91 protein-coding genes, 1 tRNA gene and 1 riboswitch (2 of these 93 cut by a window edge) are annotated in these 115,343 nt (G+C 64.4%); of the genes, 58 read left to right on the top strand and 34 right to left on the bottom strand.

Features of this window, described 5'->3' with window-relative positions; translation table 11 throughout:
- On the bottom strand, window positions 1-57 hold the start of the coding sequence (locus BM338_RS01900) for a helix-turn-helix transcriptional regulator (RefSeq protein WP_090450065.1). 393 nt of this gene lie to the left of the window's left edge; only the first 57 of its 450 coding nucleotides appear in the window; the start codon lies at window positions 55-57; its stop codon lies off the left edge, out of view.
- Window positions 58-749: 692 nt separating this feature from the next.
- Between BM338_RS01900 and BM338_RS01895 the strand changes: the two genes are divergently transcribed.
- Window positions 750-1,709 (top strand): LacI family DNA-binding transcriptional regulator, encoded by a 960-nt coding sequence (locus BM338_RS01895; RefSeq protein ID WP_090449077.1) that lies wholly within the window; start codon window positions 750-752, stop codon window positions 1,707-1,709.
- Here the strand turns inward: BM338_RS01895 and BM338_RS01890 are convergent.
- A complete protein-coding gene (locus BM338_RS01890; RefSeq protein WP_090449076.1) occupies window positions 1,706-3,376 on the bottom strand; it encodes a sensor histidine kinase in 1,671 nt (556 codons plus the stop codon). The genes BM338_RS01895 and BM338_RS01890 overlap by 4 nt on opposite strands.
- 503 nt (window positions 3,377-3,879) lie before the next feature.
- On the opposite strand from BM338_RS01890, the gene sucC reads away from it, so the two are divergent.
- The 7 genes from sucC to BM338_RS01855 all read left to right on the top strand — a co-directional run bounded on the left by sucC (window position 3,880) and on the right by BM338_RS01855 (window position 12,651).
- On the top strand, window positions 3,880-5,043 hold the full coding sequence (sucC, locus tag BM338_RS01885) for an ADP-forming succinate--CoA ligase subunit beta (RefSeq protein WP_090449075.1): 1,164 nt from the start codon (window positions 3,880-3,882) through the stop codon (window positions 5,041-5,043).
- Between the two features lie 11 nt (window positions 5,044-5,054).
- Window positions 5,055-5,927 (top strand): succinate--CoA ligase subunit alpha, encoded by an 873-nt coding sequence (gene sucD / locus BM338_RS01880; protein WP_090449074.1) that lies wholly within the window; start codon window positions 5,055-5,057, stop codon window positions 5,925-5,927.
- 263 nt (window positions 5,928-6,190) lie between these two features.
- Entirely contained in the window at window positions 6,191-6,715 is a 525-nt protein-coding gene (locus BM338_RS01875; RefSeq protein ID WP_090449073.1) for a Csu type fimbrial protein, read from the top strand.
- Between the two features lies 1 nt (window position 6,716).
- Entirely contained in the window at window positions 6,717-7,451 is a 735-nt protein-coding gene (locus BM338_RS01870) for a fimbrial biogenesis chaperone (RefSeq protein ID WP_218156286.1), read from the top strand.
- A 9-nt stretch (window positions 7,452-7,460) separates the two neighbouring features.
- The gene (locus BM338_RS01865) at window positions 7,461-9,854 is read left to right on the top strand and encodes a fimbria/pilus outer membrane usher protein (RefSeq protein WP_177229198.1); all 2,394 of its coding nucleotides are present in this window, start codon (window positions 7,461-7,463) and stop codon (window positions 9,852-9,854) included.
- Window positions 9,851-10,810 (top strand): Csu type fimbrial protein, encoded by a 960-nt coding sequence (locus BM338_RS01860; RefSeq protein ID WP_090449070.1) that lies wholly within the window; start codon window positions 9,851-9,853, stop codon window positions 10,808-10,810. Before BM338_RS01865 ends, BM338_RS01860 begins: the two co-directional genes overlap by 4 nt.
- Window positions 10,811-11,325: 515 nt before the next feature.
- The gene (locus tag BM338_RS01855; protein WP_255367163.1) at window positions 11,326-12,651 is read left to right on the top strand and encodes an alpha-amylase family protein; all 1,326 of its coding nucleotides are present in this window, start codon (window positions 11,326-11,328) and stop codon (window positions 12,649-12,651) included.
- Between the two features lie 37 nt (window positions 12,652-12,688).
- Here the strand turns inward: BM338_RS01855 and BM338_RS01850 are convergent, their stop codons facing one another.
- Complete coding sequence (locus BM338_RS01850) at window positions 12,689-13,609, bottom strand: LysR family transcriptional regulator ArgP (protein WP_090449069.1); 921 nt, start codon at window positions 13,607-13,609, stop codon at window positions 12,689-12,691.
- Between the two features lie 106 nt (window positions 13,610-13,715).
- Here BM338_RS01850 and BM338_RS01845 point away from each other — a divergent pair, with 106 nt between their 5' ends.
- From BM338_RS01845 to BM338_RS01835, 3 genes are all read left to right on the top strand, one after another.
- Window positions 13,716-14,333: a LysE/ArgO family amino acid transporter gene (locus BM338_RS01845; protein WP_090449068.1), complete on the top strand. Its 618-nt coding sequence runs from the start codon at window positions 13,716-13,718 to the stop codon at window positions 14,331-14,333.
- A 52-nt stretch (window positions 14,334-14,385) separates the two neighbouring features.
- Complete coding sequence (locus BM338_RS01840; RefSeq protein ID WP_090449067.1) at window positions 14,386-16,017, top strand: NAD+ synthase; 1,632 nt, start codon at window positions 14,386-14,388, stop codon at window positions 16,015-16,017.
- A 401-nt stretch (window positions 16,018-16,418) separates the two neighbouring features.
- Window positions 16,419-17,132, top strand: coding sequence for a GNAT family N-acetyltransferase (locus tag BM338_RS01835; RefSeq protein ID WP_218156285.1), 714 nt, complete (start codon window positions 16,419-16,421; stop codon window positions 17,130-17,132).
- Between the two features lie 57 nt (window positions 17,133-17,189).
- Here the strand turns inward: BM338_RS01835 and BM338_RS01830 are convergent, their stop codons facing one another.
- Window positions 17,190-18,029 carry an outer membrane protein assembly factor BamD gene (locus tag BM338_RS01830; RefSeq protein ID WP_090449065.1) on the bottom strand — a complete coding sequence of 280 codons (840 nt, stop codon included), beginning with the start codon at window positions 18,027-18,029 and terminating at the stop codon, window positions 17,190-17,192.
- A 70-nt stretch (window positions 18,030-18,099) separates the two neighbouring features.
- Here BM338_RS01830 and rluD point away from each other — a divergent pair, with 70 nt between their 5' ends.
- Both rluD and pgeF read left to right on the top strand, forming a co-directional pair.
- Window positions 18,100-19,077 (top strand): 23S rRNA pseudouridine(1911/1915/1917) synthase RluD, encoded by a 978-nt coding sequence (gene rluD / locus BM338_RS01825; protein ID WP_090449064.1) that lies wholly within the window; start codon window positions 18,100-18,102, stop codon window positions 19,075-19,077.
- Between the two features lie 4 nt (window positions 19,078-19,081).
- Window positions 19,082-19,831 (top strand): peptidoglycan editing factor PgeF, encoded by a 750-nt coding sequence (gene pgeF / locus BM338_RS01820; protein WP_255367162.1) that lies wholly within the window; start codon window positions 19,082-19,084, stop codon window positions 19,829-19,831.
- 43 nt (window positions 19,832-19,874) lie between these two features.
- Here the strand turns inward: pgeF and otsA are convergent, their stop codons facing one another.
- From otsA to otsB, 3 genes are read right to left on the bottom strand one after another with little or no spacing between them, the layout of a single operon-like run.
- Window positions 19,875-21,260 (bottom strand): alpha,alpha-trehalose-phosphate synthase (UDP-forming), encoded by a 1,386-nt coding sequence (otsA, locus tag BM338_RS01815; protein WP_090449062.1) that lies wholly within the window; start codon window positions 21,258-21,260, stop codon window positions 19,875-19,877.
- On the bottom strand, window positions 21,257-23,083 hold the full coding sequence (locus BM338_RS01810) for a glycoside hydrolase family 15 protein (RefSeq protein ID WP_090449061.1): 1,827 nt from the start codon (window positions 23,081-23,083) through the stop codon (window positions 21,257-21,259). Before BM338_RS01810 ends, otsA begins: the two co-directional genes overlap by 4 nt.
- The gene (gene otsB / locus BM338_RS01805) at window positions 23,055-23,882 is read right to left on the bottom strand and encodes a trehalose-phosphatase (RefSeq protein ID WP_090449060.1); all 828 of its coding nucleotides are present in this window, start codon (window positions 23,880-23,882) and stop codon (window positions 23,055-23,057) included. The genes BM338_RS01810 and otsB overlap by 29 nt, the downstream gene beginning before the upstream one ends.
- Before the next feature lie 182 nt (window positions 23,883-24,064).
- On the opposite strand from otsB, the gene clpB reads away from it, so the two are divergent.
- Window positions 24,065-26,653: an ATP-dependent chaperone ClpB gene (gene clpB, locus BM338_RS01800; protein WP_090449059.1), complete on the top strand. Its 2,589-nt coding sequence runs from the start codon at window positions 24,065-24,067 to the stop codon at window positions 26,651-26,653.
- A gap of 63 nt (window positions 26,654-26,716) precedes the next feature.
- On the opposite strand, the gene BM338_RS01795 is transcribed toward clpB, so the two are convergent.
- Entirely contained in the window at window positions 26,717-28,732 is a 2,016-nt protein-coding gene (locus tag BM338_RS01795) for a phosphocholine-specific phospholipase C (protein WP_090449058.1), read from the bottom strand.
- Between the two features lie 621 nt (window positions 28,733-29,353).
- A riboswitch (cobalamin riboswitch) is annotated at window positions 29,354-29,570 on the top strand.
- Window positions 29,571-29,715: 145 nt separating this feature from the next.
- Between BM338_RS01795 and btuB the strand changes: the two genes are divergently transcribed.
- The 11 genes from btuB to BM338_RS01740 are packed head-to-tail and all read left to right on the top strand — an operon-like array spanning window position 29,716 to window position 40,280.
- Window positions 29,716-31,545 (top strand): TonB-dependent vitamin B12 receptor, encoded by a 1,830-nt coding sequence (gene btuB / locus BM338_RS01790; RefSeq protein ID WP_255367210.1) that lies wholly within the window; start codon window positions 29,716-29,718, stop codon window positions 31,543-31,545.
- Window positions 31,546-31,575: 30 nt separating this feature from the next.
- Window positions 31,576-32,151: a hypothetical protein gene (locus BM338_RS01785; RefSeq protein ID WP_090449056.1), complete on the top strand. Its 576-nt coding sequence runs from the start codon at window positions 31,576-31,578 to the stop codon at window positions 32,149-32,151.
- Window positions 32,152-32,171: 20 nt separating this feature from the next.
- The gene (gene cobO / locus BM338_RS01780; protein WP_090450063.1) at window positions 32,172-32,771 is read left to right on the top strand and encodes a cob(I)yrinic acid a,c-diamide adenosyltransferase; all 600 of its coding nucleotides are present in this window, start codon (window positions 32,172-32,174) and stop codon (window positions 32,769-32,771) included.
- Window positions 32,768-34,063 carry a cobyrinic acid a,c-diamide synthase CobB gene (locus BM338_RS01775; protein ID WP_090449055.1) on the top strand — a complete coding sequence of 432 codons (1,296 nt, stop codon included), beginning with the start codon at window positions 32,768-32,770 and terminating at the stop codon, window positions 34,061-34,063. Before cobO ends, BM338_RS01775 begins: the two co-directional genes overlap by 4 nt.
- Window positions 34,060-34,980, top strand: coding sequence for an adenosylcobinamide-phosphate synthase CbiB (cbiB, locus tag BM338_RS01770; protein WP_090449054.1), 921 nt, complete (start codon window positions 34,060-34,062; stop codon window positions 34,978-34,980). The genes BM338_RS01775 and cbiB overlap by 4 nt, the downstream gene beginning before the upstream one ends.
- The gene (gene cobD / locus BM338_RS01765; RefSeq protein ID WP_090449053.1) at window positions 34,973-35,983 is read left to right on the top strand and encodes a threonine-phosphate decarboxylase CobD; all 1,011 of its coding nucleotides are present in this window, start codon (window positions 34,973-34,975) and stop codon (window positions 35,981-35,983) included. Before cbiB ends, cobD begins: the two co-directional genes overlap by 8 nt.
- On the top strand, window positions 35,980-37,452 hold the full coding sequence (locus BM338_RS01760; RefSeq protein ID WP_090449052.1) for a cobyric acid synthase: 1,473 nt from the start codon (window positions 35,980-35,982) through the stop codon (window positions 37,450-37,452). The genes cobD and BM338_RS01760 overlap by 4 nt, the downstream gene beginning before the upstream one ends.
- Complete coding sequence (cobU, locus tag BM338_RS01755; RefSeq protein WP_090449051.1) at window positions 37,440-37,961, top strand: bifunctional adenosylcobinamide kinase/adenosylcobinamide-phosphate guanylyltransferase; 522 nt, start codon at window positions 37,440-37,442, stop codon at window positions 37,959-37,961. The genes BM338_RS01760 and cobU overlap by 13 nt, the downstream gene beginning before the upstream one ends.
- A complete protein-coding gene (gene cobT, locus BM338_RS01750; protein WP_090449050.1) occupies window positions 37,958-39,004 on the top strand; it encodes a nicotinate-nucleotide--dimethylbenzimidazole phosphoribosyltransferase in 1,047 nt (348 codons plus the stop codon). The genes cobU and cobT overlap by 4 nt, the downstream gene beginning before the upstream one ends.
- Entirely contained in the window at window positions 39,001-39,561 is a 561-nt protein-coding gene (locus BM338_RS01745) for a histidine phosphatase family protein (protein WP_090449049.1), read from the top strand. Before cobT ends, BM338_RS01745 begins: the two co-directional genes overlap by 4 nt.
- Window positions 39,558-40,280 (top strand): adenosylcobinamide-GDP ribazoletransferase, encoded by a 723-nt coding sequence (locus tag BM338_RS01740; protein WP_090450062.1) that lies wholly within the window; start codon window positions 39,558-39,560, stop codon window positions 40,278-40,280. The genes BM338_RS01745 and BM338_RS01740 overlap by 4 nt, the downstream gene beginning before the upstream one ends.
- 581 nt (window positions 40,281-40,861) lie before the next feature.
- Here the strand turns inward: BM338_RS01740 and BM338_RS01735 are convergent.
- The gene (locus BM338_RS01735; protein ID WP_090449048.1) at window positions 40,862-43,300 is read right to left on the bottom strand and encodes a TonB-dependent receptor plug domain-containing protein; all 2,439 of its coding nucleotides are present in this window, start codon (window positions 43,298-43,300) and stop codon (window positions 40,862-40,864) included.
- A gap of 232 nt (window positions 43,301-43,532) precedes the next feature.
- On the opposite strand from BM338_RS01735, the gene BM338_RS01730 reads away from it, so the two are divergent.
- The 19 genes from BM338_RS01730 (at window position 43,533) to BM338_RS01640 (ending at window position 59,452) form a co-directional block, all read left to right on the top strand.
- A complete protein-coding gene (locus BM338_RS01730; RefSeq protein ID WP_090449047.1) occupies window positions 43,533-43,847 on the top strand; it encodes an FmdB family zinc ribbon protein in 315 nt (104 codons plus the stop codon).
- A gap of 109 nt (window positions 43,848-43,956) precedes the next feature.
- A complete protein-coding gene (locus tag BM338_RS01725; protein WP_090449046.1) occupies window positions 43,957-44,556 on the top strand; it encodes a DUF3011 domain-containing protein in 600 nt (199 codons plus the stop codon).
- A gap of 117 nt (window positions 44,557-44,673) precedes the next feature.
- Window positions 44,674-46,446, top strand: a complete 1,773-nt coding sequence (aspS, locus tag BM338_RS01720; RefSeq protein WP_090449045.1) for an aspartate--tRNA ligase — start codon at window positions 44,674-44,676, stop codon at window positions 46,444-46,446.
- Between the two features lie 113 nt (window positions 46,447-46,559).
- Window positions 46,560-47,222 (top strand): alpha/beta hydrolase, encoded by a 663-nt coding sequence (locus BM338_RS01715; RefSeq protein ID WP_090449044.1) that lies wholly within the window; start codon window positions 46,560-46,562, stop codon window positions 47,220-47,222.
- Window positions 47,223-47,315: 93 nt separating this feature from the next.
- Entirely contained in the window at window positions 47,316-48,047 is a 732-nt protein-coding gene (locus tag BM338_RS01710) for a YebC/PmpR family DNA-binding transcriptional regulator (RefSeq protein ID WP_090449043.1), read from the top strand.
- A 40-nt stretch (window positions 48,048-48,087) separates the two neighbouring features.
- Window positions 48,088-48,609, top strand: coding sequence for a crossover junction endodeoxyribonuclease RuvC (gene ruvC, locus BM338_RS01705; protein WP_090449042.1), 522 nt, complete (start codon window positions 48,088-48,090; stop codon window positions 48,607-48,609).
- The gene (ruvA, locus tag BM338_RS01700) at window positions 48,606-49,205 is read left to right on the top strand and encodes a Holliday junction branch migration protein RuvA (protein WP_090449041.1); all 600 of its coding nucleotides are present in this window, start codon (window positions 48,606-48,608) and stop codon (window positions 49,203-49,205) included. Before ruvC ends, ruvA begins: the two co-directional genes overlap by 4 nt.
- A 16-nt stretch (window positions 49,206-49,221) precedes the next feature.
- Window positions 49,222-51,111, top strand: coding sequence for a potassium transporter Kup (locus BM338_RS01695; protein ID WP_090450061.1), 1,890 nt, complete (start codon window positions 49,222-49,224; stop codon window positions 51,109-51,111).
- 143 nt (window positions 51,112-51,254) lie between these two features.
- Complete coding sequence (gene ruvB, locus BM338_RS01690; RefSeq protein ID WP_090450060.1) at window positions 51,255-52,304, top strand: Holliday junction branch migration DNA helicase RuvB; 1,050 nt, start codon at window positions 51,255-51,257, stop codon at window positions 52,302-52,304.
- The gene (gene ybgC, locus BM338_RS01685) at window positions 52,297-52,731 is read left to right on the top strand and encodes a tol-pal system-associated acyl-CoA thioesterase (protein ID WP_090449040.1); all 435 of its coding nucleotides are present in this window, start codon (window positions 52,297-52,299) and stop codon (window positions 52,729-52,731) included. The genes ruvB and ybgC overlap by 8 nt, the downstream gene beginning before the upstream one ends.
- 24 nt (window positions 52,732-52,755) lie before the next feature.
- The gene (tolQ, locus tag BM338_RS01680) at window positions 52,756-53,445 is read left to right on the top strand and encodes a protein TolQ (RefSeq protein ID WP_090449039.1); all 690 of its coding nucleotides are present in this window, start codon (window positions 52,756-52,758) and stop codon (window positions 53,443-53,445) included.
- A 10-nt stretch (window positions 53,446-53,455) separates the two neighbouring features.
- Window positions 53,456-53,902 carry a protein TolR gene (gene tolR / locus BM338_RS01675; protein ID WP_090450059.1) on the top strand — a complete coding sequence of 149 codons (447 nt, stop codon included), beginning with the start codon at window positions 53,456-53,458 and terminating at the stop codon, window positions 53,900-53,902.
- Window positions 53,889-54,824 (top strand): TonB C-terminal domain-containing protein, encoded by a 936-nt coding sequence (locus BM338_RS01670; protein WP_090449038.1) that lies wholly within the window; start codon window positions 53,889-53,891, stop codon window positions 54,822-54,824. The genes tolR and BM338_RS01670 overlap by 14 nt, the downstream gene beginning before the upstream one ends.
- A 7-nt stretch (window positions 54,825-54,831) precedes the next feature.
- Entirely contained in the window at window positions 54,832-56,148 is a 1,317-nt protein-coding gene (gene tolB / locus BM338_RS01665; RefSeq protein ID WP_090449037.1) for a Tol-Pal system beta propeller repeat protein TolB, read from the top strand.
- A gap of 248 nt (window positions 56,149-56,396) precedes the next feature.
- Window positions 56,397-56,906, top strand: coding sequence for a peptidoglycan-associated lipoprotein Pal (gene pal / locus BM338_RS01660; RefSeq protein WP_090449036.1), 510 nt, complete (start codon window positions 56,397-56,399; stop codon window positions 56,904-56,906).
- A 2-nt stretch (window positions 56,907-56,908) separates the two neighbouring features.
- A complete protein-coding gene (ybgF, locus tag BM338_RS01655) occupies window positions 56,909-57,799 on the top strand; it encodes a tol-pal system protein YbgF (protein WP_177229197.1) in 891 nt (296 codons plus the stop codon).
- 10 nt (window positions 57,800-57,809) lie between these two features.
- The gene (gene queE / locus BM338_RS01650; protein WP_255367161.1) at window positions 57,810-58,502 is read left to right on the top strand and encodes a 7-carboxy-7-deazaguanine synthase QueE; all 693 of its coding nucleotides are present in this window, start codon (window positions 57,810-57,812) and stop codon (window positions 58,500-58,502) included.
- A 133-nt stretch (window positions 58,503-58,635) separates the two neighbouring features.
- Window positions 58,636-59,316, top strand: a complete 681-nt coding sequence (gene queC, locus BM338_RS01645) for a 7-cyano-7-deazaguanine synthase QueC (protein ID WP_090449035.1) — start codon at window positions 58,636-58,638, stop codon at window positions 59,314-59,316.
- Between the two features lie 60 nt (window positions 59,317-59,376).
- A tRNA-Lys gene (locus BM338_RS01640) sits at window positions 59,377-59,452 on the top strand.
- 67 nt (window positions 59,453-59,519) lie between these two features.
- Here the strand turns inward: BM338_RS01640 and BM338_RS01635 are convergent.
- Both BM338_RS01635 and BM338_RS01630 read right to left on the bottom strand, forming a co-directional pair.
- Complete coding sequence (locus BM338_RS01635; protein WP_255367160.1) at window positions 59,520-60,533, bottom strand: YncE family protein; 1,014 nt, start codon at window positions 60,531-60,533, stop codon at window positions 59,520-59,522.
- A gap of 72 nt (window positions 60,534-60,605) precedes the next feature.
- Window positions 60,606-62,006 (bottom strand): sensor histidine kinase, encoded by a 1,401-nt coding sequence (locus tag BM338_RS01630; RefSeq protein WP_090449034.1) that lies wholly within the window; start codon window positions 62,004-62,006, stop codon window positions 60,606-60,608.
- A 343-nt stretch (window positions 62,007-62,349) separates the two neighbouring features.
- Here BM338_RS01630 and BM338_RS01625 point away from each other — a divergent pair, with 343 nt between their 5' ends.
- Window positions 62,350-62,871: a DUF3617 domain-containing protein gene (locus BM338_RS01625; protein ID WP_090449033.1), complete on the top strand. Its 522-nt coding sequence runs from the start codon at window positions 62,350-62,352 to the stop codon at window positions 62,869-62,871.
- Window positions 62,872-62,925: 54 nt separating this feature from the next.
- Here BM338_RS01625 and BM338_RS01620 read toward each other — a convergent pair whose 3' ends face one another.
- The 8 genes from BM338_RS01620 to BM338_RS01585 all read right to left on the bottom strand — a co-directional run bounded on the left by BM338_RS01620 (window position 62,926) and on the right by BM338_RS01585 (window position 72,709).
- On the bottom strand, window positions 62,926-63,981 hold the full coding sequence (locus tag BM338_RS01620) for a class I SAM-dependent methyltransferase (RefSeq protein WP_090449032.1): 1,056 nt from the start codon (window positions 63,979-63,981) through the stop codon (window positions 62,926-62,928).
- A 150-nt stretch (window positions 63,982-64,131) separates the two neighbouring features.
- Window positions 64,132-65,121, bottom strand: coding sequence for a phosphate/phosphite/phosphonate ABC transporter substrate-binding protein (gene phnD / locus BM338_RS01615; protein ID WP_255367159.1), 990 nt, complete (start codon window positions 65,119-65,121; stop codon window positions 64,132-64,134).
- 179 nt (window positions 65,122-65,300) lie between these two features.
- Window positions 65,301-65,975: a LuxR C-terminal-related transcriptional regulator gene (locus BM338_RS01610; protein ID WP_090449030.1), complete on the bottom strand. Its 675-nt coding sequence runs from the start codon at window positions 65,973-65,975 to the stop codon at window positions 65,301-65,303.
- A 137-nt stretch (window positions 65,976-66,112) separates the two neighbouring features.
- Window positions 66,113-68,014, bottom strand: a complete 1,902-nt coding sequence (locus tag BM338_RS01605; RefSeq protein WP_255367158.1) for an ATP-binding response regulator — start codon at window positions 68,012-68,014, stop codon at window positions 66,113-66,115.
- A 483-nt stretch (window positions 68,015-68,497) separates the two neighbouring features.
- Window positions 68,498-69,226: a TVP38/TMEM64 family protein gene (locus tag BM338_RS01600; protein ID WP_090449028.1), complete on the bottom strand. Its 729-nt coding sequence runs from the start codon at window positions 69,224-69,226 to the stop codon at window positions 68,498-68,500.
- Window positions 69,223-69,780: a nucleoside deaminase gene (locus BM338_RS01595; protein WP_090450055.1), complete on the bottom strand. Its 558-nt coding sequence runs from the start codon at window positions 69,778-69,780 to the stop codon at window positions 69,223-69,225. The genes BM338_RS01600 and BM338_RS01595 overlap by 4 nt, the downstream gene beginning before the upstream one ends.
- Window positions 69,781-69,785: 5 nt before the next feature.
- A complete protein-coding gene (locus tag BM338_RS01590) occupies window positions 69,786-71,552 on the bottom strand; it encodes a glutamine--tRNA ligase/YqeY domain fusion protein (RefSeq protein WP_090449027.1) in 1,767 nt (588 codons plus the stop codon).
- A gap of 74 nt (window positions 71,553-71,626) precedes the next feature.
- Entirely contained in the window at window positions 71,627-72,709 is a 1,083-nt protein-coding gene (locus BM338_RS01585) for a diguanylate cyclase (RefSeq protein ID WP_177229196.1), read from the bottom strand.
- Between the two features lie 168 nt (window positions 72,710-72,877).
- On the opposite strand from BM338_RS01585, the gene BM338_RS01580 reads away from it, so the two are divergent.
- The 3 genes from BM338_RS01580 (at window position 72,878) to msrA (ending at window position 74,491) form a co-directional block, all read left to right on the top strand.
- Window positions 72,878-73,156, top strand: coding sequence for a putative signal transducing protein (locus tag BM338_RS01580; protein WP_090450054.1), 279 nt, complete (start codon window positions 72,878-72,880; stop codon window positions 73,154-73,156).
- A 39-nt stretch (window positions 73,157-73,195) separates the two neighbouring features.
- Window positions 73,196-73,714, top strand: a complete 519-nt coding sequence (locus BM338_RS01575) for an adenine phosphoribosyltransferase (RefSeq protein WP_090449025.1) — start codon at window positions 73,196-73,198, stop codon at window positions 73,712-73,714.
- Between the two features lie 123 nt (window positions 73,715-73,837).
- A complete protein-coding gene (gene msrA, locus BM338_RS01570) occupies window positions 73,838-74,491 on the top strand; it encodes a peptide-methionine (S)-S-oxide reductase MsrA (protein WP_090449024.1) in 654 nt (217 codons plus the stop codon).
- On the opposite strand, the gene BM338_RS01565 is transcribed toward msrA, so the two are convergent.
- The 5 genes from BM338_RS01565 to BM338_RS21675 all read right to left on the bottom strand — a co-directional run bounded on the left by BM338_RS01565 (window position 74,484) and on the right by BM338_RS21675 (window position 85,707).
- Window positions 74,484-75,254 (bottom strand): formyl transferase, encoded by a 771-nt coding sequence (locus BM338_RS01565; protein ID WP_090449023.1) that lies wholly within the window; start codon window positions 75,252-75,254, stop codon window positions 74,484-74,486. The genes msrA and BM338_RS01565 overlap by 8 nt on opposite strands.
- On the bottom strand, window positions 75,244-76,224 hold the full coding sequence (locus tag BM338_RS01560; RefSeq protein WP_177229195.1) for a polysaccharide deacetylase family protein: 981 nt from the start codon (window positions 76,222-76,224) through the stop codon (window positions 75,244-75,246). The genes BM338_RS01565 and BM338_RS01560 overlap by 11 nt, the downstream gene beginning before the upstream one ends.
- A 229-nt stretch (window positions 76,225-76,453) precedes the next feature.
- Complete coding sequence (gene oxyR / locus BM338_RS01555) at window positions 76,454-77,404, bottom strand: DNA-binding transcriptional regulator OxyR (RefSeq protein ID WP_090449022.1); 951 nt, start codon at window positions 77,402-77,404, stop codon at window positions 76,454-76,456.
- A 261-nt stretch (window positions 77,405-77,665) separates the two neighbouring features.
- A complete protein-coding gene (locus BM338_RS01550) occupies window positions 77,666-79,555 on the bottom strand; it encodes a S8 family peptidase (protein ID WP_090449021.1) in 1,890 nt (629 codons plus the stop codon).
- A gap of 167 nt (window positions 79,556-79,722) precedes the next feature.
- Window positions 79,723-85,707, bottom strand: coding sequence for an ESPR-type extended signal peptide-containing protein (locus BM338_RS21675; protein WP_218156284.1), 5,985 nt, complete (start codon window positions 85,705-85,707; stop codon window positions 79,723-79,725).
- Window positions 85,708-86,022: 315 nt separating this feature from the next.
- Here BM338_RS21675 and BM338_RS01540 point away from each other — a divergent pair, with 315 nt between their 5' ends.
- The gene (locus BM338_RS01540) at window positions 86,023-87,375 is read left to right on the top strand and encodes a sensor histidine kinase (RefSeq protein WP_177229194.1); all 1,353 of its coding nucleotides are present in this window, start codon (window positions 86,023-86,025) and stop codon (window positions 87,373-87,375) included.
- Here BM338_RS01540 and BM338_RS01535 read toward each other — a convergent pair.
- Window positions 87,350-88,162, bottom strand: a complete 813-nt coding sequence (locus BM338_RS01535) for a response regulator transcription factor (RefSeq protein ID WP_255367157.1) — start codon at window positions 88,160-88,162, stop codon at window positions 87,350-87,352. The genes BM338_RS01540 and BM338_RS01535 overlap by 26 nt on opposite strands.
- A gap of 231 nt (window positions 88,163-88,393) precedes the next feature.
- Here BM338_RS01535 and BM338_RS01530 point away from each other — a divergent pair, with 231 nt between their 5' ends.
- The 4 genes from BM338_RS01530 to BM338_RS01515 all read left to right on the top strand — a co-directional run bounded on the left by BM338_RS01530 (window position 88,394) and on the right by BM338_RS01515 (window position 98,828).
- The gene (locus BM338_RS01530; protein WP_090449017.1) at window positions 88,394-91,075 is read left to right on the top strand and encodes a M1 family metallopeptidase; all 2,682 of its coding nucleotides are present in this window, start codon (window positions 88,394-88,396) and stop codon (window positions 91,073-91,075) included.
- A gap of 362 nt (window positions 91,076-91,437) precedes the next feature.
- Window positions 91,438-95,595, top strand: coding sequence for a hypothetical protein (locus BM338_RS01525; protein ID WP_090449016.1), 4,158 nt, complete (start codon window positions 91,438-91,440; stop codon window positions 95,593-95,595).
- Entirely contained in the window at window positions 95,588-96,436 is an 849-nt protein-coding gene (gene prmC / locus BM338_RS01520) for a peptide chain release factor N(5)-glutamine methyltransferase (RefSeq protein WP_090449015.1), read from the top strand. The genes BM338_RS01525 and prmC overlap by 8 nt, the downstream gene beginning before the upstream one ends.
- Before the next feature lie 334 nt (window positions 96,437-96,770).
- Window positions 96,771-98,828: a glycosyl hydrolase family 18 protein gene (locus tag BM338_RS01515; RefSeq protein ID WP_090450052.1), complete on the top strand. Its 2,058-nt coding sequence runs from the start codon at window positions 96,771-96,773 to the stop codon at window positions 98,826-98,828.
- A gap of 70 nt (window positions 98,829-98,898) precedes the next feature.
- On the opposite strand, the gene dxs is transcribed toward BM338_RS01515, so the two are convergent.
- The gene (gene dxs / locus BM338_RS01510; protein WP_090450051.1) at window positions 98,899-100,791 is read right to left on the bottom strand and encodes a 1-deoxy-D-xylulose-5-phosphate synthase; all 1,893 of its coding nucleotides are present in this window, start codon (window positions 100,789-100,791) and stop codon (window positions 98,899-98,901) included.
- A 162-nt stretch (window positions 100,792-100,953) separates the two neighbouring features.
- Here dxs and BM338_RS01505 point away from each other — a divergent pair, with 162 nt between their 5' ends.
- Window positions 100,954-101,373: a low affinity iron permease family protein gene (locus BM338_RS01505; protein ID WP_090449014.1), complete on the top strand. Its 420-nt coding sequence runs from the start codon at window positions 100,954-100,956 to the stop codon at window positions 101,371-101,373.
- Window positions 101,374-101,380: 7 nt separating this feature from the next.
- Here the strand turns inward: BM338_RS01505 and BM338_RS01500 are convergent, their stop codons facing one another.
- Both BM338_RS01500 and BM338_RS21540 read right to left on the bottom strand, forming a co-directional pair.
- Window positions 101,381-101,986: an HNH endonuclease gene (locus tag BM338_RS01500; RefSeq protein WP_090449013.1), complete on the bottom strand. Its 606-nt coding sequence runs from the start codon at window positions 101,984-101,986 to the stop codon at window positions 101,381-101,383.
- Between the two features lie 29 nt (window positions 101,987-102,015).
- Window positions 102,016-102,183, bottom strand: coding sequence for a hypothetical protein (locus tag BM338_RS21540; RefSeq protein ID WP_177229193.1), 168 nt, complete (start codon window positions 102,181-102,183; stop codon window positions 102,016-102,018).
- A 75-nt stretch (window positions 102,184-102,258) separates the two neighbouring features.
- Here BM338_RS21540 and BM338_RS01495 point away from each other — a divergent pair, with 75 nt between their 5' ends.
- Window positions 102,259-103,011: a SapC family protein gene (locus tag BM338_RS01495; protein ID WP_090449012.1), complete on the top strand. Its 753-nt coding sequence runs from the start codon at window positions 102,259-102,261 to the stop codon at window positions 103,009-103,011.
- 153 nt (window positions 103,012-103,164) lie between these two features.
- Here BM338_RS01495 and BM338_RS01490 read toward each other — a convergent pair whose 3' ends face one another.
- The 4 genes from BM338_RS01490 to BM338_RS01475 form a co-directional block, all read right to left on the bottom strand.
- A complete protein-coding gene (locus tag BM338_RS01490; RefSeq protein WP_090449011.1) occupies window positions 103,165-103,659 on the bottom strand; it encodes a RidA family protein in 495 nt (164 codons plus the stop codon).
- A gap of 37 nt (window positions 103,660-103,696) precedes the next feature.
- The gene (locus tag BM338_RS01485; protein ID WP_090449010.1) at window positions 103,697-104,128 is read right to left on the bottom strand and encodes a c-type cytochrome; all 432 of its coding nucleotides are present in this window, start codon (window positions 104,126-104,128) and stop codon (window positions 103,697-103,699) included.
- Window positions 104,125-105,732, bottom strand: coding sequence for a flavin monoamine oxidase family protein (locus BM338_RS01480; RefSeq protein WP_090449009.1), 1,608 nt, complete (start codon window positions 105,730-105,732; stop codon window positions 104,125-104,127). The genes BM338_RS01485 and BM338_RS01480 overlap by 4 nt, the downstream gene beginning before the upstream one ends.
- Window positions 105,733-105,944: 212 nt before the next feature.
- Complete coding sequence (locus BM338_RS01475; protein ID WP_090449008.1) at window positions 105,945-108,377, bottom strand: TonB-dependent receptor plug domain-containing protein; 2,433 nt, start codon at window positions 108,375-108,377, stop codon at window positions 105,945-105,947.
- 254 nt (window positions 108,378-108,631) lie between these two features.
- Here BM338_RS01475 and BM338_RS01470 point away from each other — a divergent pair, with 254 nt between their 5' ends.
- From BM338_RS01470 to BM338_RS01460, 3 genes are all read left to right on the top strand, one after another.
- Window positions 108,632-110,107 carry a TolC family protein gene (locus tag BM338_RS01470; protein WP_177229192.1) on the top strand — a complete coding sequence of 492 codons (1,476 nt, stop codon included), beginning with the start codon at window positions 108,632-108,634 and terminating at the stop codon, window positions 110,105-110,107.
- Between the two features lie 315 nt (window positions 110,108-110,422).
- Window positions 110,423-111,361, top strand: coding sequence for an efflux RND transporter periplasmic adaptor subunit (locus tag BM338_RS01465; RefSeq protein WP_090449006.1), 939 nt, complete (start codon window positions 110,423-110,425; stop codon window positions 111,359-111,361).
- Window positions 111,361-114,483: an efflux RND transporter permease subunit gene (locus BM338_RS01460; RefSeq protein ID WP_090449005.1), complete on the top strand. Its 3,123-nt coding sequence runs from the start codon at window positions 111,361-111,363 to the stop codon at window positions 114,481-114,483. Before BM338_RS01465 ends, BM338_RS01460 begins: the two co-directional genes overlap by 1 nt.
- 103 nt (window positions 114,484-114,586) lie before the next feature.
- On the opposite strand, the gene BM338_RS01455 is transcribed toward BM338_RS01460, so the two are convergent.
- Both BM338_RS01455 and BM338_RS01450 read right to left on the bottom strand, forming a co-directional pair.
- Entirely contained in the window at window positions 114,587-114,919 is a 333-nt protein-coding gene (locus tag BM338_RS01455; RefSeq protein ID WP_218156283.1) for a hypothetical protein, read from the bottom strand.
- A 240-nt stretch (window positions 114,920-115,159) separates the two neighbouring features.
- Window positions 115,160-115,343 carry the final stretch of a GNAT family N-acetyltransferase gene (locus BM338_RS01450; protein ID WP_090449004.1) on the bottom strand. The gene runs 290 nt beyond the window's last position, so only the last 184 of its 474 coding nucleotides appear in the window; its start codon lies beyond the right edge, outside the window; its stop codon occupies window positions 115,160-115,162.

Below are 115,343 nucleotides of genomic sequence, written 5' to 3'. Positions count from 1 at the left end.
GCGACGAAGCCGCGCGAGGTCGCGCAGGTGTAGTGCTGACGCGGGTTTGCTGGTCATCGGCAAGATCGTGTCACGTGGGAATGGAGGGCTCAAGCTTGGAGTGGTTTGGGTGATCTCTGCGCAAAGTAGTAACGCGATCGCGAGCACCCACCCCTCACCCCAGCCCTCTCCCCGAAGGGGAGAGGGGGCAAAAGTTATGCGCAGCCAGTCTGCGGTCGGCGATCGGGCCGAGAAGAAAGCCATCCCGACGCCCGACACTGGAAAAGGCGTAGCTACAAAGCGCACCGCCTGCTTTCAGGCCATTTCTCTTTGGTTACTTTCTCTTTGGGCCAGCAAAGAGAAAGTGACCCGGACCGCGGCAGCGGTTCGGAAGCCCGCGGCAGGCGAGCCAGGTCGCGACAACGCGACAACCGAGCGACAACGCCACTGGATTCCGGCCTACGCCGGAATGACGGAGTAGGAGGGGATATCGCAAGAGCCGAACCCTCATCCGCCTGCCGGCACCTTCTCCCGAAGGGAGAAGGATTTAATAGAAGGCGCACCGCAAAACCATGCGCAAACGAAGAGGCGCGAAACACAAAGTTGGACGCGCCCCCCACAAACCGACAAACTGCACCCCGCCGCAGCCACCCCGGCCCCCCAACTCAGGGCCCCCGGCCGCAGAACCACTCATGGAGACAGCCGAGGCTTAGGTTTTGAGTCGAAGCAAAGGTAAGCCCCCGCGCAAAGCGGCATCGACAAGCCTCACCATGGCCGACCTGGCGAAACTCGCCGGGGTATCCAAGATCACCGTATCGCGGGCGCTCAGCAACAGCCCGCTGGTCACCCGCGACACCCGCGAAAGCATCCAGGCACTGGCGCGCGAGCAGGGCTACAAGCTCAACGTCAGCGCGCGCAACCTGCGCCTGCGCCGCAGCCACACCGTGGCGGTGATCGTCGAAATGAAGCCGAGCACGGATCGCACCATGTTCGATCCGTATCCGCTGGTGCTGCTCGGCGGTATTTCGCAGGAGCTGACCGCGGCCGGCTACAGCGTGCTGCTGACGACCCGCCAGGGTGCCAGCGCGGCGGCGGTGCAGGCGGCGGACGGCATGATCCTGCTCGGTCAGGGCGTTCGTCAGGATGCGGTGCGCCGTTTCGACAAGCTCGGACTGCCGATGGTGGTGTGGGGCGCGCAAGCGGATCACGACGATCACATCGTGGTGGGCAGCGATAACCGTCAGGGCGGCAAGGCGGTGGCCGAGCATTTCATCGCGCAGGGGCGGCGCAATCCGGTGTTCGTGGGTAATCCCGGGCACCCGGAAATCTTCGAGCGCCTGAGCGGTTTCGTCGATGCGCTGGCGGAGCACGGCGTGAAGCCGCTGCTGATCCGGCGTGATGAATTCACCCTGGCCTCCGGTGATGACGCGGTGCAATCGCTGGCCGCGCGCGGTGTGGCCTTCGATGCGCTGTTCGCCTGCAGCGATCTGCTGGCGATGGGCGCGGTGCGCGCCCTGGAAGCGCTGGGCCGCAAGGTGCCGCACGATGTCTCCGTGGTGGGTTACGACGACATGCCCTTGGCGGCGAGTTTCCAGCCACCGCTGAGCTCGGTGCGGCAGGACTGGCAGGAAGGCGGCAGCCTGTTGGCGAAGAAGATGCTGGCGCTGATCCACGACGAGCCGGTGGGCTCCGAAGTGTTGCCAGTCGATCTGATCGTTCGGGCAACTTAAGAGCGCGAACTCGCTCGTTCTTCCGCGGTGCTCTGGTTCAATTCGCCGGGGCCGCGTGCTGGCGGCGTAAGCACCAGGCGGAAGCAGCTGCCACCACCAGCCACGCGCACGTATTCCAGTGCGGCCTGATTTGCTTCGCTCATCTGGCGCGCAAGGTACAGGCCAAGGCCGGTGCCATATTCGTGCGTGGTGTAGAACGGCTCGAAGATCTGCGCGGCCACTTTGGGTGCGATGCCAGGGCCGCGGTCGATCACTTCCAGAATCGGCACGCCGTGTTCGCCGTGCCGCGCTACCACCATCACCCGCGCCGGCTCGCTTGGCATGCGGCCGTAGCGCAGGGCGTTCTGCACCAGGTTCCACACCACTTGTTGCAGCTGCTGCGGATCGGCGACGGCGGCGACCGGCTCATTGCCGTTGCTGATGACGCGCAAGGTATCGCTGCCGAGGTCATTGCCCTGGCGGTATTCATCCACGAAGCCCTGTGCCCAGCGGCCGAGGTCGAGCGTTTCCGGACGCGAGCGTTCGCGCCGCGACAGTTGCAGGATATTCTCGATGATCTCGTTGAGGCGCACGCAATGGTTGTTGATGATCTCGACCATGCGCTGATCGGTGGCGCCCAGGTCGTGCGATTCCGCCAACAGCTGCGCCGAGTAGCGGATGGCGGCCAGCGGGTTGCGGATTTCGTGCGCGATCGAGGCGGAGAGGCGGCCCAGCGAGCTGAGCGTGAGTTCTTCCGCGCGCCGCGACAGCAGCGAGGTGTCGTCGAGGAAGATCAGCACGTGCGAGTCGTCGTTCGGCGCCAGGCGGCTGAAGCGCGGCACCACTTCCGGCACGCCGTCGGCGAGCTGGGTGGCGGTTTCGTCGAGCTTGCCGGAGGTGATCCAGTGATAGAGACGGCGCGACAGCTCTGGCGCCACACGGCCCAGGTCGCGCTGATCAGCAGTGGGATTGCCCAGCAGCATCCACGCCGATTCGTTGATCTGGTGGATACGGTTGGCGTCGTCCACCAGCAGCACGCCGGTCTTCATGCGGCGAATGATCAGCTCGTTGACCTGGGACAGGTTGGCCAGGTCGATGCTGCGCTGCTCGGCCAGCGCTTCGGTCGCGCGCAGCTGCCGGCTGAGCACGTAGCACAGCATGGTGATGGCGAAGTAGGCGAGGCCGAACAGGCCCGATTCGAGCAGCTGGCGGTCGGTGGTTGTGCTGTCGCTCTGCGTGTCCAGCAGCGAGTGGCCAAGCATGCCCAGGGTGGCCAGCGCGGCGAAGAACAGCGCCAATCGCAACGGCAGCATCAGCGCGCCGGCGGCCAGGTTCACCGCCAGCATCATGGCGATGCCGATGCGTGCATCCTGCATGGCGCCGATGGCCAGCACTGCGGCAACGATATCCACCACCAGCGAGGCCGAGGTCACCAGCTTGGTCCACGGCATCGCACGCCGGGTCATGACGGCGGCGATGATCGCGAAAGCCAGATAGGCCAGCGCCACGATGCGGGCGGAATCGGCGTCGCCCAGGCGCGGCCAGCCGAGTGCGGGCGGACTGAAGGCCAGGCCGGCATACACCAGGGCCTGGGCCAGCCGGAAATAGTTGAGGAAGAACAGCTCGTGCCGGACCGATTCGGTGGCCGTGCGGGGATTCAGAAAAGCGGGTGGCGCGGTTTGGGGCACGTGAGCTGCACTCTGCCGCAATAGAGGTGGGCGATGGTTGGCGGGAGTATAGACGGGGCTTTGGCGGTGCGAAGGGGGCAGGAGCGCCTTAGTCCCCTACCTCGTCATTCCGGCGTAGGCCGGAATCCAGGATGGAGAGTCTCGATTGTCGCGCCGTCGTCACACGAGCCAGACATGAGGCATCGCGCGACAACCCAATGGCTATGCCCTGGATTCCGGCCTACGCCGGAATGACGAGGTTAGAGGCGTAAGCGCCCGTTTGGCTTGGCTTTCCCGCCCGTTCGGACAAGCTTCCAGGGAACCGCCCCTTTCCATCGGGGCCTGCTTCCGCGAAAATACCCGGCCGTATTGCGCAGTTTTCGTCATGCCAAGGCATGGCGGCGGCGCACTGCATGCCGGTAGTGCATACAGACCTTGTGTCCGTTCGCCGTCCGCTTCCCCCATGCCCGCCCAGGTTTCTGGACGCGGCCGCCATGTTTTTCCCCGTTCGCTCGAGGTATCGAATGAATTTCCACGAGTACCAGGCTAAAGAATTGTTCGCGCAGTACGGCATTGCCGTGCCGCCGGGCAAAGTTGCCAACTCTCCCGACGCCGCCGTCGACGCCGCCAAGCATCTCGGTGGCAACCAGTGGATGGTCAAGGCGCAGATTCATGCAGGTGGCCGCGGCAAGGCCGGCGGCGTGAAGTTCTGCAAGAGCCTCGATGACGTCCGTGCTGCCGCCAAGGGCATGCTCGGCACCAACATGGAGACCTACCAGTCCGCCGGCCGTGCGCTGCCGGTGAATCTGGTGCTGGTCACCGACGCTACCAACATCGCCAAAGAGCTGTACCTGTCGATCCTGGTGGACCGCGATACCAAGTCCGTGTCGTTCATCGCCTCCAAGCATGGTGGCGTGGACATCGAGCAGGTCGCCAAGGACACGCCGGAAGACATCCACACCATCGTGGTGGATTTCGTCGAAGGCCTGCAGCCGTACCAGTGCCGCCAGCTCGGCTTCGCGATGGACCTCAATCCGAAGCAGGTCGGCCAGCTGACCAAGATCATGCTGGGCCTGTACAAGCTGTTCAATGAGAAGGACCTGGCCCTGGTCGAGCTGAACCCGCTCGCCATCCTCGAGGACGGCAACCTTGCCGCGCTCGACGGCAAGGTCAACTCGGACGACAACGCCGAGTTCCGTCATGCCGATCTGGCCGCCATGCGCGACCTGAGCCAGGAAGACGCCGCCGAGGCGGCTGCCGTGCAGCACAACCTCAACTACGTGACCATGGACGGCACCATCGGCTGCATGGTCAACGGCGCCGGTCTGGCCATGGCCACCATGGACGTGATCAAGCTGGCAGGCGGCGAGCCGGCCAACTTCCTCGACGTGGGCGGCGGTGCGACCAAGGAGCGCGTCACCGAGGCGTTCAAGCTGATCCTGTCCTCCGACAAGGTGAAGGCCATCCTGGTCAACATCTTCGGCGGCATCGTGCGCTGCGACCTGATCGCAGAGGGCATCATTGCCGCGGTGAAGGAAGTGGGCCTGAAGATCCCCGTGGTGGTGCGCCTGCAGGGCACCAACGTCGAGCTGGGCCGCGAACTGCTGGCCAACTCCGGCCTGGCGATTACGCCGGCTGATGATCTCAACGACGCGGCGCAGAAAGCCGTGGCTGCGGCCAAGGCCTGAGGAGCAATCGAATGAGCGTTTTGGTCAATAAGAACACCAAGGTGATCGTGCAGGGCTTCACCGGCCAGCAGGGCACCTTCCATGCGCAGCAGGCGCTGGATTACGGCACCAAGGTTGTCGGTGGCGTCACCCCGGGCAAGGGCGGCAGCCAGCACATCGGCCTGCCGGTCTTTAATAGCGTCGCCGATGCCGTGGAAGAAACCGGCGCCGACGCGTCGGTGATTTTCGTGCCGCCGCCGTTCGCGGCCGACTCGATCCTGGAAGCCATCGACGCCGGCATCCGCGTGATCGTGGCGATCACCGAAGGCATCCCGGTGCTCGACATGCTGCGCGTGAAGAACGTGCTGCAGCAGCATCCGGAAACCGTGCTGATCGGTCCGAACTGCCCCGGCATCATCACTCCGGGCGAGTGCAAGATCGGCATCATGCCGGGCCACATCCACAAGCCGGGCAAGGTCGGCATCGTGTCGCGCTCCGGCACGCTGACCTATGAAGCCGTGTTCCAGACCACCAACGAAGGCCTGGGTCAGTCGACCTGCATTGGCATCGGTGGCGATCCGATCAACGGCCTGAGCTTCATCGACTGCCTGAAGCTGTTCCAGGACGATCCGCAGACCGAAGGCATCATCATGGTCGGCGAGATCGGCGGCAGCGCTGAAGAAGACGCCGCCGAGTTCATCGGCGAGTACGTCAAGAAGCCGGTGGTGTCGTTCATCGCAGGCGCGTCGGCTCCGGCCGGCAAGCGCATGGGCCATGCCGGCGCGATCATCTCGGGTGGCAAGGGCACCGCGGCGGCGAAGTTCGCTGCGCTGGAGAAGGCTGGCGTCACCACGGTGAAGTCGCCTGCCGATCTGGGCAAGACGCTTGCGAAGCTGATGAAGTAAGTCGATCGGCAAGATCGATCAAAAAAAGGGCCGCAGCGATGCGGCCCTTTTCTTTTGGTTATCGCATCGCAGCAAGTGTTTGCGATAGCGCGCCAATACGCGCATCGATGTGCATGCGATGCGAATACACACGCTACGTTGACATTTGACGCACGTGGACAAGGGGTCTACATATACCCACGCATGGATTCCGGAACGGCGCATGGATCGCCGCACTCCGGATGCAGAACCATCGCTCTTCGCCACAACCCCAGGGGGTTTTCATGAAGCGCTGGCAACTCTGTTCCGCTTGTCTCGCCGCCGTCATGGCCGGTTCCGCCGCTCCGCTAGCCGATGCCGCCGTCTACACCAACGGCACCAGCACCGCTACATTCACTGTTACGCTCACCTTGCAGGCGAATTGCGCGATCACCGCCAATCCGCTGAATTTCGGCACCGCGGGTGTACTGTCCGCCGCCATTTCCCAGCAGACCACGGTCTCGGTGACATGCACCAACACCACGCCGTATAACGTCGGCCTCGATGCTGGCACGGTCACGGGCTCCACCGTGGCGAATCGCCTGATGGCCGGTACGGCCACCGGCAACACGGGCACAATGGTGGCTTTCGAGCTTTATCAGGACACCACGCGCAGCACGATCTGGGGCAATACCCAGGGTACCGACACCATTGCCGGCACCGGCACCGGTTCCGCACAAGCGATCAATGTCTACGGTCAGGTGCCGAGCCAGGCGACGCCGAAGCCCGATACCTACCAAACCACGGTAACCGCGACGGTTTACTTCTGACGTGCCGCCTGTCATGCGGCGGATGGCATTAGGCGTCGCGCTGTCGCTGGCTGCCGTGTTGGCTGTGCACGCTTCCTCACTGCAGATCTCGCCGGTGATGGTGGATCTGCCGGCGGGGCAGGCTGCGACCGGTATCAGCTTGCGCAATCCGGGCGACCAGCCGCTGTTCGGGCAAGTGCGCGTGTTCCGCTGGGACCAAAGCGGCGACGACGACGTGTTAGAACCCACCGAAGAAGTCGTGGCGAGTCCGCCGCTGATCCGTATTCCGGCTCAGGGCGAACAGCTCGTGCGGTTGATTCGCCAGCAACCGGGCAACGCAGCGGGTGAGCGCAGCTATCGCGTGCTGGTCGACGAGATTCCCAATCCTGAGAACAACACGGCGAGTGGCGTCACGATCCGCCTGCGCTACTCGGTTCCGGTCTTCGTCGAACCACCTGGGCAACCAGGTACGCCTCAATTGACCTGGCATTTGCAGCGCGACGCGCAGGGCTGGCTGTTGCGGGTGAGCAATCGCGGCAATCGGCGCGGGCAGTTGAGTTCGGTGCAACTGGTGACCGCCGATGGCAGAGCTCATCCGATCAATCAGGGATTGCTGGGTTATGCGCTGGCCGGAAGGACGCGGCAGTGGCGCGTTGCCTTGAAGGAGGATATCGACTTGCAGGCACCTTTGAAGATCCGGGCGAACATCAACGCGCAGCCCGCCGAGGCAGGGCTGAGTATCGATCCCCGGCAATGATCCATGCTCATGCTGCGCGGACCTGACCATGGGCATGCGCGGGATAGAAGGAGCGAGCGGAATGACGGTGCCCGGACGCTGCGCCGCTGCGTGCTGGCGCTGTCGCTGCCGATGGTCCTGACCGGCCGGGTCTGGGGTGGCGACATACCCGAGTCGCTGGTGCTCGGCATGAGCCAGCCGCAGGAGGTGTATCTGGAGGTGACCCTCAACGGGCAGCCCACCGGACAGCTCCTGCGCTTTCGCGCCACCGGCAATGCGCTGTCGTGTGTGGCGCACGATCTGTCCGCGATCGGCATCGATACCGACAAGCTCGGTGTGGAGCCGTCGAGCGAGGTCTCGTTGAATGCCATCGATGGCCTGCGCTATCGCTATGACGCCGCGGCGCAGCGCGTCGAACTGGAAGTACCGGATCGGTGGCGTCGCCCTTACACCGTAGATGCCCGCCAGCTTCCTGGTGTTGCGCCGGCCAGCGCCGACCGCGGCCTGCTGTTCAACTACGATGCCTATCTGCAAAGCGACAGCGGCTCGCGCCTCGCGCTGTGGTCGGAGCTGCGTTACTTCGCGCCTTCCGGTGTGCTGGACAGCACCGGGACGTTCTATGCGAACAACCGCGATCGGCGCTATGTGCGCTACGACACCTCATGGAGCCGCTCCGATCCGGCAACGCTGAGCACGCTGCAAGTGGGTGACGCGATCACATCTTCGCTGGCGTGGTCGCGCTCGGTGCGTTTTGCGGGGTTCCAGTGGCGCAGCAATTTTGCGTTGCGACCGGACCTGATCACCTTTCCGCTGCCGTCGCTCAGCGGTTCCGCCGCCGTGCCTTCCGCGGTGGATCTGTACGTCAACAATGTGCGCCGTGCGAGTGTGGAGGTGCCCAGTGGCCCCTTCGTGCTGAACAACGCCGCCGGCATCACGGGTGCCGGTCAGGCCACACTGGTGACACGCGACGCCTTAGGGCGCACGGTGACAACGTCGCTGCCGCTCTATATCGATACCCGCATGATGAGCGAAGGGCTGTCCAGCTATGCGGTGGAAGCCGGCTTTCTGCGCAGGCGCTACGGCGAGGTGTCGTTCGATTACGCGCCGAACCTGGCGGGCAGTGGGTCGTGGCGGCACGGCATCAGCGATGCGCTGACCCTGGAGGCGCATGCGGAAGCTACCAGTGGCCTGTTCAACGGCGGTGTCGGTGCGCTGGTGCGGCTGGGGCAGGCGGGCGTGCTCAGCGGTTCGCTGGCGGGTAGTGGCGGTAGTAGATTCCAGGGCGAGCAGGCGAGTGTCGGTTACCAATGGATCCAGCCGAGCCTTTCGATCGATGCGGAAATAACGCGAAGCTTCGGTGATTACGGCGACCTTGCCACGCGCGAAGGCTCGCCGACGCTGCGCTCGCTGGACCGGCTCACCTTTTCGGTGCCGCTCGTCGGCGGCCAGAATCTCTCGCTGAGCTATATCGGTCTGCACCAGCGCGGTACACCAGCATCGCGTATTGGCTCCTTGTCATATCTATGGTCCGTCGCAAGACGTCTGTCGCTAAACCTCAGCGCGTACCGCGACTTCGCGCAACACCATTCGCATGGCATTTTCTTCAGCGTCAATCTGTCGCTGGACCACCAGCAGACTGCCAGTGCGCTGGTCGGTAGTCAGAGCGGGCAGTCGTACTACAACCTGCAGGCATTGCGTCCCGCCGATTACGCCGGAGGCTGGGGCTGGGGTGTGCAGGACGGGCGCAGCGGCGGCATCGGTTTCCGCCAGGCGCAGTTGCAGTATCTGGGCTCGGCCGGACAAGTGACTGCGCTGGTGCAATCCGCCGCCGGCCACACGGTGACCTCGCTCGACGCATTGGGCTCGGTGGTGTGGATGGACGGCAGCCTGCAGGCTGCGCGGCATATCTATGACGGCTTTGCCCTGGTATCCACCGATGGCGTGGCGAATGTGCCGGTGCTGCACGAGAACCGTGTCATCGGGCATACCGATGACGGCGGGCATCTGCTGATTCCCGATCTCAACGCCTACCAGAACAATGCGCTGGCGATCGATAGCATGAAGCTGGCGCCCGACATGCGCGTGGATACCACCACCTTGACGGCTGTACCGCAGTCGCAGTCCGGTGTGTTGGCGCATTTTCCGATCACGCGTTACGCCGCTGCGTCGATTGTGCTGCGCGATGGCGAAGGCAAGTCGCTGCCGCCGGGCACGCGCGTTCATCACGAAGAGAGCGGCGCCGATACGGTGGTGGGTTACGACGGGCTCACCTTTATCAGCGAGCTGCGCGCCGAGAACCATCTGCGTCTCGAAGGCGCGGATTGGCATTGTGCGGTGAGCTTCGCTTATCAGGCACCTGCCGATCACTCGTTACCGGTGATCGGTCCGCTGGTCTGTCAGCGTCAGGCGGGAGGAGCGCCATGAAGGCGATGTTCTGCCTGCTGTTGATGGGCCTGTTACTGTGCTGCGGTAACGAAGCAAAAGCGCAGACCTGCACAGCGGCCCCCAGCAACATGGTGTTCGGTAGCGTCAGCCCGATCAGCGGCGCCGCCGTTCAAGGCACCGCTACTATTACCGTCACCTGCAACTGGACCATTATCTCGCTGCAGCCGAACGCGCAGGTGTGTCTGAACCTGGCTGCGCCCAGCCCGCGCCAGCTCAGCAATGGCAGCAACACCATGCAGTACGACTTGTATCGTGACAGTGCCCGTACCCAACCGTGGGGTTCGACCACGAATGGCACGACGCCGATCTCCCTCAGTATCGCCAAGCCGTTGATTGGCACCACGGCCAGTCAATCGGTGACGTACTACGGGCTGATTGCCGCCAATCAGCCCACTGTGCCATCGGTGGGAAACAGCGATACGGTCTATAGCCAGAATTTCACTAGCGCCCAGACCGTATTGGCGTATCAGTACTACCTGTTGATTGCGCCGGCATGCACTTCGATTGCCGCTTCGGGCGGTAGCTTTCCCTTCACCGCTACCGCCACAGTGGTGAACAACTGCAACATCAGCGCTAGCAACCTCAATTTCGGCACGGCCGGGGTGCTAAAGACCGGGCTTTCCGCAAGCAGCAATTTATCCGTCAAATGCACCAATAACGATGCGTACCGCATCTCGCTCAACGGTGGCGGCAGCACCAACGTCGCCGCGCGAGTGATGCAGCGGCAGGGTGGCGGCGGTTCGGTGAACTACCAGCTGTACACGGATCTTGCGCACACTCAGGTCTGGGGTGATGGCAGCGGTAGCACCACCCGCGTCACTGCCACCGGTACGGGCAATACGCAGGCCATCACGGTATACGGCAGCGTGCCGGCACAGACCACGCCGATGCCGGGCAACTACAGCGACACCATTACGGCCACCATCGAATTCTGAGGGACACTCAGAATGTCACTTGCCACAGGCTCGGAGTGATAGGTACGGAAGACCGGGGAGCCTTGGCATGCGGCGGACGATGCGCGCCGGGCTGCACGCCGTAAGGCGAATCCAATGCGCACTCCACCGATGGAGCGGTCTGGTCGGCCTGCTCTCCGTCAACCTGCCGCACTACGCAGCTTTCCTTGATCACGAGACTGACCTCGACAGTTGCGGTTTCGTTGGATGAAGCCTGGTATGCAACCGACATCAGGGACAGAGTGGCCACGCTAACGAACAAACATTTGAGCATACGGCGGAAGGCTGGATGAGAAGCGGTTGGCGGGATGATGGGTGGTTATGACATCAGGTCGGCCGCGGCCGGAAAATCTTTAAGAAGGGCGGTGTCCGGCGATGGGATTTAGGCCGAATTCGTCACAGATGGTGTTGATTAAGTGCAAGGCAACGTAGGTATGCCTTGATAGCTTGAGTGGATGCCTGCCACGCCGGCTGTCATCTATCCAGGGAGCTACCCGATGTATGCCAAGAGAAACCGCGTCCGTCCGCAAGGAATTTTCTTTGCCTTGCTTGGATGGATATGTCTACTGTGCTCTTGGCTACCTACCGCGGCCGCGCAAACGCCGCCCGGCGACGAACCCGGCAGTCAGAAGGTCTACCGCACGGAGTTCGGTCCGAACAAATCGATCTTCCGGCCCTCGCGCGATCCTGCGCGCACGGCCAACGGCCTGGCACTGACGCCGCCGATGGGATGGAACAGCTGGAACAAGTTCGGTTGCAAGATCGACGAGCAAGCCGTGCGCAACGTGACCGACGCCATGGTCAGCAGCGGCATGCGCGATGCCGGCTACGCATACGTCGTCATCGATGATTGCTGGCAGAGCGGGCGCGATGCGGACGGCAACATCGTGGCCGACCCGGTGAAGTTTCCTTCCGGCATCAAGGCGCTCGCCGATTACATTCATTCCCGGGGATTGAAGTTCGGGATCTATTCGGACGCCGGCACCAAGACTTGCGGGCGCCGCCCCGGCAGCCTTGGGCACGAATACCAGGACGCACTCACCTATGCGCGCTGGGGTGCCGACTATCTCAAGTACGACTGGTGCTTTACCGGCACGCGCGACAGTGAAGAGGCCTATACGACGATGGCGGATGCGCTGCGTGCCACCGGGCGCGACATCGTGTTCTCGATCTGCAACTGGGGTGTCAACCGGCCGACCATGACCGACAAGTCGATGCCCTGGGAATGGGGCGAGAAGGTTGGCAACCTGTGGCGCACCACGGAAGACATTTACGACACGTGGGCGGGCCGCAAAGGTACCAGCCTGGGCGTGGTGAATATCCTCGACCTGACCGAGCCGCTGTATGCCTATGCCGGACCGGGTCACTGGAACGATCCCGACATGCTCGAGATCGGCAATGGCGGCATGACCGACGACGAATACCGTTCGCAGTTCAGTCTGTGGGCGATCATCGCCGCGCCGCTGCTGGCGGGTAACGATATTGCCGCGATGGATGCGAAGACCAAAGAGATTCTGCTCAATCACGAGATCATCGCCGTCGATCAGGACAAGCTTGGCGTGGCGGGCCATCGCGTGCGCGATGACGGCGACCTGGAGGTGTGGGCCAGGCCATTGGCGAACGGCGATCGCGCCGTTGTGCTGTTCAATCGCAGCGACAAGCCCGCGGACATCACCGCGCATTGGACCGATCTCGGTTTTCCGGAGGCGCTCTCGCTCAACGTCCGCGATCTTTGGGCGCACCGGTCGCTAGGTCGTGCTGCCGGGCACTTCTCTGCCCGGGTTCCCTCGCATGGTGTGGTGATGGTGCGGCTGGCGTTGTAGGACTGATTCCGGCGACGGTGACGCCGGTACTCCAGACTCAGGTGTGCCGGCGTGTTGTATCGGAGAGGCGCAGGCCCTGAGCGGCGGCGGCGATCAAGGCATCGGTAACGTGAGACAGGGTGACCGAGCGGATCGACCAGTGCTGCCAATACAGCGGCACATCCAGCCAGCGTCCGGGCTCCAGCGCCTGTACCGTGCCCTCGCCAAGCGGGCGCTTCAACATCGATTCCGGTGCCATCGCCCAACCCAGTCCAAGTGCGGCGGCTTCGACGAACCCAGTCGACGAGGGCAGGTAATGCATCGGCGGCGCTAACCGCGCGCGCGTGACGCTACGCATGAAGCGCCATTGCAAGGCGTCCTTGCGATTGAACACCAGCATCGGCGCATGCCCCAGCGAGGCGGCATCGAGGCCTTTGGCGAAATGCCGGGCGACGAAGGCCGGCGAAGCCACCGGCAGATAGCGCATCACACCCAGCTTGCGCACCGTGCAGCCCTGCACCGGATGCGCATCGGCGGTGATGGCGCCGAGCACCGAGCCGTCGCGCAGCAGGTCGGTGGAGTGGTCCTGATCTTCCACGCGCACATCGAACAGGAGCCGATGGCGCTGATGCAGTTCGGCCAGCGCACCGAGGAACCACGTCGCCAGTGAGTCGGCATTGACAGCGATCGCCACCGTGGTGGGGTTGGCCTCGCCGGTACGTTCGACAGCGAAATCGTCCAGCGTTTCGGCTTCCAGCAATTGCAACTGCTGCACGCTGCGCAGCAGGCGTTGCCCGGCTTCGGTGGCGCGGCAGGGCGACTGGCGCAGGATCAATATCTGCCCGAGACGATCCTCCAGCGCCTTGATGCGCTGGGAAATGGCGGAAGGGGTGATCGACAGGCGGCGCGCCGCGCTTTCGAAGCTGCCTTCGCTGAGCACGGCGGCGAAGGCGGACAGCTGTGGATTGAGCAGGCTCATCGGCGTCATCCGGCGACATTAGAAAATCTAATGGTGACTAAGGATATTTAGTTTTACTGAATTGATGAAATCCTCGACATTGGCGGCCTTCCTGTCGAGGTTCCCCATGCAGACGTCCGCCTACTTCGCCGGCCTCGCCGCTGGCGCCGGTCTTATCATCGCCATCGGTGCGCAAAACGCCTTTGTTTTGCGCCAGGGTCTGCAGCGCCGCCATGTCGGTTCGGTGGTGCTGGTCTGCGTGCTGGCCGATGTGGCGCTGATCCTGCTGGGTGTGGCCGGCATGGGCCTGGCGGTGAAGAGCCAGCCGGGGCTGATGCAGGTGCTGCGTTTCGCCGGGGCTGCGTTTCTGGCCAGCTACGCCTTCCTGGCCGCACGGCGCGCCTGGCGCGGTGAAAGCGGTTTGCAGCCGGCCGGGAATGGCACCTCCGGCCGCGGTCGCGTCGTTCTTGCTTGCCTCGGCTTTACCCTGCTCAACCCGCACGTTTATCTGGATACCGTGGTGCTGCTCGGCAGCCTGTCCACGCATTACGAGGGGCAGGGTCGCTGGGCTTTCGCGTGGGGTGCCTCTACGGCGAGCGTCATCTGGTTTGTCGCGCTGGGCTATGGCGCGCGCGTGTTGTTGCCGGTATTCCGCAGCCCGCTGGCCTGGCGCGTGTTCGACGTGCTGGTGGCCGCTTTCATGCTGCTGCTGGCGGTACTGCTGGTGGTCCAGCCGATGGGCTAGCAGGGGTGCTCGGGTATCATAGGCGGCCTCCCCCCGCAGTGGACCCGAACGCATGTCCTCCCTTCGTCTGGCGCTGGCGCAGTTCGATTTTCCGGTAGGCGCGGTCGCGGCCAATGCCGCGCGGGTCGGTGACCTGCTGGCACAGGCGCGCGAAGGTGGTGCGGATCTGATCGTGTTTCCCGAGCTGACCCTGAGCGGTTATCCGCCGGAGGATCTGCTGCTGCGGCCGAGCTTCCTGGCTGCCTGCGACAGTGAGCTGCATGCGCTGGCGGCGGCCACCAATGGTGTGGCGGCGCTGGTTGGCCATCCGCACAGCGAGGGCGAGGTGTACAACGCCGCCAGCCTGTTGCGCGCAGGCCGCGTCGAGGTGACCGCGCACAAGCAGGCGCTGCCCAACTACGGTGTGTTCGACGACAAGCGTTATTTCCGTCCAGGCCATGAAACCGCCATGGCGACGATCGAAGGCGTGCGTATCGGCCTGCTGATCTGCGAAGACATCTGGCAGCCCGAACCGGCGGCGCGCGCCGCGGCGGCCGGCGCCGAATTGATCGTGGTGATCAACGCGTCGCCCTGGGACAACGCCAAGCAGGCCGAGCGCGAAGCCGTGCTGCGCGCCCGCGCGCAGGAAACCGGTTGCGCCGTTGTGTATCTGAATCTTATCGGCGGTCAGGATGAAGTGGTCTACGACGGCGGCACGATCCTGGTGAATGGCGACGGCGAGATTGCGGCCCGTGCGCCGAGTTTCGCCGATGCCTTGCTGTGGGCCGGCTTCGATGCCGACACCCGCACGCTGACGCCGGAAAATTGGCCGGCGCTGACGGCCGATGCGCCGGAAGCAACGCTGTATGCCGCGCTGGTGCGCGGCATCCGCGACTACATCGACAAGAACGGTTTCGGTGGCGTGCTGCTGGGACTTTCCGGTGGCATCGATTCCGCGCTGACGCTGGCGCTGGCGGTGGATGCTCTGGGGCCGCAGCGTGTCACGGCGATAATGATGCCTTCGCGCTACACCTCGCAGCTATCGCTGGACGGCGCGCGCGCGCAGGCGGAGCAGCTCGGCGTGGAGTACCACATCATTCCGATCGAGCAGACTTTCCAGAGTTTTGTCGACGCGCTCACGCCAGCCTTTGCTGGCAAGCCCGCGGACATCACCGAGGAAAACCTGCAGTCGCGTACACGCGGCGCGATGCTGATGGCTCTTAGCAACAAGCACGGCCGACTGTTGCTCGCCACCGGCAACAAGAGCGAGATGGCCGTGGGCTACGCCACCTTGTATGGCGACATGTGCGGTGCCTATGCGCCGCTGAAGGATGTCTACAAGACCGTGGTGTACCGGCTGTCGCGCTGGCGCAATGGCCATGCCGCGCGCCTGGGCGAGAACGATGCGATTCCTGCCGCGGTGATCGAGCGTCCGCCGTCGGCCGAGCTGCGCGACAACCAGACCGATCAGGACTCGCTGCCGCCTTACGACGAGCTGGACGCGATCCTCGAGCGTTTTATCGAGGGCGAGCAGTCGCAGGCCGAGATCGCCGCGCAGGGCTTTCATGCCGATACCGTGCGCCGCGTGGTGCGGCTGGTGTTGCTCAACGAGTTCAAGCGGCGCCAGTCGGCGCCGGGTCCGCGCGTCACTACGCGGGCCTTCGGGCGCGAGCGGCGCTATCCGATTACGTCGGGCTGGCGCTGAGAGCAGCAAGTGTTGAGCAACGACGTATGCGGCATCTTAATTGCTCGCGACTTTGGCCCGTTTCATTGCGACGTGCCATCGCGCACTTGACAGTACGCGGTCAACTTGAAACGATCCGCGGCCGATTCAAGAGGAGTGCGCCAATGATTGTCATCGCCTCGCACAACCCCGCCACCGCTGCTGTCGGGCAGATCGCCGCCTGCTAAGGCCGCTCTCGTTTTCCGAGCGGGCTCTTATCTCGCCGGCCTCCAAGCACGCCTGACGGCCGCCTTGTCGCGGCCCCGTTCCCTGGACTGAGTCTGGATGTTCTTGTGCGCCCCCGTGGCGCCAGCAGAGTGCACAACATGACATTTCAAAGCCGCACGACCCTGGGTCGTGTCTCTGCTTACTTGCGTGCCCGCATGGCACTGCAAGGAAGCGGCCTGCGCGTGGCCCCTTTTACCCTGACCTTCGATACGGCCAGCGCCGAGCCATCCCGCAACTACGCTACGCCGGACGACGGCGCGACACCGGATGCCGCGGCATTGTCGGCCCTGGTTACCGCGTTCAAGCGCCGGCAACGCACACCGCGGCTGGAGTACATCGGCGAGCTCGCGCCCGCGGTGCTGCCGTTTCTGCTTACCGAGGGCTTCGCGGCCGAGCAGCCCCTGTCGCTGATGACCTGCACGCGCGACACCCTTGCCGGGGATGGTGATCTGGCAGGGGTCGAGTGGCAGCTGGCCGAATGCGAAGCCGATCTGCGCGCCGCCGCCCATGTGCAGAACCTGGCGTTTGGCGTCGCTGAAACCACGCCCGCGGACGTGGAGCGTCTGGTGCGCGTGGTTGGCCAGGGTGGCGCGGTGGCGCTGGCGCGTGCCAGTGGCAGCCGCGAAACCTTGGGGGCTGGCCTCTACTCGCCGCCGCTCGGGGGTGTCGCCGAGATTGCCGCCATCGGCGTACATGCGGAAGCACGTGGTCGCGGTGTCGGTCGCGCGATGGCCGCCCTGCTGGCCGAGCACGCGCTGGTGCAGGGTATTGAACTGCCGTTCCTGATGACGGCCCGCGAGAACGAGGACCGAGTTTACGCCAGGGCCGGCTTCAGTCGCTTCGGCGAGCTGGTGGCGATGATGCGATGAAAACAAAAAAGCCGCGATCCTTGCGGGTCGCGGCGTTCTTTGTGGAGCCGGTCTGGCTTAGTGGTGGCCGGAGAACGGCACCATCTTGCGCAGGATCGACGGTGCATGCGGCCACTTGGCGTCGGTCAGGTAGGGGTGGTCCGGATAGTTCAGGGCCAGCACCTGGCGAGTCTGGTCGGCCAGCTTGGGCTGCTCCAGGCCGATGTAGCTGCGGGTGAGGATAGCCAGCGCGTCGCCAGTCTGCGGCGCCTGCTGGTAGTGCTCGATTACGTACTGGGCGCGGTCGGCCGAGGCGACGAAGGCCTTGTTGCGCAGATAGAACTCGGCCACGTTGACCTCGAACTGGGCCAGCACGTTGCGCAGGTAGATCATGCGCTGGCGGGCATCGGCCGAGTAGGCGCTGTCCGGGAAGCGGCGGGTCAGCTCCGAGAAGTCGTCAAACGCCTGCAGGTTGTAGCCCTGGTCGCGGCGCGACTGCGACTGGGTGCGCTGGAAAACGCGCTCCACGAAGCCACCGGTACGGTCGAAATTGATCAGGCCGCGCAGGTAATAGGCATAATCGACATGTTTGTGGGTCGGATACGTCTTGATGAAGCGGTTGATCGTGGAATAAGCGTCGTCCGGCTGGTTGTCCTTGTACTGCGAATAGGCCAGATCAAGCTGGGCCTGTTCGTTGTAGTCGCCGGACGGGAAGCGGGCGATCAGGCGCTGGTAGGCCTTGGTCGAAGCCGCATAGTCGGCGTGTTCCAGCGAGTTGTGCGCGTTGGCGTACAGCTTGTCCACCGGCATGGTGTCGATGGTGTCCTTCTTGTGGCCGAACATCGAGCACGCGCTCATCGAGGCGGCGACGGCGAGCACAAGGAGTACTTTGAGGGTCTGCAGCTTGGTTACGCGCATGAGAAAGGGTTCAGATGTTTGATCGAAAAGGGATGATAGCCGAAACCGCCGGGCACTCGGGCAGGCAGCTATGACGACCATCCGTCATGAGGCCACCGTGCCGCTGTCCGCCGCAGGTTGGCGTTTCGACCGGGCTTTGGCCGAGATGTTCCCGGAATATTCGCGTTCGCGCCTGACCGCCTGGGTCAAAGCCGGCGCGGTGACCCTGGATGGCGCCCTGGCGCCGCCCCGCCAGCTCTTGCGGGGTGGCGAGCAGGTGAAGCTGGAAGCCGTGCTGGAGGCTGAAGTGGAGCTGGCCCCGGAGGCCATCGACCTGGATATCGTCCACGAAGACGATCACGTCCTGGTGCTGAACAAGCCGGCCGGCCTGGTCGTGCATCCCGGCGCCGGCAATCCCGCCGGCACCTTGCTGAACGCCTTGCTGCATCACGATCCGAAGCTGGCCGAACTGCCGCGCGGCGGCATCGTGCATCGCCTGGACAAGGACACCTCAGGGCTGATGGTGGTCGCCAAGACCCTGCCGGCTCATACGGCCCTGGTCGAAATGCTGTCCCGCCACGACGTGGAGCGCCAATACGAAGCTATCGTGCTGGGCACCCTGGTGGCTGGCGGAACCGTGGACGCGCCGATCGGCCGCCATATGGGCGACCGCCTGCGCCAGGCCGTGCGCGACGAAGAAGACGGCAAGCATGCCGTCACCCATTACCGCCTGCGCGAGCGCTTCCGCGCGCACACCTTGCTCCAGTGCAATCTAGAAACCGGGCGCACGCATCAGATCCGTGTGCACTTGGCACATATCAACCATCCGTTGGTGGGCGATCCGCTCTACGGCGGCGGCCTGCGCCTGCCCAAGGGCGCCACGCCGGAACTGGTCGTTGCCCTGCGCGGCTTCCGCCGTCAGGCGCTGCATGCGGAGCGGCTGGCCTTCGAGCATCCGGTCAGCCACGAGCCGATGTCGTTCAGCGCCAACCGCCCGTCGGACCAGCAGGAACTGATCGATGCCCTGCGCGCGGATACGCAGCAGGCCGATCCGGACGACTGGAGCTGAGCCGGTGGCGAACACCGATTGGGTGATACCCGACTGGCCGGCGCCGCCGGGCGTGCACGCGGCAGTCAGTACGCGGCAGGGGCCGGGTATATCGGCGCCGCCTTACGATCGCTTCAATCTCGGTGCGCGCAGCGGCGATGCGCCGGAGGCAGTCGTCGCAAATCGCGCTGAAGTGCAACGTTCATTGGAGCTACCGCGGGCGCCGCACTGGCTCCAACAGGTGCATGGCATCGATGTGGCCGACATCGACGAACCTGGTTCACCCGGGGTCGAGCCGCGTGCCGATGCGGCGGTGACACGTATCGCTGGCGAGCCGCTGGCGATTCTCACAGCCGACTGCCTGCCGGTGCTGTTTTGCGCCGTGGAAGGCGGCGAAATCGGCGCGGCCCACGCTGGCTGGCGTGGGCTGCTGGCTGGTGTGCTGGAAGCGACGATTGCGCGCATGCAAGCGCCGTCGTCGTCGCTGATGGCCTGGCTCGGGCCATGCATCGGCGCAGCGTCGTATGAGGTGGGCGAGGAAGTGCGCAGCGCCTTCGTCGATACCGATGCCGGCGCTGAGGCGTATTTCGTACCGACGCGTCCCGGCCACTGGTTATGCGATCTCGCCGGGCTCGCACGGCGACGACTGGCGCAGGTGAGCGTGGAGCGGGTCTACGGCGGTGGTTTCGACACGCTGACCGATCCGCGCTTCTATTCCTATCGGCGCGATGGGGCGAGCAGCGGTCGTTTCGCCAGCCTGATCTGGCTGAGCTGACTACATCTATAGGAGCGCACAGGGTGCGCTCCTATAGGGCTGATCAATCCGTCAGCGCACTGAGAAACGATTGCCGCCACGCGGTGATGTCCTGCCGTTCCAGCACATCCATCATGCTGCGCCAGCGGCGGCGGCGTTCGGCCAGCGGCATGCTCAATGCCTGTTGCAACGCATCCGCCACTTCTTCGGTATCCGCCGGGTTGACCAATAGCGCCTGCGTCAATTCCTGCGCCGCGCCGGCGAAGCGCGAGAGCACCAGCACACCAGGGTCGTCAGGGTTCTGGCTGGCGACGTATTCCTTGGCCACCAAATTCATACCGTCCCGCATCGGTGTCACCAGGCCGACCTTGGCATGGCGGTAGTAGCCGCTGAGCAGGCTGTGTGGAAAGGAGTTGTTGACGTAGCGGATCGGCACCCAGTCCGGCGCCGCATAGGTGCCGTTGATATGGCCGGCGCTGCGCTCAAGCTCGCGGCGAATCTGGCGGTACTCCGGCACGGTGCTGCGCGACGGCGGCGCGATCTGCAGGAAGCTCACCTTGCGATGCAGCTCCGGCGCGCGTTCGAGCAGGCGCGCGTAGGCGTCGAAGCGTTGCGCCAGGCCCTTAGAGTAATCCAGCCGGTCGACGCCGATGATCAACACCCGTCCATCCAGACTCGCGCGCAATTGCGCGATCTCCTCCAGCGACTCGGCCTGCTTCGCGTTCAGCGCAACCTGCCGCGTGTCGATGCCGATCGGGAACACGCCGGCGCGGAAACGCCGGTCGCCGTAGCGCAGGCGATGGCCGCGCCGCAGGCTGGCGCCGAGTTCGTGTACGAAATAGTCCTCCAGCGAACGCAGGTCGCGTGCGGTGTGCAGGCCGATCAAGTCGTAGCTGGCCAGGGTTCCCAGCAATTCGCGATGGCGCGGTAGCGCAATCAGCAGGCCGTCCGCGGGCAGCGGTGTGTGTAGAAAGAAACCCATGCGGTTGCGGATATGCCGTTGCCGAAGCATCGCCGCCAGGGGGATCAGGTGGTAGTCGTTGATCCAGATGATATCGTCCGGTTCGATCAGCTCCGCCAACCGTTCGGCGAACAGATGGTTGACGCGTAGATAGCCGTCCAGATGGCCACGATTGTAGTCGACCAGATCTGGGCGGTAGTGCAGCAACGGCCATAGCGTGCGATTGGCGTAGCCATCGTAGAAATGGTCGTGATCGCTGCGCGACAGATCCATGGTGACGTAGCGCACCGGCCCGTCCTGCAGATAGCGCAGGGTACCGGCGGTCTGGTTGGCGACCTTGCCGCTCCAGCCAAACCACAGGCCACCGCGCTCCTGCAGGGCGGCGCGCATGGCGGAGGCGAGGCCGCCGGTGGCGGTTTGCCGCGGCAGCGCCACGCGATTCGATACCACGATCAGGCGCCCGCTACGCGAGGGCGATACAGCGCTCACAAGGCATCCTCCCAGCGGCGCGACAGGCGCATCGCCGTCTGGATCAGCCCCACCAGCGAATAGGTCTGTGGAAAATTGCCCCAGTGCTCGCCGGTCGCTGGCGCGATGTCTTCCGACAACAGCCCGAGCGGATTGCGCATGGACAGCATGCGTTCGAACATCACCCGCGCCTGTCGCTTGCGGCCGATTGCGGCAAGCGCCTCGATGTACCAGAAGGTGCAGATGTTGAAGCTGGTTTCTGGCGTGCCGAAATCATCGGGCGCGATATAGCGGAACAGATAGTTGCCGCGCCCCAGCGCACGGCCAATGGCATCGACGGTAGCGATGAAGCGCGGATCCTTGCCGCGCATGAAACCGATGTCGGCAAGCAGCAACAGACTCGCATCGAGATGCTCGCCGTCATACGCATCGACGAAATGGCCCAGCTTTTCGTTCCACGCGCGCGCCGAAATGCGCGCATGCAGTTGCACAGCTTCGTCATGCCAGTAGCGCGCACGGTCGCGCAGGCCAAGCTGGGTGGCGATGTGCGCCAGGCGGTCGCAAGCCGCCCAGCACATCGCGGCGGAATAGGTATGCACCGCGGCCCGGCCGCGGAATTCCCACAGGCCCGCGTCCGGCTCTTCGGCCATGCGCAGCGCCATGCGGCCCATGCGCTCCAGGCGCGCGAAGGCGCGTTCATCGCCGCGATGTTCCAGGCGATGGTCAAAAAACAGCTGCGCTGAAGCCAGCACGACCGAGCCGTACACATCGTTCTGGCGTTGCCGCCAGGCATCGTTGCCCACGCGCACCGGGCCCATGCCGCGATAGCCGGCGAGGCCGTCGGCGTGGCGCTCCAGCAATTCGCGCTCAAAGCTGATGCCGAACACTGGCCCCACCTCGTGATCGTTCTCGCCGGAGATGATGTTGAACACGTAGCGGATGTATTCCTCCATGCTGCGTGTCGCGCCCAGCCGGTTCAGCGCGCGCACGGTGAGTGCGGCGTCGCGCAGCCAGCAATAGCGGTAGTCCCAGTTGCGCTCGGTGTGCGCGGCCTCCGGAATCGACGTGGTGAGCGCGGCGACAATGGCGCCGGTGGCTTCGTATTGGCACAGCTTCAGCGTGATCGCAGCGCGGATCACTGCCTCCTGCCATTCATAAGGCACCGATAGATAGCGCACCCAATCGCGCCAGTAGGCAAGGGTGTATTCCAGCGTGTGGTGGATGAAATCGGCCGGGCTATGGGCCAGCGTTTCGTCTGGGCCGAACACGAAATGCGCGGGCCGGTCGAGGTGGAAGAACAGGCCGCGCTCGATCAGCGGCGCGGCCACGTCGCTGGTCAGGCGCTGGGTAACGTCGCTCAACAGATAGCGGATGTGGTTGCTGCCGGTGCTGGTTTCCGGTGCGCGCTGGCCGTAGTCGCACAGGGGGCGCAGCAGCACGCGGATGCGTGGACTGCCGTTGAGCGGGCGCACGCGGCGAGCGAGCAGTACGGGGTGGTAGAAGCGGCCGTGCGAGCGGTAGCGCGGCGCGAAGTCGACAATCTCGATGGCGTTGTCGTGGCTGTCGTAGAGGTGCGTAACGAGGACCGCCGTGTTAGGGATGTAGTGCTGTTCGGCGCGCACAGCATCTTCCAGCTCGATGCTCCAGTCGCCGCCCTCGCGTTTGGGCGAGAGCAGGGCACAGAAGCTGGCATCGCTGTCGAAGCGCGGTAGGCAGGACCACACGATGCGTCCGTATCCGTCGATCAGCGCGGCGACGCTACCGTTGCCGACGACACCCAGGGACAGGCTGGACTGGGGGCTGAGCCCGGGGTTGTTAGGCGTTCCCTCCGAAGGGGTAGGCATGGGGGATGGCTCCTTGCTTAAGCACATTCAACACGCGGAACAGCCAGGCCTGCGCGGACGAAGGGCCTGGCAAGCTGTATTGGGCGAGGGTCGGCTCGCGTGCGCCGACACGCACGCTGATGCCGTTTTCGAGATTGGTGGCGGCAAAGCCGTGCTCGTCAGTGAGGTCGTCGCCGAGATACACCGGCAGCCGGCCGGCGAACGGCGCGCGTTCGAGCAGCTCGGCCACCGCTGTGCCCTTGTCCATGCCGGATGGCTTCAGTTCCAGCACTTGGCTGCCGGCCTGCAACTCATAGCCGTGCAGTTCGGGCAATAACCGCTTTATCTCGTCATGCAGCGGATCGAAATGCTCCGGCACGCTGCGGCAATGCAGCGCTACCGCCATGCCTTTGTTCTCCAGCAGCACACCAGGATGGGCGCGCGCCAGCACTTCTGCCGTGTGCAGTACCAGGGTGCGGCGGCTGCCGCTGACCTTGGTTTCACGCATCTCGCCATCGGCGTGGCGCAACTGCAGGCCGTGCAGGCCAGCCATGGCCCAGGGCGGCGAACCGAACAGCGCGTCGAGATCGCTCAGGCGGCGGCCGCTGACCAGGGCCAGCGCGCCGTCGAGCCGCGCATACAGTTCGGCGAGCAGGGCATACAGTGCGGATTCGACCCGCACTTCATCTGGCCGTTCGGCGAATTCGAGCAAAGTGCCGTCGACATCGAGGAACAGCGCCCAGCGGTCTTCGGTACCCGGCAGGGGCGGTGCCGGCAAGGGCGAAACAGGCATGTCGGAAGCGGGAAAAGACACGGACATCGTAAGAAGCCTAACAGGACGAATGTGAAAATCAGCGTGGAATCGAAGCATGTCTTTGCTGTCGCCGGGCTGAAAATACGCGCTGCTTACACACAGATAACGCTTGAATCATGATTCGGTGCCCGCACCTGTGAGGACAGTGGCGGCGAGGCCGCCAAAACTTTTACGCGGGGGTTACATCAATGCGGATGGACAAGCTCACGTCGCGTTTCCAGCAGGCGTTGGCCGATGCGCAATCACTTGCGGTCGGACGCGACAACAACATGCTCGAACCGGTCCATGTCATGGCGGCGCTGCTCGACCAGCAGGGCGGCTCGACAGGACCGTTGCTGACTCAGGCCCAGGTCAATGTGCCGGCCTTGCGCCAACGCATCGGCGAGGCCTTGGAGCGCCTGCCTCGCGTCAGCGGGCAGGAAGGCAATGTGCACGTCGGCAACGAGCTGACGCGCCTGCTCAACCTCACCGACAAGCTGGCGCAGCAGCGCGGCGACCAGTTCATTGCCAGCGAGCTGTTCGTGCTTGCAGCGCTGGACGACAAGGGCGAGCTCGGCGCGGCGCTCAAGGCCGCGGGTGCCACCAAGGCGAATCTCGAAGCGGCCATCGACAAATTGCGCGGTGGCGAGAAAGTACAGAGCGAGAACGCGGAAGAACAACGCCAGGCGCTGGAGAAATATTGCGTCGATCTCACCTCGCGCGCCGAGAGCGGCAAGCTCGATCCGGTGATTGGCCGCGACGAGGAAATCCGCCGCACCATCCAGGTGCTGCAACGTCGCACCAAGAACAACCCGGTGCTGATCGGCGAGCCCGGCGTAGGCAAGACCGCCATCGTCGAAGGTTTGGCCCAGCGCATCGTCAAGGGCGAAGTGCCAGAAGGTCTGCGCGATCGTCGCGTGCTAGCACTGGACATGGGCGCGCTAATCGCGGGCGCCAAGTTCCGCGGTGAATTCGAGGAGCGTCTGAAGGCGGTGCTCAACGACCTCTCCAAGCAGGAAGGCCGCGTCATTCTTTTCATCGATGAGCTGCACACCATGGTCGGCGCCGGCAAGGCCGACGGCGCGATGGATGCCGGCAACATGCTCAAGCCAGCACTAGCGCGCGGCGAACTGCACTGTATCGGTGCGACCACGTTGGATGAGTACCGTAAATACATCGAGAAGGACGCCGCGCTGGAGCGCCGCTTCCAGAAAGTGTTCGTGGGCGAGCCCAGCGTGGAAGACACCATCGCCATCCTGCGCGGCCTGAAAGAGCGCTACGCCGTGCATCACGGTGTGGAGATCACCGACCCGGCCATCGTCGCCGCGGCCACGTTGTCAAACCGCTACATCACCGACCGACAGTTGCCGGACAAGGCCATCGATTTGATGGATGAGGCGGCCTCGCGCATCCGCATGGAGATCGACTCCAAGCCGGAGGAGCTGGATCGTCTCGAGCGCCGCCTGATCCAGCTGAAGATCCAGCGCGAGATGCTGAAGAAAGAAACCGACGAGGCATCCAAGAAGCGTCTCGCCGATCTGGAATCGGATATCGAAAAGCTGGAGCGCGAGTTCTCCGACCTCAACGAGATCTGGAAATCCGAGAAGGCTGCGCTGCAGGGCACGACCAAGGTCAAGGAGCAGATCGAGAAGGCACGCCTGGAACTGGAGGCAGCACAGCGCCATCAGGACTACGCCAAGATGAGCGAGATCCAGTACGGCCGCTTGCCGGAACTGGAGAAGCAGCTCGCCGCCGCGCAGGCTGCCGAGAAGCAGGAATTCAAGCTGGTGCAGGACCGCGTTACCGACGAGGAAATCGCCGAGGTCGTGTCGCGCTGGACCGGTATCCCGGTCAGCAAGATGCTCGAAGGTGAACGCGACAAGCTGCTGCACATGGAGTCGTCACTGCACAAGCGCGTGGTCGGCCAGGATGAAGCTGTGCGCGCGGTGTCTGATGCGATCCGCCGTGCGCGTGCGGGCCTGTCCGATCCCAATCGTCCCTATGGCTCGTTCCTGTTCCTCGGCCCCACCGGCGTGGGCAAGACCGAGCTGTGCAAGGCGCTCGCTGAGTTCATGTTCGACACGCAGGACGCGATGGTGCGCATCGACATGAGTGAGTTCATGGAGAAGCACTCCGTGAGCCGCCTGATCGGCGCGCCTCCGGGCTATGTCGGTTACGAGGAAGGCGGCTATCTCACCGAGGCGGTGCGCCGCCGGCCGTACAGTGTGATCCTGTTGGACGAAGTGGAGAAGGCGCATCCGGATGTGTTCAACATCCTGTTGCAGGTGCTGGACGATGGTCGCCTCACCGACGGCCAGGGTCGCACGGTCGATTTCCGCAACACCGTGATCGTGATGACCTCCAATCTCGGCTCGCAGTTGATCCAGGAACTGGATTCGGACAACAGCGAGGAGAGCTACACCAAGATGAAGGCGGCGGTGCTCGGTGTGGTGCAGGCGCACTTCCGTCCTGAGTTCATCAACCGCCTCGACGAGCTGGTGGTGTTCAAGCCGCTGGAGAAGAAGGAGATCCGCAAGATCGCGCTGATCCAGCTGACCTATCTGGAGAAGCGCCTGGCCGAGCGTCAGCTGCGCCTGGAGATCAGCGACAAGGCGCTGGACCTGCTTGCCAACGTAGGTTTCGATCCGGTGTACGGCGCGCGGCCGTTGAAGCGGGCGATCCAGCAGCAGCTGGAGAATCCGCTGGCAAGGGAGATTCTGGAAGGGCGTTTCGCACCGGGCGACACCATTGTCGTCGATGCCGAAAGCGGTCACCTGGCGTTCCACAAACAGTCCTGAGGTCGTTCACCCTGTAGGAGCGCACCCCCGACTCGATCCGGGGGTGCGCTCCTACAGCGATATTCAACGAGGCTCGCTGAAGCTGGCTGCACCATTTTCCATATGGCCGGCGACGCGGCGTAGCCATCCGCTGGCTTCGGCGACCGTCGCTTTCAGGTCGTACCAGTTGGCTACGCTGCCGAGATCCCAGTGGTCAGTGACGCTGCCGTGTGCCGCCACCGAATAGATGCGTACGTCCGCGCCGACATAGCCGTTACTGACGGTGAAGGTGCAGGTGCTGCTGCCGGCATTGGTCATGGTCAGTTGCACGCGATGGTTCGTCGGGTCGTAGCTGAGCGCGATCTCCGGCATCGCCGCGGCGTTGGCCACGCTGCCCTGGAATACGCGCAGGAAGCCGTTGGGGCCGTGTGCTTCGAGCTGATAGATGCTCTTGGTGTAGGTCTTGGCGCTCCAGTAATCGGACAGTGTCTTGCCGGCTTCCACCGTGTAGCGCCACGGGCCGTCGCTGCGATTGGCGGCATACACCTGGAACACTGCGCCGGTGGTGCCGGTGTTGTTGAACTGCAGTACGTAGCGGCCGGTGGAGGTGTTCACGCTGCCCTTGATGTCCAGCTCATACGGCAACGCACGCGCCGGGCGGGTGGCGTTCGATTCCGCGCCAGGCATGCTCTGCGTGCCCGGGACGGTGGGCGCGGGCAGGGTGGAGCACTGCTGGTCGGCCTGCGCGGGATAGCCGCTGGTTCCCGGCAAGTTCGGCCATGCGGTGTTGCTGCCGCTGAAATCGAACACTGAGGTCAGGTCGCCGCACACCGAGCGGCGCCACGCGCTGATATTCGGTTCGGCAACGCCGAAGCGTTTTTCCAGGAAGCGCAGTACCGAGGTGTGATCGAACACTTCCGAACAGACCCAGCCGCCGGTGGACCATGGCGAGATCACCGTCATTGGCACGCGGAAACCCAGGCCGATTGGTTTGCCGTTGCTGATCTCGCCTGTGGTGCTGACGGTGGAAAGGCCGTTGGCGGATGACGACGGCGGCGTCGGCGGCGGCACGTGGTCGAAGAAACCGCCGTTCTCGTCGTAGTTGAGGATGAACACCGTCTTGGCATACACGCTGGGGTTGGCGACCAGTGCGGCCAGCAACTGCGCGCTGAGGTTTTCGCCGTAAGCCGGCTTGTAGTTGGCATGCTCGGAGAGGTAATCCGGCGCCACGATCCATGACACCTGCGGCAGCGTGTCGTTTGCCACGTCGTTGGCAAAAGCCGTCACCAGGCTCTGCACGGTCGCCATGCCACGGTCGTATAGCGGCTGGCCCGGCGATGACTTCTTGAAGTTGCTGAACCAGGCCAGCGCGTTGTCGTCAAAATTGTTGCTCTGCTGATAGACCTTCCAGCTGATACCCGCCGCTTGCAGGCGCTCGGCATACGTCGTCCAGCTGAAACCTCCGCTCGGCTCGGTGTTGTCCAGCACCGCCGACTGTCCCACCGAAAGCCCGTTGCTGCCGGTGAAGAAATGCAGGCGATTCGGGTTGGTCTGCGTGAGCGTGGAGCAGAAGTACTGGTCGCAGATGGTGAAGTTATCGGCCAGCGCGTAATAGAACGGCAGGTCGTTGCGCGCGAAGTAACCCATGCCGAGGCCGGGCGAGCGCGCGGTGTTCCACGAGTCGAATTTGCCGTTGTTCCAGATCGCCGTGTCCACTGGATAACTCATCGCCGGCGCATTGATGCAGATGCCGCTGGTGGTGGTCGTGTCCATGTGGAACGGCAGCATGTAGCCGGCCGAGTTGCCGGTGTACGGCTGGTGCCACACGTTCTGCGTACCGCCAGGCAGCGGTGCCGGCACGCGATCGGCGAAGCCGCGCACGCCGGCCATGCTGCCGTAGTAGTGATCGAACGCCCGGTTCTCCTGCATGAAGATCACCACGTGCTGCACGTCGGTGATGGTGCCGTTGACCGATGCGGCGGGAGTTGACAGGGCCTGCCGGATGGCCGGTGGCAGTGCGGATATCGCGGCCAGTCCACCGGCGGAGGCGGCGGCCATCTTGAGGAAATTGCGGCGTTTGACGTCGTGGTTCTCGCTCATGCCGGGGCTCCTGGTGGGGCCGGCATGGGTGGCCGGCGGCAGGTGGGGACCTGTCGCCTAGGACAGCGGATGGGTGTTGCAGGGGTGTGCTGGTTGTTGGTCAGTTTCGGGACGGTTGATGGGTGGGTGGCTGAAGGTGTCTAGGTTTTCTCCCTCTTCCTCAGGGCGAGCTCCGAAGGTTGTTCCTGCATGAGAGGTGCTCGGGGGTGAGGGTTCGGCTCTCGCGAAATCCCCTCCTACTTCGTCATTCCGGCGAAGGCCGGAATCCAGTGGCGTTGTTGCTCGGTTTTAGCGTCTGCATGCCCGGGCTCGCCTGCCGCGGGCTTTCGAACCGCTGCCGCGGTCCGAGTCACTTTCTCTTTGCTGGCCCAAAGAGAAAGTAACCAAAGAGAAATGGCCTGAAGAGCAGGCGGTGTGCTTTGTAGCTACGCCTTTTCCAGTGTCACGCGTAGGGATGGTGTTCTTCTAGGCCTGATCGTCTAGCTATCACCGCCGCGCCAAGCTCTTACTCCCTCCCCTGCCTGCAGGGTTGGGGAGGGGGTGGGTGCTCGGGATCGCGTTGCTACTTGGCACCCGCTGTGTGTGTTGCCCATAAACCCCGACATATCCCGCGCTCTGCGCTAAGATCGCCCGGCCTGAGGTGACTGCCGGCTTGGTCGGTGGTTGAAACGGGAATCCGGTGCGCCGTTTTTATGGCTATTCCGGAGCTGCCCCCGCAACGGTAGGCGAGTCAACGATCAGCCATGACCACTGTGCTTCGGCATGGGAAGGCGCTGGTCGGGAAAGCATCTGCTTTCGCTCGTGAGCCCGGAGACCGGCCTTGAGGTGAACCGGACATGCGGTGGGCGATGTCGTGGGTGGTGTGCGTCAGCACGCCGGCCAAGCCTCCTTCCGTCTGTCCTGACCCCATGCGTTCCGCGCGGGCAGGCGCGGTGTAGGAGCTCTCAGTGTCATTGCATGTTTCTTTTGTGCGTCGGTCTGCGTTGGCGGCCGCGTTGTCGTGTGTGTGTGGGTCGGTGTTTGCCGCGGACGTGGCGGGCGATTCGGCGAGTGATCTCAATAGCGTGGTGGTGACGGCCACGCGTACCGAGCAGACGCAGGTGAATACGCTGTCGGCAGTAACGGTGATCGATCGGGCGGATATCGAGCGCTTGCAGCCGCAGTCGGTGCAGGATCTGCTGCAGGGCACGCCGGGCCTGTCGATCGCCAACAACGGTGGGCCGGGCAAGGCGACTTCGTTCTTCCTGCGCGGCACCGAGGCCGATCACGTGCTGGTGCTGGTGGACGGCGTGAAGATCGGTTCGGCCACGCTGGGCCAGGCGTCGATCCAGAACATCCCGGTGGAGCAGATCGAGCGCATCGAGATCGTGCGCGGACCGTTTTCGAGTCTGTACGGTTCGGAGGCGCTGGGTGGTGTGATCCAGATTTTCACGCGGCGTCCGCAGGGTGCGTTCGTGCCGAATTTCAATCTGGGCTACGGCAGCAACCAGAGTGTTCGCGCGGGTGCCGGCCTGGCTGGCAAGGTCGGTGACGGCTGGTATGCGGTCGAGGCGACGCACGAGAACACCGACGGCATCAATGCCTGTCGTGGCAAGCCCTCGCCGGGCGGTGCGGGTTGTTTTGTCTATGAGCCGGATCGCGACGGGTTCCGCGACAACTCGGTGTCGCTCAAGGGCGGCTACCGCTTCAGCGAGGCCTGGGATGCGGATGCGCAGTGGCTGCGCAGCTGGGGCTATAACGAATACGACGGCTCGCAGACCAACCAGTCCGATGTGGTGCAGCAAGTGGCGGGCGCGCGGGTGCATTACCGTCCGAGCAAGCTGCTGACGCTGACCTTGAACGTAGGGCAGAGCGCGGACCTCAGCGACAACTACAAGGACGGTGTGTTCTCCAACACCTTCAATACGCATCGCGATCTTGGCTCGCTGCAGGGTGATCTTGCCTTAGGTGGCGGCTTATGGAGCCTGGGCTACGACTGGCTGCGCGACCGTGTGGACAGCACCACCACCTATGCGCGCGATCGTCGCCTCAACCGTGGCGTATTCGGCCAGTGGCAGCAGACCTTCGGCGCACATTCGCTGCAAGCCAGCGTGCGGCGCGACGACAATCAGCAGTTCGGCGGCAAGACCACCGGCAGCGTGCTGTGGGGCTGGGATTTCACTCGCGCCCTGCGCCTCACTGCGAGTGCGGGCACGGCGTTCAAGGCGCCGACCTTCAACGAGCTGTACTACCCCGGCTATGGCAGCCCATCGCTGCGGCCGGAGAGTTCGCGCAGCTACGAGCTGGGCCTGCGCGGCACGCATGGCTGGGGTGGCTGGTCGCTCAATGCCTTCGAAACGCACATTCGCGACCTGATCGCCTATGACGCGTCGGTGGGTCTGCCGGGCAATGTGGAACGCGCGCGCATACACGGTGTTGAAGCGGTGGCGAATACCACGCTGGCCGGCTGGGATCTGCGCGGTACCGCAACCTGGCTCGATCCGCGCAATGAGAGCGTTGGCCCCAACCGCGACCGTCTGTTGCCGCGCCGTGCCGGACGCAGCGCACGCATCGATGCCGATCGCCGCTTTGGTGCTTTCAGCATCGGCGCCAGCGTGTACGCCGCGGATCATCGCTATGACGACATCGCCAACCGCACGCGCCTTGGCGGCTATGCCTTGACCGATCTGCGCCTGGCTTACGCGCTGGATCGCGACTGGAAGCTGCAGCTCAGTGCACGCAATGTGTTCGACAAGCGCTACGAAACCGCAGCGTTCTACAACCAGCTCGGGCGCACGGCGATGGTGAGCGTGAGTTATCAGCCGGCGCAATAAACCTTTCGACCCTTCTACGGAATACTGACTATGAAACCACCGTCCTCGCGTTTATCCGTCCTGCTGCTGGTGTCGCTGGCTGCCGTGATGATCGCTACACGCTTTCATCATTTCGGCACGGCCTTGAACTTGCCGGATGCTTCGATGGCGGTGTTCTTTCTCGGCGGCCTGAGTCTGCGCGAGCATCTCTACTTCGGCATGTTCATGGTGCTGGCGGTGGTGCTTGACTGGATATCGGTGTCGTACGCGGGCGTCAGCGATTTTTGCGTGACGCCCGCGTACTCCTTCCTGCTGCTGGCCTATGCGGTGCTGTGGTACGGCGGCCGCTGGTATGCCGGCCGTCTGCAGGCGAGCGTGGGTTCGCTGGCCGGCGCGCTCGCCGTGGCGTTGCTCGCGGCGGCGTGCTCCTTTGCCATTTCCAATGGTGCGTTCTATTGGCTGGGCGGCCGCTATGCGCAGCCGCATATGAGCGAGTACCTCGTGCGGCTGTGGCAGTGGGGGCCGCTGTTCGTGCGCACCACGATGACGTATGTCGCTATCGCGCTGGCAGGCTTCGCTGTCTATCAGCGCGTGGTGGTGGCGCGTAGCACAGCGGTGGAGCGCTGAGCATGACAAGCCGTGATGAGATGACCCCGGAAGAACGCCACCGCGAGCGTATGCAACGCAAGAAGGAGCTGGTGGATCGCAAGATTGCCCGCGCCACCATCGAGCGCGGTGTGCTGGTGGTGAATACCGGCAACGGCAAGGGCAAGAGCTCGTCCGGTTTCGGCATGCTGGCGCGCTCGCTGGGGCATGGCTTCCGCTGTGGCGTGGTGCAGTTCATCAAGGGCAGTTTCTCGACCGGTGAAGAAGCCTTCTTCCGCCGCTTCGCCGACGAGCTGGACTATCACGTGATGGGCGAAGGCTTTACCTGGGAGACTCAGGACAAGGCGCGCGACATCGCCGCAGCGCAGGCCGCGTGGCAGATTGCGGCGCGCATGCTGAGCGATGCGAGCTACGATTTTGTCTTGCTGGATGAGTTGAACATCGCGCTGGTCAAGCAATACGTACAGCTCGAGCAGGTGTTGGCCGCCGTCGCGGCGCGCCCGCCGAACCAGCACGTCGTCATCACCGGCCGTGGCGCGCCGGGCGGTCTGGTCGAGGTGGCCGACACAGTGACCGAGATGCGCGTGGTCAAGCACGCTTTTGAAGCAGGCATCAAAGCGCAGAAGGGTATCGAGTTGTGAGCGCGCCGCGCCATTGCCCCGCGCTGTTGGTTTCCGCGCCTGCCTCGGGACAGGGCAAGACCTCGTTCACTGCGGCACTGGCGCGTGCGCATGGGCGGCAGGGGCGGCGTGTGCAGGTGTTCAAGACCGGGCCGGATTTTCTCGATCCGATGGTGTTGGAGCGTGCCAGTGGCCGGCCGGTGTATCAGCTGGACGGCTGGATGGGTGGGGCGACGGATGTGCGCGCGCGTCTTTACCGGGCGGCCGGCGATGCCGAGCTGATCCTGGTGGAAGGCGTGATGGGTCTGTTCGACGGCGGTGTTTCCAGCGCCGATCTGGCCCAGCAATTCGGCCTGCCGGTGCTGGTAGTGATCGATGGCTCGGCGATGGCGCAGACGTTCGGTGCGGTAGCTACCGGCCTGGCACGTTATCGCGAAGGGTTAGCAGTGCACGGTGTCGCGGCCAACCGCATCGGCAGCGCGTATCACGCCAAACTGCTGGCCGAGAGCCTTCCGCCAGATCTGCACTGGCTCGGCGCGCTGCCGCGCGATCCTGCGCTGGCCTTGCCGGAACGGCATCTCGGTCTGGTGTCTGCGGGCGAGCTGGCCGATCTCGATGCGCGTGTCGACGCGCTGGCCGATGCACTGGAGGCGCATGTCTCGCTGCAGTTGCCGCCACCGGTGGCGTTCGCCGCCGAAGACGTCGCGCCCATCGCACCACGCTTGCAGGGGCGGCGCATCGCTATCGCGCGCGACGACGCATTCTGTTTTATCTATCCCGCCAATCTGGATGTATTGCGCGAGGCAGGGGCGGAGCTGTGCTTCTTCTCGCCGCTGGCTGGCAATCCGCTGCCGGCCTGTGATGCGGTGTGGCTGCCAGGTGGGTATCCCGAGCTTCATTTGCCAGCCCTGTCGCGACTGAGTGAGCTGCATGCGGACCTGCACGCGCATGTCGATGCTGGCAAACCCTTGCTGGCCGAATGCGGCGGCATGTTGTTTGCGCTCGATACGCTGGCGGCCAGCGAGGGGCCGGCGCATCGCATGGCGGGTCTGTTGCCCGGACGGGCGACGATGCAGCAGCGCCTGTCGGGTCTGGGCATGCAGTCCGTGGCCTTGCCCGAGGGCGAGTTACGCGGCCATACCTTTCACTATGCACAGGCCGAGATCGATCATCCGCTGCTGGCGCAGGCCGCCAATCCCGACCGCGGGCCGGGGCGCGAAGCGGTGTATCGCCGCCAGCGCATGACGGCGAGCTTTGTGCATTTCTATTTTCCGTCTCATCCGGATGCCGCCATGCGCTTGTTCCTGTCATGACCACCGCGCTCGCCATGACGCTGGCGGTGCTGCTGGATGCGTGGCTGGGCGAACCGCGCCGCGCGCATCCGCTGGTCGGCTTCGGACGCGTGGCGAAATGGGTGGAAGCAAGGTGCTATCGCGACCGTCGCCGTGCCGGTGTGTTGGCGTGGAGTCTGGCGGTGCTGCCATGGGTCATTGCGACCACAGGATTCATGGGTGCGCTATCGCCATGGCTGTTCTGCGTGACGGGTGCTGCGTTGCTGTATCTGGCGATTGGCCATCGCAGCCTCAGTGAGCATGCGCAGCCGGTAGCCGATGCCTTGCAGTGCGATGACCTGTCTGCGGCGCGCATGGCGGTGTCGCGCATGGTCAGTCGCGACACTGCGGTACTGGATGAGCGTCAGGTCGCAGCCGCGGCCACCGAATCCGTGTTGGAGAACGGCAACGATGCCGTGTTCGGTGCGCTGTTCTGGTTTGCGTTGCTTGGTGCGCCGGGAGCGGTGCTGTATCGGCTCGCCAATACGCTCGACGCGATGTGGGGTTATCGCACGGCGCGCTATGAGCATTTTGGCTGGGCGGCGGCGCGTATCGACGATCTGCTCAACTGGGTGCCCGCACGACTCACCGCGCTCACCTATGCATTGCTCGGCGACGCCACCCGTGCGTGGCGCTGCTGGCGCAAGCAGGCGCCGCTGTGGGACAGCCCCAATGCAGGGCCGGTGATGGCGGCCGGTGCGGGCGCCATCGGCGTGCGGCTCGGTGGGCCGGCGCCGTATGACGGTGCCTGGGAGTCGCGCCCCGAGCTGGGCGAAGGCGGCGAGCCCGGTGCGGCATCGATCGTGCGCGCCTTGCGACTGGTGCGGCATGGCGTCTTGCTATGGCTGTCCGTGGTGTGGGTGTTGGCGTTGGCGCGGCACGGAGGCTGGCATGCTTGAACATGGAGGGCGCCTGTTGCGCGCCGCGCGCGAATACGGACGGCCGCCGGAAGACTGGCTGGATCTGTCCACCGGCATCAGTCCGTATGCGTGGCCGGTGCCGCCGATTCCCGCCGAGGCCTGGCATCGTTTGCCCGAGCATGACGATGGCCTGATCGACGCGGCGCGCGCGTACTACAGCACATTGTCGCTACTGCCCGTCGCGGGTTCGCAGGCGGCGATCCAGGCGTTGCCCGCGTTGCGCGAGCGCTCCCGTGTGGGCGTGTTGTCGCCGGGCTATGCGGAGCACGCGCATGCGTGGCGGCAGGCCGGGCACCGGGTCGAACCGGCTTCGGCGACGGAACTGTTCGCGCGTGCCTCGAGTTTCAACGTGATCGTGTTGATGCATCCGAACAATCCAGGCGGCGAGTGCTTCAGCCAGGAACAGTTGCTCGGCCTGCATGCCAGCCTCGCTCGTCGTGGCGGCTGGCTGGTGGTGGACGAAGCTTTTATCGATGCCACGCCGGAAGCCAGCCTGTGCATGCTGCCGGCGAGGACGGGCCTGGTGGTGCTGCGTTCGGTCGGCAAGTTCTTTGGTCTGGCCGGCGCGCGGGCGGGTTTTGTCAGCGCAACCACCGATCTGCTGGTAGCACTGCGTGAGCGACTGGGGCCGTGGACGCTGAGTGGGCCGACGCGACATGTGCTGAAACTGGCGTTGGCGGATAGCGACTGGCAGGCGCAGGCGCGCGAGCAGTTACACGCGGTCAGTACGCGTTTGTCTGCCTTGCTCGGCCGTCATGGCCTGGCGCCTGCGGCGGGCACTGCGTTATTTCAGTGGTGTCGCGACGAGCGGGCGCCGTTGTTGGAGCGCGCGCTGGCGCGACAAGGCGTGTTGGTGCGGCGCTTCGATGCGCCGGCCAGCCTGCGCTTCGGTCTGCCCGGTGATGATCGGGCTTTCGTGCGACTGGACGTGGCGCTGGAACACGCGCTTTCCGGCGAGGCGCTAAGGGAGTCCACGCGATGACGGCACGTGTACTGATGGTGCAAGGCTGCACTTCTGACGCCGGCAAGAGCACGGTGGTAGCGGCGCTATGCCGCTGGCTGCGTCGGCGCGGCGTGGTGGTAGCACCGTTCAAGCCGCAGAACATGGCGCTGAATGCGGCGGTGACGGTGGATGGCGGCGAGATCGGGCGCGCGCAGGCCGTGCAAGCGCAGGCCGCCGGTGTGCCGCCACATACGGATTTCAATCCGGTGCTGCTCAAGCCGAATTCGGATATCGGTGCGCAGGTGATCGTGCATGGCCATGCCATCGGCAGCATGGATGCGCGCGACTATCACGAGTACAAGCGCGTTGCGATGAACGCAGTGCTGGCCTCGCATGCGCGGCTGGCGGCGCAGTATCAGGCGATCGTGGTGGAAGGTGCCGGCAGCCCGGCCGAGATCAATCTGCGCGATCGCGATATCGCCAACATGGGTTATGCCGAGGCGGTGGATTGCCCGGTGCTGCTGGTCGCCGATATCGATCGCGGCGGAGTATTCGCGCATCTGGTGGGTACGCTGGCCTTGCTGTCGGAAAGTGAGCGTGCGCGCGTGGTGGGCTTCGTGATCAATCGCTTTCGCGGGGATATCGCGCTGCTGCAACCGGGACTCGACTGGCTGGAGCGCGAGACCGGCAAGCCGGTGCTCGGTGTGCTGCCCTATCTGCACGGGCTGCATCTGGAGGCGGAGGACGCACTGCCGCGCGAACGCGAAGTGCGCGAAGCAGCGAAGCTGCGCGTGGCGATTCCGGTACTCCCGCGTATCAGCAATCACACCGACTTCGATGCCTTGCGCGCGCATCCGCAGCTGGACGTCCATCTGGTCGGGCCGGGCGAAACACCGCCGGTTTGCGATCTGATCGTATTGCCCGGCTCCAAGTCGACGCGGGCGGATCTGGCATGGCTGCGTTATGCCGGTTGGGATGCGGCCATCACAAAGCATCTGCGCTATGGCGGCAAGGTGATTGGCATCTGCGGCGGCTTCCAGATGTTGGGGCAGGCCATCCATGACCCGCTGGGCATCGAGGGTGAGGCGGGTTCCAGTCAGGGCCTCGGCTGGCTGGCGATGGAGACCACGCTCGAGAGCGGCAAGCAGTTGCGCCAGGCTGCCGGGCGGCTGGTGTTCGACGGCGCGGCGGTCAACGGCTACGAAATCCATTGCGGGATCAGTCGCGGGGATGCCTTGCGTGCGCCAGTCTGTGTGCTGGATGGCGGCCGTTGCGACGGTGCGCTCTCCGCCGATGGACAAGTACTCGGCACCTATTTGCATGGCTTGTTCGACGAGCCGGCCGCGCTACAGGCCTTGCTGCATTGGGCGGGACTGCGCGATGCCGCTGCCGTGGATATGCGTGCCTTGCGCGAGGCGAGCATCGAGCGTCTGGCCGATGCAGTCGAAGCACATCTGGATACGGATATCTTGTCGCAACTGTTGGGGGTGAACTCATGCGCAACCTGATTCTCGGTGGCGCGCGCTCGGGCAAGAGCGCGCTGGCCGAACGGATGGCGACGGCGTCCGGCAACGACGTGGTCTATATCGCTACCGCGCAGGCGCATGACGAAGAGATGGCGGCGCGCATCGCCCATCATCGTGCGCAGCGGCCCAAGTACTGGCATAGCGTGGAAGAGCCGCTGGCGCTCGCCGATACCTTGCGAACCCATGCGCGCCCGGGGCGCTGCCTGCTGGTGGACTGCCTTACGCTATGGCTCAGCAATCTCCTGGGCGATGCCGATGCGCAACGTTTTGAACGCGAGCGTGAAGCCCTGTTGAGCACGCTGCCATCCTTGCCGGGCGAGGTGCTGCTGGTGAGCAACGAAGTCGGTCTTGGCGTGGTGCCGATGGGCGAGTTGAGCCGGCGCTTTGTCGACGAGGCGGGACGTTTGCATCAGGCGCTCGCCGCGCACTGCGAGCGTGTGTTGTTTGTGGCTGCGGGTTTGCCGCTGGCCCTCAAAGGAAATCTGCCGTGACTATTGAGTTCTTGAATCAAGCTTGTGCCGACGTCAATCGCACCATCGAAGAGGCTGCGCGAGCCCATCAGCAACAGCTGACCAAGCCGCCGGGCTCGCTGGGGGCCCTGGAGTCGGTGGCGATACGGCTGGCTGGCTTGCAAGGTGACGTGCGGCCGCAGGTGGAGCGGGTGTGGATCAGCGTGTTCGCCGGCGATCATGGCGTGGCGGAGGAGAGCGTTTCCGCGTTTCCGCAAGCGGTGACTGGCGAGATGGTGCGCAACTTCGCCCATGGCGGCGCGGCGATCAGCGTGTTGGCAAGTGAGTTGGGTGCATCGCTAGAGGTGGTGAATCTCGGCACGGTGAACGACCCCGGCGAACTTCCCGGCGTGCGCCGTGCCTTTATTGCCAGCGCCACGGCGAATTTCGCGACTGGTGAAGCGATGACGCCGTCGCAGTTGCAGGCAGCCCTGCAGGCTGGTGCGGATAGCGTGCATGCCGCGAAGCAGGCCGGTGCGCAGTTGTTTATCGGCGGCGAGATGGGCATCGCCAACACCACGGCGGCCACTGCACTGGCTTGCGCGCTTCTGCACGAGTCAGCGGCAGCGTTGGCCGGTGCGGGTACGGGACTCGATGACGCGGGTATCGCGCGCAAGGCGGCGGTGATTGAGCGTGGCCTGGCGCGACATCGCGAAGCAGTATCGCCGCTGGAGCAATTGCGGTGTTTCGGCGGTTTTGAGATAGCGGCTTTGACTGGCGCCTATATCGCTGCGGCGCAGTGCGGCTTGCCGGTACTGGTCGATGGTTTTATCACCACCGCCGCGGCGCTGGCGGCAGTGCGTATCCAGCCGGCATGCAGGCCATGGATGTTGTTTTCGCATCGTTCGCATGAGCGCGGACATGCGCGTTTGTTGGCCGCGCTGGAAGCCGATCCGCTGCTCGATCTCAACCTGCGGCTGGGTGAGGCGAGCGGTGCTGCGGTTGCCGTGCCGCTGCTGCGGCTGGCCTGCGCCCTGCATAACCGCATGGCGACCTTCGCGCAGGCCGGGGTGTCGAACGCATGAGCACCACCATCGAGCTGCTGCGCCATGGCGACACCGGGCAACGCAGCTATCGCGGGCAACTGGATGACCAGCTCACTGCGACGGGCTGGGCGCAGTTGCGCGCCGCGGTGGCGGGGCAAAGCTGGGATGCGGTGGTGTCGTCGTCACTGCGGCGCTGTGCCGATTTCGCACGCGAACTGGCAGCGGCGCGCGAGTTGCCACTACGGCTTGATGCGCGGCTGGCGGAATATCACTTCGGCAGTTGGCAGGGTGTGCCGATCGAGACGCTGGCGCAGGAACAGGGTGATGCACTGGGCCGGTTCTGGGTCGATCCGGTGGCGCATCCGCCGCCAGGCGGAGAAACCTTCGGACAGTTTCGTGCGCGCTTGAGCGACGCGTTGAATGATGTCGTGCGCGAGGCGAAGGGCCGGCGCGTACTGGTGGTCACTCATGGAGGCGCGATCCGCCTGCTGCGCTGCCTGGTGGAAGGGCGTAGCTATGGCGATATGGCCGGTATCGATGTGCCGCATGCGTCATTACATCCACTGGCGTGGCCCATCGGCGAGGCTTTGGCCTGATGCGTGGTCTGCTGATCGCGATCGGTTTTCTTACGCGCATCCCGGTGCCGGCGAGCGTCTTTGACGATGCGCAGGGGAAGGCGCGATCGCTGGCGTGGTATCCGCTGGTCGGCCTGTTGATCGGTTTGCTGCTTTATCTGCTGCAGTGGGTTGTGCAGGCCTGGGCGCCGTTGCTCGTTGCTGCGTTGCTGTTGTCGGCATGGGTGTTGATCACCGGTGCGTTGCATCTGGATGGTCTTGCTGACAGCGCCGATGCATGGATCGGGGGAATGGGTGACCGCGAGCGCACGCTGACGATCATGAAGGACCCGCGCTGCGGGCCGGCGGGTGTGGTGGCGTTGGTGTTGGTGTTGCTGGTGAAGTTTGCTGCGTTGGCTAGCGCGCCGATGGGCGTGTGGCTGTTGCTGGCGCCGGTGCTCGGAAGAGCGGTGTTGACGGTTGCGTTCCTGACGACGCCCTATGTGCGCAGTGGCGGCCTGGGTAGCGGTTTGATGGATGCGCCGGCACTGGCATGCCTGTCAATGCTGGCGATGACTGTGCTGTTCTGTTTGTCGGCTGGTTGGCGTGGGGTGTGGGTGTTGGTCGCCGTTGCTGTGCTGTTTCTGTTGTGGCGGCGTGCTTGCATGCACCGTCTTGGCGGTATGACCGGTGATACCTGTGGTGTGCTTGCCGAACTTACCGAAGCGGTCGTGCTGGTAGTGCTGGCGGTGCCGCACTGAGAATTCCTGTTCGCGAAGGTGGGCCTTTGGTTCGCTTTGATGTTGGGCTACCGCGACCTGGCCGCTTATGCAGCGGGCATTCCGCCTCGCTGCCGCGAGCCGGGTCACTTTCTCTTTGCTGGCCCAAAGAGAAAGTAACCAAAGAGAAATGGCCTGAGAGCAGGCGGCGGGCTTTGTAGCTGTGCCTTTTCCAGTGTCAGACGTCTGGAGGGCTTTTCTTCCTGCCCTCTCCTTTGGATCTGATTGGCGTCGTGTCAGAGCGACGCGTGTTTTTCTCCTCCCCCTGCTTGCAGGGGGAGGCCGGGAGGGGGTGAGCCCTTGCGAAAACCTCTCCCGATACGCTTTCTCAAGTACTCACCCCTCCCCAACCCTCCCCTGCGAGCAGGGGAGGGAGCAGGGCGCAAAATTCCCAACGTCTGACACTGGAAAAGGCGTAGCTACGAAGCACGCCGCGCTCTTTAGACCATTTCTCTTTGGTTACTTTCTCTTTGGGTCAGCAAAGAGAAAGTGACTCGGGCGCCGGCAGGCGTCCGAAATGCCCGCTGCATAAGCGACCAGGTCGGGATAGCCCAACACTTCCATCACCAGCGATAAGCCACCTTGCCGTAGACATAGGCGCCGTTGAAGCCAAACGGTGAGAACACCGAATAGGGCAAGGTGCCGCTATTGTCGTTGGCGGGAATCACCCGATCCGGATAGGTGTTGAACACGTTGTCCGCACCGAGGCTGAAGGTCCAGCGGTCGAGGTTGTAGTTCACTGCCAGATCCAGCAGCCACTTGCTGCCGAAAGTCTGGTCGAACTGCGCACTGGTTGAGTTGTACGAGGTGAACTTGCCGTAGCGGGTCAAGGTGCCGCTCACACTCCAGCGATCGATGCTGTACAGGCCGTTGAGGATCAGCTTGCTGCGCGGTGTGGTGTCGGCGAGCAGGCCGTACTGGTCGCGGCGGTCGATGCGCTTGAGGTTGAGGCCAAGTGTGTTGAGGATCGCCGGATTCGCCTTGACGTCGGTGACTTTGTTCTTGTTGTAGTTGTAGCTGAGCGTGGTTTGCAGCGTGCCGTAGTTGCCGAGGTCGAAGCGGTAGCTGCCGACTAGGTCCACACCACGCGTGCGCGTGTTCACCGCATTGGTGAAGTAGGCGATGCCGCTGTAGTTGAGATTGGTGACGCCGTTGGCGACCAGATAGTTGTGCACCTTGGCCGAGTTGGTGGCCAGGTTGCTGGACAGAACAATGCGGTTATCGATGGTGATCTGGTACAGATCGATGCTGATGTTGAGCGGGTCGATCGGGTTCCACACCGCGCCTACGGTGTAGTTGTGCGACTTCTCCGGTTTGAGTGCTTGACCGCCGAGCAGTGTTGCTACCTGGCTGGTCGAGGGCACGATGCCTGTGTTGTAGATGCCGGGCGGCAGGCCCAGCGAATTGCCGGCACCGAAGAACAGTGACGAGATGTACGAGTAATTCTGCTGGGCCAGCGACGGTGCGCGGAAGCCGGTCGATGCGCTGGCGCGGAGCGCGAAGCGGTCGGTGAAGTCGTAGCGGCCGGCCAGTGCGCCGGAAGTGGTGCTGCCGAAGTCCGAGTAGTTCTCATGCCGCACCGAGAGCGAGCTGCCCAGCTTGTCGGTGAGATTGGTTTCCAGGCTGATGTACTCGGCCACGTCATGGCGTGCATGCGCGCCGGCGTTGGCAGGCTGGAAGCCGCCGAAACCCTGGGCGCCGCCGGATACGCCGGAGGTGCCGGTGTAGTACGAGGGCAGGTCACCCGCGACGATCTTGTAGGTCTGGCGCAGGTATTCCGCACCGAACGCGAGTGTCACCGGATTCGGCAGCCAGCCGGTGGAGAACTCCTTGGCGATGTCCACGTCGAAGGCTTGCTGCGAGGCGGACAGGATGCCGTCGTGGAAGCTCGTGGGGCTGTAACCGAAGTCGTGCAGGAAGGCACGGTTCACGCTCTGGTTGGTGGCGTAGGAAACGCGGTTGCCGCCGTAGTTGGCGCTGACGTCCCAGCGCCAGCCGCCGCTGGTCTTGCCGCGCACGCCGAGTACCAGCGAGCGGTCGAGCGAATCGGAGTTCTCCAGCGGCAGGTAGCCGTTGGGATAGATCGAGGGTACCGAGTTGCTGTTGGCCAGGTTGCGAAAGAACGCGGGCGAGGTGCTGTCGCGCTTGCCGATGTGACCGAAGGCGTACAGCTCCACGGCCGGCGTGATGTTGTACTGGCCGTTGAGGAACAGGTTGTGGTCGCCCACTACCGGATCGCCGTAGCGCTGCGTGGTGCCTTCCCACGCACGCGTGCGGTTGGGACCGGCGCGGTTGGTGTAATCCTGATGACCGTTCTGCACGGTGAAGCGCAGCCAGCCCTGATCGTTGTTGAGCGGCAGGGCGAAGTTGGCTGAGCCTTGCCACAGCCGGCCGTCGCCGGCCGAATACTGGCCGCCGCCGAGTTCGACCGAGCCGCCCTTGGCGCCGCCCTTGAGCACCACGTTGATCACGCCCGCGATGGCGTCGGAGCCGTATTGCGCCGAAGCACCGTCGCGCAGCACTTCGATGTGATCGATGGCGGCCATCGGGATGGTGTTGAGGTCGACCGCCTGCGAGCCACGGCCGAGTACGCCGTTGGTAAGCAGGATCGCGCCGGGATGCCAGCGCTTGCCGTTCACCAGCACCAGCACTTGGTCGGGCGACAGGCCACGCAGCTGCGCGGGGCGCTGCGAGTCGGCGGTGTCGGCGGCCGCCGGGCGCGGGAAAGTGAGCGAGGGAATGATGCGCGCGAGCGCGGTGGTGAGTTCGGTGGTACCGGTTTCCTGCAGCACCTTGGCCGAGACCACATCGATCGGCGTCAGCGAACTGCTCTCGGTGCGATTGTCGGCGCGCGTGCCGGTAACGATGACGGGGCCGAGGTTCTTGGCCTTGTCGGCGGCGGGCGCGGGCGTGGCGTCCTGTGCGTGTGCGCCGGCGGCAAGGGCTAGCAGCAGTGCGAGCGAAAGCGACGTCGGTGCGATGTGACGGTGTAGTTGGTACATCCGAACTCCCCAGTGATGCTGTGATGCAGCAAAGGCAGGCTAGACCCCGTGGAGTTGTCGCGTCAATAGCCGTCTAGACGTCCAAGTGCGAGGCAGGCTCCTGCGGGAGGTGGCGTGCGGCCGTGGGCGAGGGGGTGTTTTCGAGGTTCCCCGGGGCGTTGAAATCCCGCCGGCTGACTCGATAATGGTGGATTGCCGGTGTGCACGCCGGCCTGCAAGTACTGGAGTTTCCATGCCGATCTATGAATTCGAATGCGGCGGCTGCGGCCACCGCTTCGACCGTCTGCAAAAGCTGTCCGACCCCGATCCGACGGACTGCCCGGTGTGCGCTGTGCCCAAGGTGCAGCGCAAGCTCAGCGCCCCGTCGTTCCGCCTGGCCGGCAGCGGCTGGTACGAAACCGACTTCAAGAAGGACGGCGACAAGAAGCGCAACCTGGCCGGTGACGCCGGCGCGGCGCCGAGCGCCGCGGCACCCGCTCCAGCGCCTGCTGCGGCACCCGCTCCGGCACCTGCCAGTAGCTCCGGTAGCTCCGGCAGCAGCGACTGAATGATGTCCTACCGGTCGCAAGTTCATGGTGGCCGGATCGCAAAATATTCAATTCCGGTTGCCTGAGTTCCGGTAGCGTGACGCCACCTTCAACACTTGGTGGACGACGATGAGCGCGATGAGCAGGGGGCTATGGGCAATGGTGGCGGTAGGTGTTGCCGGCCTGGGTTGGATGACGCCTTCGCCCGCGCAGGCCCAATGGGGCGGTCGCGAGCCGCAGGCGGTTTACTGCGCCGGCGATGACGGCCGCCCGGCCCGCTGCCCGGTGCCGTGGCGCGGGCCTTCGGACATGGTGCAGCAGCTGTCCAAGGCGGACTGCGTCCGGGGCCGCAGCTGGGGTGCCGACGATGGCTCGGTCTGGGTGACCGGCGGTTGTCGCGCCAACTTCCTGCCGGCGCGCGGTGGCTGGGGCGGTGGGCGCCCGGATCGGGATGATGATGACCGGCCCGGCTGGGGCAACGGCCGCCAGGATGATGGCGGCTGGCGCCCGGGTCCGGACTGGAATCGCGAGATCCAGTTGCGCTGCGATAGCAATGGCAGCCGCTATCAGTTGTGCCAGGTCGACGTGGGCCGCAATGGCCGTGTGCGCCTGGTCCGCCAGATATCGGACACCCGTTGCCGCGAGGGCGACAACTGGGGCTGGAACCGCGCCGGCGTGTGGGTGGACAACGGTTGCCGCGGCATCTTCTCGGTCGACCGGCGCTGGTAAGCGTCTGATGGCCCGGGGCCGCACGGCCCCGGGCGACGGCGTTCGGCCGTCGCGGTGTTAACATTCCGGGTCTTTTCCATGTCTCATGCCGCCGCGGCGGCCCGGAGTTCCAAGCGCATGCGCACGCATTACTGCGGCCTCATCGACGAGGCGCTGGTCGGCCAGACCGTCACCCTGTGCGGCTGGGTCAACACCCTTCGCCTGCAAAGCCACGTTGCCTTTGTCGACCTGCGCGACCACGAAGGGATCGCCCAGGTGGTGGTGGAGCGCGAGAACGCCGACGCATTCGCCGTGGCCGGCGGGATCGGCTACGAGTACTGCCTGCGCGTCACTGGCACCATCCGCAAGCGTCTGTCGGTGAACGACAAGCTCAAGACCGGCACGGTCGAACTGGTGGCCGATAAGGTAGAAGTGCTCAACGCCGCGAAGGATCTGCCGTTCGCGCTGCACGAGAATCCCAACGAGGACATGCGGATGACCTACCGCTACCTCGACCTGCGCCGTCCCGAGATGCAGCGCATGATGCGCACCCGCATCAAGCTGGTGCAGACACTGCGCCGCTACCTCGACGCGCGCGGTTTCCAGGATATCGAGACGCCGATTCTCACCAAGGCCACGCCGGAAGGCGCGCGCGACTATCTGGTGCCGAGCCGCGTGCATCCAGGCCAGTTCTACGCGCTGCCGCAGTCGCCGCAGCTGTTCAAGCAGATCCTGATGATGGCCGGTTTCGACCGCTACTATCAGATCGCCCGCTGCTTCCGCGACGAAGATCTACGCGCGGATCGCCAGCCGGAATTCACCCAGCTTGACCTTGAGTTCGCCTTTGTCGAAGAGAAGGACGTGCAGGATTTCGTGGAGGAACTGATTCGCCACGTATTCAAGGAAGTGCAGAGCGTCGAACTGGCCGAGACCTTCCCGCGCATGACCTGGGCGGAAGCGATGCGTCGCTTCGGTTCCGACAAGCCGGACCTGCGCATTGCGCTGGAACTGGTCGATGTGGCCGACGCGCTGAAGCAGGTGGAGTTCAAGGTGTTCGCCGAGCCGGCCAACGATCCGGCCGGTCGCGTTGCGGCGCTGTGCCTGCCGGGCGGCGGCACGTTGACCCGCAAGGAAATCGACCAGCTCACCGAATACGTGGCCAAGTACGGCGCCAAGGGCCTGGCATGGCTGCGCATCGACGATCTGTCCAAGGGGCGCGAGGGCATCAACTCGCCGGTGGCGAAGTTCCTCGATGACACGGCGCTGGACGCGGTGCTCAAGGCAACGGGTGCGCAGAGCGGCGACATGGTGTTCGTGGGTGCGGGCAAGTGGAAGACGGTCACCGATTTCATGGGCGCGCTGCGCCTGAAGGTCGGCAAGGATCGCGGCCTGGTCGAGAACAGCTGGAAGCCGCTGTGGGTGACCGACTTCCCGATGTTTGAATACGACGAGGAAGAAAAGCGCTTCGTCGCCCTGCATCATCCGTTCACTGCGCCCAAGGTCGACGACATCGGCGAGTTGCGCGCGAACGCGGCGAATGCGGTGAGCCGCGGCTACGACATGGTGCTCAATGGCGCCGAGATCGGTGGTGGCTCGATCCGTATCCATCGCCCTGACATGCAGAGTGCGGTGTTTGAGTTGCTGGGCATCAGTGCGGAAGAGGCGGAAGTGAAGTTCGGTTTCCTGCTCAAGGCACTGAAGTTCGGCGCGCCGCCGCATGGCGGCCTGGCTTTTGGCATCGACCGCATTGCTGCGCTGATGGCCGGTACCGAGTCGATCCGCGACGTGATTGCTTTCCCCAAGACCACCAGCGCGCAGGATCTGATGACCGACGCGCCGTCGATGGTTTCCGAGCCGCAGCTGAAAGAACTGCATGTGCGGATTGCTGCCGCGGACAAGCTTCACGGCTAAGGCGCCACGGCATCGGGAAACGGCTGGTTTTGTGACGAGCAGGCTTGCTCCTTGGGAGTAAGCCTGCCTATCGTGCTGCTCCCTTGTTTCTCCTCTCCCTCACCGGCTTTTCGATGACCGATCACGTGATCTTGTTGCATGGCCTGTGGATGCGCGGTTTCGCGCTGGTCATGCTGCATCGCCGGCTGATGGAGGCGGGATTCCGTGTGCATCGCTTCGACTATATGAGTGTGGCGGCGACGCAGGAGCGCATCCTCGGCCGCCTGCACGCGCGCATGCAGGAACTGGCGCCGGACGTAGGTTCGGTACATCTGGTGGGACACAGTCTGGGCGGTCTGCTCGCACTACGCGCCTGCGCTGAAGAGGCGCCGCTGCCACCGGGCCGCATTGTTTGTCTTGGTTCGCCGTTGAAGGGCAGCGCGGCCGCACGGGCGTTCGCGGATCTGGGCGGACGCGGCGGCATGGCGCTGCTTGGGCACAATCGCAGCCTGCTTGAGCATGGCTTCGATCAATGGACGGGCGCGCGCGAAGTGGGTGTGATCGCCGGCCGCCTGCCGATCGGGCTGGGCGCGATACTGAAGCCGCTGGCGGGCGAACATGACGGAACCGTGGCAGTGGCGGAGACGGAGTTGCCGGGTATCGCCGCCCATTGCGTGGTTGAGGCCAACCATACGGGCTTGCTGTTTTCGGCCGACGCGGCACGGCAAATTGCCCGGTTTTTGCACCAGGGGCGCTTCGATCGCGTCGCGACTTCCGTGGCAGACCGCCCCGGGTGAGCAATCCTCTGGAATCTGGCCGGCTTGCCAGCCCTCCGGGCGAACGGGATAAAATCCGCCCCTTGTCCGTACGCAAAGGTTCAGGAACACGCCATGGGTAGAGGCCCGTCCATCGAAGGTCGCAAGAACGCCGAAGACGCCAAGCGCGCCAAGGTGTTCACCAAGCTGATCCGCGAGATCACGGTGGCCACCCGCGCCGGCGTGGCCGATCCGGCCGCCAACCCGCGCCTGCGCGCGGCGGTGGACAAGGCGCTGTCGGCCAACATGACCAAGGACACCATCGAGCGCGCGATCAAGCGCGGCTCCGGTGCGGATGGTGGCGCGGCGGAAGAACTGCGCTACGAAGGTTATGGTCCGGGCGGCATCGCGTTGATCATCGACTGCTTCACCGACAATCAAACCCGCACCGTCGCCGACGTGCGCGCCGTGCTCAACAAGAACGGCGGCAATCTGGGCACCACCAATTCGGTGGCATTCCAGTTCACCCGCTGCGGTGAACTGGTGTTCGCCACTGGCGGCAATGAATCACAGGAAGAAAAGGTGCTTGAAGCGGCACTAGACGTCGGTGCCGACGATGTCATCAATGAGCATGGCGAGAGCACGGTGATCTGCGCGCCAGAAAATTTCGAGTCGGTGCAGCAGGCTTTGATCGCTGCCGGCCTGCATGCCGAGCATGCAGGCGTGACCATGCGCCCGAACAATCGCGTAGCGGTGACGCCCGAGAACGTCGAGGCCCTGCAGACGCTGCTCGACAAGCTCGACGCGCTGGACGATGTGAGCGAGGTCTCGCACAACGCGCTGCTTCCGGCCGAGGCCGTAGGCTAAGTCCGCACGGGCCATTGCGGCCCGTGGCTAGCACACGCTCATGACCCGCATCATCGGCATCGACCCCGGCAGCCAGCGCACCGGCGTGGGCATCATCGAGGTCGATGCGACCGGGAAGTTGTCTCATGTTTTTCATGGCGCGCTGGCGGTGGCCGGCGAGGCCAGTTTTCCACTGCGCCTGAAACGCATCTTTGACGAGCTGTGTGCCATCATCGCCGCGCATCGGCCGGACGAGTGCGGCATCGAGCGTGTGTTCATGGCGCGCAATGCCGATTCGGCCTTGAAACTGGGGCAGGCGAGAGGCGCCGCGATCTGTGCGGTGGTGAGCCAGGGGATCGTGGTGCACGAATACGCAGCGACAGAAGTAAAGCAGGCAGTGGTTGGCAGCGGCCGCGGCGACAAAACCCAGGTACAGCACATGATCGGCGTGCTGCTCGGCCTCAAGGGGCCGTTGCAGGCGGATGCCGCGGACGCGCTGGCCATCGCGGTAACCCATGCGCATACCCGTGCCAGCCTGGCGCGCGTGGGGATTCCGCGCACCGCCTGGAGGCGCCGCCGATGATCGGTCGCCTGCGCGGCATTCTGGTTTCCAAGCAGCCGCCATGGTTGCTGGTCGAAGTGGGTGGTGTCGGCTATGAGCTGGAAGCGCCCATGTCCACCATCTACGACTTGCCGGCCACCGGTAAGGAAGTGACCCTGCTCACCCATTACGCGGTGAAGGAAGACAGCGTGGCGCTGTACGGCTTTCTGCACGATAGCGAGCGCGCGCTGTTCCGCAATCTGCAGAAGGTGAGCGGCATCGGCGCGAAAATCGCGCTGTCGGTGCTGTCCGGCGTTTCCGCCAGCGACTTTGCGCGGCTGGTACAGGCGGGCGACGTGGTGGCACTGACCAAGATTCCCGGTATCGGCAAGAAGACCGCCGAACGCATGGTGGTGGAGCTGCGTGATCGCGTGGATGGCCTGGCGATGAGCCTGCCAGGCGCTTCCGCCAAGGCGAACGGCGCGCCGCTCGATCCGGCCGGCGAGGCTACCGTGGCCTTGCAGCAGCTCGGCTACAAGCCCGCCGAGGTGACGCGTCTGGTGCAGAAAGTCGCCGCCGAAGGCGACAGCGCCGAATCGATCATCCGCAAGGCGCTGCGCGCCGCATTAGGAAACTGACGTGAATCCAGCCTCCATGCATGGCAGCGCCGACACTGAGACCAAGCGACGCTTGGCCACTCTGGCGCTAGGTGCCATCGGTGTGGTCTACGGCGACATCGGTACCAGCCCGCTGTACACCTTGCAGACCACGCTCAGCCACGATGGCATGAAGCCGACGCCGGAGAGCATCTTCGGCGTGCTGTCGCTGATCTTCTGGGCCCAGATCATCGTGGTCTCGCTGAAGTACGTGGTGTTCATCATGCGCGCCGACAACAAGGGCGAGGGTGGCATCATGGCGCTGCTCGCGCTGGCGCTGCGCAGTGCTAGAGGCGATGCGCGCATGCGCTGGATCCTGGCGATCCTCGGTATTTTCGGCGCCGCTTTGTTCTATGGCGATGGCGTGATCACGCCGGCCATTTCGGTGCTCTCCGCGGTAGAAGGCATGAAGGTGGCCATCCCCGACTTGCCGCACTGGGTGGTGCCGGTGACCTCGGTGGTGATCCTGTTCTTTTTGTTCGCCTTGCAGCGGCATGGCACCGAACGCGTGGGCAGGCTGTTTGGTCCGGTGATGGTGATCTGGTTCGTGGTGATCGCGCTGTTCGGCGTGCGCATGATCGCGGTCAATCCGCAGGTGTTGCATGCGCTCGATCCCACCTATGCCGTGAAGTTTTTCATCAGTCATGGCTTGCAGGCTTTTATCGCACTGGGTGGCGTGGTGCTCGCACTGACCGGTGCCGAGGCGCTGTACGCCGACATGGGGCATTTCGGTAAGAAGCCGATTCGCCTGGCATGGTTTAGCTTTGTGCTGCCGGCGCTGGTGCTCAACTATTTCGGTCAGGGTGCCTTGCTGCTTTCGCACCCCGAGGCCATCGATAACCCGTTCTTCAAGCTGGTGCCGCAGGCCTTGCTGTATCCGATGATCGGCCTGGCCACCCTGGCTACGGTGATCGCCTCGCAGGCGGTGATCTCCGGCGCGTTCTCGATGACGCGCGAAGCGATGGCGCTGGGCTATTCGATGCGCATGCCGATCGTGCATACCTCGCGCGAGATGTCAGGGCAGATTTTTGTGCCGTGGGTGAACGCGTTTCTGCTGGTGATGGTGCTGCTGGCCGTACTCGGTTTCCGTAGCTCGGAGAATCTGAGCGCGGCCTATGGCATCGCGGTGACCGGTACCATGGTCACGACCACCATCCTGGCCCTGGTGGTGGCGCGCTATCAATGGAAGTGGAGCCGCATTACGGTGGCGGTGGCCGGCATCCTGCTGCTCACCATCGATCTGGCTTTCCTCGGCGCCAACCTGATCAAGATCGAATACGGCGGCTGGTTCCCGCTGGTGCTTGGCGTAGGTGTGTTCATCGTGATGACTACTTGGCGTCGTGGCCGCGAGCTGGTGGTGCGCGAGATCAAGCAGTCCGGTCTGGCGCTGGCGCCATTTATCGAGAATGTCAGTGACCATCCGCCGTTACGTGTGCCGGGTTCGGCGGTGTTCCTCACTGCCAACCAGCATGCCGTGCCGCACGCGCTGCTGCACAACCTCAAGCACAACAAAGTGCTGCATCAGCGCAATGTGCTGCTAACCGTCGATATGTTGGAAACGCCGGTAGCCGATGCAGACGAACGTATCCACATCACTTCGCTCGGTCACGATTTCTATGGCCTGGAATTGCGCTTCGGTTTTGCCGAGGATCCCAATATTCCCGAGGCTCTGTCCAAATGTTCGCGCAGCGGCCTGCCGTTCGACATGATGGACACCACGTTCTTCCTGTCGCGCGAAACCATCATTGCGGACGATCGCCGGCCGGGCATGGCGTTGTGGCGTGACAAGCTGTTCGCCTTCATGGCCCGCAACGCGCTGCCGGCCACGGCCTTCTTCCAGATTCCCGGCAACCGGCTGATCGAGCTGGGTGCGCAGGTAGAGATCTAGGTAGGAGCGCACCCTGTGCGCGAAAGCCCTGCGTGAGCAGGGCCGTTCTTTCTTCCTCATATGGCAAAGCAGCCCTGCTCGCGCAGGGCTTTCGCGCACAGGGTGCGCTCCTACAAGCGCCCGGCCCTGCCATAATGCGCGGCATGACCGAACACCGCATCATCACCGCCGCCGCACAGATGGACGACGAGGCCCTGGAGGCATCGATCCGTCCCAAGCGGCTCGCCGAGTATCTCGGCCAGCAGGCGGTGCGCGAGCAGCTGTCGATCTATATCGAGGCGGCGAAGAAGCGGGGTGGGGCGCTGGATCATGTGCTGATCTTCGGGCCGCCTGGTTTGGGCAAGACCACGCTGTCCCATGTGATCGCCAACGAGCTGGGCGTGAATTTGCGTTCCACCTCGGGTCCGGTGCTTGAGCGTGCTGGCGACTTGGCTGCACTGTTGACCAACCTCGAAGCGCATGACGTGTTGTTCGTGGACGAGATCCATCGTCTGTCGCCGGTGGTGGAGGAAGTGCTCTACCCGGCGATGGAAGACTTCCAGATCGACATCATGATCGGTGAAGGCCCGGCCGCGCGCTCGATCAAGCTGGACCTGCCGCCGTTTACCCTGATCGGCGCAACCACCCGCGCTGGCCTGCTCACAGCGCCGTTGCGCGACCGCTTCGGCATCGTGCAGCGTCTGGAGTTCTATACACCCGAAGAGCTGACGGCGATCGTGCGCCGCTCGGCACGCATCCTCGGTATTGCCTGCGATGCGGAAGGCGCGCAGGAAATCGCCCGCCGTTCGCGCGGCACGCCGCGTATCGCCAATCGTCTGCTACGCCGGGTGCGCGACTACGCGGAAGTGCGTGCAGGCGGCCACATCGACCGCGCGGCGGCGCAGGCGGCGATGGATATGTTGAAGGTCGATGCCGAGGGTTTCGACGAGCTGGACCGGCGCCTGCTGACCATCATCATCGAGAACTTCGACGGCGGACCGGTGGGCGTGGAGTCGCTGGCAGCGGCGCTCAGCGAAGATCGCGGCACCCTCGAGGACGTGGTCGAGCCGTATCTGATCCAGCAAGGCTTTCTGGTGCGCAGTGCGCGCGGGCGCATGGCCAGCGCCAAGGGCTGGCGCCACCTGGGGCTGACCCCGCCACCGCGTCAGCCACAGCCGGCCGATCTGTTCACTGCGGGCGAATCCGATGTCTGAAGCCACCCCGTCGTCCGCCCCGGACAGCTTCCGCTGGCCGGTTCGCGTGTATTGGGAAGACACCGATGCGGGTGGCGTGGTCTACCACGCCAGCTACCTGCGTTTCATGGAGCGGGCCCGCACGGAATGGCTGCGCGCGCAGGGCATCGACCAGTCGGCTGTCAAAGAGACCACCGGCCTGGCCTTCCTGGTGCGCGAGATGCAGATCGATTTCTTGCGGGCGGCCCTGCTAGACGATGAACTGAGCGTAACAGTCGCGGTCCAAGAGCGGCGCGCTGCCAGTATCCTCTTCGCCCAGACGATCAGCCGGGCCGACGGTACGCAGCTGATCCGCGCGCAGGTGCGCGTGGCGTGCGTAGACATCCGTCGCATGCGCCCGGCCCAGATTCCGGCCGGGATGATTCCTGGCCTACCCCCACATAAATAACCCGCGGCGGAGAACGCTCAAGCAATGAACGGTGGACTGAACATTTTCAAGCTCGTCGCGGAAGCGAGCATCCTGGTGCAGCTCGTGCTGCTCGTGCTGCTGGTGTTCTCCTTCCTGTCCTGGGTGATCATCATCCGCAAGCACCAGCAGCTGCGCACCGCGATGGACGAGGCCGAAGGCTTCGAGGAGCGTTTCTGGTCCGGTGCCGACCTGGCCCAGCTGTTCCGTGAGGTGAGCAACCGCGGCGCTATCGGCGGCGGCATGGAGACGGTGTTCGAATCCGGCTTCCGCGAATTCGCCCGTCAGCGCCAGCGCAAGACGCATGACATGCGCGTGGTGATTGAGGGCTCCGAGCGCGCCATGCGCGTGGCTGGCACCCGCGAGATCGGTCGCCTGGAGCGCAACCTCGAGTTCCTCGCCAACGTGGGTTCGATCAGTCCTTATGTGGGTCTGTTCGGCACCGTGATCGGCATCATGGGCGCCTTCCAGGGCCTGGGCGAAATGAAGGACGTGACCATCGCCGTGGTGGCGCCGCACATCTCCGAGGCGCTGATCGCTACCGCCATGGGTCTGTTCGCCGCGATTCCGGCGGTGTGGGCGTACAACCGTTTCGCCAACAAGGTCGATCGCGTGGCCTCGCGCTACGAAGTGTTCCAGGAGGAGTTCTCCTCCGTGCTACAGCGTCAGATCCAGACCGACGACGCGACGGCCTGAGGGCATGGCGATGCGTAGTTCCATGCGCCACAAGCGCTTCAAGCTCAAGTCCGAGATCAACGTCGTTCCCTATATCGACGTGATGCTGGTGCTGTTGATCATTTTCATGGTCACCGCGCCCATGATGAATCTCGGCGTCGATATCCAATTGCCGCAGACCCAGGCCAAGTCGCTGAAGGACAAGAAGGACCCGGTGGTGGTCTCGGTCGACGAGGCCGGCCAGATCTACCTCAGTGCGGAAGGGTCCAAGCGCGAGCCGGTCAGCGCCGACGACTTCAAAGCGCGCATCACCGCCTATCAGAAGGCGAACCCTGAGCTGCAGGTGTTGGTGGCCGGCGATGAGCGGGCCAACTACGGCAAGGTGTATCTGATCCTGCCGATCCTGCAGGAGGCCGGGGTGTCCAAGATCGGCCTGATGAGCCAGCCCGAGTCGAGCGGGAAGCATGGACGACCGTAAAGGCACGCCCAAGGCGGTCATTCTTTCCGCCGTTCTCCATCTGGGCATCGTGGCCTTCCTGGCTTTGGCGATTGTGCCGTGCTCGTTCTACGAGAGTCTGTTTGAGACCCTGCATTTGCCAGCGGGCTGGAATCCGATTGCCTGTGCCAAGCCGTTGGAGTTGCCAGGCCAGATCATCGAGGCCACCCTGATCGGCCCCACCGGTGCGCCGCCGCCGAAGGCCCAGAAGGCTAAGCCGGTGCCGGACTCCACACCGCCACCGCCCACGGTGCCGCCGCCGACACCGCAGGAGCAGGCGCCCGTGGTGAAGACCTTGCCGCCGCCGCCCGAGCATCCAGACACCAAGGATCAGGAAAGGGTCGTGGCCGACGCCTTGCAGAAGGCGGAGGACGCCAAGCGCGAGCAGGAAGAAAAACAGCGCCAGCGCCAGTCCGAACTGGACGCCCAGGCGGCCAAGCAGAAGCAAGAGAAGCAAAAGCTCGATGAGCTGTTCGCCAAGATGGATGCGGCTGCCTCGCAGCGCTCGAAACTGGAGAACAGGGCCAAACAGGCCAAGCAGCAGATGGAAGAGCTGAAGAACGCTCAGGACAATGGCGAAGCCAATCTGCCAAACGCGGAGCAGCGCCAGACGGGCACCAATGGCCCCGACAGCCTGCTGGCGCAATACCAGGCCGCGATTCAGAACGCTGTCACGCAGAATTGGCTCCGCCCGGATAACATGCCGAGCACGCCATGCGTGGTGCACATCGTGCAGTTGCCGGGCGGCGACGTCATGAGCGCCAAGGTCGATTCAGCCTGCCCCTACGATGATGCCGGCAAGCGTTCTATCGAGAACGCCGTGCTGCGCGCTCAGCCGCTGCCCTACAAGGGCTTCGAGAGCGTGTTCAAACGCAATATTGATTTCACCTTCAGGCCGCAGTGATCAGCCCATGCGCAAATTGAGCTCTGTCTTCGCATCCGTCCTGTTGTCCGTATCGGCCCTGTTTGCCGGTACGGCCACAGCCCAGTCGCTCAACGTCGATATCGTCGGTGGCCTCAAGACCGCCACCCCGATCGCCGTGGTGCCGTTCGCCCAGGCGGGCGGCGCACCGCTGCCCACCGACGTGGCCGACGTCATTCGCAACGACTTCAACCGCTCGGGCAAATTCCGCTCGCTGGCGAAGAGCGAGATCGTCGAGACCCCGTCCAAGGGCTCGGACATCAAGTTCCCGACCTGGCGTCTGCTCAAGCAGGACTTCCTCACCATCGGCCGCATCAGTGATGCCGGCGGCGGCATGCTGCGCGTCGAATACGAACTGTGGGACGTCAACAAGCAGCAGAGCCTGCTGGCCCAGGCGTTCACCGCCCCGGCCGGCGACCTGCGTGGCGTGGCCCACCAGATCGCCGACCAGATCTATGAAAAGATCACCGGTGTGCGTGGCGCATTCTGGACTCGCATCGCCTATATCACCGCGGTCGGCCTGGGTAACAACACTACCTACGCGCTAATCGTGGCCGACTCGGACGGCTACAACCCGCAGGTAGTGGCCCGTTCCCGCGAATCGTTGCTGTCGCCGCATTGGTCGCCGGACGGCAAGAAGATCGCCTATGTGTCCTTCGAAAGTGGCAACTCGGCCATCTATGTGCAGGACATCACCACTGGCTCGCGCCAGCTGGTATCGGCCCGTCCCCGCGGCATCAACAGCGCCCCGGCCTGGTCGCCGGACGGCAGCAAGCTGGCTATCTCGCTGTCGTACTCGGGCAACCCCGAGATCTACGTGATGGATGTCGGTAGCCGCCAGGAAACCCGCCTGACCAAGACCCTGTCCATCAACACCGAGCCGGTCTGGTCGCCGGACGGCCAGAGCATCTACTTCACCTCGGATCGCTCGGGTCGCCCGCAGATCTACCAGATGCCCGCCTCGGGCGGCGGTGCCACCCGCATCAGCTTCCAGGGCCAGAACAACTTGAGCGCCGACGTCAGCTATGACGGCAAGCAGATCGCCATGGTGCAGGGCAACGGGAACGTGTATCGTATCGCGGTCATGGACCGCAGTCTGGGTGGGCAGGTGCGCTTCCTCTCGCCGGGCCCGATCGACGAGTCCCCGAGCTTTGCACCCAATGCAAGCATGCTGTTGTACGCCGCAACCGAAGGACGTCGCGGTGTTTTGTATGCCGTCTCGGCCGACGGTCAGGTTCGCCAGCGCCTCGTACTTTCCGATGGTGATGTGCGCGAACCGTCCTGGGGCCCGTACCGGCAGCGTTGAGTTTTGTGGCTGCGGCGCGCAAGCGTCGCGGCCGAACGATTAGGGTCGACAGGATGGGCCTTGGCCTGGCTGTCGGTCCAGTCACCGACCGGGCTTCGCGGCCCTGGCTGGTGAGGCCGGCAGGGCAGAGCAGCGCGCTGCCGGCGCCAAGGTGTCAAAATAACAGCCGGTCCACCGGCGATCACTGTCCTGTAACCGCAATCGTTATTGACTGTCGGAACTCAAACCCGTTTGAAGGAACGTCCACCATGAATAAGACCGTTCGCGTCGCTCTGGTCGCCCTGCTCTGTGTTGGCGCGGCCGCTTGCTCCAAGAAGCAGGAAGTCAAGCCGCAGCCGCAGGCTGAGCAGACCCCTGTGACCGAGGCTCCGGCCACTGGCGCCGGCAAGTACACCCCGGAAGATCTGGACCGTGACGCGTGCCTGCGTCAGCGCGTCGTCTACTTCGACTTCGACAAGACCGAGATCAAGCCGGAGTTCCAGCAGATCATGGCGTGCCACGCCAAGTACCTGCAGGACCGTCCGACCTCCCAGGTCCGTCTGGAAGGCAACACGGACGAGCGCGGTACCCGCGAGTACAACCTGGGCCTCGGCGAGCGTCGTGGCAATGCCGTCTCCAGCGCGCTGACCGCTGCCGGTGGTTCGGCCAGCCAGCTCAACGTGATCAGCTACGGCAAAGAGAAGCCGGTGTGCCGTGAGCACAACGAGGACTGCTGGAGCAAGAACCGTCGCGTCGAGATCGTCTACACGGCGAAGTAAGCATGACGAAGCGACTGGCTAACAGCTTCACAGCCAGGCTTGGCATGGCGGGCGCAATTGCGTCCGCCATGCTTTTTGGCCTGCCGGCGATGGCCCAGGATTCCCGCCTCAGTCTGGCCGACCGCGTTTCGCGGCTCGAGCAGCAGGCGCAGAACCAGGACCAGGGCGGCGTCGGCATGGTCAACCAGATGCAGCAACTGCAGGCGCAGGTGCAGCAACTGCAAGGCCAGATCGAGGAACTGCAGCATCAGGCGCAGGAACTCCAGGACAAGAACAAGGCGCAATACGTGGATCTCGATTCACGTATTGGGCGTCTTGAAAGCGGTGGCGCAGCAGGTGCCGCCGCTGGTAACGCTGGCGCTGCCAATGCTGGCGCCAATCCGGCAACAAATTCGGGCACGCCGGCGCCTACGACAGCTCCGGCTCCGGCGGCTGATGCCGCCAAAAGCAAGGGCGGCAAGCCTGCTCCGGCGGCGGCAAGTGCAGCTCCGGCTGCCGACGCGGCGGGTGCGCAGGCCGCTTATGACGCGGCCTTCAAGTCGCTGCGTGGCGGTGACTATGTGCAGGCTTCGCGTGGTTTTCGCACCTTTATCCAGCAGTATCCGGACAGCCCGCTGACGCCGAACGCGTACTACTGGCTGGGCGAGTCTTACTACGTGACCATGAACTACCCGGTTGCGCTGGAAGCTTTCCAACGCCTGCTCAGCCAGTTCCCGCAGAGCGACAAGGCGCCCGACGCCATGCTCAAGCTCGGCTACAGCCAGCTGGAGTTGAAGCAGGGCGATGCGGGCAAGGCGACGCTTAAGTCGGTGACCACCAAGTACCCGGGTTCCAAGGCTGCCAGCCTGGCCCAGGAGCGCCTGCGCCGGCTGCAGCTGCAGCCGGCCAACTGAGGTTTGTGTGGTGAGTGGCAGTAACGCGAGCGTGGCGCCCACCACGTCGACACCGGCCGTGGCCGAGCGCCTGCGCATCACCGAGATCTTCCATTCGATCCAGGGTGAGGCCGACGCGATCGGCTGGCGCACCGTGTTCGTGCGCCTCACTGGCTGCCCGCTGCGCTGCGTCTGGTGCGACACCGAGTACTCGTTCTACGGCGGCGACTGGCAGGCGATCGACGACATCCTCGCCGAAGTCGCCACGCATGGCGCGAAGCATGTTTGCGTCACCGGCGGCGAGCCGCTCGCACAGAAACGCTGCCTGATCCTGCTGCAGCGCCTGTGCGATGCCGGCTACGACGTGTCGCTGGAAACTTCCGGTGCGCTCGACGTTTCCGTCGTCGATCCGCGTGTGCGCAAGGTGATGGATCTAAAGGCGCCCGATTCCGGCGAGAGCAAGCGCAACCTTTGGTCCAATCTCGATCACCTGCTGCCGCACGACCAGGTAAAGATCGTGATCGCCAGCCGCGCCGACTACGAATGGGCGCGCGGTGTCGTGGCCGAACACGCCATCGATCGCCGCTGCATGGTGCTGTTCTCGCCGGTGCACGGCAAAGTGCAGCCGCGCGAGCTGGCCGAGTGGATCATCGAGGACAAATTGCCGGTACGTTTCCAACTGCAGCTGCACAAGCTGCTATGGAACGACGCACCGGGTCATTGATGGATCACGCCTCCCGCATGCGGGGGCGTTGCTGCACGGCGAGCCGTCGTAGCCTGTTTCACGCGCGCCGGCCTGTGTTGCCGGTGGCGCTTTCCGGCCGGTGATCGGCCTGACTCCAGTGTGGATATCACTCATGTCCGAAGCTTCTCCCCGCAAGGCCGTCATCCTCGTTTCCGGAGGCATGGATTCGGCAGTCACCATCGCTATCGCCCGCGAGCAGGGCTATCAAGTGCATGCCCTGAGCGTGGCCTATGGCCAGCGTCACAGTTCCGAGCTGGAAGCCTCCGCGCGCGTCTCGCGTCTGCTCGGCGCGGTGGAGCACAAGACCGTGCACGCCGACCTGCGTTCTATCGGCGGCTCCGCGCTCACCGCGGATATCGACGTACCCGAGGAGGGCGGCGAAGGCATTCCGGTGACCTATGTGCCGGCGCGCAACACCATCATGCTGTCGATCGCGCTGGGTTGGGCCGAAGTGCTCGGTTCCAGCGACATCTGGTGTGGCGTCAACGCGGTGGACTACTCCGGCTATCCGGACTGCCGCCCCGCCTTCATCGAGGCTTTCGAGCAGCTCGCCAATGTGGCGACCAAGGCCGGTGTGGAAGGCGCGGGCATCCGCATCCACGCACCGCTGATGCGCATGAGCAAGGCCGACATTGCACGGGAAGGACTGCGCCTTGGGGTCGATTTTGCCGAGACCGTCAGTTGCTACCAGGCCGATGCACAAGGCCGCGCCTGCGGTCACTGTGATGCCTGCCGCCTGCGCGCGCAGGGCTTCCGCGAGGCGGGGCTGCCCGATCCGACGCGTTACGTTTGAATCGGCTTGGGTTGTGTCGCAGGCCCGCAGACCTTAAAATTGCGGGCTTAGCTTGATGCCGGGTCGTTAGCTCAGTCGGTAGAGCAGTAGACTTTTAATCTATTGGTCCCGAGTTCGAATCTCGGACGACCCACCAATGCAAAGCCCGCCTGGTTTGATCCAGGCGGGCTTTTTTTTGTGCTTGCGGCAGCGCGTGTGCTGGCTCAGTGCGAACCAGCCACCAGCAAGGTGAAACCGGTCACAGGCGCACCCTTGGCCGCGGGATTGGCGGCGACCAGATAGACAAGATGTTGCTGCGCATCGAGCGCCATGGTGCGTGCGCCCTTCTGCGTGGGCACGTTCGCGGCGACGGTGTAGTGATCCGCATCGTCTTGGCGAACTACGGTCAACGTACCTTCGCCGTTGGAGCTGAAGACCAGCTTCGCCTGCGGATCGAACGCCGCCGCATCGGGACCCTTGCCGATCGGCAGCTTGGCAACCTGATGGCCGTCGCGCGCATCGGTCACCACCATCAGCTGGTTGTCGCATACCGAGAATAAGCGCTGGTTGGCGGCATCGAAGGCGAGGCCGCTAGGCGAGTCGCAAGGTGCCAGGGGCCACGTATGCGCGACCTTGCCGGCTTTCAGGTCGACGTGCACCAGCTGGCTGGTGTCTTCCAGGTTCACATAGAGATTGCCTTTGCCATCGCTCACCGCGAACTCCGGTTTGCCGGACAGGGCGATGGTGCTCAGCTCTTTGCCCGCGGCGGGATCGATCACGCTGATGTTGTTGCTGTGGCCGTTCATGGTCAGCACGTGGCCGCTGGCGTCATCGAACACGATGGCGTCCGGGTTCTTGCCGCTCAGCGGAATCTGGCCCACGACTTTCAGTGCATCGAGATCAATGACGCTGACGTTGTCGCCCTTGCCATTGCTCACGTAACCACGTCGCTGCGCCGTCGCCAGCGCCACGCCATGAGCGTGCTGCATGCCGGAGATCTCGCCCGCGAGCTTGCTGGTATTCGCATCCACCACCATCACGCGATCGTTGCGGGCGATGAAGATGCGATGTGTCGTGGGATCGAGGCTGAGGTAATCCCAGCCGCCCTCGCCGCCGAGCTCATGGCGCTGCTGGATGGTATAGGCGGGCACAGCGTGGCCCGCAGGTGTGGAGGCTGCCGAGCCGATGGCTGGCAGCAGGGCGGAAAGGACAGCAAGCATGATAGGAGAGGCTTTCATTGCGGGCTCCAGAGCCGGTAATGGCAGGTGGCGCGGAGCATGGAGCCGGATGATTAGCGCTCGCTGTGGTGGTCAGCTGGCACGCCGCCAGATGGGAGTGGGCTTGCGGCCACGCGGTGCCTGGCTGCGTTCCGCGACCGGCGCTTCAGGCAGATCGAACCAGAAGGTGCTGCCCCGGCCAGGCTCCGAGCGAAGGCCGATGCGGGTGCCGAGCAGGCGCGCCAGCCGGTCGCCGATGGCCAGGCCCAATCCGTAGCCATCGCGGCGCAGCGCCTCGGCAGCCGGCAATTGCACGAATTCCTCGAAGATATGCTGCTGCTGATCGGCGGCGATGCCGGGGCCGTTGTCGCGCACCTCGATGCGTATCGCCCGGCCGCGCCGCCGCGCCGCGATCAACACACGCCCCAGCGGTGCGTTGGCGATGGCGTTGCTGGCGAGCTGCAGAAGTAGGCTGGCGGCCAGTTCCGCATCACCCTGCAGGTGATGGTGGCTGTCGTGCCAGATCACGGTCGCGCCACGGCGGGAGGCCTCCTCGTTGAGCCATTGGCGGTCATGCAGGAACAGGTCGGTGACGCTGAACTCCACCGGCTTCACCGTCACCACGCCGGCATCCAGTCGCGACATTTCCAGCAGCGCATCCAGCAGCCGGGTCATCGAGGCAATGCTGGCGCGCATATGCGTCAGCAGCGCCTGTTGGTCGATATCGGCGCTGGGATGCAGGTTTGCGGTGAACAGCTGCAAGGCCTGCAACGGCTGGCGGAAGTGATGGTTCACCAGTGCGATGAAACGCGCCTTGCTGTGTGTGGCGGCCTGGTTCTGGCGCGCATCCTGGGTATCGAGTGCGAGTGACGTCTGCTCACGTCGTCCGGCGAGTACCGGCAGAGCCTGCTCGATGTGAGCGAACGCTTCCGGCAAGCCGGCGCTGCTTGCCGGCAGGGGTAGCCCGTCCAGGCAGGCATCGAGCATGCCTTGCACTTTCTGCAGAGGCTGGGTGACTTGGCGGTGCAGTGTCCAGCGCGCCATCCATGCCAACAGCAGCACGCCTGCGGCGCACAGCGCACCAAGCAGCCAGGTCATGGTCTGCGCGCGGCGTAAGGGCTGCAGGTCGGCCTGCATGGTCAAGGCAGGATGGCCGCCACCGATCGCGGGAAGAGCGCGCCGGTAGTTGCCGCTCTGCTGGTCGGCTACCGGTTGGCCACTGCTCCAGCGGCGACCATCCGGATGCTGCAGTTCGACATGTCGCAGGCCGCCTTCGCGCAGGGCGGCGTCGAGCAAAGGTTGCGGTGCGTCAATGCCAGCCGCGATCGTCCCGGCCAATTGTTCGATGCGCCAGGCCAGCTGGGCGTCCAGGCGTTCGCCCTGCACGTTGGCGACCTGCGCGGTCAAGGCCAGCACCAGAGCCAGGGCGGCGAGAGTCACCGGTAATACCGCATCGAGAAACAGGCGGTGCAGGAGCTTGGTTCGCGGATCCATGCGCTCAGCCTCCCGGGATGTAACGCGGGGCGGCCGTCCCGGCGGGCGAAGCGGGCAAGGCGGGTCGATGCAAGGTGACGGCACAAGTCTTCGGCATGACGCTGCCTTGGCTGTCGTTGCGGGGTAGGGCGCGCAAGCGCTGTCTGCCGTCCCTGGCACCTTGCATGCACTCTAGGAGAGTCCGCGCGGGGGTTCGATACGCTCTTTGAACTAGCTATCTCGGATATAGAGCGAATGGGGTAGGGCCGGTTACCCGTCCGCATGACGCCGTCACGTTTTGTCGCTACCTTGAGCGGCCTGTGGCCCGCCATGGGCTGCCCGCATCGTCACCAGGGAGATCGCCATGTCCGCTCGTTTCCGTCTGCTGCTTGTCCTGCCCATGCTTTGTCTCGCCGGTACCGCGCTGGCGGTCGAGCTGCCGTCCAACCTGCCCAAGCGCAAGCCCGGTCAGTGGGAAATGCAGATGAGCGGGATGGGCGGCCAGCCGCAGGTCGTGAAGCTGTGCGTGGACGAAGCGACCGACCAGACCATGTACCAGATGGGTGCGCAGATGAGCGGCTCGATGTGCAGCAAGTACCAGCTCAACGTAAAGGGCAGCACGGTGCTGGCTGATGGCGTCTGCTCGATCCCCGGTCCGCAGGGCAACGTCACCATGACAAGTCATAGCGAGACCGTCTTCGACGGCAGTACGTCGTACAAGACCGAAGGCCACATCAAGTACGACCCTGCGGTAATGGGGCGCTCCGAGGCCACGGTGAGCAGCAGTGGTCGCTGGGTTGGCTCATGCGCCGCCGGGCAGAAGCCGGGCGATATGGTCATGCCGAACGGTACGGTGATGAACATCAAGGACATGGGCGGCAAGTAATCCGCATCGACGGGCGCAGGCGACGGTGCAGACCATCGTCACCTGCGCGGCACTTCACGGTCGCGCTTCGTAAATCAAATTGAACGGCGTTTCAGTGGCACGCCGGAAGCGCCGGAAGCCACCCTCGGTTACCACCTTGCGCATGCGCGCCTCGCCGGCCTGGGCACCCAGGCACAGCCCTACCTCCTGCGCACGCGAGGCCGGCGTGCAGATCATGGTGGAGGCGGAATAGAACACGCGCCCCACGGGATTGAGATTGTCCTGCAGCGCGTCGTTGGCGAACGGCTCGACGATCATCCAGGTGCCATCGGGTTTCAGTGAGTCGAGCACATGACGCGACGCACCGACCGGATCGCCCATGTCGTGCAGGCAATCAAATACCGCCACCAAGTCATAGTCCTCGCCCGGATACGCCTTGGCCGCCGCCACCTCGAAACGCACGCGGTCGGCCACACCCGCGCGCTCGGCGGCACGGCTGGCCCATTCGATCGATGGTCCGTGATAGTCGTAGCCGACAAAGCGCGAGGCCGGATAGGCCTGCGCCATCAGCAGGGTCGACGCGCCGTGGCCGCAGCCAACATCGGCCACCGTCGCGCCGGCTTTCAGCTTGGCCTCGACGCCGTCCAGCGAAGGTATCCATTCCGATACCAGGTGCGCGGCATAACCCGGGCGGAAGAATTTCTCGGTGCCGTGGAACAACCAGGCGTCGTGCTGATGCCAGCCATAGCCGGCGCCGGTACGGAAGGCATCGATCAGTTGCGGTACCGACTTCAGCGCACCCAATGAAGCGAGAAACGCACCGGGGAGATAAGCCGGACTGTTCTCGTCGGCGAGCGTGAACGCCTGTTCCTCGCTGAGGCTGAACTGCTGCGTCGCGGGGTCATACATGGCGTAGCCACTGGCCGCCTGCGCGCTGAGCCACTCACGCACATAGCGTTCGTCAGTGTGTGTTTTGCCGGCCAGTTCGGCCGGCGTCATCGGGTGTTCGGCGAGTGCCTTGTACAGCCCCAGCGACTCACCGATCACCACCGTGCCGGCGTGTAGTGAGGCACCAAAGTCCTGCACGAACTTGCCGACGAAGTCGTTGAGCTTGTTCATGTCCAAAGCCATGGCAGTCTCCTGCGTAGTGGAAGGGTGCTGAGCATCCTTTCCCGGCAGGTTGCGGGCGTGGCGAGGGGCGGGGTCGATCGCGGGTCACACGGAATAAGCATGATTGACCCGATCAGGCGCGGGTGCCATACCACCGAAGCGCTATGCGTTTTACGGCTGCGGAGAGGCGATCAGCTGGTGCACCAGTGCTTCGTGATCGCCGTCGAGCTTCTTGAGGCGGGCATTGAGTGCAGCGTCATTGACCCATTGCGCGCTGAGCGCGCGACGGCGCTCCAGCGTGTAGGCCATGTCGGCGAAGGGCACCAGAGTCTCGTTGCCGGCGGGCGCGAAGCCGCTGATGTCGTGAATCAGCTTGAGCTTGGCCCGTTCCGCTGTGGCGTTCTTGCCCTTGGCATAGCCGGTGATAAAAGCGGTGACGCGCTGGCGCAGCTCCGGGGCAAGGTCGGTGCGCATGATCACTACCGCATGCGGAATCAGGCTGGAGGTCCACAGGATCCGCAGTCGCGCGTACTGCTCTGGGAAGTGCGTAGCGAAGCGTTCCAGGTCGGCGGTGTTGTTGGTGGCGATGTCGGCTTCCTTGTTTGCCACCGCCAGCGCGTTGTTCTGGTGGTTGTCCACGGTGACGCTGGCGAAGAAGGTGTCCGAATCCAACTTGCGGTTGGCGAACAGCTGAGTCTCCGGCACCACGTAACCGGACACCGACAACGCCTCGCCGCGCGCATAGCGCCAGCGCCCGGCACGCCGGAAGACGTCGTCCAGGCTGTGGATGGGCGAATTCTTTTCCACCAGCAAAACGGAGTAATAACCATGCGAGCCGTCGCCGCGGGTGAGCTGGGCGATCACCTGCATCTGGTCGCGGCTTACGGCGTCGAGTGCGAGCTTGCCGGAGACGAACGCCAGGTCGATGCGATTCTCCGTCAGCGCCTGGGCCAGACCCTCGTAGGTGCTGACCGAAACGCTGCGCACCGGACGGTGAAGGGCGTACCCCATGTCGTCCAGCAAGGGGCGCCACGCTTCCAGTGATTCGGAAGGCCCGCCAATGGGAAGGATGCCAAAGGTCAGCGGTCGTTCGGTACCGGGCGTCGCGGCCCATGCGGTCCATCCGGACAGGGTTAGCAGTGTCGCCAACAGTGCACGCAAGACCAACCCCAGCGCACCTGACGATGCGCGACGGCACCTGACGTCGGCGGCCCATCCCCTGCGCAAAGCTTCGTCTCCCCGGATGGCTGCCGAAGCATACGCCATGCAGGGATAGGGAGTACTGCCGCGTGGATCTCTTGCGACCCTCGGCACGGCCATCCTGGCCTCAGGGGGGATGCTCAGATACCGCTGATGCGGCGTGAGGCGACCACCGCCTCGACCCGGTTGCGCACGTTGAGTGCGCGGAAAATCGCTGCCAGATGGATTTTTACCGTGCCTTCACTGATACCCAGATCACGGGCGATCAGCTTGTTGGGCTTGCCCTGAGAAAGCAGCCGCAGCACATCGATCTGGCGTTCGGTGAGCAGCTTGCGCAGGCGCTCCTCCAGCGAGCGTGAGGCTTCCGCGAGCGTGCCACCGAAGCTGGTCGGAGCCTGCGTGGCCACATGGTTTTCTTCCAGCATCATTGGCGGCACATAGGTGCCGCCGGAAAGCACCAGGCGCACAGCGGAGAGCATCACTTCGGGCGAATAGGCTTTGGGAATAAAGCCGTGGGCGCCCATCCCCAGCAGTTCTTTCATCAGTGTCGGCTCTTCCGAGCCGGACAGCACGATCACCCGTAGTCGCGGCAGGGTCTCGATGATCTCGGCCAGATGCGCCGTGCCGTGTCCGCCCGGCATGGCCAGGTCGACCAGGGCCAGGTCGAAGCTGTCAGCTTCGTCGCCGTGAATGGCGCGGCGCAGTTCCTCCACATCCATCGCTTCCGCGAACTCGACGTCTGGCCCCAGCTCGGCGAGCTTGAGCTTGACCCCCTCAACAATCAGTCGATGGTCGTCCGCGATCAGTATCCGCATCTCGCTCCCCAGTGCGTCCGCACAGATCCTCTGTTGCGGTATGCGCCCTGGCAACATAGTCCCGGCAAGGTCCCACGGCAACAGGGTGGGGGATTTCCATACGGCCTAGGCTCTAGGTGATAGATAAGTAGTGGCGCTCAGACCTCGTGTTTGGCGGCGTTCCAAACCGACACCATGGCCTCACGCAGCTGCTCCGGCGATACCGGCTTGTAGAGCACCGGGATCTTGGCCGCCATGATTTCGCGCAGTCGGTCGCTGCGTGTTTCGCCAGTAATCAGCAGGCGGGGGAAGGGCTCGGCACCGTCGCGCAGGAAGTATCGGTCCAGCGCAGCCAGTACATCCAGGCCGCTTTCGTTGTTGCGCAGGCGCAGGTCAGAGATCACGATGTCCGGCGGTTGCGACCACGACTCCACCGCTTCCAACGCCTGGGTACGATCCTCCGCCACCGCCACATCGCAGCCCCAGCCGCGCAGCAGATAGCGGATACCGGAAAGGATGGCCGGTTCGTCGTCGATCACCAGTACGCGCATGCCGGTGACGTCCAGCGCGGCCTGATCCACTTCGGGTTGCAGCGGATGCTGCGGTGGCACTTCGGGCAGATGAAAACTGAAAACACTGCCGCGCCCCGGCGTGGACTTCAGTTGCACGCGCGTGTCCAGCAATTCGGCCAGACGCTGCACAGTGGCGAGACCCAGTCCCAGGCCGCGACGCGGGCCGGAATCGTGTTCGCCGGTGCCATGGCAGTCGACGCGATAGAACTCGTCGAACACGCGCGCCTGATGCTCGGGTTCGATGCCGCTGCCGGTATCCCACACATCCACCCGCACCGTGCCGTCCAGCCGATGTCGCGCGACAACCAGCACGCCGCCCTGGCGCGTATAGCGCAAGGCGTTGCTGACCAGGTTGTTGAGAATGCGCGCCAACATGGTGCGGTCGCTGCGCACCCATAGATGGGTGGCACGCATCACCAGCCGCAGGCCGTGCTGCTCGGCGATCATGCGGAAGTTGCGGCTAACCTCCTCGAACACATGATCGAGCGAGAACTCGCTGATCTCGATCTGCATCGCGCCGGTTTCCAGTCGCGACAGATCCAGCAATTCGCTGAAGAGATGGTCCAGCGCTTCCACGCATTCCTGGATATGCGCGATGCGATCGAGTCGCACCGGGTCGCGTTCGTCCACCGCGAGCGATGAGGAAAACAGCGTCAGCGCATACAGCGGCTGGCGCAGATCGTGCGAAGCGGCGGCCAGAAAACGCGCCTTCGCCACACTGGCCGCTTCCAGCGCAGCGTTCTTGCGCGCCAGCTCCACCGTGGCGTGTTCGATTTCCTGTTCCATGCCGCGCTGGATGTCGTACAGCGCCGCGGCGGCGGCATTGAAGCCGCGCTGCAGTTCGCCGATCTCACTCTGATCGGTGACCTCCACCTCCACCCTGCGGTCGCCACGTCCGAGTTGATGCACGGCGCCGGCGAGGCGACGCAATGGCGCGCTGATCCAGTGCGCGGCCTGCCAACCGATCACCCCGGCAATAAACAGACTGAGCGCGAGCGCGATCAACGCATTGCGCAGGCTTGCGCGCTGCGCCGCGATGGCCTCGCTCATGCTCACATCGACCAATACCGAGCCGATCGTTGGCTGCAGCGGTTGATCGCTGTCTTTCACGTCGTGCACCACCGTCAGCACATCGCTGGGGCGCTTGCTGGTGTTGCCACGGCTATCGGCCAGGATCTCGCCGTCGCTGGCGCGGATCTGCACGTGAGCGACGTGCGGCAATTCACTGATCGATTCCGCGATGCGTTTGATATCGCGCCGCTGCATATCGCGGATCGGGTCCACCGAGATGGAGGCGGCCTGGGTGGCGATGGCGTCGGCGGTGCTCTGCGCCATGCTGCGCAGGCTGTTCAATTGATAGCGGGTGAGCATGATCACCAGCAGTGCGGCGGTGACCAGCGTGGGCACAAGGGCGATGAAGGCAAGCCGCTGCATCAGCGACGTGCGCCGCCACAAACGTATCGCCCACGAGTTCACCCCTGCACTCACCGGCCCTCATCCCCATGCGGCGCGTCTTGCACCGGCATGGGGGAGCCTAGCGCGAATTGGGGGAGGCGGGAGCTAGGCCATACGGGTTGTGGCGGGGGTACTCCCTCTGCCTTCCGGAGAGGGTTGGAATGAGGGTTCGGTTCTTGCGATATCCCTTCCTATTCGTCATCCCTGCGCAGGCAGGGATCCAGTGGCGTTATCGCTCGGTTTTAGCGTCTGCGTGCGCTGGCTCGCCTGCCGCGGGCTTCCGAACCGCTGCCGCGGTCCGGGTCACTTTCTCTTTGCTGGCCCAAAGAGAAAGTAACCAAAGAGAAATGGCCTAAGGGCAGGCGGTGCGCTCTGTAGCTACGCCTTTTCCAGTGTCAGGCGTCGGGATGGCTTTCTTCTCGGTCCGATCGTCGATCTCTCATCGAAGCGCAACAGCTCCCTCTCCCCTCCGGGGAAGAGGGTTGGGGTGAGGGGTGGGTGCTCGGGATAACGTGGCTACTTGCTGTCGCTGTCTCGCGAACCACCCAGCCTGCGCTTGCGTGTCATCCGCTCGATCAACAGGGGTAGCAGGGCAAGCAGGCCGATGGCGCCGAGTGGTAGCAGGATCTGTCGCTGCATCAGCAGGGAGGCTTCGAAGTGGCCGCTGGTGCGGGCGAGGGCGTCGCCGAGGCCGGCGCCGATGGAGGTTTCGAAGATCAGGGCGACGGTGCCGCCGAGCCAGCTGGCGCCGAGGAACAGCCACAACGGGCAGCGCAGCCAGGCGAGGCAGACGGTGATGAGGCCAAAGGGGGCGATGGGGACGAAGCGCAGGAACAGGGTGTAGCTGACCGGGTGGCGCTCGAAGCCGTGATGCAGGCGGTTGACGAAGGCGGGTGGGTGTTTGCTGCCCGTACCGAAGGCGTAGCGGCTGGCCAGGAACAGGATCAGGGTGCCGAGGGTCAGGCCGATGGAGGCGTAGAGGGTGCCTTCAAGGGCGCCGAAGGCGAAGCCGCCGGCAAGGATGATCACCACCGTGCCGGGGATGCCGGTGGACATGGCTAGGGTCAGCAGGCCGATGAAGGCGATGCGGCTGAGCCAGGGGCTATCGGCGATCTGGGCCTGGAGTTGTGCCTGGTGCCGCACCAATTGTTCCGGGTGCAGTTGGTCGAGCGCGCCGGATGCGAACAGCACGATGCCGGCGAGCGCCAGCAGGAGCAGTGGCAGCGCGGCGCGCAGTCGGCTCAATAGCTTTGGCCGCGGGCGCCGTAGGTGGCTAGCACGCCGCGCGCCTGCTCACGCAGGATGTCGCGGCGCACGGTGATGCCACGGCGCTCCAGTTCACCGATCCAGTCGGCCGGCAGCGGGCCTTCGTCGAACTCGGTGAGTTCTTCAACGTCCTCGGCGCGCGCGCCGATCAGCAGTTCGTCCACCCCGGCCCACACGGTGGCGCCGTAGCATTGGCAGCACGGCTGCGCGCTGGTGGCCAGGCTGTAGCGGCCGCCATCGGCATTGATGCGAAAGCTGGCGAGGCGCTGCTGCGCGCTCATGTACGCCATCATTTCCGCGTGCGCCACCGAGCAGGTCTGTGGCACCACACGGTTCACGCCGACCGATACGAGGCGTCCTTCCGCATTGAACACGGCCGCTCCAAACGGGCCGCCATGGTTATGTTCGATGTTATGGCTCGACAGCATGATTGCCAGACCCACGCGTTCTTCGTCGGTGACATAGCGTTTGCCGGTGTCGACGATCTCGCCCAGCCATGGTGGCAGGGTGAGGTGGATTTGCAGCGGCAGCAGCATGCTTAGCCTCCTTGCTTGGCCCAGGTGTCGCGCAATGTCACGGTGCGATTGAACACGGGCTTGTCTACATGATGTTCGACGCGGTCCGCCACAAAGTAACCCAGACGCTCGAACTGGAAGCGCTGCTCCGGCGCCGCAACGGCAGCGGCCGGTTCCAGCCACGCCTGCACCACGCGCTTGGCCTCGGGATTGATGTGTTCGATCCAGCTCTTGCCGTCGCTTTCGTCATCCGGCGCTGCCACGTTGAACAGGCGATCGTAGATGCGCACCTCGGTAGCGACGCCATGACGCGCGCTGACCCAATGGATGGTGCCCTTCACCTTGCGGTCGGCGCCCGGCATGCCTTGGCGCGATGCCAGGTCCAGCGTGCAGCGCAGTTCGATCACGTCGCCAGCGGCATCCTTGATCAATTCTTCGCACTTCACGATGCCCACACCGCGCAGGCGCACTTCGCCTTCCGGCTTGAGTCGATGGAAACCCTTCGGCGGCACTTCGGCGAAGTCTTCGCGCTCGATCCACAGTTCGCGTGAGAACGGCACGTTACGCGTGCCGAAGCTCTCGTCCTTTGGATGGTTGGAGAACACCAGCGATTCTTCATGGCCTTCCGGCAGGTTGGTGATCAGCAGCTTCAGCGGATCGAGCACGGCCATACGGCGCGGCGCGCTGGAGTCGAGATCCTCGCGCACGCAGTTTTCGAAGATGGCGTAGTCGATCACGCTGTTCTGCTTGCTGACGCCGAGGCGCTCGATCAGCAGGCGGATGCCGCCCGGCGTGAAGCCGCGGCGGCGCAGGCCGCGCAGCGTGTTCATGCGCGGATCGTCCCAGCCGTCCACCAGGCGCTCGTTCACCAGCTGTGCGAGCTTGCGCTTGCTGGTGATGGAGTAAGACAGGTTGAGGCGCGAGAACTCGATCTGTCGCGGCTTGGCCGGCTCGGTCTTGAAGCCGCCTTCGCGCAGGTGCTGCCACAGCTCGGGATGGTTGACCAGGTCGACCTTGTCGACGAACCAGTCGTACAGCGGGCGATGGTCTTCGAATTCCAGCGTGCACAGCGAATGGGTGATGCCTTCCAGCGCGTCGGACAGGCAATGCGCGTAGTCGTACATCGGGTAGATCGGCCAGGCGTCGCCGGTGTTCTGGTGAGCGATCTTGCGGATGCGGTAGATCGCCGGATCGCGCATGTTGATGTTGCCGGAGGCCATGTCGATCTTCGCGCGCAGGGTCTTGGCGCCGTCGGCGAACTCGCCTTCGCGCATGCGGCGGAACAGGTCGAGGTTTTCCTCCACGCTGCGCTCGCGGTGCGGCGAGTTGCGGCCCGGCGAGGTCAGGGTGCCGCGGTATTCGCGCATCTCGTCGGCGTTGAGGTCATCCACATAAGCGTGACCATCGCGGATGAGCTTGACCGCAGCGTCGTAGAACACCTCGAAGTAGTCGGAGGCGTGGCGCAGATCGTGCCAGTCGTAGCCGAGCCAACGCACGTCGTCCTTGATGCCTTCGACGAACTCGGGGTCTTCCTTGCCCGGATTGGTGTCGTCCAGGCGCAGGTTGCACCAGCCGGTGAATTCGGCGGCGATACCGAAGTTCAGACAGATCGCCTTGGCGTGGCCGATATGCAGGTAGCCGTTGGGCTCGGGCGGAAAGCGCGTACGGATGGCGTGATGCTTGCCGCTGGCCAGGTCGTCGCGAATGATCTGGCGCACGAAGTCACGTTGACCCTCGGCCGGTACGGCGGTGGCGGACGTGGTTTCGGCGGCGGAATTTTCGGTCGACATCGGAACGGGGCTCGCAAACGGTGGCTGAAACAGCCAAGTTTACCTTGTCCCTGCTTCCTGTCGCTGAAAGGCGCTCAGACCGTGGTGGGCTGCGCCGTGGTGCCGCCGCCGCGCCCCGGCGAGGCTACGCTGACCCGGTTGCGGCCCTGCGATTTGGCCCGGTACAGGGCCACGTCAGCTTGGCGCATCCAGGCGCCGACATCCTGGATATCCTCGCCGACCGCCGCTACGCCCAGGCTTATCGTCCACGGAATGTGCTGGCCGTGCCGGTTGGGGCGGCTGTTCTCGGCCAGCAGGCGGATGCGTTCGGCCACCGCGCTGGCGCGTTCCAGATTGGTTTCCGGCAGCACGATGCCGAACTCGTCGCCGCCGAGGCGGCCGGGCGTATCCACGTCGCGCAGGCCGCGCTGCAGCAGGCGGGCGAGATCACTCAGCAACTGGTCGCCAGCGGCGTGGCCGTAGCGGTCGTTGATCTGCTTGAAACCGTCGATGTCGAGCAGGATCAGCGCGGCCGGGCGCTGGTTGCGCTGATAGCGCAGCCATTCGTTGCCGGCGACTTCGAGCCAGTGGTTGCGGTTGCACAGGCCGGTGAGGGCGTCGGTACGGCTGAGCTGGTCGAGCTGGCGATTCTGCTGGCGCACGCGCTGGGCCAACGAGTAGTTCACCAGGCTCATCCACACCGGGTAGATCAACAACATCGGCAGGCAGGCGATCACGTTGAGCATGGTGCTGGCGGGCTGCAGGCGAAAGCCGTTGATCCACCACGTCGCCAGGCACACCGCTACCTGCAGTGCGAACGACTTGCTCATCAGGCGCCAGCCGCCGGCGCTCATGCGGTCCATGGCCATCATGGCGACCAGCAGCGCACTGGGCAGCAGATTGAACTGCATCAGTGCGATCCAGACGCCGCCCATGGCGGCATCGATCACCAGGTTCACGTATTCGGTACGGATCGGTTCGGCCGAGCGCCTGGACAGCGCGTACGCCAGATGCGGCCAGGCCAGGCCGCTGAGGATCAGGGCCGCCCACAGCCACAGTGAGGCGTGCAACTGGTACAGCACGCTGGCCACGGCCAGGCCACCAAGGGCCAATCCCAGCACGCGCAGGCGATAGACCCGCGCCACGAATCTCAGGTGTCCATCCTGTGCCACCGTCATCATCCTGCTCCCTCCCCTGTGGAGAGCCGTTCTCATACGCGACCTTAGTGCAGCCACCATGGGCTTGCCACTATTCCAAAAGACCAAGCTTGGTATCGGCAGGCGTCGCGAAATCTTCACGTACACACAGCTCTTGCGGCGTTCTGGGGCAGGGGTTAGCGTGCGGACATGCGCATCGTCTACCGTGCCGAATCCCTGATCGACGCCCATCTGGTGAAGGATGCGCTCGACCGCGCCGATATCCCGGCGTTTGTTTCCGGGGAATACCTGACCGGTGCGGTGGGCAATCTGCCCGCGCTGGACTACGTGGCCGTGCAAGTCCCCGAGGCCAGCTTTGCCATCGCCGAAGGCGTGGTGCGTGGCGTCGAACGGCAGTTGGCCGATGCGCGCCAGGCCATGGACGAGCTGGGCGACGACCCAGATGCACCGGCCTTCGTCTACGCCTAGCCGCCTAGTCGCGCCCTTTTTCTTCAGACGGGATCCACCATGAAACAGATCGAGGCGCTGATTCGCGCCGTGCCGGACTTTCCCCAGCCCGGCGTCGTTTTTCGCGATATCACACCGCTGCTGGCCGATGCCGGCGGTTTCGCGCGCTGTATCGACGCGCTGGCCGAGCCGTGGCAGGGCAGTGGCGTGCAGGCTGTCTGCGGCATCGAATCGCGCGGTTTTATTTTCGGTGCCGCGCTGGCGCAGAAACTGCACGCGGGCTTCGTGCCGCTGCGCAAGCCCAACAAGCTGCCGCCGCCGGTGGTGTCAGTGGATTACGCGCTGGAATACGGCAAGGATCGGCTCGAGGCGCGTAACGATGCGCTGCGTCCCGGCGAAAGGGTATTGATCGTCGACGACGTACTCGCCACCGGTGGCACCCTGGACGCCGCCTGCCGGCTGGTCGACATGCTGGGCGCTACACGCGTGGGCGCCAGCGTGGTGATCGAGCTGGAGGCCCTGCAAGGGCGCCTTCGAGTGCCGGGAGATACGCCGCTGCATGCCTTGCTGCGCTACTGAGGCGCGGAAGGCGTGCTGGCGTTGTGGACATGCCAACGAGCGCGTGCCCATTGAGGGCAAGCCCATTGAGAGCATGCCGGATCGACGCCATCTCAGAAGCTCGCAGACAGCAGGAGACTAGCCATGCTCGGTATTGGTGCCTGGAAACAACGCATGCCCCATCGCGAAGACGCTTTGCCCGGTCGCGAGCAATCGATCGTTCCGGCGCATGCGCATCATGTGCATGGGCGTTCCTTGCTGGCGGAAGCATTTCCCGACAGCGAAGTGCTGGTGCTCGGCATGGGCTGCTTCTGGGGCGCGGAACGCAAGTTCTGGAAGCTGCCCGGCGTGCTGACCACGGCAGTCGGTTACGCCGGTGGCTACACCGCAAACCCGACCTATCGCGAAGTGTGTTCCGGCCAGACCGGGCACACCGAGGTGGTGCGCGTGGTCTACGACCCGAAGCAGATCGACACGGAAACGCTGCTGCAGACATTCTGGGAAAGTCACGATCCCACCCAGGGTATGCGCCAGGGCAACGACACCGGTACGCAATACCGTTCGGCCATCTATACGTCCAGCGTGGCGCAGCTCGCTGCCGCCGAAGCTTCCGCACAGCGTTATCAGGCCGAACTGGATCGCGCCGGCTACGGCAAGATCACTACCGAGATCGGTGCTGCCGGGCCGTTCTACTTTGCCGAAGACGAGCACCAGCAATATCTCTCCAAGCATCCGGATGGCTATTGCGGGCTTGGCGGCACCGGCGTGAGCTGCCCGATCGGGCTCGGCGCTACTTGATGCCCTTGAGCATCCGCTGTTTCAGATAGAAGGGAAGGGTGGGGTGATACCACTGGCGCGAGGGGCCTTCGCCCTCGCGCGGTGACAATCGCTGCACCGCCACGTCGTGCAACGCCGCCTGCATCAGCGGAATCGCTTTCGCGATCTGGTGGATGGGATAGGTAGCGAAGTTGTCCTCGACTTCGACGTCGACGGTGGCCTGATAAAGAATGCCGCCGGTATCCACGCCCTGATCGACCAGATGCACAGTGACGCCGCAATGTGCGCGGTCGTCCATGGCCAGTGCCCAGTAGCCGCCGTGCACGCCCCGATAGGCGGGTGTGATGCCCATATGCGTGTTGAGGAAGGGTGCCTTGATCGAGGTCAGCAGCTTCTTCGACAGGATGCGGGTGCCATTGACTACCACGGCATCCGGTGCGAGCTCGCGCAGCAGGCGGATCACCTCGCGCTGATTTGCACTCGTCACGTTGGTGATGGCCTGCGAAGGGATGGGCGCATCATTCAGGCCATAGCGTTGCAACAGCTGCTGCACTCGCGCGTGGGAAGCCTTGCCCAGCCAGCGGCTGAAAGCGATGAAGGCGATCTGCCCCAGGGTTTCGCTCCAGCCCAGTTTCTTCGCACGGTGCCGGATCATCTTTGCGGAAGAAGGCTTTTGCTCCACCACCACGGCCGCGATATCGAACCCGTCGGACAGGCCGTGGTACATCAGCTGAGTGGAAAGGCCGGCGCCAGCCAGTATCACGATGCGCGGCTTAGCCGGCATGGAGACCTTCCAACAGTGCCGACACCTCACCCATATTCAGCGACTGCATGCCATAGCGCTGCCTGAGCTCGGCGTAATAGGCGAGTACCCGCGCGAGAAAGCGTTGGTTCTGTTCCACATGCGCGCCGAAGTTGTGAGGGTGCCACCACAAATGGAACAGCTGCTGGTTGACCGCCGCGTGATGCATCGCGCGCTTGATGCGGCGCAGGCGCAGGCCGTCGAGCCAGGCGAATACGGGCGAATACGGCCGCAGGAAGCGGCTGGATGGAATGTTGAACGGGCGGCTGCGTGCGCATTCCTCAAGCGTGTGCGTGTTGTATCCGGTCACATTGAAATAAGCGTCGAGCAGGCGCGAGCCGCGCACCAGTGCATTTTGCTGCCCGTGAATCTTGGGCCGGTAGAACGGCGCGCTCTCATTGCCGCGATAGCACTGGATGCCGAACTCCTGCAGCACCGGCAGATACGCCGGGTTGCCCTGGTTGCGCGGGAACACCAGGCTGCCGACATCGATGCCGTGCGCTTTGGCGGTATCGACCGCGGCGCGCAGATCCGCCCTGAACGCATCGATGGTCTGCCCATCCTCCAGGCAGTAATAGTGCGAGAACGTGTGGGTACCGATTTCCTGACCAGGGTAGCCACGGATCAAATCGATCATCTCGGGCGCGAAATGGTATTCATCGTCGCCGCCCCAGGCGTGCTCGTCGATATAGCGATACGACGACAGCTGTGGCTTGGTATAGGCCGGTGTGTCGCGCGGAAGCTGCGGGCGCAGTTCGGCAATGTCGGTGAAAAAAACGAAACCCAGCGTGGCCCAGGTGGCGTGCACGCCGTGCACATCGAACAGCGCCAGCATTTCGCGGATGGCCTGGCGCTCGCCACGAAGATTCTCCTCGTAGTCCTGGATGCTGCGTACATCGCGCACGCCCCAATACAGTTCAAGATCCAGTGAGACGGTAAAAATACCCGGCATATGCTCGCACCCACCTCATTGATCCGATGTCAGTCCCCCGTTCACTGGCGGCCTAAGACGCCGCGTTCAGCCTTCACAAGATCCACATGTTTCGGGCGAATAGGCGGGATTGTTCGGGGATAAATCTGAAGGGCGGATGAGGCAGTTGTTACCGCGATTCATGTGCAGATGCACATGCCGGTCAGTGCGCCAAATTCAGCGCAGGTTGCATTCGCTATGGATGACAGAATCAGCCCGCCGTGCGACGGCGGCCGGTCGGTTTGGCCTCGCCGATCGCGGGACGCAACAGGTCCGCCGGCATGCTGCGGATCACTTCGGCGAAGCTTTTGAGGAAATGGCCCATCGACGAACTCTTGCGCCAAACCAGGGCAATGCGGCGGCTGGGTGGATGGCCTGAGAATTCGATCAAGTGCACGTTGTCGGTGCGTGCCATCGGCGGTTTGATCGCAAGCGTGGGCAGCAAGGTGATGCCGACATTGGCCGCCACCATCTGCCGCAGCGTTTCGAGACTGGTCGCGCGGAAGCCGGAACGCTCGCCCGCACCGGCCAGATGACACACTTCCAGCGCCTGATCGCGCATGCAGTGGCCGTCTTCCAGCAACAGCAGGCTTTCGTCCTCGAGATCGGCGAGCTTCAGGCGCTGCTTCTTGTGCGCCAACGGGTGCGCCTCCGGCACCGCCAGCACAAACGGTTCCTCAAACAGGAATTCCGTATACAGGCTGTCCTCATGCAAGGGCAGGGCGAGTACGCCGACATCGAGCGAACCCTCGCGCAGCATCCTGATCACCTGCTCGGTCTTCTCCTCCACCAGCAGCAGTTCCAGCCGTGGAAAACGCTGGCGTACCAGCGGAACCAGATGCGGCAGCAGATACGGGCCGAGGGTAGGGAAGATGCCAAGGCGCAACGTGCCTGATTCCGGATCGCGCGTGCGTTGCGCGATGGCCTTGATCTCGTCGACCTCGGCCAGCACGCCACGCGCGCGGCGGGCGATCTCGCGGCCGGTCTCGGTGAGCAGCACCTTGCGCGGCGTGCGTTCCACCAGCGGCACGCCCAGCTCTTCTTCCAGCTTCTTGATCTGGGTGGAGAGGGTGGGCTGGCTGACGAAACTGGCCTCGGCGGCACGCCCAAAATGGCGATGTTCGGCCAGAGCCACCAGGTAGTGCAGGTCGCGCAGATTCATGGCGAGGGTCCGTACGGGTTCGATAGCTACTATCTATGATTTCGATGCTAACAATCAATTGGAGCAATACCGAAGAGCGGCGTAGATTTCCTCCCGTGGCCGCCCCCCGGCCATTACCGCGCGCACTTCTTGCCCCTCCCCCCGCAAGCGCGCGGCCTCCCACGGTGGCGAAGCCCGCGCTTCGCCACCGTTTTTTTTGCCTCATAACAGAACACCCCGGCACGACGGCCGGGGTGTTGGTTGCAACACAGCCTTGTGCGGTTACTGCGTATAGGTCGCCAGCACCGACACCTTGTCGAAGGCCTGCACGGCGAGTACGCGGATGTAGTACGTGGTGGTCTGCGGCTGCGCGACCACCACCGCCTCGCTGTTACCCGGCTTGACCGAGCGGAAGTCGGCATTGCCACCGTCGCTCGCCGGTGCGGAACCGGCCTTCACGAACAGCGACACATCACCCGTGCCACCCAGCGTGCGAATGTTGAGCGAGCGTGCGCCGGCCGGCACATCGATCGAGTACAGGATGCTGGCACCGGTACCGCCGCTCTGGCCGCCGAGCAGCACGCCCTTGGTCAGTGCCACCACTGGCTCGTTGCCCGTGTCGTTGCCCAACGCCTTGTTGACCGCGGCGAAGGCGTTGACGATGCCGGCGCCGATCGGCTTGTCGATGGTTGCAGGGAAACGGCGTGCGGTGCTGGTGAGCAGGTTCTTGATCTGCGCTGGTGTCGGCGTCGGCAAGCCAGCCTGCTGGGTGGCGCCGAGAATCATCGCAATGGTGCCGCTGACGTGCGGCGTCGCCTGCGAGGTACCCGCCATGCCGCCGTAGGTCGCGTTGGCCGGCACGGTGGTGCCGCTGTTGATCGCCGACCACACGAACCCTTCCGGGTTGGCCTGCGTGCCCGTGTTGGGATCGTCGTTGGTATACACGCCGCCGCCCGGTGCCGAGATCAGCACGCCACTGCCGTAGTTGGAATAGAACGCGCGCTTGCCGGTAATGCCGTTGGAGGCCACCGCGATCACGCCCGGGCAGCTCGCCGGCGAGTAGTTGGCGACGTCGGCATTGTTGTTGCCCGCGGCCACTACCACCGAAGCGCCGCGGCTGATCGCACCGGCAATCGCCTGCCCGGTCACGCTGTCGGCCGTGCAGTTGCCGCCGCCGCCGAGACTCATGCTGATCACTTGCGCCGGATGCGTGTTGTCCGGCACGCCATCGACGTGTCCACCCGAAGCCCACACGATCGCGTCCGCGATATCCGAGGTATAGCCACCGCAGTGACCGAGCACGCGCACCGGCAACACCTTCGCCTTGTAGGCAATGCCAGCCATGCCGGTGCCGTTATTGGTGAGCTCGGCGATGGTGCCGGACACGTGCGTGCCGTGCCAGCTGCTGTTCTCCCCGGGATCGCCCGCATTGCGGCACTGGGCATAGGTGTCGCCGGTGGTCCAGTCACCGTTATCCCAGCCGCCGGGCACGCGGCCGTCGGCGCTGCGGCCAGAAACGAAGGCATCGATGATGAAATCGTAGCCGGCATCGGCCAGGCTCAGATCGATATCCGGATGCTGGGTGATGCCGGTGTCGAGCACCGCCACGGTCACGCCATTGCCGTCGGCGATGTCCCAGGCATTGTTGATGTTGGCGCCACCGGTAGCGTTGGAGAAATGCCACTGGTACTTCGCGTAGTACGTGTCGTCAGGCGTGAATGTCTGCGGCGTGACATTGGTCGGCGCGGCGATGTCGCGCACCGCGCGCATCATCACATCCGGCTCCACGTGCGCCACCGCCGGATCGGCGGCGATCTGCTGCATCAGCGCGCTCGCTTCGGACGCGTTGAGCTTGCGCGAGGTGCGCACCAGGTCGGAGCCGATCGCCAGCTTGCGCTGATAACTCGCCGACACCGGCACGCTGAAAGCCGAACGGTTGGCGCGACCGACGGCGGCTTTCACGTTCTGCAGTGCGGCGCTGCGGTCGAGGTGTTCAGTGGTGCCGTTGCGATAGGTGACGATGAAGCGATCGAATCCCTTGGCGGTGGACAGGCCGCTCACGGACATCTTCGCGATGGACGGCTGGGCGACGTCGGCGGCGTGCGCGGCTGGCACGGCCAGGACCATCGCGGCGGCGATGGCGCTGAGGCGGAAAGAGCGGAACGACTTCATGCGGTAAGACTCCCCAAAAGAAAGTAAGTCATGAGACGGAACCGGGCGGCCCCGCGAGGATCCCGGGCAATGCGGCGCCCGGGCTCCGCCATGCCGTTGCGGGTGCATGGCGGAGTAAGACAGGCCGGTGGCGCCTTCCTGTGTCTGGGCAGGTCGGCGCCGCCGCATCACCAGCCGAAGCTGACGCCGACCGTTCCGCTGGATTCACCGCCCCCCGCGACGGTTCCACCGACTAGCACGCTGCCGTTGCCCGCAATGCGATGGGCGTAACCCACCGCCAGTGCTCCCTGGCCGCGATAACCGCCCACCGCCGCACTGACCTTGTTGTCGGTGCCGGGCGCGGCGGCGATCGCGCCGGCCATGCCGGCCATCGCGGTGCCCATGGCACCCACGCGATCCAGACGAGTGTTGATCGTGTGGAACTGGTCGTTGACCTGGTTACGGAAGGAATTGAAATCGGTGCTGCTCACCGCGTTACCGAGCTTGGTGTCGGTATAGGCCTTCGCATCGCTCAAGGTCTTCGCATTGCCGGCATCGCTGTAGCTCTTGGCCGTCTGCAACGCTTCATCTACCTGGCCGACGTTGGCTGCATCGGTGGCAGCGGTGCCGGCTGCTACGTTGGTGACCTGCCGTTGTGCGCTGGCAGTACCTACCGAGACGCTGTTGGCGCGATCCGCTACGGAGCCCGCACCGAGCGCCACACTGTTGGCCGCCGTCGCCTGTGCGCCCTGGCCGATGGCGCTGGCCGATGCAGCGGTGGCCGAGCTGTCCGCACCGACGGCGACGGCGTTGGTGGCCGCTGCGCTGATGGCGGTGTTATTGCCCAGCGCGGTACTGCCGTCGGCATGGATGATCGCGTTCTGGCCGACCGCCGTATCGCGGCTATCGGTGGCAAGGCTGCCTTGGCCGATCGCCGTGCCGCGACCATCTCCTGCGGCCACATGGCTGATGCTGGCGCTGGCATTGGTGTTGCCCTTGCCCTTGCCCTTTCCATTGCCATTGCCATTGCCAGCATTGCTGTTGCCCGGTTTTTGCTCGATGGCATCGACGCGACTGGTGAGTGCGCCGATGGAGCCGTCCAGCGCGCCCAGTGCATCGCCGACGCTGTAATAGCGACTGCCCTGGATGTTGTAGACCGGCCCGAACAGGCCGCTGGCATTCATGGTTGCGCCGCCGCCCAACATCTGCGCGATGCCATCGCCCAGGTTATAGAGCTGGCTGCCGTTGATCGCATCGGTGCTGCTGGCCGACAGTGCGCCGGCACGCAACTGCGTAAGCGTGGTGCCGCCGTTGCCTTGCAAAGTGATCGTTGACTTGTCAGCGCCGTCGTACTTGACGCTGCTGGCGATACCGCTGCCCACCGTGCTCACGGCATCGTTGAGCTGCTTCACGTTAACCGCATCGGTCGCTTCGGTGCCAGCAGCGACGTTGGCGATCTGGCGGTCGATTGCCGGGTGCGTGGTGACGCCGTCGAGATCGGTCCACGGTTTCGCCGAACCGACCGACACCGTATTCGCGCGATCCGCATACGAACCCTGGCCGAGCGCGACACTGTTGTCGGCCATCGCACGCGCATTGCCACCCACCGCGGTGCTGTTGTCGTTGGCGCCATAGCTGTTGTAGCCGATGGCGGTGGCGACATTGCCGGTGGCCCAGCTTTCCAGGCCTACGGCGACCGACTGGTTCTTCGCCCAGGTGTTGATGCCGAGCGCGGTGCCGTTGTCGTCGGAACGACTATTCGTGCCCACGGCGGTCGCCACTGCGCCGGCGGTGCTGCCATTGCCGACAGCGGTACTGACTTCACCGGCCTGCGACGACGCGCCCAGCGCGGTACTGAACAAGCCGTTGCCCCAGGCGCCGGCACCCACCGCTGTGCTGCCCATGCCATCCGCCGTCGACAGGCCGCCGAGCGCCGTGCTCTGCCATCCCCTCGCCAGCGAGAACATGCCGATCGCTGTGCCAAACGGTCCTTCCACATCGGCGACATTGCCGATGGCGACGCCACCGAAACCATTGACCTTGGTGCCGGAGCCGATCGCGACGCCGCCGCTGCCATTGCTGACTGAATTCATACCCATGGCGATGGTGTTGGCGCCGTTGGCCTGGCTGGCGGGACCCATGGCGATGCTGTTGTTGCCCTTGGCCAGCGCGCCGGCGCCGACGGCCGTCGCTTGCTTGCCCGAGGCGACGGTAGGCGTGTAGACCGGATTGCCATTCGCATCGACACCTGTCTGCGTCTGGCCGCCGAGTGCCACGCTCGATTCGCCGGTGGCTTGTGCGGCCGAACCCATCGCTGCGCTGTTGTTGCCGGAAGCAACGCTGCCATAACCAGCGGCGGTGCTCTGCGTGCCAAGTGCATTCGCGCCGCTGCCGAACGCGGATGAGCCCTGGCCTGCGGCATAGCTGCCTGCACCTGCGGCGGTGGCGTACTCGCCGTCGGCAATGGCGTCATCGCTACCGTCGCTGTTGCCGTTGGCCTTGAAGTAATGGCTGGAACTCGCCGTGGCGGCGTTGAGCTGCGATACGTTCACCGCATCGGTGGCTTCGGTGCCCGCAGCGACATTGGTGATCTGCCGATCGATCGCCGGATGCGTGGTGACGCCATCGAGATCGGTCCACGGTTTCGCCGAGCCGACCGACACCGTGTTTGCGCGATCCGCATACGAACCCTGGCCAAGCGCAACGCTGTTGTCCGCCATCGCACGCGCATTGCCGCCGACTGCGGTGCTGTTGTCGTTGGCGCCATAGCTGTTGTAGCCGATGGCCGTAGAGGTCGCGCCAGTGGCCCAGCTTTCCAGGCCCACGGCGACTGACTGGCTGGTGGCCCAGGTATTGATGCCTAGCGCCGTGCCGTTGTCGCCGGACAAGCTGTTGGTGCCAAGCGAAGTGGCGCCGATACCGGCGATGCTGCCATTGCCGACCGCGGTGCTTACTTCGCCGGCTTGCGAGGACGCACCCACCGCCGTCGCGAAGATGCCATTGGCGAACGCGCCGGAACCCAGCGCGGTGCTGCCCATGCCATCAGCTGCCGACAGGCCGCCGATCGCCGTGCTCTGCCAGCCGTTGGCGTACGAGAACATGCCGATGGCGGTGCCGAAGGGACCTTCCACATCGGCGACATTGCCGATGGCGACACCACCAAAACCATTCACTTTGGTGTTGACGCCGATGGCGACGCCGCCGCTGCCATTGCTCACCGAACCCGCACCCATGGCGATGGCGCCACCGCCATTGGCCTGGCTGGCAGTGCCCATGGCGATGCTGTTGTCACCCACCGCCTGCGCACCTTGGCCGATCGCACTCGACTGTTTGCCGGAGGCGACGGTCGGTGTGTAGATCGGATTGCCGTTGGCATCGGTCGCCGGATTGCCGGCCGCGTCCAGCTGCTGTGCCTGACCACCGAGCGCGAGGCTCGATTCGCCGGTGGCCTGCGCGGCCGAACCCAGCGCCGTGCTGTTGTCGCCGGAAGCCACGCTGCCATAACCGATCGCCGCACTTTGCGCACCGAGCGCATTCGCGCCGCTGCCGAAGGCGGCGGCACCCAGTCCCGCTGCATAGCTGCCCGCGCCAGCGGCAATAGCGTACTGGCCGTCGGCAATGGCGTCGTCGCTGCCATCGTTGTTGCCGTTCGCCTTGAGGTAGTGATTCGCGGTGGCGGTCGCGGCGTGGAGTTGCGACACATTCACCGCGTCGTTGGCTTCGGTGCCGTCCGCAACGTTGGTGATCTGGCGATTGACGCCGGTGAAGTCGTTGCCCACCGACACGGTATTGTCGCGGTAGGCGACCGAGTTGATGCCAATAGCGGTCGAGTTGACACCACCGGCCATCGCACCCGCACCCAGTGCGAGCGCGCCATCGGCCTGCGCCGACGAACCCGCACCTACCGCGACGCTGTTACGCCCCCACGCACCGACGTTCTGGTCGAAGCCGATGGTGCCGGGGTCGAGCGCGTAGGAGCCACCAATAGCCACCGAGCCATCGCCAGCAGCGGTGCTGTAGTAGCCGATAGCGACGCCGTGCTGGCCGGTGGCAGTGGAGATCGAACCGATCGCGATGGTGTGATCGCCGCCGGCCGCGAACGAATCCGTACCGATGGCGATGCCACCGGTCGATAGGGAAGTAGAATTGGTGCCGACGGCCAAAGCGAGGCCGCCATTGGCCATCGCTCCGGCGCCAAAGGCGCTCGAGCCGTATCCGGAGGTATGACTGAAGGCGCCAACCGCGGTGTTGTAGTCGCCTTCGGCGATGCCGTTGGCACCGAGTATCACGCTGCCCGTGCCACTAGAAACGCTGTCACCGCCGATCGAGATGGCGTGATCGCCAGTGGCCTGGCTATTGCCGCCTTGCGCGATCGCATGATCGCCGCTGGCGACGCTGGCATAGCCTTCGGCCACACTGTAGTCACCGATGGCATTGGCGCCGCTGCCATGTGCGGACGAACCTGTGCCGAGCGCGAGACTGCCGCTGCCGGTCGCCGTCGCGTAATCGCCTTCCGCATCGCTTTGATAGCCATGCGCGCTGCTTTGCGCACCGTTGGCGATGCTCAGCGCGCCGGTGGCCGTGCTCGCCGCACCATTGGCCAGGCTGCCCGCACCGGTCGCCGTGCTGTTGTCGCCGCGTGCGATGGCGCCGGCACCGACCGCCTGTGCGCCTGCGCCGCTGGCGCCGGCAAGGTTGCCCAGGGCAATCGCGTTCTGTCCTTCGGCGAACGTGGATTCGCCCAGGCCGGGCATGCCGTCGCCGTTGCTGTCAGTCCACTCGCTACCGCCGATGGCGATCGCGCCGTCGCTGTTGGCGGCAGCGTTGTATCCCAGCGCGAGCGCGTGCTGGCCATACGCCAGACTGTTGCCGCCCACGCCGATCGCGCCGACGCCGATGGCGGTGCTGTAGCCGCCAACGGCCACATTGAAACCACCGGCTACCGCGCGCGAATTCGCGCCCAGCGCCACACCGGCCTCGCCATTCGCGCCGCTACCGAAGCCCGCCACCAGGCTGCCCGGTCCATAGGCTTCGGCGCCGCCGCCAACGGCGGTGGAACCCATGCCTGCGGCAACGCTCAGCGCGCCCAGCGCGGTGGCTGCCTGTTCTGCCTCGGCGCTTGCGTGCGCACCCACGGCGGTATTGCCGAAGCCACCCGAGTACGCGCTCTGGCCCACGGCGACGGCGGAGTCGCCGAACGACATCGAGCCCTGGCCGACCGAGGTGCTGCCGATGCCGGCCGCGATGCTTTCGCCGCCGATGGCGACAGAGGCATTGCCTATGGCCTGCGCGCTGGCGCCCAGCGCCATGGTTTCCCAGCCTTGTGCGTTCGCACTCTTGCCGGCGGCGAGTGCGCCGTCACCACTGATGGCAGCATCGTCGCTGCCGTCCTTTGCGCCGTCGGCCTTGAAGTAATGCTGTGCGTCCTTGGTGCTATCGCTCAGCGCATCCAGTTGCGCCTTGTTCACCGCGTCGGTGGCCTGGGTGCCGGCAGCAACATTGGTGAGCTGGCGTTCGTTGCCGGCCGAGCCGATGGACACAGTGTTGGCGCGCGTCGCCTTGGAATCGGCGCCGAGCGCGACGGCATTGGCCGCCGATACGTTGCTGCGCGTGCCCAGCGCGGTGCCATTGCTCGCCGCATCCATCACGCGTGCGTCATAGCCCAGCGCGGTAGCGCCCGTGGCGCGCGCCTGTGCGTTGGAGCCGACCGCGGTAGCAGTCGCGAGAAGTGCCTGGGTGTTCGCACCGAGCGCGGTGGCATTGGTATCGGCGGCATTGGCGTTGCTGCCGAAGGCCGAGGCGCTGATCTTCTTCGCCTTGCTGTTGGCACCGACGGCGGTACTGCCAGCGGCGCCGGCCTGGCTGGTGTTGCCGATGGCGGTGGCGTCGGCGCCCTGGGCTGTGCCGCCGCCGGTGGCGAAGCTGCCATCGGGGTTGGGTTGTCCGTCGCTGGCGGAAGCGGGGGCGATCGCGGCGTTCGCGACGGTGGGAGCGGCAACGGTTTCGGTGGCGTGCACCTGGCCAGCGCCAAGACCGGCAGCCAGCGCAATCCCAATCATCATCGAGCGAGCGCGTTTCGTCGCGCCGCCCTTGCCGCTGGCGTGCGCCAGTTCGGAGGCCACCACCAACATGCCAAGCGACTTGCTCCAGACCTTGCTATAGATCGTGTTCACTAGCTGACTCCCCAGGGCGAATTGGATCAGGACGAATCGGATAGGCCAGGCAGCGCTTGGCGTCCTTGCGGACTGCCTGGTCGAAGTGGCATCGCACCCTTCGTAGGGCGTCGCTCCCCCAAGCGCGGCCAGTACGAATGCCGGGGCCTCTCCCAGGCCCCGTCGTCCGTCGAGATTTGGTGAAGCGGCGGCGCCAGTCACGCACGCTTTCCAACGACCTAACCAAACCTAACCAGACCCATCCCTTGCTCTCTCTTCACGCGAATGCGACAAATACAAAGCTCAGCGGCATCGCTACGCACCGAAGGAGTGGTTGTGTTACGTCGGCTCTGGCTCTCAGCGAAACACTGGCTCGAACGCGCGCCAGTCAGCGATCCGGTGGATCGGCGCAATGCCGTGGTGATGCAGCTGGTACTGCTGTTCATCGGTCTGATGCTGCCGATCAACTGGGCCTACCACCTGCTGGTGGTGGGCATGAGCAAATGGCGCGGACGCGATCTGCTGCTGACGGCTGATATGGCGACGGCACTGGCCGCGCTGGTAGCGTTCTTCCTGATCCGCACGGGCCGCTTCCGTCTGGCCATCCAGCTGTTTCTGGCGGTGATGCTGCTGGGGTTGCTAGCCGATTCGACCGCGATCGGCTTTACCACGCTGATGTTCGACCAGACCTTTATCGTGCTTAGCCTGGTAGTGGGCGGCTTGGTGCTGGGGCGGCGAGCACTATGGGTGATCCTGGCGATGCTGCTGGCGACCTTCATCTTCGCCATGCTGGTGGACGCGCAGGCGCTGGCGAATGAAGGCAAGCCGAGTGCCACGGCGTTCGGCAACCTGCCGTCGACGATGATCAGCTATCTGTTGATCACCATCGTCATCGACCGTTGCGTCAATGCATTGCGCGAGAGCCTGGACGAATCGAACGAGCGCGGACGCCGCCTGCAGCGTGAGATGGTTGAGCGTGAACGTGCACAGGCGCAGCTATTGCATGCGCAGAAGCTGGAGGCGGTGGGCCGCGTCGCCAGTGGCGTGGCACACGATTTCGACAACGTAATCGGCGTGATCCTGGGTTTCTCCACGCAGCGCGAGCGGCTGGCCGAGAAGGGCGAGGGGGCGCTGGTCGATGCGCTGGAAGGGGTGGAGCTGGCCGCGCGACGCGCTGCCGCGGTCAGCCGCAAGCTGCTCACTTTCAGTCGCAACGACGTCGCCGCGCCGCAGACCTTCGATGCGGCCGAGGCCTTGCGCGAACTACTGCCGATGCTGCGCCAGCTGTTCGGCGCCACCACACGGCTGCGCCTGCATGCGGACATGGGCATCGCCTTGCCGGTGCGCATGGATCGCGGCCAGTTCGAACTGATGCTGCTCAACATCGCCGCGAATGCGCGCGATGCGATGCCGGCGGAGTCCGGTGTGTTCGAGATCGATGCGTATCGCGAAGACGCCGCGTCCTGCGTGCTGATCGCGTTGCGCGACAACGGCGGCGGCATGAGTGAGCAGGTGCGTGCGCGCGTGTTCGAGCCGTTCTACACCACCAAGCCGCCGGGTTCAGGCACCGGTCTCGGGCTGGGCGTGGTGTACGACCTGGTGACCGGCGCAGGTGGCAGCATCGCGGTGGACAGCGCGCCGGGGCAGGGCGCCTCGTTCTCGATCAGGTTGCCGCTGGCTGCGGGTTGAGAGCCTGCTCTTGGCCTTCGGCGGTCGCGTTCTTGTCGGCCGCGCCCTCGCTGACGAACACATAGCCGGCGCCGCGCGCCGTCATCAATGGCAAGGCGGAACCGATCTGCTCGCTGCATTTGCGGCGCAAGCGATACACCAGCATTTCCAGGCGATGCGGATCGAACTCGTAGACGTCTTCGGAGAGTGCGCCGATTAGCGCCTCGCGCGATACCGGATGGCCGTGCGCGGCGAACAGCCGCTGCATCACGCAACGCTCCGGCACCGACAGCGCGACCATCGCGCCCTCCGGTGAAATCAGGCACCAGCCGTCCGTTTCCAGGCGCCAGCACTTGCCCGGCTCATCGACTGCGCCCAGGCGCTGCAAGCTGCCGCGCAACGGAATCTGCAGGCGGCGGGCCAGGCTGTGCAAGTTGGCAGCGAGCAATTCCACGTCGACCGGTTTGGACAGGAACAGATCGGCGCCGCCGCTGAGCGCGCCGATCTGGTCCGCGCGCCGCTTGCTGCCGGTGAGCATGATGATGCCGATCGACGACAGCTTGCGCAGATGGCGGGCGACAGTAAGGCCGTCTTCGTCGGGCAGGCCAATATCGAGCACGATCACGTCGAAGTGCTCGGTCAGCATGCGCCGGTACAACTCCGCGGCGGAGCGCGCGCCGGTGACGTTGAAGCCGAAATCCGTCAGCCCGGGCAGCAGGATGCGCTCGCGCAGCAACTCGTCGTCCTCAAGCACCATCACGCGCAGGGTGCGCGGAGGCAGCACGTTCATTCGGCTCAGATACGACATGGATACCTGCCATGGCCCCCGCAACAGCGCTCATCGACTATAGCAAGCAGCCTAGGAAATATCGCAAGATTTTATTGGCGATTTCGCGAGTTCCATCGCTGATGCTGCGTCGCCGCAACCGAGGCTGCCGCCATGTCTTGGTCCCAGTCATGCCTTTTGGCACTGGGTCATTCGTCATGGCTGCTCCTAGTTTGACGGCTCTTTTTGCATTCCCCTGGGGAGTTCCATCCTATGCGCCGTGCTGTCCGCCCACTCGTTCTTACCGCCCTTGCCATGTGCTGTGGCGCGGCTTTCGCCGCCACCGCCTCGGACCAGCCCCAGGGCAAGCTGCCGCGCTGGGCGATGCCGGAGTCCTACCAGCTGGCCTTTAAGGTCGATCCTAAGCAGCAGGACTTTTCGGGCACCACCACCATCAAGCTCAAGCTGACCCAGGCCTCCGATCACATCTGGCTGCATGGTCGCGAGCTGAAGGTGTCGAAGGTGACCATCACCGACGCCAAGGGCAAGAAGCACGCCGGCAAGTACGAGGACGTGGCGCCGAAAGAAGGCGTAGTGCGCGTCGACCTCGGCGGCACGCTGCAGCCGCAGGAACTGAGCGTGGCGATCGAATACACCGCGCCGCTCAACCAGCAGCTGCAGGGCCTGTACAAGGTGAGCCACGAAGGCCAGCCGTATGCGATGACGCAGATGGAGCCGATCAGCGCGCGCTTCGCGTTCCCGGGCTTCGATGAGCCGTCGTTCAAAACGCCGTTCGATCTCACGCTGACCATCCCCAACGATGAAGTCGGCATCGCCAACACCAAGCAGGTGAAGGAAGAGAAGGCCGGCGACGGCTGGAAGACGCTGACCTTCGCCAAAACGCAGCCGCTGCCGACCTATCTGGTCGCGTTTGGCGTGGGCCCGTGGGATGTGGTGAACGGCCCGACCATTCCGGCGTCGGAATACCGCGCGCAGGCCACTGACCTGCGCGGCATCGCTGCAAAGGGCGAAGGCCACCGCATGCAGCACGTGCTGAGCGAGACGCCGAGCATCATCAAGACGCTCGAGGATTACTACGGCTTCGGCTATCCGTTCGACAAGCTCGACCTGCTCGCCGCCCCCGACTTCTCCGCCGGTGCGATGGAGAACCCGGGCCTGGTCACTTTCCGCGACTGGCTGCTGCTGCTCGACAAGGATTCCGCCGCGCAGTACGTGCGCGGTTCGTTCAACGTCACCGCGCATGAGCTGGCGCACCAGTGGACCGGCGATACCGTGACCATGGGCTGGTGGGACGACCTGTGGCTCAACGAAGCGTTCGCCACCTGGATGCAGCAGAAGGTGACGCAGAAGGTGCACCCGGAATACCGCGCCGACCTCGACCGCGTGCGCGGCGCGCAGGGTGCGATGAATGGCGACAGCCTGGTCACCACGCGCAAGATCCGCCAGCCGATCACCGGCAACGGCGACATCGAGACCGCGTTCGACGGCATCACCTATCAGAAGGGTGCGGCCGTGCTCGGCATGTTCGAGGGCTACGTGACCGAGCCGGTGTTCCAGAAGGGCATGCGCGCGTATATCCAGGATCACAAGTTCGGCAACGCCACCGCCGACGATCTGGTCGACTCCATCGCCAAGGCCGCCGACAAGGGCAACGACTTCAAGGAAGCCTTCAAGAGCTTCCTCAACCAGCCGGGCGTGCCGTATGTGCAGACCAAGCTGGCGCAGGAAGGCGGCAAGACCGTGCTGCACCTGAGCCAGAGCCGCTACCTGCCGCTGGGCAGCACCGGCGATGCGAACCATCTGTGGGGCGTGCCGGTGTGCGTGCGTTACGGCACCGCCGATGGCAGCAAGGTGAGCTGCGAATTGTTGAACAAGGCGCAGGGCACCATGGCGCTGCCGGGCGCCACCGCGCAGAGCTGGGTGATGCCGAACGCCAACGGCAGTGGCTATTACCGCTTCGGCATGGAGAAAGCTGACCTGGGCAACCTGGGCAAGCAGATCGGCAAGCTGGACGATGCCGAGCAGCTGGCATATGCCGATGCGATCAACGCGTCGTTCAAGCGTGGCGATATCGATGCCGGCACCGCGCTGGCCGCGCTGAAGCCGCTCACCGGTTCCAAGGTGCGCGAGGTTGCCACCGCGCCGATCAGCACCTTCAACTGGATCTACAACCAGCTCGCCACCACCGACGCGCAGCGCGCCAAGCTAGTGGCGTGGGCCAAGTCGTCGTACCTGCCGGAACTACAGCGCCTGGGCTACAAGCGCAAGGATGGCGAGCCGGACGGCGACTCGCTGCAGCGCGCCACCCTGGGCAACTTCCTCGGCCTGGATGTGAAGCTGCCGGAAGTGCGTGCGGAATTGCTCAAGCAGGGCGATGCGGTGCTCAAGCCGAATGCCGATGGCCGTCTGAATTTCGCCGCTGCCGACTCCAACTTGCTCAGCTCCGCGCTTGGCGTGGCGGTGCAGCAGCACGGCAAGCCGGCGGTGGATGCATTGATGGCCGAACTGCCCAAGACCAGCGACCCGGCGCAGCGCAATGCGATCCTGGCCGGCCTGGCGCAGGCGGAGGATCCGGCACTGGCCGAACGCGTGCGTGATTTCTCGCTCGACAAGCAGGTGAAGGTGGGTGAGATGGTCGCGTTGCTGATGGGCAACCGTGATACCCAGACCGGCCGCGATGCGATGTGGAAGTGGTCGGTGACGAACTACGACAAGATCGTGGCGCGCACGGGCAGCTTCGCCGGCGGCCGTCTGCCGGGCCTGATGGGTGGCGGTGGCTGCTCCAAGGCCGAGGCCGATCGCCTGCAGGAGTTCTTCAAGACGCGCGCCAAGGAAGTGACCGGCGCCGAGCGCGGCCTGGCGCAGAACAGCGAGGCGACCTTGCTGTGCTCCGCGTTGAAGGCCAAGCAGGATCCGGCAGCGATCCTGCGCTGATAGCTTTTGGGGAGTGAAGAAGGCCGGGCGGTGCGAACCGCCCGGCCTTTTTTTTTGCCCCATCGATATGGGGCGTTATCACAAATGCTTACCCCCCAGCCCTCCCGTGTCCCATGGGACTAGCTTCGCGTCGCAGGCAGGGGAGGGAGTTGGATGTCGCAAGCTCTGACTCCTCCCCCTGCTTGCAGGGGGAGGCTGGGAGGGGGGGCTTGAGCCATCCTTTCCCGCGCCAAAAGCTCTTTTCTCTTCAATCCAACCCCATTCGCCTTTACATCCCGTTCTATCCCCAGCAGTGCTTTTCATCACGCCGCCGAATCCACCTACACTGCACGGCGGCCACTGACGGCTACAGGGAGACAGGTATGCGTCGATGGGGATGGTTGTTCGGAGGGCTGGCGATCGCCGTCTCGGCATTCGCGCAGGACGTGCCGCCACCGTTGCGCGACTGGAAAGACTGGGCGCTGCACGACGTACCGCAACATGCTTGTCCGTTCCTCGCCACTACGGCGCCTAATGCCGGCAGCTATCAGTGCGCATGGCCTGGCCGCCTGGCCCTGGATGCGGGCAAGGACGGCGGGCGTTTCAGTCTCGACGTGCATGTCGACGCCCCTGGCTGGGTCAGTCTGCCCGGCGACGAGCGCAACTGGCCGCAGCAGGTCACGGTGGGCGGCAAGCCGCTGACCGTGCTTCATCGCAACGGCCAGCCGATGCTGTGGCTGGAACCTGGCGATTATTCACTGCACGGCGTGCTGCCCTGGGATGCGCGACCGGCGCGGTTGCGCGTACCGAATGCCATCGGCCTGGTGGCGCTGAATCTGGATGGCCATACGGTGAATCGCGTGGAGCGCAACGGTGAGCAGCTCACTCTGGGCGAAGCGGCCGAAGCACAGCGCGCGGCCGATGCGCTATCACTGCGGGTCTATCGTCGTCTTGAAGATGGTTTGCCCGCGACCTTGGAGACGCAGCTGCAATTGAATGTCACCGGCAGCGCGCGCGAGCAGTTGCTGGGGCCGGCGCTGCCGAAGGGTTTCGTCGCAACCGCATTGAGCGGTGATCTGCCGGCACGGTTGGAGAACGATGGACAACTGCGTATCCAGCTGCGTCCCGGTCAGTGGACGCTGCATCTGGACGCGCGCAGCACTGACACCTTGCAGCAGGTGGCGCTGAAACTGCCGGCGCAGCCGTGGCCGCGTCAGGAAATCTGGAGCTATGCCGACGATCCCGGCTTGCGCAGCACGCGTGTGCAGGGACAGGCGACTGATGCGTCACAGGCTGGTGTGCCGGGCGACTGGCAGGAGCTGCCGGCCTTTGTGCTGGACGATGACAGTGGCCTTGCTGTGGAGCAGGGCACGCGCGGCGGCGAAGGCGGGCAGGGCGACCAGATCCAGGTGCAACGACAGATGTGGTTGGACTTCGATGGCCGTGGCCTCAATGTCAGCGATCAGCTCAATGGCACCTTGCGGCAACGGCAGCGCCTGGATGTCGCCGCGCCGTGGCAACTGCAGCGCGCGACGCAGGGCGAAACGCCCTTGCTGATTACCGCGGCCGGTGAGGGCCGCAGCGGCGTGGAGCTGCGCGAGTCGGAATTGAATCTGCAAGCGGGCATGCGCCTTCCGTCGCACAGCGGCGCGCTGCCCAGCGGCGGTTGGCAGCTGCCGCTGGAAGGGATCGATGGCACTTTGCATCTTCCCTATGGCTATCGCCTGATCGGTGCGAGCGGTGCGGATCGTTCGCCGGATTCGTGGATCGCGCAATGGAGCCTGCTCGATCTTTTCATCGTCGCTTTGATGGCTTTGCTCGCGGGTCGCCTGCTTGGCTGGCCCTGGGCTTTGTTGGCGGTATTTTTCCTCGCACTGTCGCAGCATGAATCAGGTGCACCGCGCTGGACACTGGGCGTAGCGCTTGCGCTTGGGCTGCTTGCGCGTGCGCTGCCGGAGGGAAGGTTGCGTCTGGGCGCGCGCATCGGTGCGGGCGCCACCCTCGCGCTCGCTGTGTTGTGGACGCTGCCGTTTGCTGCCACACAGATGGATTACGCCTTGCATCCGCAACTGGAAGGCCAAGGCATCAATATCGGCCACGAAGTTTTGTCGCAGGAATACGCGCCGGATCGGCGTACATCCAAGGCCAACGCCCAAGTGGCGCCGGCTGTCGATGAAGCGTCGACCAATGCAATTCCCGCACCGAATCAGCCGCCGCCGAAGATCGTCGCGATGAGGGCGCCACCTGCGCCAGCGGCTCCCGCGGCTGATATCGACAGTGCAACGGAAGGTTATGCAAATGCTTCACCCTCGCTGCAAAGCGTCGTGGTCACCGGCTCCGTGATTCCACCCGGCAACCGCTTCGCCCACGCCGCGGATAACCACAGCGTGATCCAGGCCGGCCGCGGCGAACCTTCGTGGAATGTCGGCAACAATTATCGCCTCGGCTGGTCCGGCCCTATCGCCACGGAGCAGACCACACGCCTGGTCATTGCGCCGGCATGGCTGGTGCGTCTGTTGCGTGTGCTGATGCTTGGTCTGCTGGTGGCCTTGCTGGGCAGGATCGTGCTGCGGCTGTTCGCGTCGGCGGGTAGTGCGTGGCGCTCATGGCCGTTTGCGCGTGCTGGCGCGGCGCTGCTGCTTTTCGCCGTGTTGCCGCATGCGCAGGCACAGTCACTGCCCAGCGATGAATTGCTGCGGCAGTTGCAGGGCCGTCTTACCGAAGCGCCGAAGTGCGTGCCGGATTGCGCGGTGGTCGCATCGGCGGCATTGCAGGCGAACGGTGAGCAGATCCAGCTCGATATGGAAGTGCATGCCGGCGCGCCGGTGGCGGTACCGCTGCCGCGTGCGGATGCGGCCTTGCAGTTGCTGGATGTGAGTGTCGACGGACATGCCGATGCGCCACTCGCACAGCGCGGCGAGCAGGCCCTGGTGCGGCTGGAGCGCGGCGTGCATCGCATCGCTTTGCGCTACCGCGTGGACAACACCGATACGGCCAGCCTGCGCTTTGCATTGCGGCCGCAGCACGTGACCTTCAGTGGCCAGGGCTGGGTGCTGGACGGTGTGGACGCGGGGCGCGTGTTGGGCGATAGCCTCGCGCTGCATCGCGTGCGCGCCGGTGCCGATGGCAAGGAAGTGGCGGCCGCGGCGCAGACGTTCCCGCCGTATGTGCGCGTTACCCGCACGCTGGTGCTCGGCGTGGACTGGACGGTGGAGAACACGGTCGAACGCATCGCGCCACGCGACGGCGGTTTCAGTCTCGAACTTCCGCTGCTATCCGGCGAGCATCCGCTGGGCGACGATGCCCGCGTCCATGACGGACGCATTGGCGTGACCTTCAATGCGGGTCAGCAGCAAGTGAGCTGGACCAGCCGGCTGGACCACACCGACAAGCTCGAACTGAAAGCGCCGGCACTTGGCGAGCGCGCCGAGCAATGGCAGTTGCAGGTCGCGCCAATCTGGCATGTGGACAGCAGCGGCGTGCCGATGACCCAGAACGATGGCGGCCTGGTGTTCCAGCCGCTCCCAGGTGAAACCTTGCAGCTCGCGTTGACGCAGCCGAAGGCGATGGCAGGCGACAGCCTGGCTTTCGACAGCGTGCAGGTAAGTCATGCAGTAGGCGATCGCGCGACCGAAACCACGCTGAGCTTGCTCGCGCGCAGCACTCGTGGCGGCGAACACGCGATCAATCTGCCGGCAGGCGTCGAACTGCTGGAAGCATCGCGTGACGGCGACACTCTCAGCCTCGCCATCCGCGACAACAAGCTCGGTCTGCCGATGCTGCCGGGTCAGCATCGCTTTGAATTGCGCTTGCGTGAGCCGCATGGCGTGTCCGTGGTGACGCGCACCTCGGTGCTGGCCCTGCAGGCGCCAGTCGCGAATATCTCGCTCGACCTGAACCTGCCGGAAGACCGCTGGGTGCTGTGGACATGGGGTCCGACCGCCGGTCCCGCCGTGATGTATTGGTCGCAGTTGGTGGTGTTGCTGCTGGCGGCATGGCTGCTCGCGCGTTTTGCGCCGACGCCGCTGCGCTTCCATCACTGGCTGCTGCTGGGGCTCGGCTTCTCCGCGTTCGCGTGGAGTGCCTATGCGCTGGTGGTGGTGTGGCTGATTCTGCTGGGGCTGCGCCTGCGTCTGCCGTCCGAGCGGCTTGGCCGCGCCGGTTTCAATCTGACGCAGGCAGGGCTCGCGGGACTCACCCTGATCGCGCTGGCGGTGCTGATCTCGGCAGTGCCCAAGGGGTTGCTGGGCCTGCCGGACATGCATGTCGCCGGCAATGACTCCGCCGCGTGGCAGTTGCGCTGGTTCGCCGATCAAACACTGGATGTGCTGCCGCGCGCGGGCGTGTTCAGCGTGTCGCTGTGGGTCTACAAGATCGCCATGCTGGCGTGGGCGCTGTGGTTGGCGAACGCCTTGATTGGCTGGCTGCGCTGGGGCTTCGAGGCGTGGACGAAAGACGGCTACTGGCGCAAGGCCGCGCCGAAGCCGAGTGCGCCGCCGGAATCGCCGACGCAACCGGAGGGGGCCGCAAACGATGCCTGATGTCCGTGGCGTACTGGCCGCTGCCACGCAGCGCCTTGGCGAACGTGTCGATGCTGAGGCGCTGTTGCTGCATGTGTTGGAAAAGCGGCGCAGCTGGCTGATTGCGCACGACACGGATGTGCTGGATGCAAAAGTCATCGCGGTCTATGACGCGCTGGTCGCGCGTCGTGCCGCGGGTGAGCCCGTGGCGTACATCACCGGCCGTCGCGGCTTCTGGTCGCTGGAACTGGAAGTAACACCGGCCACGCTGATTCCGCGCCCGGAAACCGAGCTGCTGGTAGAACTCGCGCTCCGGCATTTGCCATCTGACCAGACGCTGCAAGTCGCCGATCTCGGCACCGGCAGCGGTGCCATTGCGCTAGCTATTGCGCATGAGCGGCCGCGAGCGCAGGTAAGCGCCGTGGATGTCAGCGCCGAAGCACTGAGCGTGGCGCGCCGCAATGCGCAGCGGTTGGGTATCGGCAACGTCCGGTTCGTGCAGGGCAGCTGGATGACACCGTTGTCTAACGAGTCCTTCGCGGTGATCGTTTCCAACCCACCCTATATCGAAGCGGACGATCCGCATCTGGGCCAGGGCGACCTGCGCTTTGAGCCGGCCGGTGCCCTGGCGTCGGGTGCGGATGGTCTGGATGCGATCCGCCAGATTGTGGCGGCGGCGCCCGCCCACTTGCAGCCCGACGGCTGGCTGCTGATGGAGCATGGTTGGGATCAAGGCCCGCCAGTGAGGGCTTTGCTGGCCGCGGCCGGCTATGTCGACGTCGAAACCGTTCGGGATCTGGAAGGCCGCGACCGCGTCAGCGGCGGCTGTTATCCCGGCCGAGCAAGGCCTTTCTCGATCTAATCGATGTGCTCGTTGACGGCCCGGAGGGCGGACTGTGTTCGCGCGCTCAGCCTTCCAAATGTCCGATTGACAACGTTGTCAACTGAGAGTCAAGTGACGCGGCTGGCGCCCGGGGTGTCAGCACTGGCGGGGGCTGGGGAGGGGCGTCACACACCGTTGGGGAGGGCCCGGCAGGCAGTACCGGCGGGGACCGGAGTCGGGCGGCATAACGGGCACTGACAGGGATGTTTGAACCATGTCATCCAGAACCTGGCTGCATGGTGTGCACGTATCCGGCGAACTGTGTCGCGTCGTCCAGCTGTTCGAACTCTCATTCGATCACTGGAGTCATGTCATGCGCATCCTGTTGAGAATATTTTTGCTGCTGGCGATCGTGCCAGCGGCCTTGTGGAGCGGAGCGGCGCAGGCGCAGAGCGCGACCTGTGCCGGCGTGGCGGCGTGGAACGCCACCACCATCTACAACGCGGGCGACAAGATGGTCTACAACAACCATCTGTATCAGGCGCTCACGCAGATCTGGAATACACCGCCCAACTACTGTGCGAGCTGCGGCTGGTATCAGGACCTTGGCCAATGCGGCGCCACCACCAATCAACCGCCGACCGCCACGCTCACCGCACCGGCCAACGGCGCCACGTTTACCGCGGGCGCGAACATCACACTGACGGCGACCGCTGCCGATAGTGATGGCACGGTCACCAAGGTGGAGTTCTTCAATGGTTCCACCTCGCTGGGCGCAGCTACGGCGTCGCCTTACTCGATCACGTGGAGCAACGTCTCGGCCGGCAGCTACACGCTGAAAGCCGTGGCGACCGACAATGGCGGCCTCACCGGCACCTCGGCTACGGTAAGCATCACGGTGAATCCCGCCAGCGGTGGTGACACCACGCCGCCGAGCGTGCCCGCGGGACTCGCATCTACCTCGCAGACTTCCAGCACCATCTCGCTGTCGTGGACGGCCTCGACCGACAACACCGGCGGCAGTGGCGTGGCGGGCTATGACGTGTACCGCGGCGGCACCCTGGTCGGTACGACCAGCGCCACCAGCTATACCGACACCGGTCTCGCGGCGAACACCAGTTATAGCTACACCGTGCGTGCGCGCGACAACGCCGGCAATGCCTCGGCGCAGAGCTCGGCGATCAGTGCGAAGACCGCAGCCAGCGGCGGCGGCGGTGGCAAGCGCGTGCTTGGCTACTTCACGCAGTGGGGTATCTACGGCCGCAACTATCAGGTGAAGAACATCGACACCAGCGGCTCGGCGGCAGTGCTGACGCACATCAACTATGCGTTCGGCAATGTGCGCAACAACATCTGCGAAGTGGGCGTGACCCAGGCATCGGACCCGAACACCGGCGTGGGTGGCGATGCGTATGCCGACTACACCAAGTCGTATGACGCCTCCAGCAGCGTAAGTGGCGTGGCTGATACCTGGAACCAGCCGCTGCGTGGCAACTGGAACCAGCTGAAGGAGCTGAAGGCCAAGTACCCCAACCTGAAGGTGCTGATCTCGCTTGGCGGCTGGACCTGGTCGCGCGGTTTCGCCAGCGCGGCGACGGCGGCCAATCGGCAGTCCTTCGTCGCTTCGTGCATCGACGCGTACATCAAAGGCAACCTGCCGGTGACCGACAGCGCGGGTGGTGCTGGCGCGGCGGCCGGCGTGTTCGACGGTATCGACATCGACTGGGAGTATCCGGCCGCGTGCGGCCTCAGCTGCGGTACCAGCGCTGACACCGCGAACTTCAACGCGCTGCTGGCCGAGTTCCGCCGCCAGCTGGATGCGGTGCGCCCGGGTCTGTTGCTGACCATCGCGGGCGGTGCGGGTGTCGACAAGATCCGGGTCACGCAGCCGAATCAGTATGCGCAGTACATCGACTTCGTGAACCTGATGACTTACGACTTCCATGGTCCATGGGAGAGCCCGACCAACTTCCACTCCGCGCTGTATGCGCCGCTGGGCGATCCCTCGACCGGTGACGCGGCGAAGTACAACACCAACGATGCAATCCAGGCCTTGATCGCGGCCGGCATGCCTGCGTCCAAGATCAACCTCGGCATCGGTTTCTACGGCCGCGGCTGGACCAATGTGCCGAACGCCAACAACGGCCTGTTCCAGACCAGCACCACCGCGGCACCGGGCACTTATGAAGCCGGCATCGAGGACTACAAGGTGCTGAAGAACCTGGGCTACCCGGCGTTCGACAACACCAGCGCCGGTGCGCACTGGATCTACAACGGCAGCACGTTCTGGAGCTTCGATGATCCGGCCAACATCCAGCGCAAGATGAGCTATGTGAAGTCGCAGTCGCTCGGCGGCGCCTTCTCGTGGGAGTTCAGCGGCGATGACTCCACGGGTACCTTGATCAAGGCGATGGCGAATGGGCTGAAGTAAGCTCGCTCGTTCCGTACAAAAAAGCCGGCCTGAAAAGGCCGGCTTTTTCTATGGCGATTCGATCCGGGTTTTAGCTGACGCTAGTGACTGCGGACGATGCCAGCATCGGGAACCGTGCGCGAATCGCGTTGCGGATGCCAGGCAGATCAAGCCCGGCCATGGTCAGCACTTGCTCGCGGCTGCCATGTTCCAGATAGACGTCCGGAAGGCCGAGATGCAGGATCGGCAGAGTTACGCCATGTGCGGCGAGACATTCCGCAACACCCGAGCCGGCGCCGCCGGCGACGGCGTTGTCTTCCAGCGTGACGAAAGCTTCGTGGGTCTTCGCTAGCTCGAGAATCATCGCCTCATCCAGCGGCTTCACGAAGCGCATGTTGACCAGCGTCGCGTCCATCTCGGCGGCAATCTCGGCAGCCGGCGCCAACATCGCGCCGAAGCTCAGCAGCGCAAGACGACGGCCGCGGCGGCGCAGTTCGGCCTTGCCGATCGGCAGGGTTTCCAGTTCCTTGCGCAGCGGTACGCCGGGGCCGGTGCCGCGCGGATAGCGCACGGCGGCGGGGCCGTTGTAGGCGAAGCCGGTGCTGAGCATCATGCGGCATTCGTTTTCGTCGGCCGGCGCCATGATCATCATGTTAGGCAGGCAGCGCAGGAAGCTCAGGTCGAAGCTACCTGAGTGCGTCGCGCCGTCCGGACCGACTACGCCAGCGCGGTCGATGGCGAAGGTGACGTCGAGGTTCTGGATCGCCACGTCATGGATGGCCTGATCGTAGGCGCGCTGCAGGAAGGTGGAGTAGATCGCCACCACCGGCTTGGCGCCTTCGCAAGCCATGCCGGCGGCCAGCGTCACTGCATGCTGCTCGGCAATCGCCACGTCGAAATAGCGCTGCGGGTATTCCTTGGAGAAGCGCACCAGGCCGGAGCCTTCGCGCATGGCCGGCGTGATGCCGAGCAGGCGCTCGTCGGCCGCGGCCTGATCGCACAGCCAGTCGCTGAAGATGTCGGTATAGGTCGGCTTGGCCGGGCCGGCCTTTTTCACCAGGCCGGCCTGCGGATCGAACGGACCCACCGCGTGGTATTCGATCTGCGCCTGCTCGGCCGGCGCGTAGCCCTTGCCCTTGGTGGTGATCACGTGCAGCAGCTGCGGGCCGGGCAGTTCCTTCACCGTGCGCAATGCATGCAACAGTTGCGGAATGTTGTGACCGTCGATCGGGCCGGTGTAGTGAAAGCCCAGTTCCTCGAACAGCGTGCTCGGCACGAACATGCCCTTGGCGTGTTCTTCCCAGCGCTTGAAGAAGCGGCCAAAGAACGACTGCTTGGGGATCGCACGCTTGGCGCGCTCGCGCCACACATTAAGCGTGTGGCTGGCCATCGCGCGGGCCATCATCTTGGTGAGTGCGCCGACGTTCTCACTGATCGACATGCCGTTGTCGTTGAACACCACCAGCATGTTCGGCTCCACGTCGCCGCCGTGGTTAAGCGCTTCGAAGGCCATGCCGGCGGTCATCGCGCCGTCGCCGATCACCGCCACGAATTTGCGCGGATCGCCTTTGCGCTGCGCGGCGATGGCCATGCCCAGCGCAGCCGAAATCGAGGTGGAGGAGTGGCCGACGCCGAAGGTGTCGTACTCGCTTTCTTCGCGGCGCGGGAACGGCGCCAGGCCGTCCTTCTTTTTGATGCTGGTGATGCGGTCGCGGCGGCCGGTGAGGATCTTGTGCGGATAGCACTGGTGGCCGACGTCCCAGACCAGGCGGTCGTTGGGGGTGTCGAACACGTGGTGTAGCGCCACGGTGAGTTCCACCACGCCCAGGCCCGCGCCGAAGTGGCCGCCCGAGCTGGCGACGGCTTCGATCAGATAGCGGCGCAGTTCTTCCGCGACGGCAGGAAGCTCCTCATCGGGGACGCGGCGCAGGTCGGCCGGCGTGTCGATGGTCGCCAGATGGGGGTAGTGGGACAAATCGTTCATCCGCGTATTGTTGAACCAGCGGCAGGGCGGAGCAAGGGCGGAATCGTGAAGCTGTGGTGTCATGCACTTCGTTCAGGCAGGACAAAAGCCTGTGTCACATCGTCCTGACGCGGCGGGAGCCAGTGTTTAAGCCATCCGCACACCCGGCTTAAGGAGCGTGCCATGACCGCGCAGACCGCTTTCCGCCGCTTTTCCGATGCCACCGCCCGTTACGCCGGCAGGCCCGCCGCCTTCCTGCTGGCTGTGCTGGTGGTCTTGATCTGGGCCCTTACCGGCCCGCTGTTCCACTTTGGCGATACCTGGCAATTGGTGATCAACACCGGCACCACCATCATCACGTTTCTGATGGTGTTCCTGATCCAGAGCACGCAGAACCGCGACAGCGCCGCCTTGCAGATCAAGCTGGACGAACTGATCTGCAGCAGCCGGGCGCACAACGCACTGCTAGCCCTGGAAGAGCTGGACGAACAGGAGCTGGAATTGATCCGCCGCCACTACGCGCGGCTGGCGGAAGCGGCGCGGGGCGATCTGGCGAAGTTCGAGGAAGCGGTCGAGGATGCGCGACAGGCGGGCAGGCGTTGAGCCTGCCTCAGGCCATCATCGGACGGCGGTCGCGGGGCAGGTGGTTGACCAGGAATTCCATCTGGTCAGCCAGGATGTTGCGGTTGGACAGGATCAGGTGCTCCACCCAGCTCGGCCGGTACGGCACGGCCAGCAAGGGCATGTTGGCCTGCTGCGGGGTGCGGTTGCTCTTCCTCAGATTGCAGGCGAGGCAGGCGCTGACCACGTTCTCCCACTCGTCCTTGCCGCGCTTGGAGATCGGAAGCACATGGTCGCGAGTCAGTTCGCCGCGGCTGAAGCGCTCGCCGCAATACAGACAGATATAGCGGTCGCGCGCGAACAACGCGGTATTGGTCAGGGCCGGTGCCGGGTCGATGGCGTGGTCGTGGCAATGGCCGGTGCTGGCGACGATCGGGTGCAGATGCAGACGGCTCTGTTCGCCGAGCTCGCGGTTATGCCCGCCATGCACGGTCAGACAAGGGTCGCCGAGGGTCCAGGCCACGGCCTCGCGGACGTAGAGGCAAACGGCTTCCTGCCAGCTGATCCAGTCAAGAATGCGGCCGCCAGCGTCCAGCGACAGCACCCGGGTCGAGTGCAGGTCGGCGACGCGATTCGGCATTTCAATCAGCCGCATTGGGGCTTCCATCGGCATGTAGTCGTCCTTCAGGCAACAGCGAAAGAGCGTTCAAACAATGCAACGGTGCTCGGGTTTTCCGCAGCATAGATCAACTTCGTTGCAAAACGCATGCAAATGCTTGTCAGGATTGAAAGATAGGTCCCGCGTCGGGTGGTTTCCGGGATCGCCCGGGCGCTGATATAGTGCTCATTCATCTGTAGACCCGACGCCGGGTTTGGGAGGGGAAGCCTGGGTGGCGACCCCGGCACGGCGGGGCAGAGGTAAGTGACGTGGCTGAAGTTCTTTTCTACGAGCGCCCTGTGCCGCTCAACCGTACCCAACACAAGGATCTGCGCCTCAAGGGCATTCCTAGCCTGAAGTTCGCCGCTGGCGTGCATTCGGTGCCGCTCACCGGCGTGGAATTCCCGGCCGCCGCGCGCGACCTGCCGATCCTGTTCGCCGGCCAGACCATGGAAGAAGCGGGCCCGATGGCTCTGCTTGGTCTGCGCCAGAACGAGAACCTGTTCGTCGATGCCGAAGGTCAGTGGGCCGCCAACACCTACGTGCCGGCCTTCGTGCGCCGTTATCCGTTCGTGCTGGCCGAGAAGCCGGCCGAACAGGAAGGCGATGACTTCACCGTGTTCCTCGACGAGGCCTACGAAGGCTTTGGCGATCAGGAAGGCGAGCGCCTGTTCAAGGAAGACGGCACGGACAGCGAAATGCTTTCCAACGCCGTGAACTTCCTCGGCGAATTCCAGCAGCACGTGGCCCGCACGCAGTGGTTCATGCAGCAGCTGCGCAAGCATGACCTGCTCGAGCCGCGCAACATCCGTCTCGAGAAGGACGGCAAGTCGATCAACCTCAATGGCCTGTACGTGGTCAGCGAGGAGAAGCTGCGCAATCTCGACGAAAAGACCTCGCACGAATTCCTGAAGGAAGGCGTGTTCGGCTGGATCTATGCGCACCTGCTGTCGCTGGCCAACATCGACCGTGTCGCCATGCGCCTGGACCTGATCGAACAGGCTCAGGCCACCAAGAACTGATCGCGCTTCATCGCGGAAAAACGGCATCCGGAAGGGTGCCGTTTTTTTTTGCGCAATGGGTTGGGAGCTGGGAACGAGGAACAGAAGAGGCGTTGCAGTAGTCGGTGGCACGGTAATCACCCGTTCCCCGTTCCCCGTTCCCCGTTCCCCAAATCAGGGCCGTACCGCAATCACCTCAATCTCCACCCGGTAACCTGGATTGCCCAGCGCGGCGATCTGGAATGCCGAGCGCGCCGGCAGCTTCGGTTGATCCTTGGTACCGAAGAACTGCGTATAGCCGGCCATGAAGCCGGCAAAGTCCATGCGTCCGCCGTGGCTTTCGTCGCCGACCAGGAACACCTGCATCTTCACCACGTCGCCCATGCTCAGATGCATGCTCTTCAGCTGCTTCTCGATCGCAGTGAGCACGCCGATGGTCTGGGTCTTGGTGTCGCCATAGGCGGCGACGGAATCCTTGGGCGCCTTCGCATCGACCACCGGCGGCACGTTGCCGCTGACATAGACCGTGGCCTTGCCGGCCGGTACTTCAACCGCCGCCGAGATGGGGAAATCGCTGTTGGGGATTTTGTAGCGCACCACTTCTTGCGCGGAGACCGCCGTGACGGCGAGCAGCAATAACGGTGCGAGACTGCCTGCGAGCTTGCGCATGAAACCATTCCTCTTGAGTGGGATGACGGATACCGCATCAGCGATGCATCGAGGCGACTTCCTCGGCGCTGATGCTATCGCTGTATTGATTGCCGAAGTGGGTGCGGATGTAGTTGATCACGCCGGCGATCTGCGTGTCGCTGAGTTTGGCATCTTCCAGAAAACGACCCTCCGCACCGGGCGTCGGTTTGAACGACGGCATGTCGCGGCGTCCGTGCAGGATCACGGCGGCCATGTATTGCGGCGATGTCAATCGCGGATTGCCGGTGAGTGCGGGATAGGTGCCGGCACCCTGTGCGCCTTTCGCATCAGGCATATGGCAGCCCTGGCAAATGCTGCGGAAGATGGTTTCGCCATCGGCCGCGGCCAGCTTCGAGCCGATATGCCCGGCGTTGTCGGACGACTGTGCATGCAGTGACGATGCGAAACACAGCACGGCTGCGGCTACCGCCTTGCTTATACGTTTCATACTTTGCCTCCCGCGATGGCGCGTTGATGGATGCGGCCGATGGCGTCGAGCGCGGAAGTCACCGCGCCTTCCTGCCAGGCCGGCAGATACGAAGCGTGCTCGCCGGCGAGCACGATGCGGCCATCGATCTTGCACAGGTTGTCGTAGTGCTTTGCGCGCGCTTCCTCGGTCCACACGCCGAAGCAGCCGAGAGTGAAGGGCGAGCGATGCCAGCCCACGGCCACGCCGTTTTCGAATTCCTCGCGATACTGCGGGTGGATCTGGCTGCCGTACTCCACAGCTTTTTGCACGCGCTGCTCCGGTGTCATCGCGGTGAACTCGTACGCACTGAGGCCCCAGATATAGGCGCCGAGCAACACGCCTTTGCCGCCGCTGTGATAGCCGGTACTCGGATAACTGATGTTGGCGATCGGCAGGTCGGTGTAACTGATGCCGCCGTAGATATGCTCGTCTTCTTCCCAGAAGCGCCGCTTGAACTGCAGGCCCACTTTTACGGAGGCCGCATACGGCACCGCGGCGATCGCATCGGCCATCGGCTGACTGACGTTGATCGGCAGCTGGCTGAGGATGGACAGCGGGATCGTGCATAGGCACCAGTCGGCGCTGGCGGTGTGTGTCACTCCGGGTGCGGTGGTGTCTTCGTAAGCGACGCTGACGCCGCGCTCGTCCTGCTGGATCGCGGTGACCTTGGCGTTGTAGCGGATCACATCCTTCAACTCGCGACCGAAGGCTTCGCCGATCTGGCCCATGCCGCCCACCGGCTGGAATAGCGTGGTCTGAAATTCGTAGATCTCGCCGGCGGACAGGCCCGTCCATAACCGCGAATCAAGAACATCCTTCAAGCCCATCGGCTGTGAGGGCAATGGCCGTGCGGAAAGACCGCCGCCCGGATCTTTATCGAAGCCGCGCCGGTTGCTGCTGTTGATGCCACGCGCGTAAATCAGGTTCTTTTCGAGCGCACCCCAGTCGCGCAGCGATTCCAGCAACAATTCCTGATCTTCCTTGCTCACCGCCGCGTCGAGCTTGCCTTGCTGCGTGGTCTTGGCCAGCAGTTCGGCCACGTGCCCGCGGTAGTCGGCATTGATGGCGCGATAGCGCTGCGGCTTGCCGCCGAACGCCTTGCTGTTGTGCAGATAGGCGTTGTGGTTGACTTGTACATACGCTTCCAGCGGTACGCCGAGCTTCTTGCAGTAACTGAGAATGCCGTGATGATGATGCGGCAGGCGCCACGGCCCCGGATTGACGTAAAGCCCCTGCTCGAACTGGCAGTGCTGGGTGAAGCCCCCCAGTTCGGTGAAGCGGTCGCCGCCGCGCAGCGACCAGTTACGTCCGCCGGCGCGATGGTTGTATTCCAGCACCTGCACGCGGTAGCCAGCCTGGCGCAGCTCGTAGGCCGCCACCATGCCAGCGATGCCCGCGCCAAGAATCAGCACGGACGCACCCTTGGGGGCGCCGTCCAGTTTGATAGGCCCGCGATAGTTAGACTCCGCCGCCATGCCCAGGCGACTCATCGCCTGGTACATCACGGCGCTGCCGGCGGTGACGCCGATCATGCGCAACAGGTCGCGCCGTTTTATCGAAAACCCGTGGCTATCGCCTTGCATCGAATACCCCTCGAACTTTAAGTGCCAGTCCGAAATCTCTCCGCGGCATGTATCGAGACAACCCGCTCCCTCCCCTGCGTGAAGCAGGGGAGGGCTGAGGTGGGGTCAAGCCCTGCATGGATGCATGAAGCTCGGTGCCAAGAGCACCCCCTCCCAGCCTCCCCCTGCTTGCAGGGGGAGGAGTAGTTATGTGGCGTGGAGAGATTCCGTCATCAGAAGCGATACGTGACCTTGCCGTACCAGTAGCGACCGTTGAAGCCGAACGGCGACAACGACGAGTACTGCAGACCATCGGCACGGTCCTCGTACACGTTGGCCAGCGACGCCTTGGTCGGGTACTGGTTGGTGAGGTTGTCCGCGCCCACGGTGAAGGACCAATCCTGCAGGTTGTAGCTGGCGGACAGATCCAGCAGCCAGCGCGCCGCGAACTTCTGATCCTGGCTTCCGTCGTCCATATCGCCGCGGCGGATCACCGAGCCGTAGCGGGTCAGGTTGGTGTGCAGGTTGAAGTCGTGGAACGCCCAGTCGCCGCTGAACACATACTTGGTACGTGGCGTCGACGAGGTGAGCAGACCCTCGCTGGCGCGACCAAAAGCCGGTGTCGAGATACTCAACACTTTGGTCTGGTTGTAGTTGCCACTGGCAGTCAGCGTCAGCTTGCCCCACGCATCCAGATCCAGCCGGTAATTGGCAATCAGGTCCGCGCCACGCGTGCGCGTGGTGGCGCCGTTGACGAAGAACTGCGCGCCGGTCACCTGGCTGTTCGGGATGCTCACCGCGATCTGGTCGGAGTAGAGGATCGCGTTGCCAATGCGGATCTGATACAGGTCCAGCGTGGTGCTGAAGTTGTCGAACGGCTGCCACACCGCCCCCAGGCCGTAGTTGGTCGACTTCTCTGGCTTCAGTGGTTTGGCGCCGAGTGCGATAGCGGCGGGATCCGACGTGCGGAAGGTGCCGATCTGCGCGAGCTGGCCGTTCTGGATCAGCGTCACCACCGACTCGTAGTTCTGCTGTGCCAGCGACGGTGCGCGGAAACCGTTCGACACGGTGCCACGCAGGGCGAACGTATCGGTGAACTGATAACGCGCAGAGAGCTTGCCCGAGCGCGTGGAACCCGCATCGCTGTAATGCTCGTAGCGCGCTGCCACGCCGGCCGACAGTTTGCTGCTGAGATCGGTTTCCAGATCCAGATACGCCGCTTCGCTGTGGCGGCCGAAACTGCCGGCCACTTCCGGCGTCAGGCCTGGATACACCTGCGAGCCACCGGCATACGGCGTCGTGGTGCCAGGAATCAGCGTCGCCGGATTGAAGAAGTACGAATCCGGATCGCCCGCATCGATCACATAGGTTTCCTTGCGGTACTCGCCGCCGAACGCCACCGTGAGTGGATTCGGCAGAAAGCCGACAGCGAAGTCCTTGCTCAGGTCCAGGTTGGCCACGCTCTGTTTGTTGCGGAAAGTGCCGGCGTGGAAATACGTCGGTGAGTGGCCCAGCGTGTAATACAGATTGGTGTTGACGCTGTTGGCGATGTCGAACACCAGGTTGTTCTCGCCATGGTCGGCCGAGAAATCCCAATGCCAGCCGCCATCGGTCTTGCCGCGCACGCCGAGCACCGCGGCGAGGTCGTTGCTGTGATTGACAATCTGCGGCAGGAAACCATTGGGATAGATCGCCGGCACGTTGCGTGCCGAGTTGTATGCACGGTAATAGCCGTTGGAAGTGACATCGCGCTTGCTGCCGTTGAGGTAGCCATACAGCTCGATATTCGGCGTGATGTTGTAGCCGAAGTTGAGCAGCAGCTGGTACGTCTTCACCGCCGGGTCGCCGTAGCGTTCGTACGGAATGCCGCTGGGGTTGGGCGCGCCGGCCAGTGTGGTGGCCCTGTTCTTGTTCTCGGCGCGATTGGTGTTCATCGCGTTCTGGTAATTCCACGCCAGCCGCGCCCAGCCGGGTGCATCGCTGCCGGTGCCACCGAGAGGGATGCCGACCGAACCCTGCACGCCGTTCTGCGCGCCGTCGCCCTTGTCCATCACGCCACCGCTGGCGGTCACACTGTTGTTGCCCGGTTGGCCACCGCGCTTAAGCACCACGTTGATCACGCCCGCGATGGCGTCGGAGCCGTATTGCGCGGCAGCGCCATCGCGCAATACTTCGATGTGATCGATGGCGGCGATCGGAATCGAATTGAGATCCACCGGTGCCGACCCACGACCCACCGACGAGTTGTAATTGACCAGGCTGGTGGTGTGGTAACGCTTGCCGTCCACCAATACCAACACCTGATCCGGCGACAGGCCGCGCAGGCTGGCCGGCCGGATCGCGTCATTACCGTCGTTGATGGCGGGTCGTGGGAAATCCAGCGAAGGGAGCAGGCTGCTGAGTGCGCTGGCGAGATCGGTACTGCCGGTGGCGGTGAGATCCGCGGGAGTCAGTACGTCGATGGGTGCGAGTGATTCGGAAGCGGTACGGTCGGTGGCGCGGGTACCGGTGACGACGACTTGCTGGAGCTGTCTTGCTTTGTCGGGCGAGGCCGCATCGGCGGCGGGTTTATCGTCGGCCCAGGCTGCGGAGGCGGCGAGGGCATTCATACAACACAAGGGCAGTACCGCGAGCGCCAAAGGGCGCCGCTTAAGTCGTTCTTTCATGGTAATTATCCCCGATCAGGCGAAAGTGACGGCTTCGTGCCTTGGGTCCTGCATCGCAGCAAATCCTCCCCAGGGCTGCGATGAATCGAGGCTATTTAAGATGGTGCGGTGCGTCAATATCTGGTCATTTGTTGGTCATTGGGTTGTAATGGTGGGCCCGGCGGGCCGTGCATCCGCGGCAAGAAATTTCGCTTCGGCGGTTATTACGTAAGGTTTTAAGGGTGTCCTAAGCGCCACCGGCCACGATGACCGCCATGTCCCCGACCCCTTCTGTTTCCCGACTCTTGCTTCGCCGGCACGCATGGCTCTGCGTAGCTGTTGCGCTCGCGCTCGCGGGCTGTGCGAGCTATGAGCCGAAGCCCATCGATACCGCTGCCACGCATGCGCAATGGCAGGCGCGACGACTGGACGATCCCGCGCTGGCCGAACGCATGCGCACGCTGTTGCCAGCTGGTCGCGAGACGTGGCCGCCGCCGGCCTATGGCCGCTCCGAACTGCTGCTGGCCGCGTTGATGTTGAATCCCGATCTGGCCGAGGCGCGCGCGCATCTGGCCGAAGCGGATGCGGCCGTCCGGACGGCCAAAGCCTTGCCCAATCCCACCGTCAGTTTGGCGCTTGAGCGCTACACGCAATCGCAGGCTGGCAGCAGCCCGTGGCTGTGGGGCATCACCACCGACATGCTGATCGACACCATGCTGCGTCGCCGTCTGCGCGCGGATCTGGCGAATGCGGGTGTACGCGGTGCGCGGCTGGATTACGCGGAGAAAGTGTGGGATGTGCGGCGTAGTCTGCGCACCGCTCTGGCCGATGTGATGCTGGCGCAGCGCCAGCAACAGTTGGCCGAACAGACCGTGGCGAAAGCGGGTGAGCTGCAGGCGGCATTGCAGCAACGGCATGCGTTGGGCGAAACCCTGCCCGCCGAAGTGCTGCAGTCCGCGCAGACGCTGGCGCAGGCGCGCAACGAATCCGCTGCCGCCGCGCAGCGCAGTGCCGATGCCAGGGCGAGGCTCGCGCGCGCCGTCGGCGTGCCGGTGCCGGCGCTGGACGATGTCCATCTGCGCTGGGATACGCTCGATACGCCTGCTGCCATTAACGACAAACTTCCCGCGTTGGCCGAGCGTGCACAGCTCTCACGCACCGATCTGGAACGCGCGCTGGTTGATTACGATAGCCGCGAAACCGAACTGCATCAGCAGGTGCGCGCGCAGTATCCGCAAGTCTCGCTGGGGCCGGGCTACACCTACGACCACGGTGTGCGCAAACTCCAATTCAATCTCAGCACCACCCTGCCTATCTTCAATCAGAACCAGGGCCCGATCGCCGAGGCCGAAGCGCGTCGCGAAGCGGCCGGCAAGCATGTGGAAGCGGTGCAGGCAACGATCGATAGCGAGATCGCCGCGGCCTCGGCCAAGTACGACGCTGCCTTGCGTGCTCTGAATGCGGCGCGCGGTGGGCAGCAGGCTGCGCAGAAGTTGCAGCGGCAGATCGAGCTTGGACATGCGCATGGTGAGGATGACCGCGTGGCGGTGCTCAATGCGCAGCTGGCGGCGTTGGCGGCGGGGCAGGCGGAGCTTACGGCGCTTGATCAGGCGCAGCAGGCGTTGGGGGCGGTGGAGGATGCGGTTAGGGCGCCGTTGGAGGGGGATGAGGTTTCTGTGCTTGGCGATTGCTCTGCGCTTCCTTCCTCCTCTGGAAAAAGGGATGGGGTGAGCGGCGGGTGCTCGCGATGACCTCTCTACTTCGTCATCCCTGCGCAGGCAGGGATCCAGTAGTGAAGCGCCCCGATGTTGGCGTTATCGCGACCGGGCTCGCCTGCCGCGGGCTTCCGAACCGCTGCCGCGGTCCGGGTCACTTTTCTTTGCTTGCCCAAAGAAAAGTAACCAAAAGAAATGGCAATACCAGCAGCGCTGTAGCTGCGCCTTTTCCAGTGTCAGGCGTCGGGATGGTTTTTTCTTTGGGGTCTGATCGTCCAGCCTTCATTGCCGCGCGGGCACCTGGAGATCAAGAGCCACGCATCGACGCGCTTTGCGCACGAGGAAATTGTGATGACTAATCGAATCCATCAGCGCGCGTTGTTGCGCGGTCTTGTCGTCACCTTGCTGGGCGGTTTCGCTGTGACGGCGGCGGCGACGGAGCTCAATGCCGAAGGGCAGGCGAAGCTTGGTTTGACGACGGCGGCTTTGCAGGCGTCGCAGGCGCCGGCGGAGTTGGCAGCGACGGCGGAGGTGTTGGATCCGTCGACGTTGTCGAAGGCGGTCGACGATATGGCGGCGGCGCAGGCGGCGGCTGAGGCGTCGGGTGCGGAGTACAAGCGGGTGCAGGCGCTGTTTGCGGCGGACGGGAATATGTCGCGCAAGGCGGTGGAGGCGGCGCGCGCGCAGTCGGCAGCGGATCAGGCGAAGCTGCGGCAGTTGCAGGCGCAGTTGCGGGTGGATTGGGGTGCGAGCATCGCGTCGCTGAGCGCCGATGCATTGCGCGCACGTGCGGAGGCGTTGCTCGGTGGGCAGGAGGTGTTGGTCAAGGCCGAGCCTTTGAGTCCACCGCCGGCAGGTTTTGCAGCGACTGGTGCGAGTCTGCATTTGTCTTCAGCACAGGCGGTGGATGCGCGGGTGGTAGGGCCGCTGCCACGCAGCAGTGCCGGACTTGCTGGTGGCTGGTTGTTGCAGGCTCCTGCGCCGGGGCTGACGCCGGGCATGATGTTGACCGCGCAATTGCAGGGCAAGGGCGAGTCGCTGTCTGGCGTGTTGCTGCCGCGCAGTGCGGTGGTGCGCTGGAATGGCGTGGCCTGGGCCTATGTAGTCAGCGACGCCACGCACTTCGAGCGCCGCGCCGTGAAAGCGCTGGCGATGACGCCATCCGGCTGGCTGGTAGGCGAACCGTTCAAGTCTGGCGAAAAAGTCGTGACGCGTGGCGTTGAGGCGCTGATCGCACTCGATGCCGCACCGGTACCCGCCGAAGCTGGCGCGGCGGCGGGTGGCGACTGATGTTGGTTGCCATCATTCGCACTGCGTTGCGTCACCCGTACTGGGTGGCGCTGTTGGCGGTCCTGTTGCTGGTCTTTGGTGTCAAGCATCTGACCGTCGCCAGCTACGATGTATTTCCCGAATTCGTACCGGCGGAAATCACCATCCAGGTGGAGTCGCCGGGCTTCACTGCGTTGCAGGTGGAGCAGCGCGTAACGCAGCCGATCGAGAACGCCGTGAATGGCGGCACCGATGTGGATGTGGTGCGCTCGCAGTCGATCCAGGGCCTGGCCGTGATCACGGTTGTGTTCAAGGAAGGCAGCGATCCGTTCCGTGATCGCCAGTTGCTGGCCGAGCGTGTCACCGAGGCGGCGACGCGTTTGCCGCAAGGCGTGCAGACGCCGACGTTGAGCCCGATGGTGTCGTCCACCATGGACCTGCTCAAGTTCGGCCTGCTCAGCGACAAGCTGGATCCAATCGCCCTGCGCTCACTCGCCGACTGGACCGTCAAGCCGCGTCTGCTCGCCGTGGCCGGCGTGGCGGACGCCACGGTGTTCGGCGGCGGCGTGCGCGAATGGCAGGTGCGTGTGCATCCCGATCGCCTCGCGGCGTTCGGCCTCACGCTGGAGGACGTGCGACTGGCCGCGGCGTCGGCCAGCGGTGTGCGCGGCGCCGGCTATGTCGATACACCGGCACAGCGTGTGGTGCTTGAAGCGGACGGCACCTTGAGCGATCCCAGCCAGCTGGCGCGCGCGGTGATCACGCAGCACGCCGGCCGCAACGTGACGCTGGGTGATGTGGCGGACGTGGCCGAGCACGCAGCGCCGGCCTTCGGCGACTCGCGCATCATGGGCAAGCCCGGCGTGCTGGTGGCGCTCAACAGCCAGTACGGCGCCAACACATTGGAAGTCACTCACGCGGTCGAGGCCGCGCTGGAGGACCTCAAGCCGATGCTGAAAGAGCAGGGCGTGACGCTGGTGGCCTCGTTGCATCGCCCCGCCACCTTCGTGGAGGTCGCGCTGAAGAACATGCGCGGCGCGCTGCTGCTCGGCGCGGTGCTGGTGCTGGTAGTGCTGGTGTTGTTCCTGCGCGATTGGCGCACCGCGTTGATCTCGTTCCTGAGCATTCCGCTGTCGCTCGCCGTCGCGGTGATGCTGTTCCCGTGGCTGGGTTGGACCGTCAACACCATGACCCTCGGCGGCCTCGCCGTCGCTTTGGGTGTGGTGGTGGATGACGCCATCATCGACGTTGAAAACATTACGCGGCGTCTGCGCCAGGCTGGCAATGCGGCGCCGCGCGTGCCGGTGATCCTCGCCGCTTCGATCGAAGTGCGCCGCCCAGTGGTGCTTGCCACGCTGGTAGTGGGCCTGGTGTTCCTGCCGATCCTGTTGCTGCCGGGCTTGCAGGGGAGCTTCTTCGCACCGCTGGCCGGCGCCTTCCTGCTGGCGACCTTCGCATCGCTGTTGGTCGCACTGACCGTGACGCCGGCCTTGTGCCTGCTGTTGTTGCGGCCAGACCAGCGTCATCGTGAGCCGCGCTGGCTCAAGCGCATGAAGCTCGCGCAGCATCGCTTGCTGGAGCGCGCGCTGCCGCACAGTCGCGCCTTGCTGATCGGCGCGTTGTTGCTGGGCGCTGCCGCGGTGGTGGCGCTGCCGTTCTTCGGTGCCTCCTTGTTGCCGGAATTCCGCGAAGGCCATTTCGTGCTGCAGGTGATGGGCCCTTCCGGCACATCGATTGAGGAAATGGACCGGCTAGGCGAAAGCATTAGCAAGGACGTGCTGGCGATTCCCGGTGTAGCCACCGTATCGCAGCAGGTCGGTCGCGCCGAGGCGGTGCAGGACACCTGGCCGCCGAACCAGAGCGAGTTCCACGTCGAGCTGAAGCCCGGTCTCGCGGCGAACGACCAGATACGTATCGAGAAGGCGTTGAAGGATGCGCTCGATAGCTACCCCGGCCTCAGCGCGGAAGTAGTCACCTTCCTCGGCGACCGCATCGGCGAGTCGCTGTCCGGGGAAACCGCGCCGGTGTCGATCAGCATCTACGGCAACGATCTGGACACACTGGATCAGCTCGCCGCGCAAGTGAAGCAAACCATGCAGCAGGTGCCGGGTGCAGGTGGCGTGCGTTTGGCCGACGCGCCGACGGTGCCCACGCTGCGTATCGCACCCGATCCGGTGCGTCTGGCGGCTTACGGGCTGCGCATGACAGATGTGCTGGATGCCTTGGCCGCATCGCATCAGGGTGTAGTGGCAGGCGAAGTGTTCAGCGGCGTGCAGCCGATCGCGATCCGCCTGCAGCTCGATCCTGCCACGCAGAAAGATCCCGAAGCAGTGGGGCAGTTGCTGCTGCGCAATCCGGCGGGCCGCAACGTGACGCTTGCTTCGGTGGCCGACACGGATCTGGTGGACGGGCGCGCGAACGTGTCGCACGAAGGTGGCCGTCGTCGTCTGGTGCTGGCGGTGACGCCTACCGCGACAGATGTCGTCGGTTTCGTCGCGCAGGCGCAGGCCGCGCTGACGAAGAGCATCAAGCTGCCCGCTGGTTACTACCTCGAGTTCGGCGGTGCGGCCCAGGGTGCGGTGCAGGCGCGTCACGATCTGCTATTGCACGGTGGTCTGGCCGGTGTCGGCATCCTGGCCTTGCTGATGATGGCTTTTCCGGATCGCCGCAGCGTGGCCCTGATTCTCGCTAATGTGCCGTTTGCCTTGGTGGGCGGCGTGATTGCCGCAGCGATCACCGGCGGCGTGCTTTCTATCGGTGCCCTGGTCGGCTTCGTCACCCTGTTCGGCATTTCCGCACGCAACACCATCATGCTGATCTCCCACTACGAGCATCTGGTGGAAGAAGAGGGTGTGCACTGGAATCGCTTCACCGTGCTGCGCGGTGCGCGCGAGCGCCTTACGCCGATCCTGATGACCGCACTGGTTACTGCGTTGGGCCTGCTTCCGCTGGCATTGGGCAATGGCGAGCCGGGGCGCGAAGTGGAGGGGCCGATGGCGATTGTGATCCTCGGCGGGCTCGCCACGTCGACCCTGCTCAACCTGCTGGTGATGCCGGCGCTGGCGGGGCGGTATCTGCGCCTTGAAACGAAGAAGGCTACCGCCGTGGCTGGCGATAACGCCTCGCTGCCTAGTCACGGGTAATTTGCCGGCGCGTCATTCGAGCGCGCCGGCGATTTCATCACCGCAAAAACAACGAAGGAGCGCCGTGCGCTCCTTCGTTACCTGCTCAGCGTAAGCGCCTTGCTTACTTGCCGATGGTCTTGCTGACTTGGTTTTCCTGCTGGTTGAGCGTCTTCTGTTCCTGCTTGGTGATATGGCCGCCGTTCTGGCTCGCCATGTCGCGCTCTTCCTGACGGATCTGATGGTCGTCCTTGTGCAGCTGCGCGGCCTGGCCCTTGCTCAGATCGCCTTCCTTCACTTCATTGTGGATGCGCTGGTTCTGGTTGTGCAGGCGGTTGTTGACCTGCTCGCGGCGCGGATGATTCTTCTGCCACTTGGTATCCGCAGCCTGTGCTGTGCACACGCCCATGCTGGCAACGATCAACGCGCCGGCAATCATCATCGACTTGATCTTCATAGCGAACTCCCCCGCGGTGGATGGTGGTGGCGGGCGGTGCGGTATGCGCCGTCCGTGATGTGCATCCTACGCAGGCGATGCGGCGGGGGAAGAGGGCGCGACAAGCAAATAGGGCGCTTGGTTCATGTCTCCAGCGGCTGTGTAAACGCAGGAAAATACGTGCCGCCGAAACGGTCAACCGAAGTGCGAATGATGCGTCTATCTGTTGCCTTTGGTGGACCGCGAAAAGGGCGCGCCGCGTCAACGCACAGGCTTGGCCAGACGCAACAGATCCGCGCCATAGCCGTTGGCTTCGTACAAAGCTCGCGCGCGTTCGTTGCCCGGAAATACGGCCAGCGTCACCAGCATGCAGCGATGCTCGCGCGCCCAGGTTTCCGCGTGGGTCAGCAGCGCGCGGCCGACACCCTTGCCTTCGTGTGCGGGC

Origin of the sequence: Dyella sp. OK004 (assembly GCF_900114495.1) — a bacterium.
GTDB lineage: Bacteria > Pseudomonadota > Gammaproteobacteria > Xanthomonadales > Rhodanobacteraceae > Dyella_D.
The sequence above is the reverse complement of the archived record's forward strand: the minus strand, read 5'-3'. Positions and strand labels throughout refer to the sequence as shown.

Excerpts from the sequence above, each read along its gene's own strand:
- BM338_RS01715 (WP_090449044.1), top strand. The coding sequence starts at position 46,560 with ATGACCGATCACGTGATCTTGTTGCATGGCCTGTGGATGCGCGGTTTC.
- sucC (WP_090449075.1), top strand. The coding sequence starts at position 3,880 with ATGAATTTCCACGAGTACCAGGCTAAAGAATTGTTCGCGCAGTACGGC.
- BM338_RS01695 (WP_090450061.1), top strand. The coding sequence starts at position 49,222 with ATGCATGGCAGCGCCGACACTGAGACCAAGCGACGCTTGGCCACTCTG.
- rluD (WP_090449064.1), top strand. The coding sequence starts at position 18,100 with ATGACGACCATCCGTCATGAGGCCACCGTGCCGCTGTCCGCCGCAGGT.
- BM338_RS01560 (WP_177229195.1), bottom strand. The coding sequence starts at position 76,224 with ATGCCGGGTATTTTTACCGTCTCACTGGATCTTGAACTGTATTGGGGC.
- BM338_RS01580 (WP_090450054.1), top strand. The coding sequence starts at position 72,878 with ATGCGCATCGTCTACCGTGCCGAATCCCTGATCGACGCCCATCTGGTG.
- BM338_RS01865 (WP_177229198.1), top strand. The coding sequence starts at position 7,461 with ATGCTGCGCGGACCTGACCATGGGCATGCGCGGGATAGAAGGAGCGAG.
- sucD (WP_090449074.1), top strand. The coding sequence starts at position 5,055 with ATGAGCGTTTTGGTCAATAAGAACACCAAGGTGATCGTGCAGGGCTTC.
- BM338_RS01490 (WP_090449011.1), bottom strand. The coding sequence starts at position 103,659 with ATGCGCAAGCTCGCAGGCAGTCTCGCACCGTTATTGCTGCTCGCCGTC.
- BM338_RS01725 (WP_090449046.1), top strand. The coding sequence starts at position 43,957 with ATGAGCGCGATGAGCAGGGGGCTATGGGCAATGGTGGCGGTAGGTGTT.
- BM338_RS01475 (WP_090449008.1), bottom strand. The coding sequence starts at position 108,377 with ATGAAAGAACGACTTAAGCGGCGCCCTTTGGCGCTCGCGGTACTGCCC.
- BM338_RS01850 (WP_090449069.1), bottom strand. The coding sequence starts at position 13,609 with ATGAGCCTGCTCAATCCACAGCTGTCCGCCTTCGCCGCCGTGCTCAGC.
- BM338_RS01485 (WP_090449010.1), bottom strand. The coding sequence starts at position 104,128 with ATGAAACGTATAAGCAAGGCGGTAGCCGCAGCCGTGCTGTGTTTCGCA.
- BM338_RS21540 (WP_177229193.1), bottom strand. The coding sequence starts at position 102,183 with ATGAATGAGCACTATATCAGCGCCCGGGCGATCCCGGAAACCACCCGA.
- BM338_RS01745 (WP_090449049.1), top strand. The coding sequence starts at position 39,001 with ATGAGCACCACCATCGAGCTGCTGCGCCATGGCGACACCGGGCAACGC.
- BM338_RS01610 (WP_090449030.1), bottom strand. The coding sequence starts at position 65,975 with ATGCGGATACTGATCGCGGACGACCATCGACTGATTGTTGAGGGGGTC.
- msrA (WP_090449024.1), top strand. The coding sequence starts at position 73,838 with ATGCTCGGTATTGGTGCCTGGAAACAACGCATGCCCCATCGCGAAGAC.
- BM338_RS01630 (WP_090449034.1), bottom strand. The coding sequence starts at position 62,006 with ATGGATCCGCGAACCAAGCTCCTGCACCGCCTGTTTCTCGATGCGGTA.
- BM338_RS01760 (WP_090449052.1), top strand. The coding sequence starts at position 35,980 with ATGACGGCACGTGTACTGATGGTGCAAGGCTGCACTTCTGACGCCGGC.
- ruvC (WP_090449042.1), top strand. The coding sequence starts at position 48,088 with ATGACCCGCATCATCGGCATCGACCCCGGCAGCCAGCGCACCGGCGTG.
- BM338_RS01895 (WP_090449077.1), top strand. The coding sequence starts at position 750 with ATGGCCGACCTGGCGAAACTCGCCGGGGTATCCAAGATCACCGTATCG.
- BM338_RS01515 (WP_090450052.1), top strand. The coding sequence starts at position 96,771 with ATGCGCATCCTGTTGAGAATATTTTTGCTGCTGGCGATCGTGCCAGCG.
- dxs (WP_090450051.1), bottom strand. The coding sequence starts at position 100,791 with ATGAACGATTTGTCCCACTACCCCCATCTGGCGACCATCGACACGCCG.
- BM338_RS01840 (WP_090449067.1), top strand. The coding sequence starts at position 14,386 with ATGTCCTCCCTTCGTCTGGCGCTGGCGCAGTTCGATTTTCCGGTAGGC.
- BM338_RS01830 (WP_090449065.1), bottom strand. The coding sequence starts at position 18,029 with ATGCGCGTAACCAAGCTGCAGACCCTCAAAGTACTCCTTGTGCTCGCC.
- BM338_RS01465 (WP_090449006.1), top strand. The coding sequence starts at position 110,423 with ATGACTAATCGAATCCATCAGCGCGCGTTGTTGCGCGGTCTTGTCGTC.
- BM338_RS01480 (WP_090449009.1), bottom strand. The coding sequence starts at position 105,732 with ATGCAAGGCGATAGCCACGGGTTTTCGATAAAACGGCGCGACCTGTTG.
- queC (WP_090449035.1), top strand. The coding sequence starts at position 58,636 with ATGTCCGAAGCTTCTCCCCGCAAGGCCGTCATCCTCGTTTCCGGAGGC.
- BM338_RS01670 (WP_090449038.1), top strand. The coding sequence starts at position 53,889 with ATGGACGACCGTAAAGGCACGCCCAAGGCGGTCATTCTTTCCGCCGTT.
- cobO (WP_090450063.1), top strand. The coding sequence starts at position 32,172 with ATGACCCCGGAAGAACGCCACCGCGAGCGTATGCAACGCAAGAAGGAG.
- BM338_RS01860 (WP_090449070.1), top strand. The coding sequence starts at position 9,851 with ATGAAGGCGATGTTCTGCCTGCTGTTGATGGGCCTGTTACTGTGCTGC.
- BM338_RS01525 (WP_090449016.1), top strand. The coding sequence starts at position 91,438 with ATGCGTCGATGGGGATGGTTGTTCGGAGGGCTGGCGATCGCCGTCTCG.
- cobU (WP_090449051.1), top strand. The coding sequence starts at position 37,440 with ATGCGCAACCTGATTCTCGGTGGCGCGCGCTCGGGCAAGAGCGCGCTG.
- prmC (WP_090449015.1), top strand. The coding sequence starts at position 95,588 with ATGCCTGATGTCCGTGGCGTACTGGCCGCTGCCACGCAGCGCCTTGGC.
- BM338_RS01590 (WP_090449027.1), bottom strand. The coding sequence starts at position 71,552 with ATGTCGACCGAAAATTCCGCCGCCGAAACCACGTCCGCCACCGCCGTA.
- tolR (WP_090450059.1), top strand. The coding sequence starts at position 53,456 with ATGCGTAGTTCCATGCGCCACAAGCGCTTCAAGCTCAAGTCCGAGATC.
- BM338_RS01795 (WP_090449058.1), bottom strand. The coding sequence starts at position 28,732 with ATGAGCGAGAACCACGACGTCAAACGCCGCAATTTCCTCAAGATGGCC.
- BM338_RS01585 (WP_177229196.1), bottom strand. The coding sequence starts at position 72,709 with ATGACGGTGGCACAGGATGGACACCTGAGATTCGTGGCGCGGGTCTAT.
- BM338_RS01625 (WP_090449033.1), top strand. The coding sequence starts at position 62,350 with ATGTCCGCTCGTTTCCGTCTGCTGCTTGTCCTGCCCATGCTTTGTCTC.
- BM338_RS01500 (WP_090449013.1), bottom strand. The coding sequence starts at position 101,986 with ATGCGGCTGATTGAAATGCCGAATCGCGTCGCCGACCTGCACTCGACC.
- BM338_RS01455 (WP_218156283.1), bottom strand. The coding sequence starts at position 114,919 with ATGAAGATCAAGTCGATGATGATTGCCGGCGCGTTGATCGTTGCCAGC.
- BM338_RS01530 (WP_090449017.1), top strand. The coding sequence starts at position 88,394 with ATGCGCCGTGCTGTCCGCCCACTCGTTCTTACCGCCCTTGCCATGTGC.
- BM338_RS01620 (WP_090449032.1), bottom strand. The coding sequence starts at position 63,981 with ATGGCTTTGGACATGAACAAGCTCAACGACTTCGTCGGCAAGTTCGTG.
- BM338_RS01875 (WP_090449073.1), top strand. The coding sequence starts at position 6,191 with ATGAAGCGCTGGCAACTCTGTTCCGCTTGTCTCGCCGCCGTCATGGCC.
- BM338_RS01635 (WP_255367160.1), bottom strand. The coding sequence starts at position 60,533 with ATGAAAGCCTCTCCTATCATGCTTGCTGTCCTTTCCGCCCTGCTGCCA.
- aspS (WP_090449045.1), top strand. The coding sequence starts at position 44,674 with ATGCGCACGCATTACTGCGGCCTCATCGACGAGGCGCTGGTCGGCCAG.
- BM338_RS01735 (WP_090449048.1), bottom strand. The coding sequence starts at position 43,300 with ATGTACCAACTACACCGTCACATCGCACCGACGTCGCTTTCGCTCGCA.
- BM338_RS01565 (WP_090449023.1), bottom strand. The coding sequence starts at position 75,254 with ATGCCGGCTAAGCCGCGCATCGTGATACTGGCTGGCGCCGGCCTTTCC.
- otsB (WP_090449060.1), bottom strand. The coding sequence starts at position 23,882 with ATGTCCGTGTCTTTTCCCGCTTCCGACATGCCTGTTTCGCCCTTGCCG.
- BM338_RS01855 (WP_255367163.1), top strand. The coding sequence starts at position 11,326 with ATGTATGCCAAGAGAAACCGCGTCCGTCCGCAAGGAATTTTCTTTGCC.
- BM338_RS01550 (WP_090449021.1), bottom strand. The coding sequence starts at position 79,555 with ATGAAGTCGTTCCGCTCTTTCCGCCTCAGCGCCATCGCCGCCGCGATG.
- BM338_RS01710 (WP_090449043.1), top strand. The coding sequence starts at position 47,316 with ATGGGTAGAGGCCCGTCCATCGAAGGTCGCAAGAACGCCGAAGACGCC.
- BM338_RS01505 (WP_090449014.1), top strand. The coding sequence starts at position 100,954 with ATGACCGCGCAGACCGCTTTCCGCCGCTTTTCCGATGCCACCGCCCGT.
- ruvA (WP_090449041.1), top strand. The coding sequence starts at position 48,606 with ATGATCGGTCGCCTGCGCGGCATTCTGGTTTCCAAGCAGCCGCCATGG.
- clpB (WP_090449059.1), top strand. The coding sequence starts at position 24,065 with ATGCGGATGGACAAGCTCACGTCGCGTTTCCAGCAGGCGTTGGCCGAT.
- BM338_RS01730 (WP_090449047.1), top strand. The coding sequence starts at position 43,533 with ATGCCGATCTATGAATTCGAATGCGGCGGCTGCGGCCACCGCTTCGAC.
- BM338_RS01785 (WP_090449056.1), top strand. The coding sequence starts at position 31,576 with ATGAAACCACCGTCCTCGCGTTTATCCGTCCTGCTGCTGGTGTCGCTG.
- BM338_RS01535 (WP_255367157.1), bottom strand. The coding sequence starts at position 88,162 with ATGTCGTATCTGAGCCGAATGAACGTGCTGCCTCCGCGCACCCTGCGC.
- BM338_RS01575 (WP_090449025.1), top strand. The coding sequence starts at position 73,196 with ATGAAACAGATCGAGGCGCTGATTCGCGCCGTGCCGGACTTTCCCCAG.
- ruvB (WP_090450060.1), top strand. The coding sequence starts at position 51,255 with ATGACCGAACACCGCATCATCACCGCCGCCGCACAGATGGACGACGAG.
- tolQ (WP_090449039.1), top strand. The coding sequence starts at position 52,756 with ATGAACGGTGGACTGAACATTTTCAAGCTCGTCGCGGAAGCGAGCATC.
- pal (WP_090449036.1), top strand. The coding sequence starts at position 56,397 with ATGAATAAGACCGTTCGCGTCGCTCTGGTCGCCCTGCTCTGTGTTGGC.
- cobD (WP_090449053.1), top strand. The coding sequence starts at position 34,973 with ATGCTTGAACATGGAGGGCGCCTGTTGCGCGCCGCGCGCGAATACGGA.
- ybgC (WP_090449040.1), top strand. The coding sequence starts at position 52,297 with ATGTCTGAAGCCACCCCGTCGTCCGCCCCGGACAGCTTCCGCTGGCCG.
- BM338_RS01810 (WP_090449061.1), bottom strand. The coding sequence starts at position 23,083 with ATGCCTACCCCTTCGGAGGGAACGCCTAACAACCCCGGGCTCAGCCCC.
- BM338_RS01845 (WP_090449068.1), top strand. The coding sequence starts at position 13,716 with ATGCAGACGTCCGCCTACTTCGCCGGCCTCGCCGCTGGCGCCGGTCTT.
- BM338_RS01835 (WP_218156285.1), top strand. The coding sequence starts at position 16,419 with ATGGCACTGCAAGGAAGCGGCCTGCGCGTGGCCCCTTTTACCCTGACC.
- BM338_RS01470 (WP_177229192.1), top strand. The coding sequence starts at position 108,632 with ATGTCCCCGACCCCTTCTGTTTCCCGACTCTTGCTTCGCCGGCACGCA.
- oxyR (WP_090449022.1), bottom strand. The coding sequence starts at position 77,404 with ATGAATCTGCGCGACCTGCACTACCTGGTGGCTCTGGCCGAACATCGC.
- ybgF (WP_177229197.1), top strand. The coding sequence starts at position 56,909 with ATGACGAAGCGACTGGCTAACAGCTTCACAGCCAGGCTTGGCATGGCG.
- BM338_RS01460 (WP_090449005.1), top strand. The coding sequence starts at position 111,361 with ATGTTGGTTGCCATCATTCGCACTGCGTTGCGTCACCCGTACTGGGTG.
- tolB (WP_090449037.1), top strand. The coding sequence starts at position 54,832 with ATGCGCAAATTGAGCTCTGTCTTCGCATCCGTCCTGTTGTCCGTATCG.
- cbiB (WP_090449054.1), top strand. The coding sequence starts at position 34,060 with ATGACCACCGCGCTCGCCATGACGCTGGCGGTGCTGCTGGATGCGTGG.